The sequence below is a fragment of the Streptomyces sp. NPDC036822 genome (assembly GCF_055609145.1).
Map to the genome: position 1 here is coordinate 288358 of NZ_JBVJPY010000005.1, position 113171 is coordinate 401528.

General features: G+C 72.8%; 102 protein-coding genes and 1 pseudogene (2 of these 103 only partly in view). 56 read left to right on the plus strand and 47 right to left on the minus strand.

All coding sequences use genetic code 11. The annotated features are described in order from the left end of the window. The 6 genes from ACZ68P_RS14520 to ACZ68P_RS14545 form a co-directional block, all read right to left on the minus strand. Nucleotides 1-160, minus strand: the 5' portion of a protein-coding gene (locus ACZ68P_RS14520; RefSeq protein WP_471005927.1) for a hypothetical protein. The gene continues 566 nt to the left of window position 1, outside the view; the window shows 160 of its 726 coding nt (coding positions 1-160); the start codon lies at nt 158-160; its stop codon lies beyond the left edge, outside the window. Nucleotides 161-277: 117 nt separating this feature from the next. Further along, nucleotides 278-640: a DUF952 domain-containing protein gene (locus ACZ68P_RS14525; RefSeq protein ID WP_471005930.1), complete on the minus strand. Its 363-nt coding sequence runs from the start codon at nt 638-640 to the stop codon at nt 278-280. A gap of 109 nt (nt 641-749) precedes the next feature. Next, nucleotides 750-1229 carry a pyridoxamine 5'-phosphate oxidase family protein gene (locus tag ACZ68P_RS14530; RefSeq protein WP_471005931.1) on the minus strand — a complete coding sequence of 160 codons (480 nt, stop codon included), beginning with the start codon at nt 1227-1229 and terminating at the stop codon, nt 750-752. Between the two features lie 96 nt (nt 1230-1325). Continuing rightward, the gene (locus ACZ68P_RS14535; protein ID WP_471005932.1) at nt 1326-1967 is read right to left on the minus strand and encodes a glyoxalase; all 642 of its coding nucleotides are present in this window, start codon (nt 1965-1967) and stop codon (nt 1326-1328) included. A 5-nt stretch (nt 1968-1972) separates the two neighbouring features. After that, entirely contained in the window at nt 1973-2458 is a 486-nt protein-coding gene (locus ACZ68P_RS14540) for a helix-turn-helix transcriptional regulator (RefSeq protein ID WP_471005934.1), read from the minus strand. 107 nt (nt 2459-2565) lie between these two features. Beyond that, nucleotides 2566-2976 carry a VOC family protein gene (locus ACZ68P_RS14545; protein ID WP_471005936.1) on the minus strand — a complete coding sequence of 137 codons (411 nt, stop codon included), beginning with the start codon at nt 2974-2976 and terminating at the stop codon, nt 2566-2568. 300 nt (nt 2977-3276) lie between these two features. Between ACZ68P_RS14545 and ctaD the strand changes: the two genes are divergently transcribed. Together ctaD and ACZ68P_RS14555 are read left to right on the plus strand one after the other, a co-directional pair. Beyond that, nucleotides 3277-5016: an aa3-type cytochrome oxidase subunit I gene (gene ctaD / locus ACZ68P_RS14550; protein ID WP_471005937.1), complete on the plus strand. Its 1740-nt coding sequence runs from the start codon at nt 3277-3279 to the stop codon at nt 5014-5016. Nucleotides 5017-5028: 12 nt separating this feature from the next. After that, entirely contained in the window at nt 5029-5364 is a 336-nt protein-coding gene (locus ACZ68P_RS14555; protein WP_471005940.1) for a hypothetical protein, read from the plus strand. A 295-nt stretch (nt 5365-5659) separates the two neighbouring features. Here the strand turns inward: ACZ68P_RS14555 and ACZ68P_RS14560 are convergent, their stop codons facing one another. The 3 genes from ACZ68P_RS14560 to ACZ68P_RS14570 all read right to left on the minus strand — a co-directional run bounded on the left by ACZ68P_RS14560 (nt 5660) and on the right by ACZ68P_RS14570 (nt 7613). After that, nucleotides 5660-5965 (minus strand): hypothetical protein, encoded by a 306-nt coding sequence (locus ACZ68P_RS14560; protein WP_471005942.1) that lies wholly within the window; start codon nt 5963-5965, stop codon nt 5660-5662. 82 nt (nt 5966-6047) lie between these two features. Beyond that, nucleotides 6048-6536 (minus strand): DUF5709 domain-containing protein, encoded by a 489-nt coding sequence (locus ACZ68P_RS14565; RefSeq protein ID WP_471005943.1) that lies wholly within the window; start codon nt 6534-6536, stop codon nt 6048-6050. Between the two features lie 258 nt (nt 6537-6794). After that, nucleotides 6795-7613, minus strand: coding sequence for an SDR family NAD(P)-dependent oxidoreductase (locus ACZ68P_RS14570; protein WP_471006381.1), 819 nt, complete (start codon nt 7611-7613; stop codon nt 6795-6797). A gap of 104 nt (nt 7614-7717) precedes the next feature. Between ACZ68P_RS14570 and ACZ68P_RS14575 the strand changes: the two genes are divergently transcribed. After that, a complete protein-coding gene (locus ACZ68P_RS14575) occupies nt 7718-8452 on the plus strand; it encodes an SDR family NAD(P)-dependent oxidoreductase (protein ID WP_471005945.1) in 735 nt (244 codons plus the stop codon). Nucleotides 8453-8577: 125 nt separating this feature from the next. Here ACZ68P_RS14575 and ACZ68P_RS14580 read toward each other — a convergent pair whose 3' ends face one another. The 8 genes and pseudogenes from ACZ68P_RS14580 to ACZ68P_RS14615 form a co-directional block, all read right to left on the minus strand. Further along, nucleotides 8578-9798, minus strand: a complete 1221-nt coding sequence (locus ACZ68P_RS14580) for a S8 family peptidase (RefSeq protein WP_471005946.1) — start codon at nt 9796-9798, stop codon at nt 8578-8580. 228 nt (nt 9799-10026) lie between these two features. Continuing rightward, a complete protein-coding gene (locus ACZ68P_RS14585; RefSeq protein WP_471005948.1) occupies nt 10027-13077 on the minus strand; it encodes an NHLP bacteriocin export ABC transporter permease/ATPase subunit in 3051 nt (1016 codons plus the stop codon). A 1-nt stretch (nt 13078) separates the two neighbouring features. Further along, entirely contained in the window at nt 13079-15358 is a 2280-nt protein-coding gene (locus ACZ68P_RS14590) for an NHLP family bacteriocin export ABC transporter peptidase/permease/ATPase subunit (protein ID WP_471005950.1), read from the minus strand. Continuing rightward, the gene (locus tag ACZ68P_RS14595) at nt 15355-16164 is read right to left on the minus strand and encodes a hypothetical protein (protein ID WP_471005952.1); all 810 of its coding nucleotides are present in this window, start codon (nt 16162-16164) and stop codon (nt 15355-15357) included. The genes ACZ68P_RS14590 and ACZ68P_RS14595 overlap by 4 nt, the downstream gene beginning before the upstream one ends. A 184-nt stretch (nt 16165-16348) precedes the next feature. Then, the gene (locus ACZ68P_RS14600; protein WP_471005955.1) at nt 16349-16579 is read right to left on the minus strand and encodes a type A2 lantipeptide; all 231 of its coding nucleotides are present in this window, start codon (nt 16577-16579) and stop codon (nt 16349-16351) included. A 587-nt stretch (nt 16580-17166) separates the two neighbouring features. Beyond that, nucleotides 17167-17689: pseudogene (locus ACZ68P_RS14605) on the minus strand (transposase family protein). Further along, on the minus strand, nt 17667-17999 hold the full coding sequence (locus tag ACZ68P_RS14610) for a hypothetical protein (RefSeq protein WP_471005956.1): 333 nt from the start codon (nt 17997-17999) through the stop codon (nt 17667-17669). Before ACZ68P_RS14610 ends, ACZ68P_RS14605 begins: the two are co-directional and overlap by 23 nt. A gap of 184 nt (nt 18000-18183) precedes the next feature. Then, nucleotides 18184-18843, minus strand: coding sequence for a TetR/AcrR family transcriptional regulator (locus ACZ68P_RS14615; RefSeq protein ID WP_471005959.1), 660 nt, complete (start codon nt 18841-18843; stop codon nt 18184-18186). A gap of 120 nt (nt 18844-18963) precedes the next feature. Between ACZ68P_RS14615 and ACZ68P_RS14620 the strand changes: the two genes are divergently transcribed. Together ACZ68P_RS14620 and ACZ68P_RS14625 are read left to right on the plus strand one after the other, a co-directional pair. Further along, nucleotides 18964-19098 carry a hypothetical protein gene (locus ACZ68P_RS14620; RefSeq protein ID WP_471005961.1) on the plus strand — a complete coding sequence of 45 codons (135 nt, stop codon included), beginning with the start codon at nt 18964-18966 and terminating at the stop codon, nt 19096-19098. Between the two features lie 44 nt (nt 19099-19142). Continuing rightward, the gene (locus tag ACZ68P_RS14625) at nt 19143-19628 is read left to right on the plus strand and encodes a hypothetical protein (RefSeq protein ID WP_471005962.1); all 486 of its coding nucleotides are present in this window, start codon (nt 19143-19145) and stop codon (nt 19626-19628) included. Nucleotides 19629-19887: 259 nt separating this feature from the next. On the opposite strand, the gene ACZ68P_RS14630 is transcribed toward ACZ68P_RS14625, so the two are convergent. Beyond that, entirely contained in the window at nt 19888-20049 is a 162-nt protein-coding gene (locus ACZ68P_RS14630; RefSeq protein ID WP_471005964.1) for a transposase, read from the minus strand. A gap of 108 nt (nt 20050-20157) precedes the next feature. Next, nucleotides 20158-20619: an RrF2 family transcriptional regulator gene (locus ACZ68P_RS14635; RefSeq protein WP_365720385.1), complete on the minus strand. Its 462-nt coding sequence runs from the start codon at nt 20617-20619 to the stop codon at nt 20158-20160. Between the two features lie 285 nt (nt 20620-20904). Here ACZ68P_RS14635 and ACZ68P_RS14640 point away from each other — a divergent pair, with 285 nt between their 5' ends. After that, entirely contained in the window at nt 20905-23601 is a 2697-nt protein-coding gene (locus ACZ68P_RS14640; protein WP_471005967.1) for an FAD/NAD(P)-binding protein, read from the plus strand. Nucleotides 23602-23626: 25 nt separating this feature from the next. Here ACZ68P_RS14640 and ACZ68P_RS14645 read toward each other — a convergent pair whose 3' ends face one another. Continuing rightward, nucleotides 23627-24931 carry a Tm-1-like ATP-binding domain-containing protein gene (locus ACZ68P_RS14645; RefSeq protein ID WP_471005968.1) on the minus strand — a complete coding sequence of 435 codons (1305 nt, stop codon included), beginning with the start codon at nt 24929-24931 and terminating at the stop codon, nt 23627-23629. Nucleotides 24932-25024: 93 nt separating this feature from the next. Beyond that, entirely contained in the window at nt 25025-26587 is a 1563-nt protein-coding gene (locus ACZ68P_RS14650) for a hypothetical protein (RefSeq protein WP_471005971.1), read from the minus strand. Between the two features lie 308 nt (nt 26588-26895). Here ACZ68P_RS14650 and ACZ68P_RS14655 point away from each other — a divergent pair, with 308 nt between their 5' ends. Next, entirely contained in the window at nt 26896-27195 is a 300-nt protein-coding gene (locus ACZ68P_RS14655; protein ID WP_365717710.1) for a DUF1876 domain-containing protein, read from the plus strand. A 407-nt stretch (nt 27196-27602) separates the two neighbouring features. Here ACZ68P_RS14655 and ACZ68P_RS14660 read toward each other — a convergent pair whose 3' ends face one another. The 5 genes from ACZ68P_RS14660 to ACZ68P_RS14680 form a co-directional block, all read right to left on the minus strand. After that, on the minus strand, nt 27603-28229 hold the full coding sequence (locus ACZ68P_RS14660) for a CBS domain-containing protein (RefSeq protein WP_471005973.1): 627 nt from the start codon (nt 28227-28229) through the stop codon (nt 27603-27605). A 238-nt stretch (nt 28230-28467) separates the two neighbouring features. Next, a complete protein-coding gene (locus ACZ68P_RS14665) occupies nt 28468-29676 on the minus strand; it encodes a glycoside hydrolase family 64 protein (protein ID WP_471005975.1) in 1209 nt (402 codons plus the stop codon). 138 nt (nt 29677-29814) lie between these two features. Next, nucleotides 29815-30381, minus strand: coding sequence for a 3'-5' exonuclease (locus ACZ68P_RS14670; protein ID WP_471005978.1), 567 nt, complete (start codon nt 30379-30381; stop codon nt 29815-29817). Nucleotides 30382-30477: 96 nt separating this feature from the next. Then, a complete protein-coding gene (locus ACZ68P_RS14675; RefSeq protein ID WP_471005980.1) occupies nt 30478-31155 on the minus strand; it encodes a GntR family transcriptional regulator in 678 nt (225 codons plus the stop codon). Between the two features lie 62 nt (nt 31156-31217). Next, entirely contained in the window at nt 31218-32345 is a 1128-nt protein-coding gene (locus ACZ68P_RS14680; protein ID WP_471006383.1) for a CaiB/BaiF CoA transferase family protein, read from the minus strand. Nucleotides 32346-32679: 334 nt separating this feature from the next. On the opposite strand from ACZ68P_RS14680, the gene ACZ68P_RS14685 reads away from it, so the two are divergent. Beyond that, nucleotides 32680-33873, plus strand: a complete 1194-nt coding sequence (locus tag ACZ68P_RS14685; RefSeq protein WP_471005982.1) for an acyl-CoA dehydrogenase family protein — start codon at nt 32680-32682, stop codon at nt 33871-33873. A 23-nt stretch (nt 33874-33896) separates the two neighbouring features. Here the strand turns inward: ACZ68P_RS14685 and ACZ68P_RS14690 are convergent, their stop codons facing one another. Then, a complete protein-coding gene (locus ACZ68P_RS14690) occupies nt 33897-34436 on the minus strand; it encodes an FBP domain-containing protein (RefSeq protein ID WP_471005984.1) in 540 nt (179 codons plus the stop codon). Between the two features lie 320 nt (nt 34437-34756). Here ACZ68P_RS14690 and ACZ68P_RS14695 point away from each other — a divergent pair, with 320 nt between their 5' ends. From ACZ68P_RS14695 to ACZ68P_RS14705, 3 genes are all read left to right on the plus strand, one after another. Beyond that, a complete protein-coding gene (locus ACZ68P_RS14695; protein WP_471005986.1) occupies nt 34757-36052 on the plus strand; it encodes a streptophobe family protein in 1296 nt (431 codons plus the stop codon). Nucleotides 36053-36213: 161 nt separating this feature from the next. Then, the gene (locus ACZ68P_RS14700; protein WP_471005987.1) at nt 36214-36786 is read left to right on the plus strand and encodes a dihydrofolate reductase family protein; all 573 of its coding nucleotides are present in this window, start codon (nt 36214-36216) and stop codon (nt 36784-36786) included. Between the two features lie 592 nt (nt 36787-37378). Continuing rightward, entirely contained in the window at nt 37379-38053 is a 675-nt protein-coding gene (locus tag ACZ68P_RS14705) for a TetR/AcrR family transcriptional regulator (RefSeq protein WP_471005990.1), read from the plus strand. Here ACZ68P_RS14705 and ACZ68P_RS14710 read toward each other — a convergent pair whose 3' ends face one another. After that, the gene (locus ACZ68P_RS14710; RefSeq protein WP_471005991.1) at nt 38054-38860 is read right to left on the minus strand and encodes a class II aldolase/adducin family protein; all 807 of its coding nucleotides are present in this window, start codon (nt 38858-38860) and stop codon (nt 38054-38056) included. Nucleotides 38861-39164: 304 nt separating this feature from the next. On the opposite strand from ACZ68P_RS14710, the gene ACZ68P_RS14715 reads away from it, so the two are divergent. Both ACZ68P_RS14715 and ACZ68P_RS14720 read left to right on the plus strand, forming a co-directional pair. Beyond that, nucleotides 39165-39833, plus strand: a complete 669-nt coding sequence (locus ACZ68P_RS14715) for a ThuA domain-containing protein (RefSeq protein ID WP_471005992.1) — start codon at nt 39165-39167, stop codon at nt 39831-39833. Between the two features lie 181 nt (nt 39834-40014). Then, on the plus strand, nt 40015-41406 hold the full coding sequence (locus tag ACZ68P_RS14720; protein ID WP_471005994.1) for an NADP-dependent succinic semialdehyde dehydrogenase: 1392 nt from the start codon (nt 40015-40017) through the stop codon (nt 41404-41406). Nucleotides 41407-41490: 84 nt separating this feature from the next. On the opposite strand, the gene ACZ68P_RS14725 is transcribed toward ACZ68P_RS14720, so the two are convergent. Together ACZ68P_RS14725 and ACZ68P_RS14730 are read right to left on the minus strand one after the other, a co-directional pair. Next, nucleotides 41491-42504 carry a PHP domain-containing protein gene (locus ACZ68P_RS14725; protein ID WP_471005996.1) on the minus strand — a complete coding sequence of 338 codons (1014 nt, stop codon included), beginning with the start codon at nt 42502-42504 and terminating at the stop codon, nt 41491-41493. Between the two features lie 71 nt (nt 42505-42575). After that, nucleotides 42576-44654 (minus strand): SpoIIE family protein phosphatase, encoded by a 2079-nt coding sequence (locus tag ACZ68P_RS14730; protein ID WP_471005998.1) that lies wholly within the window; start codon nt 44652-44654, stop codon nt 42576-42578. A 264-nt stretch (nt 44655-44918) separates the two neighbouring features. On the opposite strand from ACZ68P_RS14730, the gene ACZ68P_RS14735 reads away from it, so the two are divergent. Continuing rightward, nucleotides 44919-45203, plus strand: coding sequence for a hypothetical protein (locus ACZ68P_RS14735; RefSeq protein ID WP_471006000.1), 285 nt, complete (start codon nt 44919-44921; stop codon nt 45201-45203). Nucleotides 45204-45314: 111 nt separating this feature from the next. Further along, nucleotides 45315-45515, plus strand: coding sequence for a hypothetical protein (locus ACZ68P_RS14740; RefSeq protein WP_471006001.1), 201 nt, complete (start codon nt 45315-45317; stop codon nt 45513-45515). 191 nt (nt 45516-45706) lie between these two features. Here ACZ68P_RS14740 and ACZ68P_RS14745 read toward each other — a convergent pair whose 3' ends face one another. After that, nucleotides 45707-46162 (minus strand): Lrp/AsnC family transcriptional regulator, encoded by a 456-nt coding sequence (locus tag ACZ68P_RS14745; RefSeq protein ID WP_365717744.1) that lies wholly within the window; start codon nt 46160-46162, stop codon nt 45707-45709. A gap of 159 nt (nt 46163-46321) precedes the next feature. Here ACZ68P_RS14745 and ACZ68P_RS14750 point away from each other — a divergent pair, with 159 nt between their 5' ends. Further along, nucleotides 46322-47392, plus strand: a complete 1071-nt coding sequence (locus ACZ68P_RS14750) for an asparaginase (protein WP_471006002.1) — start codon at nt 46322-46324, stop codon at nt 47390-47392. Between the two features lie 419 nt (nt 47393-47811). Continuing rightward, nucleotides 47812-49002, plus strand: a complete 1191-nt coding sequence (locus ACZ68P_RS14755; RefSeq protein ID WP_471006003.1) for an acyl-CoA dehydrogenase family protein — start codon at nt 47812-47814, stop codon at nt 49000-49002. 158 nt (nt 49003-49160) lie between these two features. On the opposite strand, the gene ACZ68P_RS14760 is transcribed toward ACZ68P_RS14755, so the two are convergent. The 3 genes from ACZ68P_RS14760 to ACZ68P_RS14770 are packed head-to-tail and all read right to left on the minus strand — an operon-like array spanning nt 49161 to nt 52629. Next, nucleotides 49161-49895 (minus strand): ATP-binding cassette domain-containing protein, encoded by a 735-nt coding sequence (locus ACZ68P_RS14760; protein WP_471006004.1) that lies wholly within the window; start codon nt 49893-49895, stop codon nt 49161-49163. Beyond that, entirely contained in the window at nt 49883-51715 is a 1833-nt protein-coding gene (gene pstC, locus ACZ68P_RS14765; RefSeq protein WP_471006006.1) for a phosphate ABC transporter permease subunit PstC, read from the minus strand. Before pstC ends, ACZ68P_RS14760 begins: the two co-directional genes overlap by 13 nt. A 2-nt stretch (nt 51716-51717) precedes the next feature. Continuing rightward, nucleotides 51718-52629, minus strand: a complete 912-nt coding sequence (locus tag ACZ68P_RS14770) for a phosphate ABC transporter substrate-binding protein (protein ID WP_471006007.1) — start codon at nt 52627-52629, stop codon at nt 51718-51720. An 861-nt stretch (nt 52630-53490) separates the two neighbouring features. Between ACZ68P_RS14770 and arsL the strand changes: the two genes are divergently transcribed. The 5 genes from arsL (at nt 53491) to ACZ68P_RS14795 (ending at nt 58697) form a co-directional block, all read left to right on the plus strand. After that, a complete protein-coding gene (arsL, locus tag ACZ68P_RS14775) occupies nt 53491-54741 on the plus strand; it encodes an arsinothricin biosynthesis radical SAM protein ArsL (RefSeq protein WP_471006010.1) in 1251 nt (416 codons plus the stop codon). 30 nt (nt 54742-54771) lie between these two features. After that, on the plus strand, nt 54772-56031 hold the full coding sequence (locus ACZ68P_RS14780; RefSeq protein WP_471006012.1) for a GNAT family N-acetyltransferase: 1260 nt from the start codon (nt 54772-54774) through the stop codon (nt 56029-56031). 36 nt (nt 56032-56067) lie between these two features. Continuing rightward, nucleotides 56068-57177, plus strand: coding sequence for a GTP-binding protein (locus ACZ68P_RS14785; RefSeq protein WP_471006014.1), 1110 nt, complete (start codon nt 56068-56070; stop codon nt 57175-57177). Between the two features lie 19 nt (nt 57178-57196). Then, nucleotides 57197-57985 (plus strand): methyltransferase domain-containing protein, encoded by a 789-nt coding sequence (locus tag ACZ68P_RS14790; RefSeq protein ID WP_471006016.1) that lies wholly within the window; start codon nt 57197-57199, stop codon nt 57983-57985. Nucleotides 57986-58310: 325 nt separating this feature from the next. After that, on the plus strand, nt 58311-58697 hold the full coding sequence (locus tag ACZ68P_RS14795) for an ArsR/SmtB family transcription factor (protein ID WP_471006018.1): 387 nt from the start codon (nt 58311-58313) through the stop codon (nt 58695-58697). Here ACZ68P_RS14795 and ACZ68P_RS14800 read toward each other — a convergent pair. Continuing rightward, nucleotides 58653-59045, minus strand: a complete 393-nt coding sequence (locus ACZ68P_RS14800; protein WP_471006021.1) for a hypothetical protein — start codon at nt 59043-59045, stop codon at nt 58653-58655. The genes ACZ68P_RS14795 and ACZ68P_RS14800 overlap by 45 nt on opposite strands. Between ACZ68P_RS14800 and ACZ68P_RS14805 the strand changes: the two genes are divergently transcribed. The 7 genes from ACZ68P_RS14805 to ACZ68P_RS14835 all read left to right on the plus strand — a co-directional run bounded on the left by ACZ68P_RS14805 (nt 59023) and on the right by ACZ68P_RS14835 (nt 64989). Beyond that, on the plus strand, nt 59023-59403 hold the full coding sequence (locus ACZ68P_RS14805; RefSeq protein WP_471006023.1) for an ArsR/SmtB family transcription factor: 381 nt from the start codon (nt 59023-59025) through the stop codon (nt 59401-59403). The genes ACZ68P_RS14800 and ACZ68P_RS14805 overlap by 23 nt on opposite strands. 406 nt (nt 59404-59809) lie before the next feature. Then, the gene (locus ACZ68P_RS14810) at nt 59810-61072 is read left to right on the plus strand and encodes an ATP-grasp domain-containing protein (protein WP_471006025.1); all 1263 of its coding nucleotides are present in this window, start codon (nt 59810-59812) and stop codon (nt 61070-61072) included. Nucleotides 61073-61109: 37 nt separating this feature from the next. After that, nucleotides 61110-62135 (plus strand): S-methyl-5-thioribose-1-phosphate isomerase, encoded by a 1026-nt coding sequence (mtnA, locus tag ACZ68P_RS14815; RefSeq protein ID WP_471006026.1) that lies wholly within the window; start codon nt 61110-61112, stop codon nt 62133-62135. Then, nucleotides 62132-62824 carry a methylthioribulose 1-phosphate dehydratase gene (mtnB, locus tag ACZ68P_RS14820; RefSeq protein WP_471006029.1) on the plus strand — a complete coding sequence of 231 codons (693 nt, stop codon included), beginning with the start codon at nt 62132-62134 and terminating at the stop codon, nt 62822-62824. The genes mtnA and mtnB overlap by 4 nt, the downstream gene beginning before the upstream one ends. After that, the gene (locus ACZ68P_RS14825) at nt 62821-63396 is read left to right on the plus strand and encodes a 1,2-dihydroxy-3-keto-5-methylthiopentene dioxygenase (RefSeq protein ID WP_471006031.1); all 576 of its coding nucleotides are present in this window, start codon (nt 62821-62823) and stop codon (nt 63394-63396) included. The genes mtnB and ACZ68P_RS14825 overlap by 4 nt, the downstream gene beginning before the upstream one ends. Then, a complete protein-coding gene (mtnC, locus tag ACZ68P_RS14830; RefSeq protein ID WP_471006033.1) occupies nt 63396-64175 on the plus strand; it encodes an acireductone synthase in 780 nt (259 codons plus the stop codon). Before ACZ68P_RS14825 ends, mtnC begins: the two co-directional genes overlap by 1 nt. Beyond that, a complete protein-coding gene (locus ACZ68P_RS14835) occupies nt 64168-64989 on the plus strand; it encodes an S-methyl-5'-thioadenosine phosphorylase (RefSeq protein ID WP_471006035.1) in 822 nt (273 codons plus the stop codon). Before mtnC ends, ACZ68P_RS14835 begins: the two co-directional genes overlap by 8 nt. A gap of 78 nt (nt 64990-65067) precedes the next feature. Here the strand turns inward: ACZ68P_RS14835 and ACZ68P_RS14840 are convergent, their stop codons facing one another. Both ACZ68P_RS14840 and ACZ68P_RS14845 read right to left on the minus strand, forming a co-directional pair. Continuing rightward, complete coding sequence (locus tag ACZ68P_RS14840; RefSeq protein ID WP_471006037.1) at nt 65068-65580, minus strand: GNAT family N-acetyltransferase; 513 nt, start codon at nt 65578-65580, stop codon at nt 65068-65070. 131 nt (nt 65581-65711) lie between these two features. Further along, nucleotides 65712-66839, minus strand: coding sequence for a permease (locus tag ACZ68P_RS14845; protein ID WP_471006038.1), 1128 nt, complete (start codon nt 66837-66839; stop codon nt 65712-65714). 399 nt (nt 66840-67238) lie between these two features. Here ACZ68P_RS14845 and ACZ68P_RS14850 point away from each other — a divergent pair, with 399 nt between their 5' ends. Then, nucleotides 67239-67568, plus strand: a complete 330-nt coding sequence (locus ACZ68P_RS14850; protein ID WP_471006040.1) for an ArsR/SmtB family transcription factor — start codon at nt 67239-67241, stop codon at nt 67566-67568. An 11-nt stretch (nt 67569-67579) separates the two neighbouring features. Next, complete coding sequence (locus ACZ68P_RS14855) at nt 67580-67975, plus strand: ArsR/SmtB family transcription factor (protein WP_471006042.1); 396 nt, start codon at nt 67580-67582, stop codon at nt 67973-67975. 20 nt (nt 67976-67995) lie between these two features. Here ACZ68P_RS14855 and ACZ68P_RS14860 read toward each other — a convergent pair whose 3' ends face one another. Both ACZ68P_RS14860 and ACZ68P_RS14865 read right to left on the minus strand, forming a co-directional pair. Continuing rightward, the gene (locus ACZ68P_RS14860) at nt 67996-69117 is read right to left on the minus strand and encodes a hypothetical protein (protein ID WP_471006044.1); all 1122 of its coding nucleotides are present in this window, start codon (nt 69115-69117) and stop codon (nt 67996-67998) included. A 132-nt stretch (nt 69118-69249) separates the two neighbouring features. Continuing rightward, the gene (locus tag ACZ68P_RS14865; protein WP_471006046.1) at nt 69250-69612 is read right to left on the minus strand and encodes an ArsR/SmtB family transcription factor; all 363 of its coding nucleotides are present in this window, start codon (nt 69610-69612) and stop codon (nt 69250-69252) included. A 187-nt stretch (nt 69613-69799) separates the two neighbouring features. On the opposite strand from ACZ68P_RS14865, the gene ACZ68P_RS14870 reads away from it, so the two are divergent. The 8 genes from ACZ68P_RS14870 to ACZ68P_RS14905 all read left to right on the plus strand — a co-directional run bounded on the left by ACZ68P_RS14870 (nt 69800) and on the right by ACZ68P_RS14905 (nt 80518). After that, a complete protein-coding gene (locus tag ACZ68P_RS14870; protein ID WP_471006048.1) occupies nt 69800-71164 on the plus strand; it encodes an NAD(P)-binding domain-containing protein in 1365 nt (454 codons plus the stop codon). 32 nt (nt 71165-71196) lie between these two features. After that, the gene (locus ACZ68P_RS14875; RefSeq protein ID WP_471006050.1) at nt 71197-71664 is read left to right on the plus strand and encodes an ArsI/CadI family heavy metal resistance metalloenzyme; all 468 of its coding nucleotides are present in this window, start codon (nt 71197-71199) and stop codon (nt 71662-71664) included. Nucleotides 71665-71881: 217 nt separating this feature from the next. Next, nucleotides 71882-74185, plus strand: coding sequence for a serine/threonine-protein kinase (locus ACZ68P_RS14880; RefSeq protein WP_471006051.1), 2304 nt, complete (start codon nt 71882-71884; stop codon nt 74183-74185). 96 nt (nt 74186-74281) lie between these two features. Beyond that, the gene (locus ACZ68P_RS14885; RefSeq protein WP_471006053.1) at nt 74282-75820 is read left to right on the plus strand and encodes a phytoene desaturase family protein; all 1539 of its coding nucleotides are present in this window, start codon (nt 74282-74284) and stop codon (nt 75818-75820) included. Between the two features lie 204 nt (nt 75821-76024). Further along, nucleotides 76025-77059 (plus strand): L-threonine 3-dehydrogenase, encoded by a 1035-nt coding sequence (gene tdh / locus ACZ68P_RS14890; protein ID WP_471006385.1) that lies wholly within the window; start codon nt 76025-76027, stop codon nt 77057-77059. A gap of 113 nt (nt 77060-77172) precedes the next feature. Further along, on the plus strand, nt 77173-78372 hold the full coding sequence (locus tag ACZ68P_RS14895; protein WP_471006054.1) for a glycine C-acetyltransferase: 1200 nt from the start codon (nt 77173-77175) through the stop codon (nt 78370-78372). Nucleotides 78373-78424: 52 nt separating this feature from the next. Next, nucleotides 78425-79333, plus strand: coding sequence for a LysR family transcriptional regulator (locus ACZ68P_RS14900; protein ID WP_471006056.1), 909 nt, complete (start codon nt 78425-78427; stop codon nt 79331-79333). Nucleotides 79334-79606: 273 nt separating this feature from the next. After that, nucleotides 79607-80518: a proline iminopeptidase-family hydrolase gene (locus ACZ68P_RS14905; RefSeq protein ID WP_471006057.1), complete on the plus strand. Its 912-nt coding sequence runs from the start codon at nt 79607-79609 to the stop codon at nt 80516-80518. 98 nt (nt 80519-80616) lie between these two features. Here ACZ68P_RS14905 and ACZ68P_RS14910 read toward each other — a convergent pair whose 3' ends face one another. Next, complete coding sequence (locus ACZ68P_RS14910) at nt 80617-82437, minus strand: serine hydrolase domain-containing protein (protein WP_471006058.1); 1821 nt, start codon at nt 82435-82437, stop codon at nt 80617-80619. A 171-nt stretch (nt 82438-82608) separates the two neighbouring features. Between ACZ68P_RS14910 and ACZ68P_RS14915 the strand changes: the two genes are divergently transcribed. The 4 genes from ACZ68P_RS14915 to ACZ68P_RS14930 all read left to right on the plus strand — a co-directional run bounded on the left by ACZ68P_RS14915 (nt 82609) and on the right by ACZ68P_RS14930 (nt 88041). Beyond that, nucleotides 82609-83718, plus strand: coding sequence for an NAD(P)H-dependent flavin oxidoreductase (locus ACZ68P_RS14915; RefSeq protein ID WP_471006061.1), 1110 nt, complete (start codon nt 82609-82611; stop codon nt 83716-83718). After that, nucleotides 83715-85268 (plus strand): acyl-CoA synthetase, encoded by a 1554-nt coding sequence (locus tag ACZ68P_RS14920; protein WP_471006062.1) that lies wholly within the window; start codon nt 83715-83717, stop codon nt 85266-85268. Before ACZ68P_RS14915 ends, ACZ68P_RS14920 begins: the two co-directional genes overlap by 4 nt. Before the next feature lie 94 nt (nt 85269-85362). Beyond that, a complete protein-coding gene (locus ACZ68P_RS14925) occupies nt 85363-86469 on the plus strand; it encodes a calcium:cation antiporter (RefSeq protein WP_471006064.1) in 1107 nt (368 codons plus the stop codon). A 60-nt stretch (nt 86470-86529) separates the two neighbouring features. Beyond that, nucleotides 86530-88041 carry a fatty acyl-CoA synthetase gene (locus tag ACZ68P_RS14930; RefSeq protein WP_471006067.1) on the plus strand — a complete coding sequence of 504 codons (1512 nt, stop codon included), beginning with the start codon at nt 86530-86532 and terminating at the stop codon, nt 88039-88041. Between the two features lie 86 nt (nt 88042-88127). On the opposite strand, the gene paaK is transcribed toward ACZ68P_RS14930, so the two are convergent. Further along, entirely contained in the window at nt 88128-89444 is a 1317-nt protein-coding gene (paaK, locus tag ACZ68P_RS14935) for a phenylacetate--CoA ligase PaaK (protein ID WP_471006069.1), read from the minus strand. A gap of 371 nt (nt 89445-89815) precedes the next feature. On the opposite strand from paaK, the gene ACZ68P_RS14940 reads away from it, so the two are divergent. From ACZ68P_RS14940 to ACZ68P_RS14950, 3 genes are all read left to right on the plus strand, one after another. Beyond that, nucleotides 89816-91039 carry a cytochrome P450 gene (locus ACZ68P_RS14940; protein ID WP_471006070.1) on the plus strand — a complete coding sequence of 408 codons (1224 nt, stop codon included), beginning with the start codon at nt 89816-89818 and terminating at the stop codon, nt 91037-91039. A gap of 55 nt (nt 91040-91094) precedes the next feature. Then, nucleotides 91095-91631, plus strand: a complete 537-nt coding sequence (locus ACZ68P_RS14945; RefSeq protein ID WP_471006071.1) for a cupin domain-containing protein — start codon at nt 91095-91097, stop codon at nt 91629-91631. 177 nt (nt 91632-91808) lie between these two features. Beyond that, nucleotides 91809-92597, plus strand: coding sequence for a GNAT family N-acetyltransferase (locus ACZ68P_RS14950; RefSeq protein ID WP_471006072.1), 789 nt, complete (start codon nt 91809-91811; stop codon nt 92595-92597). A gap of 64 nt (nt 92598-92661) precedes the next feature. Here ACZ68P_RS14950 and ACZ68P_RS14955 read toward each other — a convergent pair whose 3' ends face one another. Continuing rightward, complete coding sequence (locus tag ACZ68P_RS14955) at nt 92662-93471, minus strand: pentapeptide repeat-containing protein (protein WP_471006074.1); 810 nt, start codon at nt 93469-93471, stop codon at nt 92662-92664. A gap of 252 nt (nt 93472-93723) precedes the next feature. Between ACZ68P_RS14955 and ACZ68P_RS14960 the strand changes: the two genes are divergently transcribed. Further along, entirely contained in the window at nt 93724-93903 is a 180-nt protein-coding gene (locus ACZ68P_RS14960; RefSeq protein ID WP_471006076.1) for a zinc-binding dehydrogenase, read from the plus strand. A gap of 68 nt (nt 93904-93971) precedes the next feature. Here ACZ68P_RS14960 and ACZ68P_RS14965 read toward each other — a convergent pair whose 3' ends face one another. After that, a complete protein-coding gene (locus ACZ68P_RS14965) occupies nt 93972-95606 on the minus strand; it encodes an acyl-CoA synthetase (RefSeq protein WP_471006077.1) in 1635 nt (544 codons plus the stop codon). A gap of 187 nt (nt 95607-95793) precedes the next feature. Here ACZ68P_RS14965 and ACZ68P_RS14970 point away from each other — a divergent pair, with 187 nt between their 5' ends. The 7 genes from ACZ68P_RS14970 to ACZ68P_RS15000 all read left to right on the plus strand — a co-directional run bounded on the left by ACZ68P_RS14970 (nt 95794) and on the right by ACZ68P_RS15000 (nt 102183). Then, the gene (locus ACZ68P_RS14970; protein WP_471006078.1) at nt 95794-96594 is read left to right on the plus strand and encodes a crotonase/enoyl-CoA hydratase family protein; all 801 of its coding nucleotides are present in this window, start codon (nt 95794-95796) and stop codon (nt 96592-96594) included. Nucleotides 96595-96844: 250 nt separating this feature from the next. Further along, nucleotides 96845-97804 (plus strand): Zn-ribbon domain-containing OB-fold protein, encoded by a 960-nt coding sequence (locus ACZ68P_RS14975; protein WP_471006080.1) that lies wholly within the window; start codon nt 96845-96847, stop codon nt 97802-97804. Then, entirely contained in the window at nt 97801-98874 is a 1074-nt protein-coding gene (locus ACZ68P_RS14980) for a thiolase domain-containing protein (RefSeq protein ID WP_471006082.1), read from the plus strand. Before ACZ68P_RS14975 ends, ACZ68P_RS14980 begins: the two co-directional genes overlap by 4 nt. Beyond that, the gene (locus ACZ68P_RS14985; protein ID WP_471006083.1) at nt 98867-100033 is read left to right on the plus strand and encodes a thiolase domain-containing protein; all 1167 of its coding nucleotides are present in this window, start codon (nt 98867-98869) and stop codon (nt 100031-100033) included. Before ACZ68P_RS14980 ends, ACZ68P_RS14985 begins: the two co-directional genes overlap by 8 nt. 150 nt (nt 100034-100183) lie before the next feature. Continuing rightward, nucleotides 100184-100594, plus strand: a complete 411-nt coding sequence (locus tag ACZ68P_RS14990; protein WP_471006085.1) for an ACT domain-containing protein — start codon at nt 100184-100186, stop codon at nt 100592-100594. 704 nt (nt 100595-101298) lie between these two features. Continuing rightward, nucleotides 101299-101799 (plus strand): hypothetical protein, encoded by a 501-nt coding sequence (locus tag ACZ68P_RS14995; RefSeq protein ID WP_365717848.1) that lies wholly within the window; start codon nt 101299-101301, stop codon nt 101797-101799. Nucleotides 101800-101814: 15 nt separating this feature from the next. Then, nucleotides 101815-102183, plus strand: a complete 369-nt coding sequence (locus tag ACZ68P_RS15000) for an RNA-binding S4 domain-containing protein (protein ID WP_471006087.1) — start codon at nt 101815-101817, stop codon at nt 102181-102183. A 72-nt stretch (nt 102184-102255) separates the two neighbouring features. Here ACZ68P_RS15000 and ACZ68P_RS15005 read toward each other — a convergent pair whose 3' ends face one another. From ACZ68P_RS15005 to ACZ68P_RS15015, 3 genes are all read right to left on the minus strand, one after another. Continuing rightward, the gene (locus ACZ68P_RS15005; protein ID WP_471006090.1) at nt 102256-104445 is read right to left on the minus strand and encodes a terpene synthase family protein; all 2190 of its coding nucleotides are present in this window, start codon (nt 104443-104445) and stop codon (nt 102256-102258) included. 158 nt (nt 104446-104603) lie between these two features. Then, a complete protein-coding gene (locus ACZ68P_RS15010; RefSeq protein WP_471006093.1) occupies nt 104604-106526 on the minus strand; it encodes an N-acetylmuramoyl-L-alanine amidase in 1923 nt (640 codons plus the stop codon). A gap of 373 nt (nt 106527-106899) precedes the next feature. Next, nucleotides 106900-108024 carry an aminoglycoside phosphotransferase family protein gene (locus tag ACZ68P_RS15015; RefSeq protein ID WP_471006095.1) on the minus strand — a complete coding sequence of 375 codons (1125 nt, stop codon included), beginning with the start codon at nt 108022-108024 and terminating at the stop codon, nt 106900-106902. Nucleotides 108025-108258: 234 nt separating this feature from the next. Here ACZ68P_RS15015 and ACZ68P_RS15020 point away from each other — a divergent pair, with 234 nt between their 5' ends. Next, entirely contained in the window at nt 108259-109752 is a 1494-nt protein-coding gene (locus ACZ68P_RS15020; RefSeq protein ID WP_471006097.1) for a DNA-binding protein NsdB, read from the plus strand. 190 nt (nt 109753-109942) lie between these two features. On the opposite strand, the gene ACZ68P_RS15025 is transcribed toward ACZ68P_RS15020, so the two are convergent. Continuing rightward, on the minus strand, nt 109943-111424 hold the full coding sequence (locus ACZ68P_RS15025) for a PP2C family protein-serine/threonine phosphatase (protein WP_471006099.1): 1482 nt from the start codon (nt 111422-111424) through the stop codon (nt 109943-109945). A 178-nt stretch (nt 111425-111602) separates the two neighbouring features. Between ACZ68P_RS15025 and ACZ68P_RS15030 the strand changes: the two genes are divergently transcribed. After that, a protein-coding gene (locus ACZ68P_RS15030) for a hypothetical protein (protein WP_471006101.1) crosses the window boundary here: on the plus strand, nt 111603-113171 show its 5' portion. Its footprint extends 228 nt past the window's final position; only the first 1569 of its 1797 coding nucleotides appear in the window; the start codon lies at nt 111603-111605; the stop codon falls past the right edge of the window.

A 113171-nucleotide genomic window follows, 5' to 3' on the forward strand; every position in this document is an offset into this window, starting at 1 on the left:
GCATCTCCCGTACCTCCTGCGCCGGGACGCCGGAGGCGTAGGAGAGTCCGCCCTCGCCCTCCACCCGCAGCACGTCCTCGCGGTTCAATCCCATGCGGTCGAGCAGCGAGTCGATACGACGCACCGTACCCACCAGGTCCCGAGCAGGCCCATCACTCACGCGAACTCCAACGGTTGTCGTACGAGGCGGTCCCAGGCTAGCAATCGCCGCTGATCCGCGATCAACGCTCGGCCCGCTTTTCGGAGGTACGCGGGAGGACCGGACGTACGCGAAGGGTCAGCCGGCCTGCTCCGTGCCGGTGGCCCGGCCGTCCTCGTCCCACGTGACGTGCAGGATCCCGGCGACGGCCCGGCGGTCGACGGGCCCGAACACGTGGGGGAACCGCGTGCCTTCGGCGACGCCCGGCGGCGGGGCCGGAACCGCTTCCTCCCACTCCGTCCTGGCGGTCAGGCGGCTCTCGTCGAGGACGAGCACGAGGAGGGGGCGCGGGGCGGACCGGTAGAAGGCGTTGACGACGGCGAGGGTGGTCGCCTCGTCGGGCGAACAGTGGACGAAGCCCTCCTCGGCGAGGGAGGCGGGGGAGTAGGGCTCGTCCGGGGACGCCGTCCAGTCGCTGTGGGAGACCACGTGGTAGATCATGGTCCGGTTATATCGCAGGGGTGTCGCGGGCGGTGAGGGCTTCCGATCCGGCCGTTCCGGCCGGCGGCCCCGGCGCGCCCGCCTCCGCCGGGTCGAGGAGGAAGGGGCCTCAGCCGAGCCAGCGGCCGTCGCGCATGAGGTGGCGCCCCCGCAGCTCGTTAGCCTCGCGCCAGGCCTGGATCCGGCGCGGCCGGATCAGGAAGTACTGGTAGGGCTCGTCCAGTTCGCGCGGGTCGAAGCCGGTCTTGGCCTCGAAGGCGTCCCCCGTCCCCGGGGCGAGGTCGGCGAGGTCCACCGGTTCGGCCGTGCCGTCCACGACGACGACATCGCGCGTCGGACCGAGGGCGAGCCGCACCCGGCCGTCCGCCAGGAGGTTGCGGCCGGTGACGGAGGCGCGGGGTGTCGAGACGAGGAACGAGGTCCCCTCCCAGAGGAAGGAGAGCGGGACGAGATGGGCCCCCGTCGAACCGGCCGGGTCGGCAGGGTCGGCCGGGCCCGCGGTCGCGACCCAGACGTCGATGTCGTTCTCCAGCCGCGCACGGGTGTCCCGCAGCCGCTCCTCCATCCCTCGTGGTGGCGCGCTTGCCATCGTCTTCCTCCGGTCACGTCGTTCTTCGGGCGGCTTCGTCGTTCGATGCGGTCGGGTCCCCGCGCCCCCGCGGTGCGGTGGCGCCGCGGGACGGGATCAGGGGGCGGGGGTCAGCGAGGCGGCCTCCCAGGCGAACCCGTCGGGGTCGCCGGAGGGCCCGGAGACGTCCCCGCCGGCGCCGAGCACGAGCCGGTGCGAGCCGGTGCCGTCGGCGGGGACGCCGACGTCCTTGGCCAGGGCGCGGCGGCCGTACAGCGCGAGCTTCACGGGACCGGGACCGGGCCCGGCCTCGAACTCGACGTACTTGCGGCCGAAGCTCCTGGCGACGCCGAGGCCGTGCTCGACGTAGAACTGCTTGGTGGCGATCACGTCCGTGGCTCCCAGCAGGAGCACGATGTCGTCGATCTGCCGCGTGGCCGGACCGGTGTCCTTCCTCGCCGACGTGGCGATCTTCCAGATGGTCCCGTCGGGGGCCTGTACGACACCGCCGAAGCCCCAGAACGACTTCGCGGCGGGCTTCAGCGACGTGGCCCCGGCGTCGAGGGCGGCGTCGACCAGGTTCCTGACGGTGCCCGGCTGGGAGACCGTGAGCGCGAGGGCGAAGCCGCGGAAGCCGGTCGTCGGTGCTTCGGAGGCGCGCAGTCGCAGCCAGGTGTCCAGGCCGAAGGCGGCGGTGTAGAAGCGGTCGGCGGCCGTGGGGTCGGCCACCTCGAGGGTGACGGATGCGAGGGAGTTCATGTCCGTCACGCTAGTCTCGGCGCGGTCGCCGGGGCTTCTCGATTCCTGACCGGTCTCGGGGCCGGGGGCGGCACCCTGCCCGGCACGGCGCTGGCGGACGCGCCCGACGCATCGGACGCGCGCGTCGCGGAGCCCGGGTAGGCGCTCGGCGGCACGCCGACCAGCTCGGTGAAGCGGGTGCGGAAGATGCCCGGCGACGGGCAGCCGACGGCGGAGCGGACCTCGGGGACGCTGAGGCCGCCACCCCGCAGCAGCGCGGCCGCGCGCTCGATGCGACGCTTCGTCAGATAGCCGTAGGGGGAGTCGCCGTAGGCCACTCGGAACTGCCGGCCGAGCTGTCCGGCCGGCATGCCTATGTCGCGGCCGAGTGCCTCGACGTCCAGCGGCCGCGCGTACTCCCGGTCGATCCGGTCGCGTACGCGGCGCAGTCGCGCGAGGCCGCTCAGATGGTGCGCGGCGGTGAGCGCGCGCGCCCAAGCGGGATGACACATGAGAGTGATCTCCTTTCGTCCGTGCTCGGGGTCCTGTCACGCCGGGCGCCTCACGCGTGGGTCGGCCCACTCGGCGGCCGGCGTGCCGGTCGGCCGGGCCCGACGGCTCAGCGCAGCTCCTGGATGCGGATCAGATTGCCCGCCGGGTCGCGGAAGGCGCAGTCACGGATGCCGTACGGCTGCTCGGTCGGCTCCTGGACGACCTCGGCGTCACGGGCCTGCACCTTCTCGAAGGTGCCGTCGAGGTCGGGGGTGGCCAGCAGGATCCAGCCGTAGGTCCCCTTCGCCATCATCTCGACGATCGTGCGGCGCTCGGCCTCGGTGATCCCGGGGTCGGCGGCCGGGGGCGCCAGGAGGATGGACGTCTCGGGCCGGCCGGCGGGGCCGACCGTGATCCAGCGCATCTTGCCCTGGCCGACGTCGCTGCGGACTTCGAAGCCGAGGGCGTCGCGGTAGAAGGCCAGGGAGGCGTCCGGGTCGTCGTGCGGAAGGGCGGTCGTGTGAATGGTGATGTCCATGGCTGTCACGTTAGTTGCGGCTCGGTGACCGGCGCTTCTCGATTCCTGACCGGCACGCCGTGTCGCGTGCCGGCCCCCCGTACCGCCCCTGCCCCCGCCCCGTCCGGACCAGCCCCGCCGCGCGGTCCGGGGCGTCCTCGTCCGGCCGAGTGGGGGACCGCAACCGTGACGAAACGTCACCCCATATGCGGATTCACCCGTACGCGCATGTGCCGCGCGCGGGCGCGGCAGGGGCATTTGTCGTAGAAGTGGTGAGTCACCCCCGCGCGCATCCGGTGCCCGTTTCTGCGAGAGGTCTCCATGGCGACGTCGACCGAGCCGGTAACCCCCCTGCCCGTGCGTCGTCGAAGCCGCGGTGCGGCCGTCATCTCGTGGGTGACCACGACCGATCACAAGATGATCGGACACCTCTACCTGATCACGTCGTTCGTGTTCTTCCTGGCCGGCGGAGTGATGGCGTTGCTCATCCGGGCCGAGCTGGCGCGGCCCGGCATCCAGATCATGTCCCCGGAGCAGTACAACCAGGCGTTCACGATGCACGGCACGGTGATGCTGCTGCTGTTCGCGACACCGACCTTCGCGGGATTCGCCAACGCGATCATGCCGCTCCAGATCGGCTCCCCCGACGTCGCGTTCCCCCGCCTGAACATGTTCTCCTACTGGCTCTTCCTCTTCGGCGGCCTCATCGCGTTCGGCGCCATCCTCACGCCGCAGGGGATGGCCGACTTCGGCTGGACCGCCTACGCACCCCTCAACAACGCCGAACACACGCCCTACGTGGGCGGCGACCTGTGGATCATGGGGCTGGCGTTCGCCGGGTTCGGGACGATCCTGGGTGCCGTCAACTTCATCACGACGATCATCTGCATGCGCGCCCCGGGCATGACGATGTTCCGGATGCCGATCTTCACGTGGAACATCCTGCTGACGTCCGTCCTGGTGCTGCTGGCCTTCCCGGTCCTGGCCGCGGCGCTGCTGGTGCTGGAGGCGGACCGGCGGTTCGGTTCGCAGGTCTTCGAGGCGGCCAACGGCGGCGCGCTGCTGTGGCAGCACCTCTTCTGGTTCTTCGGGCATCCCGAGGTCTACATCATCGCCCTGCCGTTCTTCGGGATCGTCACCGAGATCTTCCCGGTGTTCTCGCGCAAGCCGATCTTCGGCTACATCGGCCTGGTCGCCGCGACGATCGCCATCGCGGGTCTGTCGGCGACGGTGTGGGCCCACCACATGTTCGCGACCGGCGCGGTGCTGCTGCCGTTCTTCTCGTTCATGACGTTCCTGATCGCCGTCCCCACGGGCGTGAAGTTCTTCAACTGGATCGGCACCATGTGGAAGGGATCGCTGTCCTTCGAGACACCGATGCTGTGGTCGATCGGGTTCCTGGTGACGTTCCTGTTCGGCGGTCTGACCGGCATCATCCTGGCCTCGCCCCCCATGGACTTCCACGTCACCGACTCCTACTTCGTCGTGGCGCACTTCCACTACGTCGTCTTCGGCACCGTCGTCTTCGCCACGTTCGCCGGCTTCTACTTCTGGTGGCCGAAGATGACCGGGAAGATGCTCGACGAACGCCTCGGGAAGGTCCACTTCTGGACCCTGTTCATCGGCTTCCACACCACGTTCCTCGTCCAGCACTGGCTGGGAGCCGAGGGAATGCCCCGGCGCTACGCCGACTATCTGGACGCCGACGGCTTCACCGCCCTCAACACGGTGTCCAGCATCGGGGCCTTCCTGCTCGGGCTGTCCAGTCTGCCCTTCTTCTACAACGTCTGGCGGACCGCCAGATACGCGCCGCCGGTCACGGTCGACGACCCGTGGGGGTTCGGCCGCTCCCTGGAATGGGCGACCTCCTGCCCGCCGCCGCGGCACAACTTCGTCACCCTGCCGAAGATCCGCTCCGAGTCCCCGGCGTTCGACCTCTCGTTCCCCGAGGTGGCCGCGCTGGACCAGGGCAAGAGCGACAAGCGCGACGTCTTCGACGACTCCTCCTCCGCGACCCACCAGGGGCCCGACGCCGGCCGTGACGGCCAGGCGCCGCACTGAGGCGAGCGCGTGATGGACCGCGACGACACAGCCGCGGGCATGGCCCGCCTCGAGGGCTATCTCATGAGCCAGGCCGCCCGTCAGGAGGCGAGGCGGGCGGGCGAGGACTTCGCCCGGGGCCTGTCCTGGCTCGGCCCCCTCGAACGCGACGAGATCGCCCGCCGCTTCGCCGACGAGCACCTCGCGCTGCGCAGGGAGATGCTCGGGGCCGTCGCCGTACGCATCGCCGAACTCCGCACCGAGTACGGCGACCGATACGCGTACCTCCGTCGCCGCACCCTCGCCCTCGCGCTGGCCGCCGTGGCCTTCGCCGGCGCCGCGGCGGGATGGATCGCGACGCTCGGGTGAGACCCGACGGCCATACGGGCCACGAGGAGGCGGTCGGAACGGAAGGCGGGACGACCGAGCGGCCGTCTCTCGCGGGAGCCCGGTGCCGGAGGGACGGGGAAGTCCGGGCGCGGTCAGGGGACGGCCGCCGGGACGGAGAGGTCCGGGCGCGGTTCCGGGACGGCCGCCGGGACGGAGAGGTCCGGGCGCGGTTCCGGGACGGCCGCCGCCGGGACCGGGAAGCACGGGCCTGCCTTCGGGCGCCCGCGCCGGATCCGGGTGCCACGGGCCGCTTGCCCGCCAGGCAGGCGGCGGCTCAGGGCCTGGGGTCGATGCGCTCCCACTGGGGGTGCCCGCCGCGTGCTCGGCCGCCCACCGCCGCGCTGCAGCGCGGGCACACCCGCCGCACACGGTCCGCCGCACCTCCCGATTCGGGAAACGTCTCCGGCCACGCCACGTGGGGGAACCGCCCGAGCTGCGAGCGGCTGAGGGACAGACCGCAGACGGTCGCGTTCCTGCCCTGTTCCCAGGCGTGAACCTCCCCGGCCGGCTGCCGCTGGTTGGCGTCCTCGTCCCACCACTGCCCGGAAGCGGCCACGGCGTAGCGCTGCGTCACGCCCATCGGGGCCTCCCCGCCACTGCGGTGGCACCTGCCGCCCCGGGCGCCGTCCGTGGCACCCGGGAAGCGGCCCGTGGCACCCGGGTCATGCGCCCGGTCCCTCCGGGTCGTCCAGCTCCTCCTCGGGTACGACGTGCATGGCCGCCTCCTCGGAGCCGGCCGCACCCGCGTCGATGCCCACGTCGGAGGCGAAGAGCTCCTTGTCGGTGTCCTCGTGCGCGCCCTCGTCCGGAGCCACGAGCCGTCCCGCCCGCTCGCCGCCGGCCTCCGGGTCGAGCGGTTCGCCCTCGCCGTCGGGCAGGTCCCCGATGCCGTCCGTGTCGTCCTCGCCCGCCTCCGGCACCTCCTGCGCCAGGCGCTGGTCGAGCGTCTCGCCGTCCCGCTGCTCCGCCGCGGTGGTGCCCACCTTGGTCACTCCGAGCGGCTTCTCCGGCGGCGAGTACCCCTCGTCCAGGACGTCGTCGTAGTCGCGCTCGTCCACCGCGTCCTGGAGGTCGAGCGGCGCGGCGTCCTCCTGCTCCTCGTTGCCGCCCGTGGGCTGGTAGACGTCGTCCGCCATGCTCTCGTCCGTCATGAGTCACCCTCTCCTCGGTGCCGCTCCGCCCCGTTCCCGGCGGGGCGCGTCCCTTCCGGCCTGGGCGTCTACCCGGTCCCTCCGGGTCGAAAAGCGCTGTCACCCGCCCGGCCGCCACCGTCGGGCGGGTGACGCACGGCGTGCGGGTGCCCGCGCCGGGCGGGCGCAATCCTCCGTGCGACGGAGGCACTCCTCCCCGCGACAGAGGGACGGACGGCCGGACGGACCGACCGGCCGAACGACGGACGCGGGGCGGGGTCAGGCGCGGGGTGCCCGGGGCTCGATGCGGTAGTCGAAGGCGAGCGTGCCCGGGTCGAGCGCGGTCACGCCGCCGTCGACGGTCAGCACGGCACCGTTGACGAAGGAGGAGGCGGGCGACAGCAGCCACGCGACGGCCTCGGCCACCTCGCGCGGCTCCCCGGGGCGCCCGGCGGGCAGGACCCGCGTGACCTCCTCGTACGCCGCGTCGACGCCGCCCGCCCCCAGCCCCGCCTCGTCGGCGAACCTGCTCATCCGGCGGTCCGCCATGTCGGTGCGCACCCAGCTCGGGCACACCGTGTTGGCACGCAGGCCCGCGGCCCCGTAGTCGACCGAGAGGGAACGGCAGAGCTGGAGCAGCGCCGCCTTGGAGGTGGCGTAGGCGGCGTTGCCCACGCCGTTGCGCAGGGCGGAGACGGAGGCGACCGCCACGACCGCCCCGCGGGCGTCGAGCAGGTGCGGGAGGGCGGCGCGCAGGAGGTGGAACGGTCCGGTGAGGTTCGTGCGCATCACGGCCTCCCAGTCCTCCGGGGTCACCTCGCCGACGCCGCCGCCGCGGCCGATGCCGGCGTTGAGGACGAGCCCGTCGAGACGGCCGTAGGCGGCGACGGCCGCTTCGACGAGCGCGCGTACGGCGTCGGGGTCGCCGATGTCGGAGGGGACGGCCAGCGCCCCGGTCTCCTCGGCGACCAGCCGCAAGGGCTCCGGCCGACGCCCCGAGACCACCACATTGTGACCCGCCTCGCGCAGCAGCCGGGCGGTCGCGGCGCCGATGCCCGTCCCGCCGCCGGTCACGAGGTACACGCGCTGGTCCGCCATGGTCATCGAGCCTCCGTCGTCGCTGCCGTACGTCTCCGCGATCATAAAGAGCGCGACGGCGGCCCGCTCCGACGGACGGGCCCACGCGACGGAGAAGGGGTGGCATGTCGACGCAGCAGAGGCTCACGGTGGTGACGGGCGGAAGCCGGGGGATCGGGGCGGCCGTCTGCCGGCGGCTGGCCGAGGAGGGCCACGACATCGTGATCGGCTACCGCTCGGACGAGGCGGCGGCGCGAGAGGTGGCGGACGCCGTCGAAGCCGCCGGCCGACGGTGTCTGACCGTACGGGTGGACACGGCGGCCGAGGCCGATGTCGACGGCCTGTTCGACGCGGCGGCCGGCCTCGGCCCGGTGACCGGACTCGTGAACAACGCCGGTGTGAGCGGGCCCAACGGCCGCCTCGCCGACGCCGACCCGGAGGGGATGCGGCGCGCCCTGGAGGTCAACGTCCTGGGCTACCTGCTGTGCGCCCGGCGCGCGGTGCGGGACATGGCCGCACACGGCGGAGGGGCGATCGTCAACGTCTCCTCCGCGGCGGCGACGCTCGGCAGCCCCGGGCAGTACGTGCACTACGCCGCCGCCAAGGCCGCCGTCGACGCGATGACGGTGGGCCTCGCCAAGGAGGTGGCGGGGGAGGGGATCCGCGTGAACTGCGTGGCCCCGGGCACGGTGTGGACCGACTTCCACGAGGATCCGCAGCGTCCGGCGCGCGTGGCGCCGGTGATCCCGATGGGCCGCGCGGGCCACCCGGACGAGATCTCCGGCGCCGTCGCCTGGCTCCTCTCGGACGACGCCTCCTACGCGACCGGCGCGGTCCTGCGCGTGGCGGGCGGGATGTAGCGGACGGGCGCACCGCCGGCCCCGGGCGCCGCCGGCCGGCGCCGCGAGGTCTCCTCGACCGCGGTCACCCGGCGCCCACCCTGTGCGCGCCCCCGGCGGTGGCCCGAGGGCGGTCCCACGGAGGGTCAGGAGCCGCCGGTGAAGAGGAGCTTGTTGGGGCTGGACTCGCTGACGTTCTTCAGGACGTCCTTGGTGGACTGCTTCTCGAGCCAGACGGCGACCTCCTCGGCGCTCGCCTCCGGGTGCGCCTGCTTGTAGAGGGCGGCCACTCCCGCCACGTGTGGGGAGGCCATCGACGTACCGTCCTCGGCGACGCTGCCGCCGCCGAGCTTCGCCGAGACGACCGCCTCGCCGGGAGCGTAGAGCCCCAGGCACTCGCCCCAGTTGGAGAAGCTCGTCTCCTCGTCCCGCCGGTTGGTCGCGCCGACCGTCACCACGCCGTCCGCCCCGGCGGGGGAGATGTCGCAGGCGTCGACGGCGGAGTTGCCCGCTGCCACCACCGGGAGGACGCCGGCCGCGGCCATCGAGGCGGCGGCGTGGTCCACGGCGTCGGACTCCGGGCCTCCGAACGACGCGTTCACCACGGCCGGCTGCTTGGCGTTCTTCGCGACCCAGTCCATGCCCGCGAGGATGCCCGACCACCGGCCCGTGCCGTCGCAGCCGAGGACCCGGACGCTGAACAGGTGGGCGTTGCGGGCCACGCCGAACGTCTTGCCGGCGATCGTCCCGGCGACATGGGTGCCGTGCCCCTGACAGTCCGCGCCGGCGCGCCCGTCGCCGATGGCGTCGAAGCCCAGGGCGGCACGCCCGCCGAACTCCGCGTGCGTGTAGTCGATGCCGGTGTCGATGACGTACGCGTTGACCCCCGTGCCGTCCGCCGTGGCGGTGAAGCTGTCGTCCAGGGGGAGCGCCTTCTGGTCGATCCGGTCCAGGCCCCAGGAGGCGGCCGGCGCGCGGCGGGCACCCAGCGCCCCCGCGGGTGCGGCCACCGACACCTCGGCGTCCTCCTCCACCGCCGACACCCCGAGGGCGTTGCGGACGGACTTGAGCTGGGACAGGGTCAGCGGCACCGCGAACCCGTTCAGCGCCTTGGTGTAGAGGAACGTCGGCTTCAGCTTCAGCTGCTCCGCGAACGTCCCCGCGTCGAGCCGCTTGTCGAGCGTCACGATGTACCGGCCCGGAACGGCGCGGGGCGAGGTGTGGAGCGGGGCGGGGGCCGAGGCCGTGGCCAAGCCGGGGGCGGATCGGTCGGCGGGCGTGGTCGTGGACGGGGTGGCGGCGGCCGGCGCGAGCGCGGCGGCGACGGCGGTGGCCGCGACGGCGGTGGCCGCCGCGGCGAACCTCATGCGAATGATCATGCGACGCAGGCCATCACGCGGAAACGATCACCGTCCAGGAACCCCGTCCGGTGGTTCACACCCCGGTGGACGTACTGCCGCCTGCGCTCCTCCGAAGGGCGGAACCGTTCCCCCTCCGATGGGCGGAACCGCTCCTCCTCCGAAGGGCCCAAGCCACTCCTCCCGCGAAGGGGGGAACCCGCTCCTCCCACGGGAGCGGCACCCCGGCCGCCCCCGTCAGGCCATCTGCCGCCGTACGAGGTCGTGCAGGAACCCGCCCGGAGTGGCCAGCAGTGCGGCCGGCGGGCCCTGTTCGACGATGCGGCCCTCCGACATGACGATCACCCGGTCGGCGTCCATGACCGTGGACAGCCGGTGGGCGATCACGAGACGGCTGGACTCCAGGCTGCGCGTGCTCTCGATCACGGTGCGCTGGGTCTCGTTGTCGAGCGCGCTGGTGGCCTCGTCGAAGAAGAGCACGCGGGGCCGCCGGACGAGCGCCTGAGCGATCATCAGGCGCTGGCGCTGACCGCCCGAGATGGCTCCGCCCCCCGCGATCAGGGTGTGCAGACCCATCGGCATCCGCTGGATGTCCTCGGCGAGCCCCGCCATCGCGGCCGCCTCCCACACCTCCTCCTGCGTGAACGACTCGGCCCCGCAGATGCAGTCCAGGATCGAACCCGTCAGCGGCTGCGCGTTCTGCAGGACCACCCCGCACTGCCGGCGCACGGCCGCCTGGTCCAGGGCCGCCAGGTCCTGGCCGTCGTAGAGGACACTGCCGGAGGTCGGCCGGTCGAAGCCGATGAGCAGGCGCAGGAGCGTCGACTTGCCGCAGCCGCTCGGCCCGACGACCGCCACGAACTCACCCGGGCGCACCTCCAGGGACACGTCGTCGAGCACCAGCGGGCCGTCGTCCGTGTAGCGGAAGGAGAGGCGGCGCGCCTCGATCGCACCGGTCAGCGTGCCGGGCTGCGCGCCGGCGCCGCGTACCTCCGGCTCCGCGTCCAGCAGGGGTTTCACCTGCTCGAAGAGGGGTGTCACGGCGGCGGCCGAGACCATCGCCCCGGTGATCTGCGTGACCGAGGTCAGGAGCATGGTCAGGGCGGTGCTGAAGGTCAGGAAGGCACCCGCCGACATGGTGCCGCGGGCCGGACCGGCGAGCAGCATGAACATGATGAGCGAGCAGAGCGGCAGACAGACCGCGTCCAGGACGGTGGTCAGGTTCCGGACGCGGCCCGCCCGCTGCTGGAGTTCCCTGGAGCGGGCGAACTCGCGGGCCCAGGCCGCGTACGCGAAGCTCTCCGCCGCCGCGACCCGCAGCTTGGGCAGGCCGCGCAGGGTCTGGTACGCCTGGTTGTTCAGCTTGTTGCCCAGCTCGACGAGACGGCGCTGCCATCGCAGCTGCCACAGACCCATCCCGAGGAACACCGCCCCTACGACGACGAGCATCGCCAGCGCGACCAGCGCGAGCGGCACGCTGTAGCAGAACAGCAGGACGACGTTCATCGCGCCGACCGTGCCGGCCTGGACGACCACCGGACCGACGCCCGTCAGTACCCGGCGGATGGCGCTGATGCCCATCGCCGCGCTCGCCAGCTCCCCGGTGGACCGCTCGGCGAAGAACGACGTCGGCAGCCGCAGAAGCCGGTCCCACACGGCGGGTTGCAGGATGCTCTCGACCCGCCCCTCCAGACGCAGCAGGGTCAGGTTCTGCACCAATGTGAACGCCGCGGTGACCACGCTGGTGATCATGACGGCGACCGAGACCTGGATGATGAGACCGCTCTCGGCCTTCGGTACGTGGACGCCGAGCACCCGGCCGGTGGCGATCGGCACGAGGGCGCCCAGGCCCACCGTGACCAGACCGGCCAGCAGCAGGTTCCGCACGTCCTTCCGGGTGCCGCGCGCGCTGAAGAGGAGCAGCCGCCAGGGGGTCATCGGCCGGTCCGGCAGGGGACGGTAGAACATCACCGCCCGCGGCTCGAACTCCTCGGCGCTGTCCCGGCCGACGCGCTGCCGCCGCCCGGTGACCGCGTTGACCGCCTCGTACCGTCCTCGCCGCCACACCAGCGCGACCGGCGCGCCCGACGCGGCGCGATGCCCCACCAGGGGGCCGCTGTCCGTGCGCCACCACTCGCCGTCGAGCCGGACGGCGCGCGTACGGATCCGGGCGGCCGACGCGATCCGCTCGACCGGGGTGACCCGCTCACTCGCCCCGTCGCCCCTCGGCGGCTCCTCGGCGAGCGTGATCCCGACCTCGGCGGCGACGAGCCGGCAGACCGCGTACACCGCGTCGTCCGCCGCGCCGGAGCCGCCGGCGGCGGCTGTACCGGTGCCGTCCGCCCTGGCGCCGCGGCGGCCCCGGTCCGGTCGGCCGATCGAGGCCAGCAACGCCTGGTCCGCACGGGCCCGAACGGCGGCGCCCGCCCTGATGCCCTCGGCCGTCCTGTCCTCGTGGGCGCGCTCCAGACCGTCGATCCAGCGGTCCACGGCGGACAGCAGGCGGTGCTGCCGGCTCAGCATGCCCTGCCACATCGCGCCGTCGATCAGCAGGTCGCCCGCCGTCTCCGCGCCGAGCGAAGCCCCGTACCGGACGCTGCCCGGCTCGACCGACATCCACAGGACGTCGTCGTCGGCCAGGGACTCGTCGGCGCCCGGACGTCCGTCCGACGGCGCCTCGAAGAGCACGGCCAGGCCGCGGCCGATCCCGAGGGCGAAGGCGTGCTCCAGCGGCGTGGGCGGGACGGGCTGCCCATCTTGCTGGTACTGCCCGTACTGCCCGTACTGCCCGTACTGCTCGTACCGGTCGTCGTACCCCTGGAGCCCGCCGGTCCCGTACCCGCCGCCGTGTTCGGCGTACGTCCCCTGACCGCCGTACCCGCCGTACCCGCCGTACCCGCCGTACGTCCCGTCCGTCTCCGGCCGGTACAGCTCCCGCAGCCCGATCCGCCGCATCAGGCAGCCCTGGGACGGCCGGCCGAGCAGGGTGTGCTGCGGGCCCTCGACCGGCCCGAGGAGCAGGCTTCCCGCCTCCAGGCGGCCCAGGAAGTGCCACTGGCCCTGCTGGACGGGGTCGTACGCGAAGAGGTCCAGGGCCCCGGCCGCGACCAGCCACAACACCTGAGGCCCCTCGAGCGGAAGAGTGCGCAGGCCCGCGCAGTCGACGGGCGCGCCGAGACCGCCCAGGGCGTGGAGGACCAGGTCCGTCCCGCCGGGTCCACCGGACGCCGGCGTACTCCCCGGCGGGTGTCCGGACGCGTCGGCGGGCTGCTGGTACAGCGATGCCACGTCAGTGCTCCCTGACCAGCTCGGCGTACGGCCCCCCGGCCGCGACCAGCTCCTCGTGCCGGCCCCGCTCGACGACCGCGCCGTGGTCGAGCACCAGGATCTCGTCGCTGTCGCGGACCGTGCTCAGCCGGTGCGCGATCACCACGCACGCGCAGCCGCGCCGCCGCAGGTTGTCGATGATGACGCGCTCCGTCTCCGCGTCCAGAGCGCTCGTGACCTCGTCGAGGACGAGGATGCTCGGCCGGCGCACCAGCGCCCTGGCGATCTCCAGACGCTGCCGCTGCCCGCCGGAGAAGTTGCGGCCGTCCTGCTCGACCCGGCTGTGGATCCCCTGGGGGCGCCGCGCGATCACCTCGTACAGCGCCGCGTCCCTGAGGGCGGTCACCACCGCCTCGTCCGGTATCGACGGGTCCCACAGCGCCACGTTGTCCCGGACCGTCCCCTCGAAGAGGAAGACGTCCTGGTCGACGAAGGAGACGGAGGCGGCCAGCGCGCCGCGGGGGATGTCCTCCAGCGGCCGGTCGTCGATCCGGATGGTGCCCTCCCAAGGGGGGTAGAGGCCGGAGATGAGCCGCGAGACGGTGGACTTGCCGCTGCCGGAGCCGCCGACGAGCGCGATCTGCTGCCCGGGGCCCACGGTGAGCGAGAAGCCGGTGAGCAGCGGCTTGTCTAGCGGGCTGTACCCGAACGTGACGTTCTCCAGCGCCACATGGCCACGGAGCCTGCGGGTGCTCGTGCCGGTCTCCCGGCCCCAGTAGACCGCGTCGACGGGGAAGTTCTCGACGTCCTTCAGCCGGGCCACGTCCGCGGCGAAGTCCTGGATCCTGCCCGCCACCCCGTTCAGCCGGGTGATCGGCGCCGTGAAGCGGGTGACGAGCGCCTGGAAGGCGACGAGCAGGCCGATCGAGATGTGGCCCTCCACCGCGCGCAGCCCGCCGATCCAGAGGATCAGGGCGCTGTTCAGCGTGGCGAGGGCGGGCGCGACGACGGCGAGGACCGCGCTCGGCACGCCGAGGCGCTGCTGCACCTCCAGGGTGGTGGCGTGCTGCCCCGCCCAGCGGCGGAAGAAGCCGTTCTCCCCGCCGGTGGCCTTCATTGTCTCGATGAGCTGCAGGCCGGTGTACGACGTTGTCGTCAGCCGGGCGTTGTCCGCGCGCAGCTTCTGGGTGTCGTTGGCGCGCAGACGGATCACGATCCGCATCGCCACCACGTTGAGGAGCGCGATCAGCACCCCGACGAGGGTCAGCTGAGGGTCGTACGTCCACAGCAGGACGGCGTAGAGGATCACCACCACCCCGTCCACGCCCGCGGCGGCGAGATCCCTGGCGAGGGTCTCGGCGACGGCGTCGTTGGACTGGAGGCGCTGGACGAGATCGGCGGGGCTGCGCTGGGCGAAGAACGTGACGGGCAGTCGCATCAGGTGCCGCAGGAACCGGGCGCTGCCGAGCGTGGAGGAGATGATGCGGCCGCGCAGCAGGTTCGCCTGCTGAAGCCCCGTCAGGACGGCGGTGAGCGCCACCAGCGCCGCCATCGACGCGAAGAGCGGTCCGAGCAGGGACGTCCGCCCGCCGATCAGGAAGAGGTCGATGTACGTGCGGCTCAGCGCGGGCAGCGCGGCACCGACGGCGACCAGCAGCAGACTGGCGAGCAGGGTGGCCAGGAGCGTGCCGGTGGTGCCGCGCAGCCGGGCGGGCAGGGCACGCAGGATGCCCGGCTTGCGGCCGCCGGGACGGAAGGCGGCGGTCGGTTCGAAGAGCAGGGCGACGCCGGTGAAACTGGTGTCGAAGTCCTCCATCGGCACGAAGCGGCGGCCCTTGCCGGGGTCGTTGACGTGCACGCCGCGCCGCCGCAGCCCCCGCCCCATGCCGTCGTACACGACGTAGTGGTTGAACTCCCAGAAGAGGATGGCGGGCGGCCGCACCCCGGCCAGTGCGGCCGGTTCCATCTGCATGCCCTTGGCCTGGAGGCCGTAGCCGCGTGCCGCCTTCAGGACGTTGCTGGCCCGCGAACCGTCACGGGACACCCCGCAGGCGATCCGCAGCTCCTCCAGCGGCACGTGCCGGCCGTAGTGGGCGAGCACCATGGCCAGGGCCGCCGCGCCGCACTCGACTGCCTCCATCTGGAGGACGGTGGGCGTGCGTACGGCCTTCTGCCTCTTCGCCCCGGCCTTCGCCGGGCCCTTCCGCCCGGCCTTGCCGCGCTGGGCTCGCCGGCCGGCGGGAGCCCCTTCCGGGCGGTTCCGGCGGTGGCCCGCGGAGGGAAGCCGCTGCTCGGTGCTCATGGAAGCAGCCAATCGATCGGGTGCTGTTCGGCCAGGTGTACGGCGCCGTCGGCCGGCGTCATGGAGGAGAGCCGGAACGGCGGGCCTTCGGCGGACGACCAGGCGTGGCCGGAGGCGGTGCCCGGTGCGTCGAGGAGGCGGACACGGACCGGTACGGCCCGGCCCTGCCCCGCGAGGTGTTCGCCCAGCTGGGCGCTGCCCAGGAAGGCCGCGATCTGCTGAGCCGACTGCGCGGTGCGGCCGACGGACTCCACGCGGCCGCGCAGCACTCCGTACTGCCCGGGGGCCACCGACTGGACGGTCAGGTCCACCGCCGCTCCGACGGGGACGGCCGATCCGCTGTCGGCCGGTACGTACACCACGGCCATCAGGGGGTCGTCCGGGCGGGCGACGCGCTCGACCGCCGCCACGTCGGCTCCGACGGTGACCACGGAGCCGATGCCGGTGGCCAGGGCCGTCAGCCGGCCGGCGGCGAGGCTGCGGACGGCGACGCTCGTGCCCTGCGGGGTGCGGACCCGGAGCAGGGGGGCGTCGGCGGGGACGCGGGCCCCTTCCTCGGCGAGTACGTCGGTGACCTGTCCGGCGACGGGGCTCTGCAGGACGTAGCTGCCCTGCGCGTGGGTCAGGATGCCGGGGGCGTCGAGGGTCGTCGCGACGGTGCCGGTCACCGCCCAGAGGCTCGCGGCGATCATGACGGCGACGGTGACGCAGAGAACGAGCCAACCCTGCGGACGGGCGAAGCGGACCGGCAGGTCGATCTCGTCGGCCGACTGCAGCTTGGAAAGGGCTTGTTGGCGGAACTGCACGGCACTCTTCCCTCGAGTGCGGTGTGGCTGCTCGGTATCGCGCGGGGCTGCGTATCGCCGGCGGTGCTGGTGGTGGCGGTGGGGCGCTGGGTGGGTGGAGGCGGTCGCTCGCGCGGGGGTCACGCGGCGTGTGCCCCGGATCCTGAGCGGATCCGGGGCACACGACGATGCGGACGTCCTGGGATCAGACGCCGGCGATCGTCGAGGTGGCGATGCCCGTGATCGGCGCGGTGTTCAGGCCGGTCGCACCCTCGACGGTGCCGATGACCGAGCCGGCGAGGGGGGCGATGGCCGGGGCGATGCCGTCGAGGGCGATGGTGGAGTTGGCGACGACGCCACCGAGCAGACCGCCGGACACGTTGTCCAGGTCGGCGTCGGAGATTTCCTGGGTCTCGACCTGGGGGACGAAGTTCATGAGGTGAGTTTCCCTTCACATGGGGACGTATCGAAACAACCGTGGAGGTCATTGCCGGACCGGTGGCGCCGATCCGGAGGGGAAACTTCCGCGGTGTGCTGGATCAAAGCACGTCAGCCTGACGGCCAGCCAATCGAACAACGCCTTCAACCTGCATGAATGGAGCCGGAATTGCGGTGCCGTGGATATTCGTCCATCAGTCGGTGGCACCTTCTTCACGAGATCACCGACTGCCGCGCGGGGTGACGACCGCCCCGACAGGCCGGAATGCGACATTCCGGATCAGCCGGGCCGGTGGCGGGGGCGCGTCGGCCCACGCCCCGAGAGGGACTTCGGCAGAAGGTGTGTCCCCTGCGCATTCGGTGTGCAGATTGAGCGACCGTCGCGGGACGTCGCTTTTCTCCCGGGAGTTCCCCGGACCTACCGGAGTTCCGGCGGTTGCCGGAATGTGCCTTGTCGTGGGAAAAGGCTGAAGGCCGCACAACGTCGTCGTGCGGCCTTCGGTCCCGCTTCGGGTGCTGGTCCCCCTCAGGCTGTCCCGCAAGTGATCTCAGAAGTGGTCCTCATCGACCGTCGGCACAGATCCTCTACCCGGTCAAGGCGAGGTGGTGGAGGCGAGCGATGCCGAGCACGGCGTGGCGGACTCCATCGCCCTCCAGACGGCAGTCACGGAGGATCTTCCAGGTCTTCATGCGAGCGAAGGTGTGCTCGACGCGGGTGCGGAGCTTGCGGTGGGAGGCGTTATGTTCCTCCTTTCAGGCTGTGAGTTCAGCCTGGCCGGGTTCGCGGCGGTGCGGGATGAGCAGGCCGGTGCCGCGGTAGCCGGCGTCCGCGATCACAGTGGTCTTTCCGGCGGCGGCCTTCGCCCCGGACAGCTCCCACGCCTTGCAGTCGTTGCGGTTGGGTGGGCACCAGCGTGCCGACCCGGTCCTCCAGCAGGAGGCCCCACGGCCGACCCGTGTGAACCGGGGTGGCGCTCTCGCGTTGTAACGCGGAGATCAGCTTCCCGAACTGCCGTGGGCTCAGTCCGCTGAACGGGGCTGTCCCAGAGGGCTCTGACGCCGTGATCACACCAGCCGCTGCGTGATCATTCCACTGCTTCCGGTTCACCCTGCTCGAACGCGATGCGACAGCGTTCAACCTGGTCGGCCACCTGTTCCATAAACCAGCGCATGATCTCGTAGGGCACCACGCGTTCGTCCGGACTGTAGACACGAACGGTCGGTTCCGGACTCGGGTCCTCGTCTGGAACAAGGGCTACCAGGCAAGCAGAACCCGGAAAGCGGGTCACCGTGGCGTCGGAGTTGGCCGGCGCAGGCCGAGCCTCGCTCGGTTCCACGGCCCAGGCATCGTCGGGCAAGGCGTGGTGGAACAGGACGGCGTAGTGACGGCCTGCGTGTTCTCGCAGCTCCCATGGCATGCCGGCAGGCTGCCACAGCCGCCGCGTCGGAGTATCGCGGGTATCCCGCTCTCACCTCAGCGCAGCCCCGCCAGCGTTTGCGGGACAGCCCTTGGACGGGGCGCCGCCGGGACTCCGTCGTACCCTCGCCGTCTGACACCTGTGCCCCGCGAGGAAGGCAGTGGCGCTGCCGCTCACGGCGGACTCACCGAGAGCCGTGTCGAGGATGTTGCCGATCCTCGATCTGGTGCCCGCTCAAGATCGCCGGTTCACCGGCATCGACGGGACGGTCCGCGGGCCGCAAGCCGGCGAGCGTCACCTCCACGAGCCGCCGGACCGCCGCCTTCGACGGCAGCCCCGCCGCCGCGCCGAGGGCGTGGAGGCAGTACGCGGCGAGCTCATCGGCGGCGACGTCGGCACGCAGCGCACCGCTCGCGGCGCCCTCGGCGACGAGGTCTCGGACGAGCTCCAGGAGTCGCTGGTGAGCCTGGGTGATGGCCTGGCCCTGGTGGAGCAGGGCGGCCATGTCGGTGTCGTGGTGACCATGGCGCTCGTATGAGATGAGCGCGTACATCTCCAGGACGGCGTGGAGCTGCCGGCCGGGATCCGCAGTGCGGTCCCGTACGGCTTGCAGCTGTTCGAGGTGGTGGGCGACCCGACGCTCATGCCAGGCGACAAGGATCGACTCGACGTCCGGGAAGTACTTGTAGAGCGTCGCCCGCCCGATGCCGGTCTCCTGCGCGATCCGCGACATCGTCACGGACATCAGGCCGTGCTCGGCCACGAGCGTGGCGGTGGCGTCGAGCGTCGCGTCCCGCACAGCGTTGCGGTGTTCTTCGATCGTCTCGTTCCACAGCTTCGGCATCCCCACAATGTACGGGACGACGCAAGCGTGACACTATGACTTGACAGAGACAACCTGTATCGAAAAAGTGGGCTGCCCGACCTCCCGCCGTTCCGCTTTCGTACGCATCGGAGTTTTCTCATGTCCGAGCAGTCCCCTCCCCCGCACGCCCCCCGGCCCCGCTGGGTGACCGCGCTCCTGATCGGTGCCGCGATCCTCGTGGTGGCCTTCATCGCTCTCCATCTGGCCGGCGGCGGCATGCGGGGCCACGGCTGATGGCGATGTCGCCGCGCAAGCGCAAGCTCGCCCTCACTTCTCACGTGACCGTTTCGGTCGGGTGGTTCGGCGCGGTCGCGGTCTTCCTCGCTCTCGCCGTGACGGGACTGACCGCGCAGGACGCGCTGACGGTGCGGTCGGTGTACGTCACGATGGGGGTGACCGGCTGGTACGTGATCCTGCCGCTCTGTTTCGCGAGCCTGGTGACTGGCGTCGTGTCCTCACTCGGAACGACGTGGGGCCTCCTGCGCTACTACTGGGTGACGGTGAAGCTCGCGATCACCGTTCTCGCGACCGGCGCGCTCCTCCTCCACATGCCGCCCATCAGCCACATCGCGCGCGCGGCGGCGGCACCGGACTGGTCCGTCGACACCCTCACCGGCCTGCGGACCCAGCTCGTCATCCAGTCCGCCGCGGCCCTGGTCGTGCTTCTGCTGGCGATCGCCCTGTCGACCTACAAGCCGCAGGGCAGGACCCGCTACGGGCAACGCGAGCAGCAGCGTTCGGGACCGGTCAGAGGCGCAAGGTGAGCATCGGACTCCGCACCCGAGAAACACACGGATAGGGCAGCGGTGTCCACTGCCACCTGCCGGCAACACGCTGTTCCCGTGATCCCGCACCCAACGGACGGGTCCCGGCCGCGTGCTGGTGGGGGCGGACGATCGTGGAGTCGATTGCGGCGACCCAGTCCAGATCGCCCTCGGTGTCGGCCTGGCCCAGGAGAGCGGTAAACCCCTTCTCCCAGGTCCCGTGGACGGCCCACTTCCGCAGCCGGTGATGGATGCCCTTCTACGACCCGAAGCGTCCAGGCAAGTCCCTCCACGGCGTCCCTGTGCGGTACTTGAACGCGATTGCGTCGATCGCCAAGCGGTGATCCCGCCATCGCCCACCCCGCCGAGGCGTCCGATCCGGCAACAACGGTTCGCCCCGCGCCCACTGAGCATCAGTCATCGTCACCCCGAGACCAACGATCAGATGATCCGAAACACGCCCTAGACGGGGCCCGCGAGCTCCTCCGCCACCGCCCACCACAGCCGATGATCATTTGCGGGACGACCCTTAGGGATACGTGCGTACGTCGTCGTTGTATTCGCGGGCCCGCTCCCGCACCAGCTCGGGCAGCGTCCCCGACGCGAGGTCCGCGAGCGTCGTCCCCTCGAGGACATGGCGCAGGCTTGCGCGCACGGCTCGCCACACGTCCGGCATCGGCGCCGCGGCGCCCTGGTACTCCAGGCCCGTCAGCTTCAGGTCACGCACGCTGACAAGCGGACCGTCCATCGCCCGGATCACGTCGGCGAGCGTGATCTCCGCGGGCGGCCTGGCGAGCACGTAGCCCCCCTCGGGCCCGCGCACGCTCCGCACCAGCCGCGCCTGGCGCAGCTCGCTGAGGACGACGAAGAGGAAGCGGACGGGAATGTCCTGACGGCCCGCGATGTCCTCCGCCTTCAGCGGCCGGTCCGTCGAGCAGGCCAGCTCCGCCATGGCCCGGACCGCGTAGTCCGTTCTCGCTGAGATCCTCACCGACTCAATGTCTCATGCCTGGCGCGAAATCGATCCGGCACGGTCGCCCGCGCACGGCGGCCTTGTCACTTCACATTGTTCATCGACATAGTGAACTTCACGCGGGCCGCGAGCGGCGCACACCGACGGTCACACCCGCGTCGCACGCCCCGCACGACGCGACCCGCCCGACCGAGCCACACCCAGCCCCACCAAGCCAGACCAGCCCGAGCCAAGCCTGACCAACGTCTGATCAATCGCCTGGAGCCGGAGGTATCCGTGGTGTCCGCTGTACCGCGATCAACCGTGGCAGTCGTCGGAGCAGGTGCGGCCGGGGCGCTCGTCGCCGTCCAGCTGTGCGAGACGGCGGCGCGACGCCGCATTCCGCTCGACCTGGTCCTGATCGATCCGGCGGCGGAGGCGGGCCGCGGCACCGCCTACGCCACCGAGGTGCCGGAGCACCGGCTCAACGTGCCGGTCGGCGGGATGAGCTGTTATCCGGACGACCCCGGCCACTTCCAGCGCTGGCTCTGCCGCCACGGCGAACCGACCGTCGAACACGGCGACTTCGCCTCCCGCCACCGCTTCGGCTCCTACCTCGCCGACACCCTCGGCCGCGCGATCATCACCGCGCACGGCACGGTCGCCGTACGCCGCCTGCGTACACGGGCGACGAGTTGCGCCGACACGGCCGACGGGCGCCTCGCGCTCCGGCTCGCCGACGGAGCGACGGTCACCGCCGACAGCGTGGTCCTGGCCACCGGACCCGCGTCCGGCGGGTCGGCCTGGGCGCCGGCGGAGCTGCGCGCCTCCGAACGGTTCCTCGCGGACCCCTGGGCGCCGGGCGCGCTCGACGCCGTGGGGGAGGAGCACGACGTCCTGCTGGTCGGCACGGGACTGACCGCCATCGACCTCGCACTCGTGCTCGACCGCCCCGGTCGCACCGTCCACGCCCTGTCCCGCACCGGCCTGCTGCCCCAGCCGCACGCCGTCTCCCCGCTGCCGCCCGTCCCCCCGCCTCCGGCCCTGGCCGGCCTGCCCCTCCGCCTGCTCCGCACGGCCGTACGGCGTCATCTGGCCGCGGCGTTCCGCGACCACGGCGACTGGCGGCCCGCCCTCGACGGGCTGCGCCCCCGCGTCGCCGAACTCTGGCAGGGCCTCACCGCCGACGAGAAGGCCGAGTTCCTCGGCCGCGACGCCACCCGGTGGAACGTCCACCGGCACCGGATGGCGCCGGTCACCGCCGAGGCGGTCGCCCGTGCCCGGGCCGCTCGCCGACTGCGCGTGCACGCCGGCCGGATCGTCTCCGCCGCGCCGTGCGAGGACGGCCGCCTCACCGTGGCGCTGGCCGACGGCCGGCGGCTCACCGTCGGATGGGTCGTGGACTGCACCGGGCCCGGGCTCCGGCTCGACGCGGCCGCCGACCCCCTGTGGGGCGGCCTGCTCGCCGGGGGACTCGCGGTGCCGGGACCCCTGGGCATCGGGGTCGCCACCGACGAGGGCCGTCTCCTCGACGCCGGAGGGGAGGCGCGGCGCGCCCTGTTCACGCTCGGAGCGTCCCGCCGCGGTGAGCTGTGGGAGACCACCGCGATCCCGGAGATCCGCTCCCAGGCGCGGGACGTCGCCGAGGCCCTCCTCGCCCCGCTCACCCGCACCCCACGGGCCAACCGGCGCCGCCCGACCGACCAGTTCGGGCTCCCGCTCACCACCCACGCGGCGGCCGCCGCTTCCTTCCGTACCGGACTCGCCCGGGTGATCACCGTGCGGGCCAAGGCCGCCGAGGCGTTCACCCGCGCCACCGAACTGGACCCGGGCTTCGCCCTCGGCCATGCCGCGCTCGCCCTGCTCGGGCACGAGTGCGGCGCTGAGGTCGACGTGGCCCGGAGGCTCGCCGACGCCCAGCGCGGTGTACGGGAACGGGGCGACGAGCGGGAACGCTCCTTCGTCGACGTCGTCACCCGCCGCATCGAGACGGGGCCCGGCCCTCGGTCGACCGCCCCGGGCCGGGACCGGCGGGCTTCGGACGGCGACACGGCGTTGATCGACCATCTCGACCGCTTCCCCGGGGACGCCCTCGCGCTCAGCGTCGCGGTCCCCACGATCGCCTTCTCCGGCGTCGGCGACCTCGACGGCACCTTGGCGCGACGGCTGGTGGACCGCACCGCGCCCGTCTACGACGGTCACTGGTTCCACACCTCGCTCGTCGCCTTCCTGCGCCAGGAGGAGGGGTACGTCGACGAGGCGGGCGCCCTCGCCCGCGTGGCGCTGGCCGCGGAGCCCGCGTCCGGCCACGCGGTGCACGCCCTCGCCCACGTCCACTACGAGTCCGGTGATCACCGCACGGGCCGTGACTGGCTCGACGACTGGATCGGCGGACAGGGCCGGGGCGCGGTCCACCGGGCGCACTTCTCCTGGCACGTGGCCCTGCACGAACTCGCCCTGGACGACGCCGCCGCGGTGCGCCGCCGCTGGTTCGCCCAGCTCGCCCCGTGCCGGGTGAACGGCGTCCGCGCCCTCGTCGACTCCGGGTCGCTCCTGTGGCGGGCCCGGATGTCACGGAACTGGACGGGCCGCATGCCCGCCGACGGCGTGCTCGACGCGGTCGCCGTCGAACTCGTCGAGCGCCCGGCGACGGCGTTCACGGCCCTGCACAGCGCCGTGGCGCTCACCGCGGCCGGAGACCTTCCCGCGCTCCGGCGCCTGCGCGGGCACGCGGCCCAGGCGGACGCCGTACAGCGGGAGGTCGTGGAGCCGCTGTGCCGGGCGCTGGAGGCCGTCCTGGAGGAGCGGTGGACGACCGCCGTGCGGGTGCTGCGGGAGCTGCTGCCGTCGCTGCGCAGGGTGGGCGGCAGTGCCGCGCAGCGCGAGGTCGTCGAGGAGACGCTGCTGTACGCCCTCATGGAGGCGGGCCACAGCGACGCCGCACGCCACCTCCTCCAGGAGCGTCTCGACCGCCGCGCCTCTCCACTGGACCGCCGCCGCCTCGCGGACCTGCCGGGGTGACGGCTCGGGGGGCCTCCTCCAGGGGTCAGGCGGATCGTCCGCTACGGGTGACCATCCCGTGCAGGAGGTCCGCCGCCGCGTGGCCGAAGGCCGGTTCGTTGATGTGGGCGTCGATCTCGACCACGGCGACGGCGCTGCCCCGCAGCCCGTCCTTCAGCGCGGCGAAGAGCGCCCCGTCGGCGACCGGATCGTGGTACGGCTCGCCCGGTGCGCCCAGCGTGGACAGCCCGCGCAGGGGAAGGCACACCGTGGTCGGTCCCGTCGCGTCGCGCAGCTTCGCGGCGACACGCCTGCCCAGCTCGGCGCACTCCCGCGTGGTCGTGCGGACGACGGTGATCGAGGGGTTGTGCACCCGTACGTCGCGGTCCCGCACGCGCGCGGGGACGGTGTCCGGTGGGCCGAACTTCACCATGTCGAGAGCGCCGGGGCTCACCACCTGCGGAAGACCACGACGGCCGGCGGCGAGCAGCCGGTCCGGTCCCGCGGTCAGGATGCCCCCGCAGAGATCGTCGGCCAGTTCACAGAGGGTCAGGTCCAGGACGCCGGTGAACAGCCGCTGGTCGGCGAGCGATTCGAGGGTGCGCCCGCCCGTCCCGCTGGCGTGGAACACCAGCACTTCGTAACCGCGGTCCGTCAGCCGTCCGCGGGCGGCGTCGACACCGGGCGTCGTCACCCCCGCCATGCTCGCCGCGATCAGCGGCCTGTCCCCGCCGGCCCCCTCGCCCTCAGGCCCGTTCCCGCCGGCGGTGCCGCCCGACGCGCCCAGCTCGGCCGGGCGAAGCGCCCGGGCACCGTCGGCGGCGAAGCCGCGCGCCATCGCGGCGACCGCGTCGACGGCGTTCGCCAGGATCGGGGCGGACACGCGGTTCACCCCGGCGATGTCCACGACGCTGTACATCAGGCTGATGTCCGCGGAACCGACGTACGGCGAGACGTCGCCCGAGGCCATCGAGGAGACCATCACCTTCGGCACCCCGAGCGGCAGCTCCCGCATCGCCCGCGTCGCGAGGGACGTACCGCCACTGCCGCCGAGGGCCAGCACTCCGTGCAGCCGGCCCTCGCCGTACAACCGCAGCACGACCTCGGTGGCGCCCCGGGCCATCGCGGTCACGGCCGCGCCCCGGTCGCCCTCCGTCCGTAATCGCTCCAGATCCACCCCCGCCGCCCGGGCCACCTCGGCGCGCGTGATGTCGGCATGGCTCCGCGGCGCGCCGATGACCCCGGCGTCGACCACCAGGACGTCGACGCCCCGCCCCAGCAGCCGCTCCCGCAGCCAGCCGTACTCCAGCCCTTTGGTGTCCAGGGTCCCCACCAGCACAACGACCGCCATGCCCGTACTGTCCGGCGCCATCCGCCCCGAGACAAGAGCGTGGCGTCTCATCGCCAGGATCCGACGGACCGAGGTCAAGGACGGTCCCGACCCTCACCGGCCGCCGAAGGCACGGGTGACGGCGCTCATGTCGTAGCCGTACATCTCGCGCTCGCAGACCGCGCACACGCTCGGCGCGTGCTCGCTCAGGGACCACAGCCGCGCGGGAAGACCGTCGCCCCGCCCGTGCGCCAGGTACAGGTCCTCGGGCCCGATCGCGGACCGCAGCGCCTTCGGGTTGCCGACGAGCCGCCTCGCCCCGCCGACGGTCGCCGTGGTGGCCTGGAGCAGCCGGCCGTGGTCGGTGCCGTTGCCGCGGTGGAAGTACCACGTCCCCTCGTACCGCGTGACGCCCTGGATCTTCTGCCACAGTGCCTCGCCGTCGAGCGTCGGCCCCGTCGGCAGTCCGTACGCGGAGTCGGCGTCCGCGACCGTACCGGCCGCGCCCTCCACCGCGGCGGTGACCGCCGCCATGGGATACGTGCCGACGCGGCCGGGGCTGTCGCCCCCGTCGGTGCTGCAGTACTCGCCGAGCAGCAGATGGTCCGTGCCCGTGCGGTCGAGGGAGATGTACGACGCCTTCGGCCGGGCGGTGGCGTAGCACTGGTACGCGTCGGTCTCGCCTGGCGCCCGCGGCGCGGTGAAGTTCAACGTCGCCACCTGGGGCATCACGTACCGGTGGCCGAAGCCGTACCAGACGGCGCCCTGGCGTCCGACGCGCCTCGGGTCGCGGACGTTGCTGACCAGTCCGTCCGGCGTCGGGTCGTCGACGGCGGCGTCGCCGTCCGGGTCGAGGTCCAGGATCGTGCGGAGGTCGAAGACCCGCAGGCCGTTCTCGGTGTCGGCGACGTACAGATGGTTGCCGTACCAGACCATGCCCCCGGCGTGGGTGCCGTTCTGCGCCTTGCAGCTCTCCGTCACGGTGCCGGTGCACATGCCCTCGCGCGCGTGGAGGGCGTCGAAGGAGACGCGGCCGCGGGAGTCCGCGTACGGCCACACCAGGAGGACGTGCCGGTACTTCCCGGTGGCCCGGTGGAAGAGGCTGACCCGGACGCCCTTCTCCTCGCAGGCGGTGGAGGCGGTGGCGCGCAGGCAGTCGGCGCGGCCCCAGACGTAGTCGCTGCGGCCCGGATTCTCCGCGTCGTACGAGCCCACGGCGAGGGGGTCGGCGTCGGAGGAGCCCCAGTCCTCGTCCTCCTGCGCGTCGGAGACGCCGGTGATGGACTGCGGGATCCACTCGGAGGAGGTGGCGTCGGTGTCGTCCCAGCAGACGCGGTGGTGCGGTGTGAGGTCGGGGCCGTAGATGCCGGTGGTGCCGCAGGCGTCGTCCCGGCCGGCCTCCCGGTCGGCCTGCGCCATCAGCGCGCTCAGCCCCTGCTTCGGGAGCGCGGCCTCCAGCCGGTCCACGAGCACGGTGAGGGAGGGCCCCGCCACCAGCCGGAAGTCACCCGGGCGACCGGGCAGGGGGGCCGCGAGCGCGCGGGCCCGGGCCTGGCTTCCGGAGAGGGGCGGAGCCGCCGCCGCGGTCGTGCCGGTGGCCGGGGTGGTCCCGGCGAGCAGCGTTCCTGCCAGCAGGGCTCCGACGGCCAGGCGGGTGAGGCGCGGCCGTAGCGTCATGGAGAGGCCTTTCGTGAGGAGACGTGCGGGATCACGCCGTCGGCGCGGAAGCTGACGTGCCATCAGTCGTGGAGGCTCCACACGGTAACAAGGTGACGGCGGGTCACCCGGGAACCCGTCGGCGACGTCGCGTGGGGCGCGGGGACGGCCGGGCGGGAGCGCCGGGCGTGGCGCGCGCCCGGGCGCGGCGCCGTGGGCGATCGCCGGGCGGCCGTCGCCGCGCGCCCGCGCGCGCGGCGGTGGATCCTGGGAGGAGGAAGGGGCGTGCGGGCCGTCCCGCGCTGCCCTGCATCGCGAGGAGGCAGACCATGACACGGCACCTCGAGTGGAAGGTCGGCCTGGAACTGGTCGAGGAGGCCGGCAGGACGAAGGCCGAGGCACACCTGGACACGGGCACGTCGCACCTCACGGGCCGGGGCAGCGCGCGGTGCAACCCGGCCGACGTGGACGTACCGGCGATCGGGGACGAGCTGGCCGCGAGCCGGGCGATGAAGGACCTGGCGGGTCAGCTGATGCGGGAGGCCAACCGCGACATGGAGGCGGCGGGCGCGGGCACGGTCCCCCAGCACACGGGCCCCGGCTACGGCTGGCCTGAAGCGGTCTCCTGAAAGGCACCCTGCCGCCCGGTCGACGGGCAGTGGGCAGGGGTGCCGGCGGCGGGTGCGGGCGCGGTCCCCCAGCGCACCGGCGTCGAATACGGCTGCCCGAAGCGGTGTCCGGAAAGGCGTCTTGTCGCCCGGTCGGGCCGGTGCGCCGCTCCGACGGCCCCGACGGGGCGGGGGGCGCGGTCGCTCTGCGGCGTCGGCCGGGGCGTCTGCCTGCCAGCGTCCCACCGCGTCGACGCGCTTGTGGGGGGTACGCCCGTCTCGCGGAGGGGCATCTGGACGGGATCGGCTCGTCCAGCCGCGTTCAACGCCCGTGGGAGTCGTTCGCGTCGCCAGGGCGGGTCGCCCCCCTGGCCGCGGGCGCCCGACTCGGGGCGGGACCCGCCCCGCCCACGCCCCGCACCTCGCGGCTACGCCTCGGCCGCCGCCCCCTCCGTCCGGTCCTCGTCCTCGTCCTCGTACGAGAGGTGGTCGACCACCTCCACGACTCCGTCCACGTCCTCGCAGAGCCGTACGAACGCCGGGGCGATGCTCTTGCTCGGCAAGGTGCCGGTGAGGGTCACCCGGCCCTCCGCGACGTCGATGTGGAGGGCGGCAGGCGAGAGGCGGAGGATGCGGGTGACCACGTCCTCGAGGATCTCCTCCTGGATCGCGCGGTCGCGCCGGAGGAAGAGTTGCAGCAGGTCGCTGCGGCTGAGCACGCCGATGAGCTGCCCGCCCGAGTCCACCACCGGCAGCCGCTTGACCCGGTGCCGTTCCATCACCCGGGCCGCCTCGACCGCCGTCCACGAGGGCCGTGCCACGACGACCGGGCTGGTCATCATGGCCTCGGCGGTGCTGGGACCGTCCTTCGTGGTGTGGCGGCGCAGCAGATCCGCCTCCGACACGACACCGATCGGCCGGTTCGCCTCGTCGACCACGGGCACCGCCGTGATGCCGTACTCGTCGAGGAGCCGCGCGATCTCCTTGAACGGCGTCCCGGGCTGCACCGCCACCGCGGTCGGCGTCATCAGATCGGCGACACTGCGGTGCCTCATGGTCGGTCCCGTCCCTTCTCCGCTTCTTCAGCCATGATCCCTCACGCGGGCCCGGGATCGCGGACGCCCGGGGCCCGCTTGAGCGGGCGCGCCCTGAGGGCCGGTGAGGGAGGGAGTACGCGCCGGACGGGGAGCGCGGCAGGGGGGGACGGGGCGGAGGCGGTGACGGGCCCGGGGGTCCGGCGGTGGGTCGACCACCGCCGGACCCCCGGCCCCGGACCTGCCCGACAGAGACCCTCTAGTTGAACGGGTCGAGAGTCACGTACGCCTGCTGCGGGTCGCCGTCGTGCACCAGGGACTCGTGCGCGCCGACATCGTCGAAGGCGAAACCGTAGGCCTTGCCGTCCGCCATCTGGGCGTGGATCTTGCGAGAGTAGTGGTTGGTCACCGTGTCCTTGTAGAAGTCGGCCGACGAGGCGTCCGGCTGGTTGGGGTTGGTGAGGAGGGTGGAGCGGTTGTAACCGGCGCAGAGCGTACGGGAGATGGGGCCGCGGACCATGTCGTTGGGGGCGTCGAGCAGCTTGTAGCAGCCGAAGACGCTGTCGGAGTCCGGCTTCTGGAAGGACGTGACGAGCGCGCCGGACCCGTTGGTGAAGTTCATGACGTTGCCGGAGACCCGGCCGTAGTACTTGACCGAGGGCTGGTTCGTGAAGGGCGTCACCGTCAGCGTGGAGGTGGCGTACTTGGTCCAGACGCGGTTGATGTAGTCGTTCATGACGCCGGCCGGCAGCGCCCCCGCTTCGATGCCGTGGCCGGGGGCGAGCGCGCGCAGGAGGGTGCCGTCGGCGCGCGTGTGGATGAGGTTCGCCCAGCCCCCGGGCTGGCCGCGGAGCGAGTCGAAGAAGCCGCGGTAGCCGCCCGGCTTGAGCCGGCCGGTGGTCGCGACGGCCCCGCTGGGGCGCTTGACGCCCACGGCGTACGGCGCGGAGACCATGTCGACCTGCGTGCTGTTGAGCCACAGACCGGAGTCGTTGAGCGTGTACTCGGACCAGTTGAACAGGATGTTCCGGTTCGGGTCGCTCGGATTCTGGACGGCGGGCTGCACCAGGCCGCCCGTCGCGACCTTGAAGACGAGCTTCTGTCCGTAACTGAAGTAGATCCGGCCCGAGAACTTCGGCAGACGGATCGTCATGGACCCGCCGTTCGCCGGTCCGGCGATGGCCGCGTCCGGCGCGGGCACGGGGACGGAGCCCCCGGCCGGCCAGGGGTGGAAGGTGCCGTTCGCGTCGGCCCAGCCCTGGCGTCCGGTGGAGAGCTCCGTACCGAGGTTGTAGACGTAGACCGGCTCGGTTCGGCCGGAGTTGTTGGTGAACGTGAGCGGGATCGTGGCCGGGACGGCTGCCTGGACGGTGGGGGAAGGACCGGCCACGGTGACGGCGGTGCCGATCAGCGCGGCGACGGCGAGGGGGGCGAGCAGGGTGAGCCTGCGGCGATGGCGGGAGGGCACGTGGGGCTCCTCGGAGGTGGGGGGAAGGGTGGGGACAGGCGTGTTCGAGCGGACGAACGCGCCTTGAGAGCGCTCTCAGAATGGTGAGAGTGAGGTGAGCCTGTCAATGGTTGTGACGGGCCGGCGGAGGTCCGGCGGTCAGGACGCGCGTGCGGGCCAGGCGCCTCGTCCGTGCAACCGGAGGACGAGCGCGGCGATGTTCCAGGCGTCGTCCTCGCCGCTGTGGTGCCGTCCCTCCAGGGGGAGCCCGGCGATCTCCAGCGCCTGGGCCATGCCCGGGCGCCGGGGCAGCGCGTTCGCCTCGGTGAACACGGCCTTGGCGTTGATGTGCCGATGCCCGAAGGGGTACTCCGTGCCGGTCACCCGGCACTGGTGCGCGAACTGCTTGCGGTCGTAGTCGCCCCAACTCGCCCACGGTCGCGACCCGGCCGCGTGCTCGGCGGCCAGCAGCCGGCAAGCGGCGGCGAAGTCCAGGCCCGTGTCCACCTCCGCCTGGGTGAGTCCGGTCAGCTCGGTGCAGAACGGGCTCACCGTCGACCGGGCGGGCCTGACAAGGATCCGGTGCCGGCCGATCCGCTCGCCCGCCTCCAGGTCGACGACGGTGAGACCGATCTCGATGATCTCGCTCACCGCCCCGGGCGGCCGCTTGCCCTCCCAGCAGGTCGCCTCGACGTCGACGACGTTCACCAGCTCTCTGCGATCCATGGCGTCGAGGGTAGGGAGCCGGGGTCGTGCGCCGCACGCGGATTATCGTCCACGGCGCGGACACCGCGGGTCGGTCCAGGTCGAGTGCCCCGCGGGTCAGTCCAGGTCCCCGTCCAGGTCGAGGACCTCGCGAAGCGCGGCCACCGCGTGGGCCCGGTGGTCGTGCAGCCAGCGCAGGGCGGCGTCGGTGTCGCCGTGGCGCACCGCCGAGATGACCGCCCTGTGCTCCCGCACGGCGCGCTCCCGGTTGGCGACCTCGGTGTAGTAGAGCGAGCGGTACGCGTCCGTGGAGTCCCACAGGGTGGCGATCAGCCGGACCAGCCGAGGCATTCCGGATGCCTCGACGAGCGTGAAGTGGAACCGGCGGTTCGCGGCGGCCATCGCCGTCACGTCGCCGGCGTCGGCGGCCCGCTCCACCTCCCGCTGGATCTGCTCCAGCGTGGCGGTCAGACCGTCTTGGCCCCGGGACACCGCGAGACGGACGGCCTCCGTCTCCAGGAGCTCACGGATGCGGTAGATCTCCTCCAGGTCGTCCAGCGAGAGTTCGGCGACGAAGTAGCCCCGGTGGACGTGGTGCACCACGAGGCCCTCGGCCTCCAGGGTCTTCAGGGCCTCGCGCAGCGGCACCCGGCTGACGTCCAGCCGCGCCGCGAGCGCGTCCTGGCGGATCTGGCCGCCCGGCTTCAGTTCGCCGCTGGTGATGGCGCGCCGCAGTTCCTCCAGGACGAACTGCTGGGCGGTCGGCGGCCGCCGCTTCTGTACCGCGCTGCTCATCGCCTGTGACCTTCCTTCGCTCGCTTACCGGCGGATCCGCGCTGCCGGTGCCGTACATCTTCCTATGAAGTGCGAGGGGGCAGCCCCAGCTCCGTTAGGACGGCCGCGGTGTGCTCGCCCAGGTGCGGGGGAGCGCCGCGGTAGACCGGCGGGGTGGCGTCGAGCGCGATCGGGTGGGCCACCTGGCCGGGTCCGGCGAGGGCGGCGGGGGCGCGTGCGGCCAGGCCGAGGCGGTCGGCGAGCGCGAAGGCGTCCGCCAGATCGTTGATCGGACCGCACGGCACCCCGGCGGCCGTCAGCTCCTCGAACCAGTCGCCTGCCGTCCGCCGGACGAGCGGACCCGCAAGCGCCGCGACCAGTTCCTCGCGGTGGGCGACCCTGGCGGTGTTGTCGGCGAACCGGGGATCGTCGGCGAGCCCGGGGGCGCCGAGCCGCTCGCAGAGCGACCGGAACTGACGGTCGTTGCCCACGGCGAGCACCAGCGGCCGGTCGCTCGCCTCGAAGACCTCGTACGGGGCGATGCTCGGGTGACGGTTGCCCATGGCCCGGGGCACGACGCCCGCGCCGAGATAGGCCGCCGACTGGTTGGTCAGGGCGGAGAGCAGCGAGCCGAGCAGCGAGACCTCCACCCGCTGGCCCTCGCCCGTGCGCTCCCGGTGCCGCAGCGCCGCGAGAATGCCCAGGCCCGCGTGCAGGCCGGTGACGACGTCGACGAGCGCGACGCCCGCCTTGGTGCCCGGACCGCCGGGCTCGCCCGTGACGCTCATCAGCCCGCCCATGGCCTGCACGAGCAGGTCGTAGCCGGGCAGATGGGCGCCCTCGGCGGAGCCGAAGCCCGTCACCGAGCAGTAGACCAGGCCGGGGTTGGAGGCCCGTACCTCCTCGTGGCCGAGGCCCAGCTTCTCCATCGTGCCGGGCCGGAAGTTCTCGACCAGGACGTCGGCGCGGTCGACGATCGCCCGGGCCGTCTCCAGATCCGTCGGGTCCGTCAGATCGAGGGCGACGGAGCGCTTGTTCCGGTTCACGCCGAGGAAGTACGTGGCCTCTCCGTCGGCGAAGGGCGGCCCCCACGCGCGGGTGTCGTCACCCGAGCCGGGCCGCTCGATCTTGATGACGTCGGCGCCGAGGTCGGCGAGAAGCATCGTCATGTACGGTCCGGCGAGCACCCGGCCGAAGTCGGCCACCACGATGCCGCCGAGGGCGGACGCTCCGGCGGGTACCCCTGTGTCGTGTCCGGAAGGCCTCGCGGGTGCCCCTGCGCCATGTCCGGAAAGCCCCGCGCGGGCCTCACGCGCGGTCTCACCGTTCTCACCGGCCCCAGGGTGCGGCTGCCCGTGCTCCTGAGGGTTCCCCGGCGTTGCCGGTCGATCAGCGCGCATCCCGCTCTCCTCCGCCGGCGATCGGATCCACCGCGAACGTACGCATCGGACAAGGGATATTCAATACTGGATCCAAAATCCGATCTCCGGCTAGGCTTCGCCCCGCCGTGTTGCCACCGCCGCCAGAGCAGCCAGGAGGCCGTCCGTGAAGTCGCCCGCCGCGTCGAAGTCGTCACCCGTCCACCCCTTCGATCTCCTCGCCATCGACGGTCTGCTGACCGACGAGGAGCGCGAGATCCGCGCGACCGTCCGGGCCATGGCCGACCGCGAGCTGCGCCCGCACGTCGCCGGCTGGTTCGAGCAGGGGGCGATCCCGGCGCGGGAACTGGCCCGCGAGCTCGGCGGCGTCGGGGTGCTCGGCATGCATCTGGAGGGGTACGGCTGCGCGGGCACCAGCGCCGTCGCGTACGGCCTGGCGTGCCTGGAGCTGGAGGCCGTCGACTCGGGACTGCGCAGCCTGGTCTCGGTCCAGGGCTCCCTGGCGATGTACGCCATCTGGAAGTACGGCTCCGAGGAGCAGAAGCAGCGGTGGCTGCCCGGCATGGCGGCGGGGGAGTACATCGGCTGTTTCGGGCTCACCGAGCCGGACGCCGGTTCGGACCCCGGGGCCATGCGCACCCACGCCAAGCGGGACGGCGGTGACTGGGTCCTCAACGGCACCAAGATGTGGATCACCAACGGATCGGTCGCCGACGTCGCCGTCGTCTGGGCCCGGACCGACGACGGCGTCCGCGGCTTTCTGGTCCCCTCCGGGACACCCGGCTTCAGCGCCCCGGAGATCAAGCAGAAGCTGTCCCTGCGGGCGAGCGTCACCAGCGAGCTGGTCCTCCAGGACGTGCGGCTGCCGGCGGACGCGATGCTCCCCGACGCCCGGGGCCTCTCCGGGCCGCTCGGCTGCCTGAACGAGGCCCGCTTCGGCATCGTCTTCGGCGCCCTCGGCGCGGCCCGCGACTGCCTGGAGACGGCGATCTCCTACGCGGGCGACCGCGTCGTCTTCGAGCGGTCCCTCGCGTCCTACCAGCTCACCCAGCAGAAGCTCGCCGACATGGCCCTCGAGCTCGGCAAGGGCATGCTGCTCGCGCTGCACCTCGGCCGGCTCAAGGACGCGGGGCGGCTCAGCCCCGAGCAGGTGAGCGTCGGCAAGCTGAACAACGTGCGGGAGGCCATCGCGATCGCCCGCGAGTGCCGCACGATCCTGGGCGCCAACGGCATCACCCTGGAGTACCCGGTGATGCGCCACGCGAACAACCTGGAGTCGGTGCTCACGTACGAGGGCACCAGCGAGGTGCACGCGCTGGTCATCGGCAAGGCGCTCACGGGCGAAGCGGCCTTCCGCTAGGGGTGGAGGCCGCGGGGCGGCGCTCAGCCCGCCGTCACCTTGGCGAGGAACGCGTTCAGATTGGTCATCATCCGGTCGATCCGCTCCTCCGCCATCAGCGACTCCTCCTGACGGCCCCCTCGCAGCTTGGGCTGCCGCTTCCCGCGGACGTACAGGGAACAGGCCAGGTCGGCACAGACGTAGGTGCCGACCGTGTTCCCCTCGCGCCCGCGGCTGCCCGCCAGGGGTGCGGCGAGCAGGGTGACCCCCGACGAGGCGTGACCCGTCAGGCAGATCTGGCACAGGCTGGACTTGACCGCGCTGGTGCGGTTCGTCGCCGGCACTCTCAGGGAGATGCCGAGCGGGCCGTCCTCGCGGGGCACGACCAGATGGGCGCGCAACGGCGCGCCCGGGTCGACCCACCCGAGGAAGTCGAGGTCGTCCCAGGGGAGTTCGGTGAAGTCGAGGGGCAGCCGGAGGCGGCTCGCCTCACCCTTCGTGCAGTTCACGAAGGACGAACGGATCTGTCGGTCGGTAAGAGGTTCCACTCGTTGGACGGTACACAGACCTCCTGACCCCGGCATCCGAATTTCGACGCCCCCGCCCCGCCGGCCGACGCCCTGGCCCGGACGCGGCGGCTCCCCGACCCGCACGCCGCGCCGGGCGCCGCGCCATCGATCGCCCGCACGGCCGCCTGCCCTCCCGGCCGGCAGGCGCCCGCCCTCCGCCCGCCTGCCCTCCGCCCGGTCGTCCGCCCCCGTGGTCGTCCGCCCTCCGCCCGGTCGTCCGCCCCCGGCGGTCGTCCGCCCTCGGCCCGGTCGTCCGCCCTCCGCGCCGAGCCCGCCGTGTGCCGAACGCGCGCGCCCCCAAGCGGACCGCCCCCGCCGGTACTAGCGTGTGCCGGGTGAGCAGTCACCTCGCTCGGTCCTGGGCGGAGGCCCTGGCCGCGGTCCTGGCCGGGTTCCTCGCGATGGCCGTCATGGCCGCACTCGGCCTGTGGGCCGCCGGAGCCGCCGACCTTCCCGGAGGCTTCGTCCCCCTCGTCGCCGCCGTGGTCGTCATGGCCGCCGGAGGCCGGATCGACGTCTCCGGCGACGCCGGCGCTCTCGCCGGCACCGACGCCGACCTGAGCGCCATGCCGCTCACCGTCACCCTGGTGGGCGCGCTCGTCACCGGAGCCTGCTTCCTGCGCCCCCTGCGCCGCCACGCCACGACCGGCACCGGCGACCTCCTCACCCGGGCCGGAGGGATCGTCCTCCTCTGGCTCGCCGCGCTCGCGGCGCTCTGCGCGGTCGCGCGGCACGACTTCCACATCAGCCTCGGAGGCCAGGAGCAGGAGGACCCGCTGGCCGAACTCTTCGGCGACCTCCTCGACGTGGTCGATCCCACCGTCGGCTTCCGTGCCGTTCTCGGTCCCACCCTCCTCTTCGGGCTGCTGTGGATCCTCGGCGTCCTCCTCGTCGCCCTGCTGGTCTCGCGGCGCACCCCTCTTCCGCCCCGGCTGCTGCGCCATCAGGAGACCGTGCGCCCCGCCGCCTCCGCGATGCTCCTGCTGGTCCTCGCGTACGTCGTGATCGGTCTGGGCGTCGGGCTTGTCGTGGCCGGTATCAAGGGCCATCCGGCCGACACCTTCGCCGTCCTCCTGCTCGGCCTCCCCAACGTCGCCTGGCTCGGGCTCGGCGTCGGCATCGGAGGCTCCTGGGAGGGCAGGGTCGAGGGACCCTTCGGCCTGCCCATGCCCCGGATCCTCGACGCGGTGCTGCGAACGCCGGAGGGCTCCGGACTCTCGACGGTCGACCTGTCCTCGCTGGCCGCCGAGGACTCCCGCGCCTGGTGGCTGCTCCCCGTCGCCGCCGTGCTCGTCCTCGTGGCGGCCTTCGTCGCCGCCGTCCGTTCACCCGCCGGGGTCCGCCCCTGGCAGCACGCCCTGCACCTCGGGATCGCCTTCGCGCTCACCATGCTCGTCATCGCCCCCCTCACGCTCGTCGAGGCGCGGCTCGGCCTCTCCGTCCTCGGTATCGGCGAGCTCGACTCCCTCGGCGGAGAGGTGGTGCTGCGCCCGCACGTCTGGAGGACGGCCGGCCTCGCCTTCCTGTGGGGCCTGGTCGCCGGCTTCGTCGGCGGCCTGCTCGCCTCCCGCGTCAGCCGCACCGGCGACGTCGCCCCTGATCGCCCCGGGCCCGGCGACGCGTCCGCGTGACGTCATCGGGGGTGACGGCGACGGCGCGGGCGACGACCGATGAGTTTCCACGCGCTCCGCAGTCAAAGATCATGGCTGGTGCGCGGCGAGGAATCGTGTGATCCCCTCGCGTACGAGCCGCACTGGCCGAGAACCGGACACGAGACACCGAGGACATCCCGATGCGTACCCTGATCAGCACCGCCTTCATCTCCCTCGACGGCGTCGTGGAGGCCCCGGGCGGCGAGCCCGGATACCGGAACTCCGGATGGACCTTCAAGGACGTCGAGTTCGTCCCGGAGGCGTACGAGATCAAAGGCCGGGAGCAGCAGGAGGCCACCGCCATGCTGCTGGGCCGGACCAGCTACCAGGCGTTCAGCCCGGTGTGGCCGGACATGGCGGACTTCGCCGACTACAAGGTGATGCCGAAGTACGTCGTCTCCACCACCCTCACCGAGGACGACCTGGTGTCGAACTGGGGCGAGACCACGATCCTGCGCTCGCTCGACGAGGTCGCCGCCCTGAAGGAGACCGAGGGCGGTCCGATCATCGTGCACGGCAGCGCCACCCTGAACCAGGCCCTGTCCGACGCGGGCCTGATCGACCGGTACCACCTGCTCGTCTTCCCGCTGCTGCTCGGCGCGGGCAAGCGACTGTTCAGCGCCACGGACAAGGACGCCCAGAAGCTGAAGCTCGTCGAGCACGAGACGTACGCCAACGGTCTGCAGAAGAACGTCTTCGACGTCGTCCGCTGACCGCGGTTTCCCGCTCTCACCGCCGGTGATCCGGGCCCGTCCGGGCCGATGGTCCCAGCCCCCGGAAGACGGGGCCCTGGACGGAAGAGGGCCCCACGGTGGAGGGCCGGGGAGGCGTCCGGGGCGGCGCCGGAGCCGGGGGCTCAGGAGCCGGTACGGGAGGCGGGACGGGCGCCGGGTGCGGCGCGGGGGACGGCGGCACGGGAGGCACGGGCTCGGACGCACGTGGCAGTGGCACGGGATGGGGCACGGGCCGAAAACGTACGGGCTCGGACGCACGCGGAGGCGGTACGGGATGGGGCACGGGCCGGGGACGTACGGGCCCGTCCGCGCCCACGGTCCGGCGGCCGGGGTGGTCGCGCCCGAGGCGGTGGACCCGGCGCGAACGTGCCGGGCGCGCCTCCTCGCCGACCGCGAGGACCGGCTCGGGTGCGGCGGGCGCGACGTGACGCTCTCCCATGCCTGGATTTTACCGTCCGGGGCCGATCCGGGCCCCGGAGAGCGGCCGGTATCGTGGCCGGGTCGACCGTGCCGATCCTGAGACGGTCCTCGGGCGATCCGTGGGTCGGCCGTGAACGAAGGAGGCCCGTCCGTGCCGAAGGGTGTCACCAAGCGCCGGCCGCGCACCCGGGCCGCCCTGCTCGAGGCGGCGCTGGCGGCCTTCGCCGAGAACGGCTTCCACGCCACCTCGATCGAGCAGATCTGCGAGCGCGCCGGCTACACCCGAGGCGCCTACTACTCGAACTTCGCGAGCAAGGAAGAGCTCTTCCTCGCCCTCTTCGACGAACACAGCGACCGGATCGTGCGCCGGCTGGCCGAGGCAATCGACTCGCTCACGGCCGAGGAGTACACCCTGGAGCGGCTGGCCGATCTCGCCTCGCGGGTCGAGCCCGACGAGCGGGACTGGTATCTGGTCACCACGGAGTTCACGCTGCACGCCATCCGCGATCCGCAGGCGGCCTGGGTCCTGGCACGCCACGACGCGCGGCTGCGGGCCGAGATCGCCCGCGGACTGCGGACCGTGCTGCACCGTGCGGGACGGGAACTGACCGTGGACGCCGACCGGTTCGCGCGCCTGCTGATCGCCCTGCGCGAGGGCGGACTCGCGCAGAGCTACGTGGAGCCGGAGGAGCTGCCGCCGGGGAGTCTCGAACGGGAATTCCTGACCCCGCTCCTGGAGGCGTCGACCCGCCCGTCCGGGGACGCGGACCGGCGGGACGGCGGGCCCTCGGCCGGCGACGCGGACCCGCGGAGCCCCGGAGCCTGATCAGTCGAAGAGGTCGGGGTCCGAGGCCGTGATCTGATCCCACAGCGGACGGGCCTGGAACCAGCCGGCCAGATGCGTGCCGACCTGTCCCCGGGTGATCAGCGCCGTCTCGCGGTCGATCAGCCGCGGCGTGCCCGCGGCCATCGCCAGCAGCTGGGCCTGGCAGGAACGCTCCATGGTGACGAACCACCACACGGCCTCGGCGACCGAGTGCCCGACCGTGAGCAGCCCGTGGTTCTTGAGGACCACCGCCTTGTACGAGCCGAGCGCCTTGGCGACCCGCTCGCCCTCCTCGCGTTCGTTGACCACACCGCGGTAGTCGTCGTAGATCCCGTGGTCCTCGAAGAACGCGCAGGCGTCCTGGGTGATCGGGTCGAGCGGGATGCCGAGGCTGGAGAACGCCTTGCCGTGCAGGGAGTGCGCGTGCGCCGCCGCGACCGCGTCCGGACGGGCGGCGTGCACCTGCGAGTGGATGACGAACGCGGCCCGGTTCACCGGCCGGTCGCCGTGGAGCAGGGTCCCCTCGTGGTCGACGAGGATGAGGTCGGACGCCTTGATCTGGGTGAAGCTCATGCCGAAGGGGTTGACCCAGAAGGCGTCCTGGCGTTCCGGATCGCGCACCGTGATGTGCCCCGCGACCCCCTCGGAGAAGCCGAACCGGCCGAAGAGCCGGAACCCGGCGGCGAGTTGTTCCTTGCGGTGACGGCGCTCCTCCTCGACCGTGTCGAAGACGGGCGGCAGGGGCAGGGTGACCCCTTCCGGCACGGGTCCTACGGCGGCTGCCAGGGCGGGCGGCAGAGTGCTCATGGCGACTCCTCCTGAAGGGAGCGGTGTCGTGGCCCGCCAGAAGATACAGAGATGTATCCGATACGACAATGGAGGGCGGGCGTTCGGCAGCGCGGACGTTTCGAGGATGCGAGAGGGCCGACGGCGCGGATGCTCCGACGGTGCGAGAGGGCCGACGGCGCGGATGCTCCGACGGTGCGGGAGAGCCGGCGGCGCAGGCGCTCCGACGGCGCGGCGGTCCGGTTGCGCTTGCGGCGGGGTGAGGTCCCTGGCTACGGTCCTCCGACCACCCTGCGGAAAGCGCTTACCCCCGGGAGCCTGCCTCGTGCCGACGTCGGACGTCCTCATCTACACCCGTACGGCGGGCTACCGCCACGACTCCATCCCGGCCGGTGCGGCCGCCCTCGCCGCACTGGCGGGCGCGGCGGGCTTCGGCGTGGAGATGACGGAGGATCCGGCGGTGTTCCGGCCCGGACGGCTGGCGCGGTGCGCGGCGGTGATCTTCCTGTCGACCACGGGGCCGGTGCTGGACGCCGAGGGCCGCACGGCCTTCGAGGCCTACGTCAGGGGCGGCGGCGGCTTCCTCGCGGTCCACGCGGCGGCCAACGCCGAACCGGACTGGCCCTTCTACGGCGAGCTCCTCGGCACCCGGTTCGCCGGCCACCCGGAGATCCAGCCGGGCGTCGTGTGCGCGCAGACCCACGACCACCCCGCGACCGCCGGACTGCCGAGCCGCTGGGCGTGGACGGACGAGTGGTACGACTTCACGTCGAACCCCCGGGGCGCGGGCGTACGGGTGCTGGCGACGGTGGACGAATCCACCTACGCCGGCGGCACCCTGGGCCCCGACCACCCCCTGGTGTGGTGCCGCGAGGCCGACCGCGGCCGCGTCTTCTTCACGGCCCTGGGCCATGCGGCCGAGGCGTACGAGGACGCCGTCTTCCGCGCCCACCTGGCGGGGGCGCTGGACTGGGTGACCGCGGCAAAGCCCTGACGGGAGCGGGTCGCCCGGTCAGGGAACACCGGTGGCGGGGCCTGGGAAGGCCCGGACGGGCCGGCCCGCCTCCTCCCTCGCGGGCACGGGACCCGTCACCCCCGCGTACCGCCTCCGATTGCGCCGAAGGCCACGGCGCGGCAGGGTTCCGTGGGAGTGGGAGACGGCAGGAGGAGACGACATGGGCATCGCCACCGTGAATCCGGCGACCGGCGAGACGCTGCGTACGTACGACACCCACGGGAGCGAGGAGATCGAGCGGCGCATCGCGGCCGCGCACGACACCTTCCGTCAGTACCGCACCACCTCCTTCGCCGAGCGCGCCCGCCTGATGCGCCACGCCGCGGAACTGCTCGACGAGGACGCGGAGGACGTCGCCCGCACGATGACCACCGAGATGGGCAAGCCGGTCACGGCCGCCCGGGCCGAGGTCGCCAAGTGTGCCAAGGCCATGCGCTGGTACGCCGACCACGCCGAGGAGCTGCTCGCCGACGAGCACCCCGCCGAGGCCGACGTCCGCGACTCCGGGGCCGACTCCGCCCGCGTCCACTACCGGCCTCTCGGCACGGTCCTCGCCGTCATGCCCTGGAACTTCCCGCTCTGGCAGGTCATCCGGTTCGCCGCGCCCGCGCTGATGGCCGGCAACACCGGTCTCCTCAAGCACGCCTCCAACGTCCCCAGGACCGCGCTCTACCTCGGTGACCTCTTCCGCCGCGCCGGATTCCCCGAGGGCTGCTTCCAGACGCTCCTCATCGGGTCCGGCGCCGTCGAGGCCGTGCTGCGCGACCGCCGGATCGCGGCGGCCACCCTGACCGGCAGCGAGCCGGCCGGCCGCTCGGTCGCCGCGATCGCGGGTGACGAGGTCAAGAAGACCGTCCTGGAGCTCGGCGGCAGCGATCCGTACATCGTGATGCCCTCGGCCGACCTTCCCCGGGCGGTCAAGACGGCCGTCACCGCGCGCGTCCAGAACAACGGCCAGTCGTGCATCGCCGCCAAGCGTTTCATCGTCCACCAGGACGTCTACGACGACTTCGCCGAGCGCTTCACCGCCGCCATGAGCGCCCTGACCGTCGGCGACCCCCTCGATGAGTCCACCGACGTGGGCCCCCTCGCCACCGAACAGGGCCGCGTCGACCTGGAGGAGCTGGTCGACGACGCCGTGCGGCAGGGTGCCACGGTCCTGTGCGGCGGAGGGCGGCCCGAGGACCGGCCGCGCGGCTGGTTCTACCGCCCCACCGTGCTCACCGGCATCACCCCGAAGATGCGCATCCACCAGGAGGAGACCTTCGGCCCGGTCGCCACGCTCTATCCGGTGACCGACATCGAGGAGGCTGTCACCGTCGCCAACGATTCGCCTTTCGGCCTCAGTTCGAACGTCTGGACCCGTGACGACGAGGACGTCGCCTTCTTCGTGCGCGACCTCCAGGCCGGCGGCGTCTTCGTCAACGGCATGACGGCGTCCCACCCGGCGCTGCCCTTCGGCGGAGTCAAGCGCTCCGGGTACGGTCGCGAGCTGGCCGGCCACGGCATCCGCGAGTTCTGCAACGCGACGACGATCTGGCAGCGCGCCTGAGTCGCGGGGCCTCTGGAGATCAGGTGCGCCTGGGATCGCGGCGGGCCTGGGATCACGGCGGGCCCGGGATCGCGGTGCGGCCCCTCAGCTCTCGCGCGTCCACGCCAGCAGCTCGTCCGCCGACCAGGTGTTGATCACCCGCTCGACCGGCACCCCGCACTCCTCCGCCCGCGCGCACCCGTAGATCTGCCACTCCAGCTGCCCCGGCGCGTGGGCGTCGGTGTCCACGGCGAAGTACACGCCCGCCTCCACCGCCCGGCGCAGGAGCCGACGGGGCGGATCGAGGCGCTCCGGCCGGCTGTTGATCTCCACCGCGGTCCCCGACTCGGCGCACGCGGCGAACACCCGATCCGCGTCGAACTCCGACTCTGGCCGCGGCCGTCCGCCGCTCACCAGCCGCCCCGTGCAGTGGCCGAGGACGTCCATCAGCGGATTGCGTACGGCCTTCTCCATCCTGCGGGTCATGGCCGGCGCGTCCATGCGCAGCTTGGAGTGCACCGAGCCGACCACCACGTCGAGCCGGTCGAGCAGGTCCGGCTCCTGGTCGAGCGAGCCGTCCTCGAGGATGTCGCACTCGATCCCCGTCAGCAGCCGGAAGGGCGCCCACCGCTCGTTCAGCTCGGCGACCACGTCCAGCTGCTCGCGCAGCCGCTCCGGCGAGAGACCGCGCGCCACCGTCAGCCGGGGCGAGTGGTCGGTCAGTACGGCCCAGTCGTGGCCGATCGACGCCGCCGCGCGCCCCATGTCCTCGATCGTGCTGCCGCCGTCGGACCAGTCGGAGTGCAGATGGCAGTCGCCGCGCAGCGCCGCGCGCAGGCTGTCACCGCCCTCGGCCCGCGGCACGTCGATTTCCTCCTCCAAGCGGGCCAGATAGGCGGGCACCCGGCCCGCCAGGGCCTCTCGGACCACCGCCGCGGTCTTCGGCCCGATGCCCTTCACCGACTCCAGCGTCCCGCCGGCCGTGCGGCTCTCCAGTTCGCCGTCCGCCATCGCCGCGACGGCCGCCGACGCCGTACGGAACGCGCGCACCCGGTAGGTGGGCGCCTGCGAGCGCTCCAGCAGGAAGGCGATCCGGTCCAGCGCCGCCACGGGATCCATCGCGCGACTCCTCCTTCGTCGTGACTCGTTCGTCGGTTCGGTGGCGGCCGTCGGTCCGCGGCGGCCCTCGGTCAGGTCGAGGGCGCACCGGCCGGTGTCGGCACCGGGCCGATCTCGCACCACACCGCCTTGCCCTCGCCCCGCGGCTCGACACCCCACCGCGACGAGAGCGCGTCGAGCAGCAGCAGTCCGCGCCCCGAGGTCGCCGCCTCGCCGGGCGTCCGCCTGCGCGGCCAGGCACTCGAACGGTCCTGGACCGACAGACGCACCCGCCGCACCGGCTCCGGAAGCACCTCGAGCGTGAGCACCGCACCGCCCTCCGTGTGGAGCAGGACGTTCACCAGCAGCTCGCCGGTCAGCAGCTCGGCGTCATCGGCCAGGTCGTCCATGTCCCAGTCCCGCAGCGCCTGCCCGACCGCCGCCCGCGCGTCCGAGAGCCCTTGCGGATCGGCCTGGTGGATGTACTGGTGGATGCGGGGCGCGCGGGGAGTGCCCGGGTCCGGGCTGCGCCGCAGCACGAGCAGCGCCACGTCGTCCTCCGCGCCCCACCGCTCCCACAGCCGTTCGGAGAGGTGGTCGGCGAGGGCCTCCGCCTGCGGCGGGCCGGTCCGCATCGCCTCGGCGAGCGCCGCCAGGCCCGTCTCGATGTCCGCGCCGGGCTGCTCGACCAGACCGTCCGTGTGCAGGACCAGCGTCTCGCCGGGCACCAGGTCGAGCCGGGTCTCGGGGAACTCCTCCTCCCCGAACACGGTCGCCAGGCCCAGCGGCAGACCGCCGCGGAGCTTGGGCCGGCCCACCCGGCCGTCCGTGTGCCGGATCAGCGGGTCCAGATGGCCGGCGCGCACGGCGCGCACGGTGCCGCCGGAGAGGTCCACCTGGGCGTAGGTGCAGGTCGCGAACCGGTTGGTGTCGAGTTCGGCGAGGAAGCGCGAGGCGCGGGCCAGCACGGTCGAGGGGGCGTGGCCCTCACCGGCGTACGCCCGTAGGGCGATCCGCAGCTGGCCCATGATCGCGGCCGCGTGGGTGTCGTGCCCCTGGACGTCCCCCACCACGATCCCCACCCGGCCGCGGGGGAGCGGGATGACGTCGTACCAGTCGCCGCCGACCTGCCGGCCGCTCCAGGCCGCGTGGTAGCGGACGGCGATCTCGCCGCCCGTGATCTCCGGGATGCGGCGGGGCAGCATCGTCTCCTGGAGACCGGTGGCGAGGGCCCGCTCCTCGTCGAAGAGGAGGGCGCGCTGGAGGGACTGGGCGACGATCGCGGCGAGGCCGAGGGCGAGGTTGCGCTCGTCCGCGCTGAAGGCGGTACGGCCCCGGTAGAACAGCGCCATGCCGCCGAGGGAGCGGGCCTGGGCGACGAGCGGCAGATAGCAGGCGGCCCGGAACCGCATCCGGGCCACGTACGGCGCGAGCTCCGGGAAGTCCCGTCCGAGGCCGGGGAAGGCGGGCACGAACCGGGGCCGTCCGCTCAGCACGGCCTCGGCCAGGGGCAGCCCCCGGTCGAGCCGGCGCGAACGGAAGTCCTCGAGGACCTCCAGGGACTCCCCGCTGAGCGCGATGAGGTTGAGCGAGCCGTTCTCCACGAGACCGAGCGCCAGGCCGTCCGCGCCGAGCCGGGCGAGCCCGCCGGGGCCGGTCAGGGCGGCCGTCACGTCGTCGACGGTCACCGCCCGCGACAGGGCGTGCGTGGTCCGCTCGACGATGCTGGTCTGCACCTCGCGGCGCCGCTCGAGCTCGAGGACGAAGTCGGAGTGCGTGACCTCGGCGGTGGTGTCCCGCACGATGCCGACGATCCGGTGCGCCATGCCGTCGGGCTTACGCAGAATCCGCGCCTGCACATGCGTCCACTGGGGTGTTCCGTCCTCCAGGTCGACCCGGAAGTGCGCGGTGTACGAGGTCTGGCCGGTGATGATCGCGTGGCGGATCACCGCGTCGAGGTCGGCCCGATCCTCGGGCGCGAGCGCCTGCACGAGTGTGGCGGGCCGGCCGTCGAAGGCGCCCTGTCCCATCCCGAAGACCAGCAGCCCGGCCTCGTCGACATCGATGGTGCCCGTGTCGAGGTCCCAGTCGAAGCTGCCGGTGCGATTCATGGCGAGCCGCTCGGTCGGCCCGATCTCGCCACGGCGGGTGCGCCGGTCGTCGTCGGTCATCCCCCCCATTGTCGAACCCGGGTCCCCCCGACGCCATGGCGGCGACACGGCGCGCCGCCGAAGTTTTCCGGGTCGGGCGCGCCCGGACGGGTCGATCGCGGCCTTTCGGGCGGGAAGGGGCGCCTCGGTGTGGCCGGTGAGGGGCGCCGGGGCGACCTCCTCACCTGCCCTGCCCTGCCCTGACCTGGCAGGGCCCGGGCCGCCCTGGCACACGCGGGGCGGAGTGGAGCCGGCTCCGGCGCCCTGGCGGCGCTCGCCTACCTCGTGGCGCCGTACCTCGTGGTGAGCCGGCTCGCCACGGCCGCGTGGGCGAGGGCCGGGCTCGGCGTTCCGGACGCCGCGGAGGACGGCGCCCGGCTCCTCGGTGCCTACGACGCACTCAAGGACACGGCCGGGGTGGGCTTCCGGCCGTTCACGGCGCAGACGGAGGCGTCCGTCAGGGAACGGGCCGAGCAGGCCCTGCGCGCGGTGCTGGACCGGCGGACCTTCACCGGGCGCTACGAGGAGGGCGGGCGCCTGCCGCTGAGGGAAGCGGCCGGCCTCGTCTGAGGCGCGGGGGGTCGCCGGTGATCGCCATGACATCCGGCCACGCCGGCGCCCGGATGCGGGACGGGAGGCGGGCCGCGAGAATGGCGAGTGCCGGAAGAACGAGGAGGCGGCATGAACGCTGAGTCCGAGAAGACATCCCGGGGGGAAAGCCCGACGCCCGACAGCCTTCTGCATGCCGGGTCCGAGGGCGAGTTCACGGCGGAGGACCTGGTCCTCGCCTCCGGCCGTGACATGAGTCCGAAGAGCCTGGCCTGGGCGGAACGCCGCATGGCGGAGAAGGGCCGCGCTTCCCTGGACGAGCTTCTTCCCTAGACGCGGTTCCGGCCCCGCCCCGCCGGGAGGAGAGAACTCCGCCATGCGGGGCGGCAGCCGGTTCCCCGGGCTGCCGTACGGAGCGGCGGCCGCTTTCCCGTCCGGCCGCACGGGGCGGAATCCCTCGGATTCCGCCGCTCACGCACGCCCTGATCACCCCGCGCCGGACGGACACCGCGTTCTCGCGGGCCTCACCGGGCGATCGGCAGGCCGTGATCCTCCTTGACCCGCTTCATGATGATCTGGGAGTTCACCTCGGTCACGCCCGCCAGGGACGTCAGCCGCTCGATCCACAGCTGCTCGTACGCGGCCAGGTCGGCCACGGCGATCCGCAGCAGGCATCCGGGGCTGCCGAACAGCCGGTACGCCTCGATGACGTCCGGGATGTCCTGCAACGCCTCCTCGAACGCCTGAACGGTGTCGCGGTCCCGCCGCACCTCGATCGAGACCAGGACCTCGAAGCTCCGCCCCACCGCCTCGGGGGCGATGACCGCGCGGTACCCCTGGATCACCCCGTCCTGTTCCAGCTGGCGTACCCGGCGCATGCAGGCCGAGGCGCTCAGGCCGATCCGCTGGGCGAGCTCCAGATTGGTGAGACGCCCGTCGTCCTGCAGCTCACGCAAGATACTTCGATCGATCCGGTCCATCACGCAATGATGCACGGCGAACGAGCGCGAACGAAGCCGACTTCGCAATCGCGTTGCGCGGCAACTGCCCTATCGTGTCGGCGGCGACGTGCGGACCGCTCGAATGGTCCGTCCGTTCGACCCCCCACGGCATCCCCACCCCCTCCAAGGCAGACACCTATGACGCGCGACGACCGGACACGGCGGATCGTTCTCATCAGCACCGGCGGAACCATCGCCAGCCGCTGGCAAGGGACGGGGTACGCCGCCGACGCGCCGGGCGACGACGTCCTGGCCACCGCCGCGCTGCCCGAGGGGATCGCGGTCGAGGTCGTCGACCTGTTCAACGTCAACAGCTCCCGTATGACCACCCGCCGACAGCTCACCCTGCTGCGTACGGTCCACGAGACGTTGGCCGACCCGGGCGTCGACGGCATCGTCATCACCCACGGCACCGACACCCTGGAGGAGACGGCGTTCCTGCTGGACCTCCACCACGACGACCCGCGCCCGGTCGTCCTGACCGGCGCCCAGCGCCCGCTGGGTACGGCAGACGGGGACGGGCCCGGCAACCTCTGCGACGCCCTCCAGATCGCCGCCAGCGTGCGTGACCTCGGTGTCCTCATCGCCTTCGACGGCCGCGTCCACGCGGCGCGCGGCACGGTGAAGACCCAGACCCTCGGTGTCGACGCCTTCTCGGACCCCTCCGACCAGCCGCTCGGCAAAGTCGGCTTCAGTCAGGTCCACGTCCAGCGCCGGCCCGACCGGTCCGTCCCCCTGCCGCTGCCCCTTGCCGCCTACGCTCCCGACGACGCGCCCGAGGGACTGCCGCGCGTCGACATCGTCACCCACCACTCCGACGGCGACCCGCTGCTCCTGAACGCCGCCGTCGCCGCCGGTGCGCAGGGTGTCGTCCTGGTGGCCACCGGCGCGGGCAACGCCACCCCCGAGATAGCCGCCGCCGTCGCCGACGCGGTCGCCGGGGGAGTCCTGGTCGCCGTGACCACGCGGGTCCCCGCGGGGCCCGTCGCCGAGATCTACACCGGGGGCGGAGCGGTCGACCTGGTCGAAGCCGGCGCCGTCCTCACCGGCACCCTCCGGGCCGGCCAGGCCCGTATCGCCGTGCTCGCAGCGGTCCTCGGCGAAACGGACCCCGCCCGGCGCGCCGAGACGCTCGCCCCCCTGCTGAACGGTCCCGTCCGCTCGGAGCCCGCCCTGGCGGCCGGCGGCTCCCGCTTCTCGGCCGGCTGACCGCACCCCAGGGCCTCGCCCCCGCGGTCTTGCGCCTTGCTGACGCACGCTCTCGCGGCCGACGCGCCTTCCCGGAGCTCGCGCCTTTCTTCCGGCCCGCTCTCGTGGCCGACGCCTTCCCGGGGGTCGTGCCCACTCGGCCCGCCCCGCGGCTGACGTCCTTCCGTCCGGGGACGGCGCCACTCCGGCAGGCGTGCCCCCGGCCCCCGCCGCCCCTGCCGCCCCCGACGTCCGGCCGAACGCCACCTCGAGGCGTCGGAGCGTCCGCCCCGGGGTCTCCGTGATCCCCTGGCCTCCGTAAGCCCCCGCGCCGCGAAGTCTCGTGCGGCCCGGGGCTTCCCCATTTGTGGAACACGTTCTACCGTGTCCGCCGTCGCGCGCACCGCCCCGCACCGAGGACGCTGCCCCGGGAGGCCCCCATGCACCTCGCGTACACGCCCGCCCAGCACCGCCTGCGCGCGGAGCTGCGTGCGTACTTCGCCGAGCTCGTCCCGGACAACGTCTACGCCCGCTACGCCGACCCGGCCGCCCAGAAGCGGTTCTACCGCGAGACCGTGCGCCGGCTCGGCTCGGACGGGTGGCTCGGGGTCGGCTGGCCCGTCGAGTACGGCGGGCGCGGTCTCGGCGCCATGGAACAGTTCATCTTCTTCGACGAGGCGGCCCAGGCCGGGGTGCCGCTGCCGCTCATGGCCCTGAACACCGTCGGGCCGACGATCATGCAGTTCGGGACGGACGAACAGAAGCGCTACTTCCTCCCGCGGATCCTCTCCGGGGAGATCGACTTCGCCATCGGCTACAGCGAGCCCGACGCGGGCACCGACCTCGCCGCCCTGAAGACCCGGGCGGTCAGGGAGGGCGACGACGCCACCGGTCAGTACACGGTCAACGGCCAGAAGATCTGGACGACCAACGGCGACACCGCCGACTGGGTCTGGCTCGCCGTCCGCACCGACCCGGACGCCCCACCGCACAAGGGCATCACCATGCTGCTGGTGCCGACCTCCGATCCGGGCTACTCCTGCACCCTGATCAACACCCTCGCCTCGCACGACACCACGGCGAGCTACTACGACGACGTGCGCGTGCCCGTCTCCCGCCGCGTCGGCGAGGAGAACAAGGGCTGGCGCCTGATCACCAACCAGCTCAACCACGAACGCGTCACCCTCGCGGCCCACGGCACCATGGCGATCCGCGCCCTGCACGACGTCCAGCGCTGGGCCGCCGACACCAAGCTCGCCGACGGCCGCAGGGTGATCGACCTCGGCTGGGTGCGCCGCTGCCTGGCGCGAACGCACACCCGGCTCGACGCGATGAAACTCCTCAACTGGCAGATGGTCCACGCCGTCCAGCACGGCACCCTCACCCCCCAGGACGCCTCCGCCGTCAAGGTCTACGGCTCCGAGGCCCGCCGCGACGCGTACGCCTGGCTCATGGAGGTCCTCGGCTCGGCGGGCCCCCTCAAGGAAGGCTCGGCCGGCGCGGTCCTGCACGGCGAGCTCGAACGCGGCTACCGCTCCGCCGTCATCTTCACCTTCGGCGGCGGCAACAACGAGATCCAGCGCGAGATCATCTCCTGGATCGGCCTGGGCATGCCCCGCGTGCGCCGCTAGGTCGTGTCCGTCACGTCTCGCCTGGGTCGCGCGTCGGCCCCCGGCGCTTCCCGCCGCACGGGCCGGCCGGTGGAGTCGTCGAGATGCCGGTCACGCCGCCGGCCCGCCGTCGCGGGGAGAGCGCGACGGCGGGCACGGGATGCGGAGTGGACGAGCGCTCAGATCGCTGCCTTGGACGGCTCGCAGGTGTTCGGCAGGTCGATGCGGACCGTCCGGTCGCAGAGCCGTTCCACCTGCGCGGGGTCGTGGGAGACGAGCAGGACCGTCCGGTTGCCCCGCAGGGCCGCCACGGACTCCTCGACCGTGTCGCGGCTCCGCTCGTCCAGGGCGCTCGTCGGCTCGTCGAGCAGAAGGGCCGCCGGTTCGAGGGCCAAGGCCCGGGCCAGGCACAGCCGTTGACGCTGGCCGTTGGAGAGCGTCTGGGCCGGCGTGTCCAGCCGGTCGGAGACCTCGCTCCACAGGCCCGCCTCGCGCAGCGCCTGCTCGACGCGGTCGTGCATCTCCGTCCGGGACGCCCGCACCAGGTGACGCAGGCCGAACAGGGCGTTGTCCAGGATGCTGCCGCCGAAGACCACGGGGGTCTGCGGCACCAGGACGACCGTGCTGCGCAGGCCGGCGTCGCCCTTGCCGTAGCGGACGGGACGGCCGAGGACCTCCACCTCGCCCTGACGGCGGAGCCCGTGGGGAAGCAGGTCGACCAAGGCGCGCAGCACGGTGGACTTGCCGGCGCCCGACGGACCGCACAGGCCGGTGGTGGATCCGGGGGCCAGCTCGAACGTCACCGGTCCGACCAGACGCTTCGTACCGTCGAGGATCTGCAGGTCGCGCGCCGCGATGACGGTCCCGTCGACCGTGGGGGCCGCGTTCGTGGCGCCGGTTGTCACGTCGTCCATCGTCGTGCTCCTTCGAAGCGGTTGCGCAGGAAGACCGCCAGGCTGAGCAGGCCCGCGGTGATCAGTACCAGGACGAGGGCGCTGCCCCACGCCTGGGCGATCGCCTCCGGGGCGCCCGAGTCCTGCGACAGGGTGAAGATGTGCGTGGGCAGGGCCTGGACCGGAGCGTCGACGATGCCGGTCGGGAGGGCGGGGGCCCCGAAGAACACGGTGGCGGTGAAGATCAGGGGGGCCGTCTCGCCCGCCGCGCGGGCCAGGCCGAGCAGCAGGCCGGTGAGCGTGGCCGGCCACGTGTACGGGATGACCACGGAGCGGACGTACTGGGAGCTGGTGAGGCCCAGTGCGAGCGCGGCCTCGGTGATCTCCCCCGGCATGCTCCGGATCCGGCCCGCGGTGGTGAGGGCGATCACCGGCACCACCACGGGCACCAGCACCACGGCGCCGGCCAGCCAGGAACGGCCCCATCCCATGGTCGTGCAGAAGAGGACGTACCCCGCGAGGCCGAGCAGGATGGTGGGCGTCCCGCCGACCGCCACGGTCAGCGTCTCCAGGACGCGGGCGGTCTTCGCGGAGGCACGCGTGCCGATCACGATGCCCGCGCCGTAGCCGAGCGGCAGCGCGATCACCGCGGTGGTCGCCAGGAGCAGGAGCGTCCCGAGGATCTGGTCGCGGATGCCGCCACCCGCCGCGCCTTCGGAGGGCGAGAACCAGAAGACCGGGTTCAGTGCCGCGCCGCCGCGGGCCAGCAGGATGCCGAGCATGCCGACGAGCAGGGCCCCCGGCAGCAGCAGGGCCCCGAGCCGGACGACGGTGGTGAGCCGGTCCTTCGGCGCGCGCAGCCACGCGGAGGACCGACGGGCACGCGGAGCGCGGGCGGCCCGTCCCGTGGAGCCGCGGGTGCCCCACACGGTGGCGACGGCGACCAGGGCGAGCAGGATGATGCCGAGACCGCACAGTGCCGCGAAGTACGGTCCGGAGGTGCCCGCGAGCATCGGCTCGGGGCCGGCCAGCTTGGTGGTGAGCGTCTGACCCGGGCGCACGAGGGAGGAGAAGATGTCCCCCCAGGACTCCGGCAGCCGTCCGTCGGCGCGGCCGATGACCATGAAGACCGCGATGGCCTCGCCCAGTGCCCGGGCCAGGCCCAGGAGGACGCCGGCGCGCATGCCCGACCGGGCCAGGGGACGGACGGCGGACCGGACGACCTCACGGCGGGTCAGGCCGAGGGCGTACGCGGCCTCCCGGTACCGGTCGGGTACGGCGGCCAGTGCGTCCACGCTGACGGCCACGATCGTCGGCATGATCATCACGGCGAGGACGATGCCGGCGGCGAGGAGGCTGTCGCCGCCCGGCACGTCACCGAGGTCCGCCACGAACGGCCGGATCACCATGATGCCGATCAGGCCATAGACGATGGACGGGACCGCTGCCAGGAGTTCGATGCTCAGGCGGAGCGGCTTGGCGAGGCGGGGCGGCAGGTACTCGGACAGGGCGACGGCCGCCGCCCAGCCGATCGGCACGGCGAGCACCAGTGCCAGGACGCACACGGCCGCCGAGCCGTAGATCATGGCCAGGCCGCCGAAGGCGAGGTCGCCCGGACTCCAGGTGGAGGAGGTGAACAGGGCCGCCCAGTCGACGGTTCCGCTCGCGATGCCCGTGATCAGGTAGCCGAGCAGGACCGCCAGGGTGACCAGCACGGACAGGATGCCGCTGTACGCCCAGCCCCAGACCCATCTCGCCCGGCTGCCGCGGCCGCTCCCGGAGGAGCGCCGCGGCACGGCGGGTCGGGGCGCCCGGGCGGGGCGCTCCAGAGTGAGACCCATGGTCAGAGGCCCATCTGCTCGCGCGTGAGGTAGCCGTGCTTGGGCAGCAGCTTCTGGCCCTCGGGCGAGAGGATGTGGTCGATGTACTGCTTGACGGTGCCCGTCGGGCGGCCGTCGGTGATCATGTACAGCGGACGGGTCATCGGGTACCTGCCGGATGCCACGTTCGCGAGGGTGGGGGCGACGCCCTCCAGGGGCACGGCGACCAGTTCGGGGTGACCGTCGATGAAGCCGGTCGACAGCGGGGCGACGGAACCGCGGGTGGACTTCAGTTTGTTGCGGGTCTCCAGGTTGCCGCCGACGACGGCGTAGTTCGCCGACTTGGGCGGGGCCGGAGGCGCGTCCTTGCCGTAGATGAACTTGTCGAGCACCTCGCGGGTTCCGCGGCCGGGCTCCTTGTCGTACACGAAGACCTGGAGGTCGGGGCCGCCGACCTCCTTCCAGTTGGTGATCTTCCCCTCGAACAGGCCCGCCACCTGAGCCTTGGACAGACCCTTGACCCCGCCGTCCGCCACTTCCTTGGTGATGATGACGCCGACGGCGTCCGCACCGACCTGCGTGGTGACGAAATCGGTGTCGGGGTACGTCTTGTGGTCCTTGTCGGACAGGGGCTTGGAGCTGAGGGCGATGTCGATCTGGCCGGTGCCGAGCTGGGAGATGCCGCCGGCGGAGCCGCCCTGCGTGGCGACGGTGATGTTCAGGCCCTTGGCCTTCAGCGCCTCGGCGGCGTCGGAGGCGACCGGGGCCACGGTGGTGGAGCCGCTGGCCTGGATGGCGTCCGAGCCGGCCTTCGCGGAGCCGGCGCAGCCGGTCAGGGCGGCGGAGAGGAGGAGCGCGGCGGAGGCGACGGAGGCGCCCTGGCGGACCCGGCGTCCGGTGAGGCGCGGTGCCGAGCTGCGTATGGAGGAGGACATGAAAGACATGGCGGTGCCTTTACGGTGAGGGAAGGGGTGGGAATCAGGAACTGCGGTGGGCGATCGCCCGCCCATGGGCGGGCGGGTCCGGGGCCGGGCGCGGCACCGGTGCGGCCGTGGGCGCCGGTGGCACTCACCGGCCGTGCGGACGAGGCGGGCGGACGCCCAACGAGCCCGCGAGTGTTCCGGGACGGCGAAGCGGTGGACACCGAGGGTGCGGATGATGGCGACGACGGCTTGCAGCCGGATGCCCTCGATCCCTACCGCGTTCCCCGTTGAACTCGCTCAGGACCGTAGGGGGCTGCCGTGGGACGCTCACGCGCCTGAACGACTGGTGCTCGGCCCACTCCCCTTTGAAGGGCCTGAAGCGTGAAGGCATCGGTACCGTGCACCCGCTGACCCCGGGTGCGGACCGCGATGCCGTGGGCGAACGTTACCGCCTCCGGGTCGTCCTGGCGACCTCTTGACTGCTCCGAAATCATCGATGTTTGGCGATTAAATCTGGACCCACAGCCCGGTCCCTCGGGTGTGCTCTCCCGGGCCGGCCACGGAATCCGCACACCATGGGTCACTCTGCGGCGCTGCCGCCCGTAACGGCCTCACGCTGCGTGAACAACCGAAGTTGAACGAGCCGTCACTCTTCGCAACCAGCCACAGACGGGGGCGAATCGGGGCAGGGGCATTCCGCGGCGACGGGGTCGTGGAGGGGCGGTCTTTCAGTCATTCATCGATCTATTGACATACATCGCTCAACGCTGGCAGGGTTCCGGCCGTCGGCCGACAGCGTCGTTACCGACCAGGGCTCTGACCCGGCCCCATCTCGATCCGTTCACGCTCCTTGATCACTCCCTGGGGGGAAGTGTGAGTAGTCCCCGTGTTCTGGTTGCCTCCGCGTTCGAAGCGGAGCTTCAGCCCCTGACATCCGCGTGTGCGGCCGCCGCTCTGCAGCACCACGGTGCCGACGTCGTCGGCTGGGACGCGCACCTGCTTCCCGACGCCATCCCGGAAGGCCCCTTCGACCTCACGCTCGTCTCCGTCCAGCAGTTCGAGGGCCTCGAGCGGGGCATCGCCCTGGCGCGCAGGGTCTCGGAGGCGTACGGCACCACAGTCGTGACCTTCGGCCAGTACGCGCAGATGAACCACCGGGAGTTCCTCGACGTCGCCGACGGCATCATCATGGAGGAGCCCGAGCTCATCAGCGAGGAGCTGGCCCAGCTCGCCGCCGGCACCCTCGCGCTCGACGCGGTGCCCGCCCTGATGACCCGCTCGGGCATGCGGCCCAAGCCCCCGCGTCGGCGCATCTCGGTCACCAAGCCCGCCCGGGACCTGTTCCCCTCCCTCGTGCACTACCCGGCGCACCACTCGCCGTTCGGCCTGATGGGCAACATCGAGGCGTCCCGCGGCTGCCACCACAAGTGCACCTACTGCTCCGTCTACGGCGCGTACGACGGCGGCGTCGCCGCCTACGACGCCGACAGCGTCCTGGCCGACGCGCTGCAGCTCGCGGAGGAGGGCGTCCGGCACTTCTGCTTCATCGACGCCGAGTTCTTCAACTCCCGCACCATCGGCATCGGTGTGGTCGAGCGGCTCGTCGAGGCCATCGGCCCGATCACGTTCGAGTTCACCACCCGCGTCGACCACGTCCTCGACTACACCAAGGAACTGGAGAAGCTCGTCTCGCTCGGGCTGCGCCGCGTCACCTGCGCGCTCGAGTTCCCCTCCAACCGCATCCTGCGCATCTTCGACAAGCACATCGACGTCGACCACATGCGCGAGGCGGTCGACGAGGCCGAGCGGATCGGCTTCGAGCTGTACCCGACGTTCATCCCCTTCACCCCGTGGATCGAGTACGAGGAGCTCCTCGGCTTCGAGGACTGGCTGGTCGAGACGGGCCTCGCCCGCGTCACCGACCCCACCGCCCTGCAGACCCGTCTGCTGCTGTTCAAGGGCTCGCCGCTGCTCTCCTCGCCGTGGATGGAGGACATCGCCACCGTCGACCGTGGCTTCTGGGTGGAGTGGACGCACCCCGACAAGCGCGTCGAGGAGCTCTGGCAGGAGCGCCGTACCGACGCCGAGGACGCGGGCAAGATCCGCTGCTGCGTGAAGTGCTGACCCGCCCGCTCACAAGACAAGGACACTGACATGGGTGGATCACCCCGCGTCGTCATCTCCACCGGCCAGGCCCTCCCGGACATGGACTGGACCGGTGAGCTCGCCGGCCTCACCGACTCGTGGCCGTACCTCGGACCCACCTGGCTGCGCGCCACGGAGAAGGTACTCCCCGACATCCAGCCCTGGCACACCCTCGCCCACCGCGCCCGCGGCGAACTGGCCCTCCTCCCCGGCTACATCCTCACCACCCCGCCGGTCGTCGACCACGAACCGCGCACCTACCTGGGATGGCAGGCGCCCTCCGGGGAAGAGGTGTGCTGCGGCGCCGAGACCGACGCCGCGCGCAGCGCCGAGGTCGACGCCCTGGGAACCGAGCCCTTCTTTCCGACGCTCCTGCTCGGCTCTCCGCTGGGCTACCGCACCGAGGTCGCCTACAACTTCTGGACCCCCACCCTGATGGGGGCCATCGTCGACAAGCTGGTGCCGGCCGCGTTCGAGGCAGGCATCCGCTGCATCGTCGCCCCCTGGATCCCCCGCCGACGCGGCAACGGCGCGCTCGTCGACGCGCTCGACGCCGCCGGCGCGTCCAGCACCTTCTGGGGCTACGAGGACTTCATGAGCCTCGACGCGCCGAACTGGGAAGGACACCTCGCCGCACTGCCGCTGAAGAAGCGTCAGCGCATCAAGGGCGACGTCCGCCGTGCCGAGGCCGCCGGCGTGACGATCGAGCGCGTCGACGGCACCGACATCCGCCCCTTCGTCGCCCGCATCGCCGAACTCACGTGCCTCAACCGCGAGAAGAACGGCGCGGGCGAGGAGCCCGAGCACATCGTCGGGGTCCTCTCCGCCCTCATCGACGAGGGCGCCGACGTCCGCGCCTACCTCGGCTACAAGGACGGCGCGCTGGTCGCCACCTGCGTCACCATCCGCAAGAACCACCGCCTCTTCCCGAAGTGGGCCGGGTTCGACTACGCCGCGATCGGCGAGCGCAGCGGCATCTACTTCGCCCTCGTCCTGGACGCGCCCGTCCGTGACGCCTACGCCGAGGGGCTGCGCACCGTCGAGTTCGGCGCGGGAGCCCACCAGGCGAAGGCCCTGCGCGGCTGCACCCCCCGCGAGGTCACCACCTCGATGCTGCTCTCCGACCCGGCGCTGCGCCCGCAGGCGAACGCCTGGCTCGACGCCTTCGGAAACAGTCGGCGCGTCGCGTTCGGCGCCGCGTCCCCCGCCCCGGCCCAGCCCGCGAGCCTGCCCCTCCTGGGCGGCTCCGGCGACAGCTGCTGCGGCTGACCCGCCCGACTCCACGACAAGGACGAGAAGGACCACATGATCACCTTCATCCCCCTGACCGGATTCCTCGGGGCGGGCAAGACCACGACCATGACCGCCGCCGCGCTCGCGCTCCAGGAGCAGGGCCGCAAGGTCGCCGTCATCACCAACGACCAGGGCGTCGAACTGGTCGACACCAAGCTCGTACGGAGCAAGCTCGACAGCGTCGCCGAGGTCACCGGCGGCTGTTTCTGCTGCAAGTTCGAGGACCTCGTCGAGGCGATCGTCGCGCTGGTCGCCTCCGACAGCGTCGACACCGTGATAGCCGAGGCCGTCGGCAGCTGTACGGACCTCCAGGCCACCGTCGTACGACCGCTGCGCCAGTACTACGGAGACGACATGGTCGTCGCCCCCCTGACCACCGTGGTCGACCCGCTGCGGCACCTCGCCTTCGCCCGCGCCGCCGAGCGGGGCGAGCCGGAGTCGGACCTGTCGTACCTCTTCCGCCAGCAGGTCACCGAGGCCGACGTCATCGCCGTGAACAAGCTGGACACCATCACGGCGGACCGCGCCGAGCAGCTCCTCGCCTCACTCCGTACGAGCAACCCGAAGGCGACCGTCGTCGGCTACTCCGCCACCACGGGCGCCCACCTGGAGACGCTCCTCGACGCATGGCAGGCGCCGGCGACGAACGAGGACGTCGTGCTCGACATCGACTACGACCGCTACGCGGCCGCCGAGGCCCAGCTCGCCTGGATGAACCAGGAGCTCGACCTCACCGCCGCGGGGAACGGGTTCGACGCGACCGCCTGGGCCCGCACGGTCCTCCAGGAGCTGTCCGCCTGGGCCGCGGAGCAGGACGCCGTGATCGGCCACGCCAAGATCACCGTGGAGACGGCCGACGGCGACTTCGCCAAGCTCAGCCTCACCGAGTCCGGTGCGCAGCCCACCCTCGACCGCGCCGCCGCCGCCGCGACCGCGCCCGCCGGCCGGGCCGTCGTCAACGCCCGGGTCGCCTGCGAGCCCGACGCCCTCGACGCGGCCGTGACCGAGGCCGTCAAGGCCGCCGACCTGGCCGCCGCCGTCACCTCCTCGGCGACCACCCCGGTGTCGTTCAAGCCCTCCTACCCGCGCCCCGTGCACCGCCTCGCCCCCGCCGGCGCCTGACCGAGAAGGACCACCCGTCATGAGCGACACCACCACCGCCGGCAGCCTGCAGGAAGAGGTCCGGGAGTACTACCGGGCCAAGGCCGCCGAAGCCGAGACGAGCGGCGCCTGCTGCTCACCCGACCCGCAGACCTTCGGCCCCGCCGCGTACGACGAGATCGGGCCCGGCACCGCGCCCGACACGGCCCTCCTCGCCAGCCTCGGCTGCGGCAACCCGAGCGCCGTCGCCGAACTGCGCGAGGGCGAGACGGTCCTGGACCTCGGCTCCGGCGGCGGCCTTGACGTCATCCTGAGCGCCCGGCGCGTCGGTCCCGACGGCCGCGTCTTCGGCCTGGACTTCCTGGAGGAGATGCTCGCCCTCGCCGCCCGCAACGTCGCCGACGCCGAGGTCGACAACGTCGTCCTCCTCAAGGGAACGATCGAGTCCATCCCGCTGCCCGCCGACACCGTCGACGTGATCATCTCCAACTGCGTGATCAACCTGTCGCTGAACAAGCCCGCCGTCTTCGCCGAGATGGCCCGCGTCCTGACCCCCGGCGGCCGCCTCGGCATCAGCGACGTCGTCGCCGAGGACCGGCTCAGCCCCGAGGAGCGGGCCGAACGCGGCGGACACAGCCAGTGCATCGCCGGCGCTCTCTCGGTCGCCGAGTACAAGGAACTGCTCGACGCGGTCGGCCTGAAGGACGCGGAGGTCGTCTTCACCCAGGAGGCGGCCGACGGCCTCCACGCCGCGATCATCCGCGCCCGCAAGCCCGTCGACGGTGACGCCGCAGCGCCCGCGTGCGCACCGGACGGCGCCTGCTGCTGACCACGTCGTCACACCCGGGCCGTGGCCGGAGCGGGAGCTCCGGCCACGGAGACCGGGCCGCGTCGTGTCTGCCGCCGGGTTCGCCCTCGTGACGATCCAGGCGCCCGCGACGGCCGACCGAGCGACGACACCCCCACGGGCCCGTGTCCCGTTGGGGGGACGCGGCAGCGCACCGCCACCGTCCACGAGACCGTCGGCACACCCGTCGGCCGCCCCCTTCGCTCCCCATCGCGGCCGGACGAGCAGGCTCCTGATCGCCCGGCCGGTCCGCCGCTCGCCGGGCCGGTGCGGCGGCGGTGAACCTCATGGTCCGCTAAGGATTCCCATGTCCGAAACGTCACTCGACCGGGAGACCGTCGAGGAGTACGCCCGCTGGTTCCGGGCCTTGGCCGACCCCACGCGCATCCGCATCATGCGGTTCCTGAGCGGTCGGCCGGGGCCCGTGCCGGTGGGTGAGATCGTCGCCCACCTTCGACTCAACCAGTCGACCGTCTCGCACCACCTGAAGATCCTCCACACCGTCCGCTTCCTGACCCGGCGCCGTGCCGGTGCCAGCATCCGGTACGCCATCAACCCCCGCTGCATCACCGAGTTCCCCAGCGCCGCCGACATCCTCATCGGTGCCCCGGTCCACTCCTGCCAGGAGCAGAGGGCCGGCTCCCGCCCGTCAGGTCCGACAACGGGACGGGCGGAAGCCGGTGTTCATGGGTGACGCCGCCGACGGCCGGGCGCGCACCGCGTCGAGCGGCGGTGGACGACGGTGGTCACGCCCCCGCTTCGCGTCGGTCTCGGCGACGAGGCCCTCGATCAGGCCCTTGATCCCGTCGCGGATCGGACGCACGGCCTCGACGAAGGCGGCACCGACGGCGGGGGAGTCGCCTCGCTCGGCGACATCGTCGCCGTATTGCCTGTATGCGAAGCTCCCCGAGCCATCGCGGCCCTTCTGCGACGAGCCCGTGGGTGAACGATTGGTGAACGCCTGACGGATATCGACCTCGGATTCGCCGTGCGATCTTGTCGGCTCGTATGGTGTCCGGATGGCGATTCCGTTGGCGGGCATACCGGTCGAGGACCTGAGCGCGGAGCGATGTGTTCCGTGCTCCCCGGGGCTGCTGATCGACCGCGACGAAGTCGAGCTGCTGACTGCCCGGTTGAAGGCGATGGCCGACCAGACCCGCCTCCAGATCGTCCACCTCATCGACCAGTCGCCGGCCGGGGAACTCTGCGTCTGCGACCTGACCGAGTCGCTCGACCTGGCCCAGCCCACGGTGAGCCGCCACCTGAAGATCCTCACCACGGCCGGGCTGCTGCGCCGCGAACAGCGGGGAACCTGGGCCTGGTTCTCCATTCGCTGGGACACCCTGGGTGAGCTCAGGCAGCGGGCCTTCCCGCGCGGTGCCGACGGCTCACCGTTCTGACGGTTCCCGCGTCCAGCCGTCTCCGGCTCTACGGAATGCGGGGCGCCGGAGAATCGATGATCGCCGATCGACTGCTCCGCGTGCTTGACCCACCCGGCAGCATCACGTGACGTGGCGACACGACCCGCGGGTGAGGGTGCCCGTGCGCGTGAACACCCCGGCAGCATGGCCCTACCGATCGTGAACGGGAACTCCCAGAGGTGGGCGCATCGGAGTGGCGGTGCGGGGGCAGATGACGGCCCCACAAGGGCAGCTCCCCGGCCTTTCATCGATCTATTGACATACATCGCTCAATGCTGGCAGGGTTCCGGCCGTTGGGCGACAGCGTCGTTGCCGACCCGGGCTCCGCCCCCCTCCGTCGGCCGGCCTCTGCCCCGACCACACGTCGACACGAAGGTTTCCCACCATGGCCGCCACGCCCCACCCGCACTCGTCCACCACCGAGGCACCGGTCCTGCTTCTCATGGGCAGCGGTGACCGCCGCTACCGGGAGTACATCGTGGCGGCCGTCTCCCGCCACTTCCGCCTGTGGCTCCTCGACGCCCACGAGCCGAGCTGGCAACTGCCGTACGTGGAGGGGACCTCACTCCTCGACACCAAGAACGTCGACGAACTCCTCGCCGAGGCGAAGACGGTCATGCGGCGGCTGCCCGTCGCAGGCGTCTTCACCTACGACGAGTCCCTCGTGCACGCCGCCGCGAGGCTCGCCGAAACCCTCGGCCTGCCCGGAAGCGCGCCCGACGCGGTACTCGCCTGCCGCGACAAGGCGACCACCCGGATGCGGCTGACGGCCGCCGGCGTGCCGCAGCCGGCCTGCGTCCCGGTCGCCACGGCGGCCGAGGCGCGCCGTGCCGCCGACGCGACCGGCTATCCCGTGGTGGTCAAGGCCCGTGGACTCGCCGGCAGCCTCGGTGTCGTCCGCGCCGACCACGGCGACGCCGTCGAAGCGGCCTTCACCGCCGCCAGCGGCGCCAGTTGGCCGGGAGTACCCCGCTACGAGGCCGACGTCCTGGTCGAGGAGTACCTCACCGGTCCCGAGATCAGCATCGACGCGGTCGTCGTCGACGGCGTGTGCACCCCGACGATCGTGGCGCGCAAGCAGGTCGGCATGGAACCGTACTTCGAAGAGACCGGCCACACCGTCGACGCCGCCGACCCGCTCCTCCAGGACTCCGAACTCCTGGACCAGCTGCACCGCATCCACAAGGCGCTCGGCTTCGATCACGGCGCCACGCACACCGAGTTCAAGCTCACCCCCCGGGGCCCCCGCCTCGTCGAGATCAACGCGCGCCTCGGGGGCGACTTCATCCCCCTCATCGGGATGCTCGCCACCGGCACCGACCCGGCGGTCGCGGCCGCCCACGTGGCGGCCGGGCTCACGCCCGACACCGCGCCGAAGGCACGGAGGACCGCAGCCATCAGGTTCCTCTACCCGGAGGCCGACTGCGAGGCGGTAGAAGTGACCGTCCGTACCGACCTCTTCGGGCCCACCGTGCACAGTGCGGTCGCGACGGCCGGACCCGGCACCCGGCTGGCCCTCCCGCCCCGGGCGTACATGAACCGGTACGGCTACGTCATAGCCGTCGGCGAGGACCACGAGCAGGTGACCGCCGACGCGGAGGCCGCGCCCACCCTGGTCGAACTGCGGTCGCGTCCCCTGACCGACTGACCGCCGCCGCCCCTCAGGCCCCAAGGAGCCGCCGCCCGTGAGCAAGCCCTCCGACCAGCCGTCACTGCGCTGGGACGGCGACGCGATCGTCACCCTCGACCAGCGCGCGCTGCCCCACGAGCGGCGCCTCCTGCGCCTGGCCACCGTGGACGACGTCATCACCGCCATCACGACCCTCGCGGTCCGCGGCGCCCCCTCCATCGGTCTCGCGGGCGCCCTGGGCGTCGCGCTCTCCGCGTACACCCACTGCCCGCCCCGGACCGACGGCCCGGGACGCGAGGCCGTACGCGCCGACGCCCGGCGCATCGTCGCCGCCCGTCCCACGGCCGTCAACCTCGCCTGGGCCGTCGACAGGGTGCTCGGGCGGCTCTCCGACGGCCCCGACGCCGTCCTGGCCGAGGCCACGGCGATGATCGACGAGGACAGCGCCGTCAACCGGCGGATGGTCGAACACGCGGCACGGGTCGTGCGGGAGCGATGCCCCCAGCGCTCCCTGCGGCTCCTGACCCACTGCAACACCGGCCGCCTCGCGACCACCGCCGTGGGCACCGCGCTGGGCACCATCCTCGCCCTCGCGGAGGCCGGAAGGGTCACCGAGGTCCTCGTCGACGAGACCCGGCCACTGATGCAGGGCGCCCGCCTGACCGCCTGGGAACTGGCCGAGGCCGGCGTACCGCACCGGGTGTGCGTCGACAGCGCCGCCGCCGCGGCCATGAGCCGAGGGCTCGTCGACTGCGTACTGGTCGGAGCCGACCGCATCACCTCACGCGGGGACGTGGCCAACAAGATCGGGACCTACGGGCTGGCGATCGCCGCCGCCCACCACGGCATCCCGTTCATCGTCGTCGCCCCCGAGTCGTCCTGGGACAGGTCCCTCGCCGACGGCCGGGACATCGTCATCGAAGAGCGCGACGCCGACGAGGTGACCACCTACGGCGGAATCCGCACCGCACCGCCCCACACCCGGGCCTACAACCCGGCGTTCGACGTCACCCCCGCCTCCCTGATCACGGCCATCGTCTCCGAGCACGGTGTCCACCACACCTCCGAGGTGACCGCATGAGCTACGCGCCGTCCACCGTCGCGGGCAAGCGGACCGCCGGGCAACTGGCCGACCTCTCCCGCACCCTCTACGAACGCGGGTGGATGCCGGGGACGTCCGGCAACGTGTCCATGCGACTGACCGACGATCCCGACCGGGCACTGATCACGGCGAGCGGCCGGGACAAGGGCGCGCTGACCGTCCGGGACGTGGTGGAGGTCGACGCCCGTACCGGCGAGGCATCCCGACCGGGCCAGGCCCGCCCCTCGGCGGAGACCTCCATCCACGCGGCGGTCTACCGCACCACCGGAGCCCGCGCCGTCATCCACGTCCACTCCCCGTACGCCACCGTCGTCGCCCACCGCGCCGCCGCCCTGGACGCCGTCTCCTCGGTACGCGTGGAGCGCTTCGAGCTGCTCAAGGGCCTGGGGCTGAAGGACCCGACCTCCACGGACCTGCCGGTGTTCCCCAACTGGCCCCGGGTCGACCGGATCGCCGACGACGTCGCCGCCCACCTCGCGGCCGACCGGGCAGGCCCGCCCGGGCTGCTCCTGGCCGATCACGGCATCACCGCCTGGGGCGACTCACTCGGCCAGGCCAGGAACCGGCTCGAATGCCTCGAGTCGCTCTGCCACCTGCTCGTGCTCTCCCACGCCGAACTGCATGTCACCCGTGCCGCGCAGGCACCCGACCCCAGGACCGCGCCATGACACTGCTGCAGATCATGCCGGACGACGCACCGGACACCGTCCTGCTCCGCACCCGCGACGAGGGGACCATCGCGCAGGCCCTGCGCGAACGGTCGGTCTCCTTCACCCGCTGGCCCCTGCGCACCCGGGTCACCCCGCAGGTGACGTCCGACGACCTGCTCGACGCCTACCGCCACGAGGTCGACGAGCTCTGCGCCCGCCAGGGACTGGGCCTCGTCGACGTCGCCCGCCTCCACCCCGAGGAGGGCGCGGAATGGCAGGAGCGGGCGGCGAAGGCCCGGTCGACGTTCCTCGACGAGCACCGGCACGCCGAGGACGAGGTCAGGTTCTTCGCCCAGGGCACCGGCTGCTTCTACCTCCACCTGGAGGACCGCGTCTACGCCGTGGTGTGCGAGGCGGGCGACCTGCTGTCCGTGCCCGCCGGCACCCGCCACTGGTTCGACATGGGACCCGTGCCGGACTTCTGCGCCATCCGGTTCTTCGAGAAGGAGGACGGCTGGGTGGGGGACTTCACGCAGGAGCCCATCGCCGGCGGGTTTCCCCGTCTCGACGCCCTGCTGAGGGACAGCTGATGACCGGGAGCGGACAGGACCGGGCGCCCCGGCCGGGGATCCGTGCCGTCGTCCTCGACATCGAGGGAACGACCGGCTCCCTCAGCCACGTGCGGGACGTCCTGTTCCCCTACGCGCGGGCGCGCCTGGCCTCATGGGTCACCGCCCACCGCGGCACCGCCGCGTGGCAGCGCATCCTCGACGCGGTCACCGCCCACACCGGGACGGCCGTCGACGCGGCGGACGCCCTCGCGCTCCTGGAGCGGTGGGCCGACGCCGATGTGAAGGCGGCACCGCTGAAGACGCTGCAGGGGCTGATCTGGGCCCGGGGGTACGAGACGGGCGAGCTGCACGGACACGTGTACCCGGACGTACCACCGGCGCTCAAGCGCTGGAAGGCGTGGGGTGTGGGCCGGTTCGTCTACTCGTCGGGCTCCGTCGCCGCCCAGCGGGACTGGTTCGGCCACACCGCGCTCGGTGACCTCCGGCCCCTGCTCGACGGCTACTTCGACCTGACGACGGCCGGCCCCAAGGCTTCCGCCGAGTCCTACGACGCGATCGCGAAAGAGCTGGGGCACGCACCGTACGACCTGCTGTTCGTCAGCGACGTCGGTGCCGAGCTGGAGGCCGCCGCCGAGTCCGGCTGGCGGACCGTGGCAGTCCGGCGCCCCGGTGACGAGCGTCCGGCCGTCCCCGGGCACGAGACCGTCACCTCCCTCGCCCCCCTCGTCTCCGGCCCGGGCCCGAGCGGTCCACGGCCGTCCCGTACGCACACCCAGGAGGACCGGAACGATGAGTGATCCATCCGAGGAGTCGCCGACGGCCGACATCGCCGTGATCGGCGGCAGCGGCTTCTACGAACTCCTCGAGTCGGTACGGCGCGTGGAGGTCACCACCCCGTACGGACCGCCGTCCGACGCGGTGTCCGTGGGAACCGTCGGCGACCGCGGCGTGGCCTTCCTGCCCCGGCACGGCAGTCGCCACGAGCTTCCCCCGCACCGCATCAACTACCGCGCCAACATGTGGGCGCTGCGCTCACTGGGGGTACGACAGGTCCTCGCACCCTGTGCCGTCGGCTCGCTGCGCCGCTCCCTCGGCCCCGGCAGCGTCGTCCTCCCCGACCAGCTCGTCGACCGCACCATGGGCCGGGTGCAGACGTATCACGACCGCGGCGCGGCCCACGTCTCCTTCGCCGACCCGTACTGCGCCGCCGGACGGGCGGCCGTGCTCAAGGCCGCGGGTGAGGCCGGGGCCGACGTCCACGACGGAGGTGTCATGGTGGTCGTCGAGGGGCCCCGGTTCTCCACCCGGGCGGAGTCCCAGTGGTACGCGTCGGCCGGCTGGTCGCTGATCAACATGACCGGACATCCGGAAGCGGTCCTCGCGCGCGAACTCGCGCTCTGCTACACCTCCGTCGCGCTCGTCACCGACTACGACGCCGGCGTGGAACGCGGGGAAGGCGTCTCGCAGGACGAGGTCTTCCGGGTCTTCGGCGCCAACGTGGAGCGCCTGAAGGACCTGGTCCTGCAGACGGTCTCCCTCCTGGACCACGAGAGGCGATGCGCCTGCGCGGCGGCGCTCGACGGCATGGACCTGCCCTTCGAGCTCCCCTGACCCGGCGGCCGGCGCGGGCCCGATCCGCGCCGGCCCGAACCCGCGCCCCGATGCCGGTCACCGAGGTGACCGGCATCGTCATTCCACGACCGGGCTGCGCCGCTCCACCAGCAGGACGTCGCGCCAGACGCCGTGATGGCGAGCCACGCGTTCCCGACGCCCGAGGACGCGGAACCCCAGGGACGCGTGCAGGGCGAGGCTCGCGGTGTTCTCGGGAAAGATGCCCGCCTGGATCGTCCAGATCCCCGCCTTCTCCGTGGAGACGATCAACGCCTCCAGGAGTGTGCGCCCCACGCCGGTTCCGCGCGCCGTGGGACTGACGTACACGGAGTGCTCGACGACCCCCGCGTACGCGGGCCGGGCCGAGACGCGCGACACCGCCGTCCAGCCGACCACCCGCCCCCGCCGCCCCAGCGCCACGAACCGGTGTGCCGCGAGCTTGGCGGTGTCGAACGCGCTCCACGGCGGCGCGGTGGTCTCGAAGGTGGCGTCGCCCTCGTCGATGCCCTGCTGGTAGATCGCCATGACGGCCGGCGCGTGGTCGTCGGTCATCGGGGTCAGGGTGACGTCCGGTCGCGGGGGTGTGGTCATGCGGGCTCCTTGCCTCGGTGCGTTCCCGGAACGGGGGGCACGCACGGTGTTCGTCGGCGGATACGGCGACGCTCCTGCGGCGTCAGGGGTCGCCGCAGGAGCGTGGGTGGGGGGTGAGGAGGAGTGCCGGGTCAGAGCAGGGGCAGCGCGACGAGGCCGATGCCCATGCTCCCGAGGAGGCCCACGCCGAGGTAGAAGGCGAAGACCTTCGTCTTGACGACGCTCTTGACGGCCACCATGGCGGGGATCGTCGTGATGGCGCCGCCGAGGAGGAAGGTGACGCCCGCCGCCGCGACCATGCCCTGGTCCAGGAGGCCTTCGACGACGGGGATGGCGCCGACGCCGTTGAGGTAGAGCGGCACGCTGATGAGGCCGGCGACCAGCACGGAGACGACGCCGTCCGTGCCGAGGATGCCCGAGACGACGTCGGTGGGGACGTAGCGGACGATCAGGGCCTCGAGGACGATGGCCAGGAGCAGCCACTTGCCCAGGATCAGCGAGTCGCTGACGATCTCCTTCAGGATCTCGCCGGCACGGAGGTTCTTGATGTCGCGCCGCACGAGCACGCGCCACGGGGTGCCGTCGTCGTCCGCGTCGTTCCGCGCGGCGGTGGAGCAGCCACCGGCCGCGGGCACGGTCTCGGCCTCCTGGGTGGAGCCACCGCAACCGCCCGCAGAGCTGCCGCCGCCGCTGCCGCCGCCTCCGACGGTCACGGGCTGGGGCACGGTCGCCTTCGCGGCCGAGCAGGCCGTCTCGGGCACGGCCACGGTCTCCTGCGAGCAGCTCTTCGCAGGCGCCTTCTCCTCCGTGGAGTCGAGGAGCGGATCGGCGAACCGGCCACGCCGTTCCAGTGCCAGCACGATGAGACCGGCGCCGAAGCTCAGTGCCAGGGCACCGATCAGGCGGGCGGTGGCGATGGGCAGCCCGAGCTGGGCCGCGGAGAGCGCGTAGATCTCCGGGTCCATGGACGGGGAGGCGATCCAGAACGACATCACCGCCGAGAGCGGAACGCCGGCTATCAGGAAGCGGCGGATCAGCGGGATCACGGTGAAGGAGCAGAAGGGGCTGAACGCTCCGATGGCGGTGACGATGGCGATGCCGAGAATGCCCCTGCGCCCGTGGGCGAAGCTGCGGCGCGCGACCACGTCGATCGACAGACGCTGTACGGCGATCCCCAGGACGATGGCGACCAGGAACCACGGGAGATAGTGCAGCACCTCGAGCAGGATGAACAGGCTAAGGGCCCGCAATTCGTCCACAGGTGAACCTCTCTGAGACGGTGACACATGAGGGGAGCGGCGCCGTGAAGCGACCTACAAGAGACGTGGCGATCCGCGCGGGGAGGCTCGTGCGGCATCCCCTTCTATCGAATATCGATGATAGACGATTAAAGAGAACGGAGGCAATGGAGATCCGGGGTCCCTCGCCGCGCGGCAGGGATGCGTCCCGCGCTTCCGGGCGCGGCTGCCGGAACGGCGGGCTTGTTCGCAGGTCGTGCCGGTGGGGATGCCCCCTGTGTGGCGCATACGCGGTCACTCGTGCCGGCCGTTTCGGACGTCCATGAGGCGCCGACGGGCCTCGGTGGGCCCTCCGTGAGCCTCCTCTGCGCGGCACGAACCTTGCCGTCGCGGGTGGTCATCGAATAACATCGATGGATCATGAGCGGTACGATGAATGCCCAGCTGATCGACCGAAGCACGGCCGAGTCCTACGCCACCTGGTTCAAGGCCCTCTCCGATCCCACCCGCGTGCAGATCCTCAATCTGCTCGCGCTCGCCCCCGGGCCGATGAACGTCGGAGAGATCGTGGACCGTATGGGCGTCGGACAGTCGACGGTCTCCCACCACCTGAAGCTGCTCGCGGACGTGCGGTTCGTCCTGCGCGAGCGCCAGGGAACGTCGATGCTCTACTCCATCAACGTCGCCTGCGTGGCCTGCTTCCCCAGCGCCGCGGACGCCGTCATGGGTCGTCCCGCGGCCACCGCGTGAGGTCCGGACCCTTGGCCGAGCCGACCCCTCACATATCCGGTACGCCGGCCGGAGCCTGCTGCCCGCCCCTCGTGACCGCCGCGCTGTCCGAAGGGGACGCCGAGGTCATGGCGGCCATGTTCAAGGCGCTGGCCGACCCCGTCCGCCTCCGGCTCCTGTCCCGGGTGGCCTCGCACCCCAGCGGTGAGGCATGCGTCTGCGACATCGCCGACGTGGGGGTTTCCCAGCCCACGGTCAGCCACCATCTGAAGAAGCTCCGGGAGGCGGGCCTGCTCACCTCCGAGCGGCGCGGCACCTGGGTGTACTACCGGCCGGCGCCCGGGACCCTGGCCTCGCTGGGCGCCTTTCTCGCCGACGCCGAGAAGACCGGCGTGGAGGAAGCGCCGCTGACGGCTCGGGTCTCCTGACGTCCCGTGCCGCCCCGCCCTCAGTCCTCCCGGGTGTCCCGTTCCCAGATGTGGAGGGCGTCGTGGGCCTGGGACAACGTCGACCACGCGCCCCTTCCCAGCGCGGACGGCGGGGAGAGGACCGGCGAGGGATAGCCGACCGGCACGGGTTCGCGGTCGTCCGTGGTGTCGATCAGCCAGTGCCGCACCGGCCCCCACTCCTCGTCGCTCTCGGTGGTCGACACGACGAGGGAGGTCTCGTCGACGAAGCCGCCCGCCCAGTCCCAGTAAGCGGGCAGGTCGCCGTCACCGTCCAAGGGCGCGTCGGGGTGCCCCGGGATCGTCGCCTCGGCGTCCCATTCCCACGCCTCCAGCACGGCGCCCCGGGAGTCGCGTAGGGCGAGTGAGTCCTGGTCGTGGGAGACGGTCATGAGCCGCTCGCCCGAGGGGCTGACGTCCAGCAGGCAGAGGTCGCCCTCCAGGTGGTTCACGTGCAGTTCCTGCCCGTCCCACGTGCCCCAGCGCAGGGGTGCGCCGTCCTGCCCTTCGCCGATGCTCAGCCCCATCTGACGCGGGTCGGTCGGGTGGGGAAGGTGGCAGCTCCCGGCCGCCGCGGCCTCCGCGTCGGCCCGCGCGAGCACGCGACCGGTCGCCGCGTCGAGCACGAGCCATTCGTCGACCGTGTCCGGGCTCGGTTCGCTGTCGAGCAGTGGCCCGCGTACGTGGGCCCAGACGAGTGCGCCGTCCGCGGAGAAGCCGACGGAGCCGCCGTCGGGGTGGCGATGGTCCTGACGGTCCGCGTACTCGCCGTACGACTCGTGCGTCTCCCGGCATGCGCCGTACCAGCATCCATGGCGGACCTCCCAGCGCGTCGCACCCGACGGCTCCACCGCGCGCACGGCGTGCACCCCGGCGAAGACGGCCAGGCCGGCGTCCGGCGCCACCTCCCACGTCCCGCGGTCTCGGGGCCAGGGTGCAGGGAAGCGCACGCTCGCGTCGGGGCGGGCGACGAAGGCGTCGTCCAGGGGCTGGGCCACGATCTCGTCGTCGCTCCGCTGGACGAGCATCCTGCCTCCGGGCAGGCCGACGATCTCCGGCGGTCCGGCCTCCGCCGGGGGCATGAGGGCGGGGACGGTGGCACGGAGCCGGGCACGAGCGGACACGCGAATCTCCCAGGTAGGCGAACGCGGGGAACGCTACGGCACCCCTCGGACAACGAGCCGTGCGCCCGGTGGCGGCCTGTCGGCGCGCTCGGCCGTGGCTCCTGTCCACCGGTCCGTCCTCGGACCGCGGTTTCAGGCGGAGGCGGCCTTGGTGAGAAGCGCTCCCATGGCCGCGAGGACGGTGGGCTCGACGCGGTAGTAGACCCAGGTGCCGCGCCGCTCGGAGGTGAGCAGTCCGGCTTCCTTCAGCTTCTTGAGGTGGTGGGAGACCGTGGGCTGGGAGACGCCGACGTCGGAGATGTCGCAGACGCATGCCTCGCCGCCCTCGTGCGAGGCGACGGCGGAGAAGAGCCGCAGCCGGACCGGATCGCCCAGCGCCTTGAACATGACGGCGGTCCGTGCGGCCTCCTCGGCGGTGAGCGGCCGCTCGTTCAGCGGCGGGCAGCAGGGCGCTATCTCGGGCTCCAGCAGCGGAAGCACCTTCACGTTCGACATGTATCTATGTTGACACACGTCGAACCAGCGGCCCCCGTCATTCCCCTCCCGAGGCTTACCTCGCTGCCCGGAGAATCCGAAGGCCGCGCCCAGAATTCGATGCATGTCTATGTTGACGCTTGTCGAATCAGGTGGCATGCTGACGACCAAGAGATCGACGAACGTCGAATCAGCAAGGGGAAGAGCCGTGAACAGCACCGCCACCGACCAGCTGCCCGTCGTGGTCATCGGGGCCGGGCCCGCCGGTCTGGCCACCGCCGCGCACCTCGTCGACCGGGGCCTGGAGCCCTTGGTCCTGGAGGCCGGCGCCCGGGCGGGCGCGGCCGTGCGGGAGTGGTCCCACGTGCGGCTCTTCTCCGCCTGGGCCGAGATCGTCGACCCGGTCGCCGAGAAGCTGCTCGCACCCACCGGCTGGGTGAAGCCCGACTCGGACACGTACCCGACCGGCGGGGACTGGGCGGACGGCTACCTCCAGCCGCTCGCGGACGTCCTCGGCGACAGGATCAGGCTCGGCGCCCGCGTCACCGGCGTCTCCCGCACCGGGCGCGACCGCGTCGTCGATGCCGACCGCGGGCAGCAGCCCTTCACCGTGCACGTCCGGTACGGCGACGGACGCGAGGCGCGGTTCCTCGCCCGGGCCGTGATCGACGCCTCCGGTACGTGGTCCACCCCGAGCCCGGCCGGTGGCGACGGCCTCCCGGCCCTCGGTGAGCGCGCGGCGGCCGACCGGGTCTCCTACCGCGTCCCCGACATCGAGGACCCCGCCGTGCGGGCCCGATACGCCGGCAGGCGCACCGCCGTCATCGGCTCCGGGGCCTCCGCCTTCACCACGCTCGCCTCGCTCGCCGCCCTCGCCGGCTCCGCGGACGGAAGCGGTACACGTGCCGCCTGGATCCTGCGCCGGGCCCTCTCGGGTGCCACCTTCGGCGGGGGAAGCGCCGACCAGCTGCCGGCTCGCGGCGCCCTCGGCCTCGCCGCCAAGGCAGCGGTCGACGAGGGGTACGCGGAGGCCGTCACCGGCTTCCGTACCGATGCGATCGAGCGCGAGGGCGAGCGGCTGGTCCTGGTCGCCGAGGACGGCCGCCGCATCGGCCCGGTCGACGAGGTCATCGTCCTGACCGGCTTCCGCCCCGACCTGACCTTCCTCGACGAGCTGCGCCTCGGCCTCGACGAGCGCCTCCAGGCCCCCGTCGAGCTCGCGCCGCTCATCGACCCGAACCAGCACTCCTGCGGCACCGTCTACCCGCACGGAGTGAAGGAGCTCTCGCACCCGGAGGAGGGCGTGTACCTGGTCGGCATGAAGTCCTACGGCCGGGCTCCGTCCTTCCTCGCGCTCACCGGCTACGAACAGGTCCGCTCGGTCGTCGCCGCGATCGCCGGGGACCACGCGTCCGCCGAGCGCGTCGAGCTCGTCCTTCCCGAGACCGGGGTCTGTGGCGGCGCCGGCCTCTTCGACCAGCCCGCCGACACGACGACCGACGGCGGCTGCTGCGCGACCCCGACGGAGCTCCTGACCGGCGTCGGAGCCCCGGCCGCCTCCGGCGGCTGCTGACCCATCCATCCACCCGCACATCGGAGGACACCATGTCCCGCGTCCAACTCGCTCTGCGCGTTCCCGACCTGGCGGCATCCGTCGCCTTCTACACGAAGCTCTTCGGCACCGGGCCCGCCAAGCTGCGCGACGGCTACGCCAACTTCGCCATCGCGGAACCGCCGCTCAAGCTCGTCCTCATCGAAGGCGCCGAGAACGAGGACACCCGCATGGACCACCTCGGCGTGGAGGTCGACACCACCGAAGCGGTCCACGCCGCCACCACCCGCCTGGGTGAGGAAGGGCTGGCGACGACGGAGGAGAACGACACCACCTGTTGCTACGCCGTCCAGGACAAGGTGTGGGTCCACGGCCCCGGCCGCGAACCGTGGGAGGTGTACGTGGTCAAGGCGGACGCCGGTACGCTCACCAGGCAACAGGGCAGCACCTGCTGCGCCGGCACGGCCGCCACCGCCGGCGACGACGCGCGTGAACCGGTCGCCGCGGGCGGATGCTGCTGATCTCCCGATGGCCGACCCCCACACCCGCGGAGCCGCGACCGGAGCAGGGGACCGGTCGCGGCCCGGCGCCGTCCTGCCTCTCGTCGCCAGGGCGACCTCACCCCCCCGGCTCCTTCCGAGTGCCGCGCGCCCCCGCCCCGTACAAACTCCGCAGACCGGCCGCCATACTGGACGGGCCGGGGAGGGCGCGACGAATCAACGGGGGCGACAGCACGAGATGGCGGAAACCAGGCTGATCCAGGGCCGCTACCGGCTGCACGACGTGATCGGGCGCGGCGGCATGGGCGAGGTGTGGCGTGCGACCGACGAGTCGCTCGGACGCCGCGTCGCGGTCAAGTGCCTCAAGCCGCTGGGGCCTCAGCGGGATCCCGACTTCACGCGGGTGCTCCGCGAGCGGTTCCGGCGCGAGGCGCGGGTCGCCGCTTCCCTCCAGCACCGCGGGGTCACCGTCGTCCACGACTTCGGCGAGTCGGAGGGCGTGCTCTTCCTGGTCATGGAGCTCCTGGAGGGCCACAACCTCAGCCAGCTCCTGGACGAGAACCAGCAGCACCCGCTCCCGGTCCACGACGTCGTCGACATCGCCGAACAGGTCGCCGACGCCCTGGCCTACACCCACCGCCAGGGCATTGTGCACCGGGACCTCAAGCCGGCCAACATCATGCGGCTCGGCGACGGGGCCGTGAAGATCTGCGACTTCGGGATAGCGCGCCTCGGCGCCGACATCGGCTTCACCTCGCGCCTCACCGGCACGGGCATCGCCATGGGGACGCCGCACTACATGTCACCGGAGCAGATCAGCGGCGGCGAGGTCGACCACCGCAGCGATCTCTACTCGCTGGGCTGCGTGCTGTACGAGATCGCCACGGGCGCCCCGCCGTTCGACCTCGACGACGCCTGGGCCGTGCTCGTCGGTCACCGTGACACCCCGCCGCGCCCGCTGCGCACCCACCGCGCCGAACTGCCCGACTATCTGGACCGGATCGTCCTCGACCTGCTCGCGAAGACGCCGGACGGGCGCCCCACCGACGCCGGCGATCTGCGCCGCCGGATCGTCACGGCACGGACGGGACCCGCCCCGGCCGCCGTCCACGTCTCCGCCGCGACCACGACCACCCACGCGAGCACCGCCACGACGGCGAGCGCTCACCCCGGTCCGGCCCGGACCGGCGGCGCTACGGCGACGGCGACGCCGTGGCCCGCGTCCCCGTCCTCCCGACTGCCCTCCTGGACCCGGGGCATGACCGTCGGTCACCAGGCGACCGCCGGCTCCGCCGCGCTGCGCAGGCCGGCCTACGACCCGTCCGTCGGGCTCACCGGGGAGTGGACCACGGCGCTGCCCGCCGTGCCGCCGGCAAAGCCCCCCGCGCCCGCCCGTCCCGCAGCCACCCCCGAGCTGCTCGCCGTGCTGGCCGGCCGGCACCGGGCCGGCCTCGGCCTCGGCCGGCTCGGGCGCTGGGACGAGGCCCGGGACGTCCACCGTTCCGTGGCGGAGGACCGCGAGCGGGTCCTCGGCCCCGACCACACCGACACCCTCGCCAGCCGGTACGAGTTCGCCTTCACGCTCGGCAGGCTCTCCCGTCCGGCCGACGCCCTGCGCGAGTTCGGCCGGGTCGCCGAGGGCCGCGCGCGCACACTCGGCGCCGACCATCCCGACACGCTGGCCGCGCGCCAGGAGACGGCGTACGTCCTGGGCCGGCTCGGGCGCCACTTCGAGGCCCACGAGGTCTACGCCGCCGTGCTCGCCTCCCGCGAACGCACCATGGGCCCGGACCATCCCGACACCCTGCGCTGCCGTCACAACCTCGCCTTCAACCTGGGCCGCCTCGGCCGCACGGAGGAGTCGTACCGGCTGGCGCGGGAGGTGGCCGAGGCGCGGACCCGGCTCCTCGGCGCCGACCACCCCGACACCCTGGTGACCCGCTACGAGGTCGCCTCCACCCTGGGCCGGCTGGGCCGTTGGTCCGAGGCCCTGTCCACCTACCGCGACGTCGAGGCGGCCCGCGGTTCCGTCCTCGGCCCCGACCACCCGGCCACGCTCGCCGCCCGTTACGAGGTGGGCATCTGTCTGGGCCGGCTCGGCCGCGGTGCCGAGGCCCTGGAGCTCTACCGCGACCTGGTGGCGGACCGCACCCGCGTCCACGGCCCGGAGGATCCCGAGACACTGCGCGCCCGGCACGGCCTCGGCGTCAACCTCGGGCGCCTCGCCCGCTGGGAGGAGGCCCTCGCCGAGGCCAGGGACGTCTGCGCCGTCCGCGAGCGGGTCCTCGGTGCCGAGCATCCCGATTCCCTCCTCAGCCGCCGCGAGGTCGCCGTCTGCCTCGGCTGGCTGGACCGCTGGGAGGAGGCCCTGACCGCCTACCGCCAGGTCGCCGAGGTCCGCGAGCGGGTCCTCGGCGCCGAGCACCCCGACACCCTCACCGGTCGCCACGACGAGGCACACTGCCTGGAGCGGCTCGGCCGCCACGCGGAGGCCGTCGACCTCTACCGCCGCGTCGCCGCCCTGCGCCCCCCGCCCCCCTGACCCGGCTGTCCGCGCCCGCTCTCGTACGCCTCCCGCTCCCGCGCCAGGGCGGAGGGCGGGGTTCCGCACCGGGATCTCCGCGTGCTAGCAAGAGACATGACCGCACAGCGCTCGTACGACGCCGTCATCGTCGGCGGTGGCCACAACGGACTGGTCGCCGCCGCCTACCTGGCCCGCGCCGGACGCACCGTCCTCGTCCTGGAACGCCTCGGCTCCACCGGCGGGGCCGCCGTCTCCACCCGGCCCTTCGCGGGCGTCGACGCCCGTCTCTCCCGGTACTCCTACCTCGTCTCGCTCCTGCCGCAGAAGATCGTGCGCGAGCTGGGCCTCCGGTTCGCCGTGCGGAAACGGTCCGTCTCCTCGTACACCCCCCGGGGTGACGGCGGGCTCCTCGTCGGCGGCGGCCCCGACCGTACCCGCGCCTCCTTCGCCCGGCTCACCGGCTCCGACCGCGAGTGGGAAGCCTGGCAGGCGTTCTACGGCCGCACCGCCCAGGTCGCCGAGCGCGTCTTCCCCACCCTCACCGAACCGCTGCCCAGCCGCGGCGAACTGCGCGCCCGCGTCGACGACGAGACCGCCTGGCGCATGCTGTTCGAGCGGCCCATCGGCGCCGCCGTCGAGGAGACCTTCCACGACGACCTCGTGCGGGGCGTCGTCCTCACCGACGCCCTCATCGGAACCTTCGCCGACGCCCACGACCCCTCCCTGGTGCAGAACCGCTGCTTCCTCTACCACGTGATCGGCGGCGGCACCGGCGACTGGGACGTGCCGGTCGGCGGCATGGGCGCGCTCACCGACGCCCTCGCGGACGCCGCGCGCACGGCGGGCGCGGAGATCCGCACCGGCCACGAGGTGACCCGTATCGAGACCGACGGCCGCCGCGCCGGCATCACCTACCGCACCGCCGACGGCGAGGGGACCGTCGAGGCGGAGCACGCACTCGTGAACGCCTCCCCGCAGGCACTCGCCGACCTCCTGGTCGAGACGCCCCCGCCGGCCGCCGAGGGAGCCCAGCTCAAGGTCAACATGCTGCTCACCCGGCTGCCCAGGCTGCGGGACCGCTCCGTCGACCCCCGCGAGGCGTTCGCCGGAACCTTCCACATCGCCGAGGGGTACGAGCAGTTGGCGACCGCCTACGCCGAGGCCGCCGCCGGCCGGCTGCCGAGCGTCCCGCCCTCCGAGATCTACTGCCACTCCCTGACCGACCCGACCATCCTCGGCCGCGACCTCGCCGCGCGCGGCTACCAGACCCTCACCCTCTTCGGACTGCACACCCCCGCCCGCCTCTTCGCCGCCGACAACGACACCACCCGCGCCGAACTGCTCAAGGCGACCCTCGCGGAGCTCGACGCCGTCCTCGACGAGCCGATCACCGACTGCCTGGCCCTGGACGCGGAAGGCCGGCCCTGCGTCGAGGCGAGGACACCGCTCGACCTGGAACGCGATCTGCGCCTTCCCGGCGGCCACATCTTCCACCGCGACCTCTCCTTCCCCTACGGGGACGACGGCGCCGGCCGGTGGGGCGTCGAGACCGCCCACGCCAACGTGCTGCTGTGCGGCGCCGGCGCCGTGCGGGGCGGCGGAGTCAGCGGTGTCCCCGGACACAACGCGGCGATGGCGGCCCTCGGACGGTGACCCGAACGACGCCCGCCGGCCGTCCCCGGCGGGTGCCCGTCGGCGCGTCCGCACCGGGGACGTGAAGCTGATCTGCGACCGTGCTTAAGAAAACCTCGATGGACCAGGGGCCCGGCGTACGGAAGATTCTCCTTCGGGGATCTTGGCGCGAAACCGTGCCCGGACCCCCTCACTCACAGGACTCGTACGTCGGGAGCCATGGCATTGAAGGCACTGGTCAAGCAGAAGGCGGAGCCGGGACTCTGGCTCACGGACGTGCCGGAGCCGGAGATCGGCGCCGGGGACGTACTGATCAAGGTCAGGCGGACCGGCATCTGCGGCACGGACCTGCACATCCGCGCCTGGGACGGCTGGGCGCAGAAGACCATCGCCACGCCCCTCACCCTCGGGCACGAGTTCGTCGGCGAGGTCGTCGAGACGGGCCGTGACGTCGCGGACATCGCCGTCGGCGACCTGGTCAGCGGCGAGGGCCACCTCGTCTGCGGCAAGTGCCGCAACTGTCTGGCCGGCCGCCGCCACCTCTGCCGCGCCACCGTCGGCCTCGGCGTCGGCCGCGACGGCGCGTTCGCCGAGTACGTCGCCCTGCCCGCGTCCAACGTCTGGGTGCACCGGGTCCCCGTCGACCTCGACATCGCCGCGATCTTCGACCCCTTCGGCAACGCCGTGCACACCGCGCTCTCCTTCCCCCTCGTCGGCGAGGACGTGCTGGTCACCGGCGCCGGCCCGATCGGCATCATGGCCGCGGCCGTCGCCAAGCACGCCGGCGCCCGCAACGTCGTCATCACCGACGTGAGCGAGGAGCGCCTCGACCTCGCCCGCAAGGCCGGCGTCTCGCTGGCCCTGAACGTCGCCGAGGGGACGATCGCCGACGGGCAGCGCACGCTCGGCCTCAAGGAGGGCTTCGACGTCGGCCTGGAGATGTCCGGCAACCCGCGCGCGATGCGCGACATGGTCGCCAACATGACCAACGGCGGCAGGATCGCGATGCTGGGTCTGCCCGCCGAGGACTTCTCCGTCGACTGGGCGAAGATCGTCACCTCCATGATCACCATCAAGGGCATCTACGGCCGCGAGATGTACGAGACCTGGTACGCGATGTCCGTCCTCCTGGAAGGCGGGCTCGACCTCTCCCCGGTGATCACCGGCCGGTACGACTACCGCGACTTCGAGGCCGCCTTCGACGACGCCGCGTCCGGCAAGGGCGGCAAGATCATCCTCGACTGGGACAGCAGGCTCTAGGGAGGGTCCGGAAAGTACTCGGCGTCCGCCCCCGGCCCAGCCCGACCCCACGGCCACGACCCAGGCCGTCGCCCCCGCACCGTCCCGCCTCTTCACCTCCTCAGGAGCCCTCGATGTTCTCCTCCGTACGCGACGACGTCCGCACCACCCTCGACGAGATCCGCGCCGCCGGCCTGCACAAGCCCGAGCGCGTCATCGGCACCCCCCAGTCCGCCACCGTCGCCGTCACCGCCGGCGGGCGGCCCGGCGAGGTGCTCAACTTCTGCGCCAACAACTACCTCGGCCTCGCCGACCACCCCGAGGTCATCGCCGCCGCCCACGAGGCGCTCGACCGCTGGGGCTACGGCATGGCGTCCGTGCGCTTCATCTGCGGTACGCAGGAGGTGCACAAGGAGCTGGAGGCCCGGCTGTCGTCGTTCCTCGGCCAGGAGGACACGATCCTCTACTCCTCCTGCTTCGACGCCAACGGCGGCGTCTTCGAGACCATCCTCGGCCCGGAGGACGCCGTCATCTCCGACGCCCTCAACCACGCCAGCATCATCGACGGCATCCGGCTCTCCAAGGCCCGCCGCTTCCGCTACGCCAACCGCGACATGGCCGACCTGGAGCGTCAGCTCAAGGAGGCCACCGAGGGCGGTGCCCGGCGCAAGCTGATCGTCACCGACGGCGTGTTCTCCATGGACGGCTACGTCGCGCCGCTCGACGAGATCTGCGACCTGGCCGAGCGCCACGACGCCATGGTGATGGTCGACGACTCGCACGCCGTCGGCTTCGTCGGCCCCGGCGGGCGCGGTACCCCCGAGCTGCACGGGGTCATGGACCGCGTCGACATCATCACCGGCACGCTCGGCAAGGCCCTCGGCGGCGCGTCCGGCGGCTACGTCGCCGCCCGTGCCGAGATCGTCGCCCTGCTGCGCCAGCGCTCCCGCCCGTACCTCTTCTCCAACACCCTCGCCCCGGTCATCGCCGCGGGCTCCCTCAAGGTCCTCGACCTGCTGGAGTCGGCCGGCGACCTGCGCGAGCGCCTGCGCGCCAACACGGCGCTCTTCCGCTCGCGGATGACCGAGGAGGGCTTCGACGTCCTCCCCGGCGACCACGCCATCGCCCCCGTCATGATCGGCGACGCGGCGGAGGCCGGACGGATGGCGGAGCTGCTCCTGGAGCGCGGCGTGTACGTGATCGGCTTCTCGTACCCCGTCGTCCCGCAGGGCCAGGCGCGCATCCGCGTCCAGCTCTCGGCGGCGCACTCCACCGAGGACGTGAACCGCGCGGTCGACGCGTTCGTCGACGCCCGCGCGGCCCTGCGAGACTAGGTCCTGCCCGGTCGACGATCCGGGCAGGACCGACCGGACGGGACCCAGCGGAATGATCGAAGCGCGGCGGCTGCACATCCTCCGGGCGGTGGCCGACCACCGCACGGTCACGGCGGCTGCCGCCGCGCTCTATCTGACGCCTTCCGCGGTCTCCCAGCAGCTCGCGGCCCTGGAGCAGGAGACCGGCCACCGGCTGGTGGAGCGCAACGCCCGCGGCGCGCGCCTGACCCCCGCCGGCGAGATCCTCCTCGACCACGCCAACGCCGTCCTCGCCCAGCTGGAGCGGGCCGAGTCCGAGCTCGCCGCGTACGGCTCCGGCGAGGCCGGTACGGTCACGGTGGCCGCGTTCGCCACCGGCATCGGCCTGGTCGTCGCCCCGGCGATCACCGGCCTCGCCTGCACGTCGCCCGGCATCCGGGTCCGGGTGAGGGACGCGGAGGGCGACGAGAGCCTGATGATGGTCCTGGACCGGCAGGTGGACGTGGCCGTCGCCGTCGAGTACCGGGGCGCACCCGGAGAGGACGACGCCCGGCTCACCCGCGTCCCGCTGTACGCGGAGCCCTTCGACGCCGTACTGCCCCTCGGCCACCCGCTGGCCGGCGGTGAGCGGGTCGCGCTGGCCGATCTCGCCAAGGACGCCTGGATCGGCCAGTCGGCGGGCAATCCCTGCCATGACGTGACGGTCCTCGCCTGCGAGTACGCGGGCTTCGCCCCGCGTCTGGAGCACTCCTCCGACGACTTCCGCGCCGTCGTCGCGCTCGCCTCGGCCGGGGCCGGCGTGGCCCTCGTGCCGCGTTCGGCGCTCCGGGGCATGGAGCTCGCCGACGTCGTCATCCGGCCGGTGGACGGCGTCGCCCCGACCCGCCGGGTCTTCGCCGCCGTACGGCGCGGGGCGGAGGACCATCCGCTGATCAGCCCCGTCCTGTCGGCCCTGCGCACGGCCGCGGAGTCCGGCGGCTGACCCACGGTGTGGGGCTCCTGCGCACGGCGGCCGGTCCACGGTGTGCGGCCCCTGCGCACGGCCGAGGAGTCCGGCGGCCGGTCCACGGCGTGGCCCCTGCGCACGGCCCACGGTGTGCGGCTCCTGCGTACGGCGGCCGGCCCACGGTGTGGGGCTCCTGCGCACGGCGGCCGGCCCCCGGCATGCGGCCCCCGCCTCGGCCCGCCCATCATGGAAGGGCTGCCGGATCTTCCGCCGCCGGTTCGTCTGCCGCCGGACTTCTCAGGAGGCGCCATGGCCGTCACCGAGGGCACCGTGCCGTTTCGGGGCTTCCACACCTGGTACCGGGTGGTCGGTGCCCTGCCGGCGCCGGGAGGCAAGCCGCCGCTCCTCGTGGTGCACGGCGGGCCCGGACTGCCCCACGACTACCTGGAGGACCTCGCCGCCCTGGCCGAGGAGAACGGGGCGGGGCGGACCGGGGAAGCCGCGCGGACCGTCGTCTTCTACGACCAGCTCGGCTGCGGCAGGTCCGACCAGCCCGACGATCCGGCCCTGTGGGCGATGGACACCTTCGTCGCCGAGGTCGACGCCGTCCGGCGCGCGCTCGGACTGGACCGCGTCCACCTCCTCGGCCACTCCTGGGGCACCCAGGTGCTCCTGGAGTACATGCTCCGAAAGCCGTCCGGCGTGGCCTCCCTCGTGCTGGCGAGCCCCATCGCGAACGCCCCCGCCTACGCGGCCGAGGCCCGGCGGCTGAAGGACTCCCTTCCCCCCGGGGTGCGGGACATCATCGACCGGTGCGAGGCGGCGGGCACGACCGACGACGACGCCTACCTCGGCGCCGCCATGGAGTTCTACCAGCGGTGGCTCTGCCGCCTGGACCCCTGGCCCGAGCACGTCGTGCGTTCCGTCCTCACCCTGAGGGAGGAGGTCGACACCGCGCTGTGGGGACCGGAGTGGAACGTCACCGGAAGCCTGAGGGAGTGGGACGTCAGCGAGCGCCTGGGCGAGCTCGCCCTGCCCGTGCTGCTGACCTCCGGTCGCCACGACGTGGTCGTGCCCGATCTGGTCCGGCCCCTGGCGGAAGCCATCCCGGGCGTCGCATGGGTCCTCTTCGAGGACAGCGCCCATCTGGCCACCGCCGAGGAGCCGGAGCGCTACCGACAGGTGCTGGCGCGGTTCCTCTCCGAGGCCGAGAAGGGGTGAGCGGCCGGCTCCGGTGAGGGCCGGCCCCCGCCCGGCTCGCGGGGCCCCATCCACTCGCTCGGGCCTCGGCCCCGGCCCCGGCCTCCGGCCCGTACCGCTCAGTCCGTCGACCTCGTCCAGCCCACCGCCTCGATCCCCGACGCATCCGAGGCCCTGGCCTCGTCGAACAGGACCCGGCCGGCCCCGTCGACGACCCGCAGCCCGTCGACGTACACCCCGCGCCCGACGTAACGCTGGTCCGTCGTGTACCGCCAGCGAAGGCGCACGGAGGCCGATCCCCAGGCCGTGAGGTCGGCGGTCGCCTCGTGCCAGACCCGCCCGGACCAGCCGCTCACCGCACCCGCGGGCCGGGGCAGCGGCTCCTGTCCCTCGCGTCCGGTGAGGAACGGCACCGGCTCCCAGGTCGCGCCGTCGTCCCGCGAAGCCTCCAGGAACGCGGCGTCCGTCCCCGGCTCGGTGTCCCACCACAGGGCGCACCGCAGACGCGCGACGCCCGGCGGCAGCGCGGGAAGGGCGAGCGTGGCGGTCGCGGCGCTCGCCATGCCCGAGAACCAGGCGGTCCGGCCACGCGCCGGGCGGACGGGCACGGCGCGGGCCAGGCCGTTCGCGGCGGCGACCCGGGGCGCGGAGCCGGAGCGCCAGGTGCGCACGGGGTGCACGGAGTTGCCCAGGACGACGAGGAACGCGTCGGTGGTGGGGTCGAGGACCAGGCTGGTGCCGGTGAACCCGGTGTGGCCGGCCGTGCGCGGGGTGGCCAGGGCGCCCATGTACCAGTGCTGGTTCAGTTCGAATCCGAGCCCGTGCTCGTCGCCGGGGAACGCGGTGTTGAAGTCGGTGAACATCAGCTCCACGGACTCCGGGGCGAGGATCCGGGCGGGCCCGTAGGCCCCGCCGTTGAGCAGGGTGCGGGCGAGGACGGCGAGGTCCCACGCGCAGGAGAAGACACCGGCGTGCCCGGCGACGCCGCCCAGGCCGTACGCGTTCTCGTCGTGCACCTCGCCCCACACCATGCCCCGGTCGAGTCCGGACCAGGGCAGCCGGGCGTCCTCCGTCGCGGCGATCTTCGGCCGCCAGGAGGGGGGCGGGTTGAAGCGTGTGCGGTGCATCCCGAGCGGCGCCGTGATCTCGTCCCGGAGCAGGACGTCCAGGGGGCGACCGGTGATCTCCTCCAGGATCAGCTGGAGCGAGATCAGGTTCAGGTCCGAGTAGAGGTACGCCGTGCCGGGGGCGGCGGCGAGGACCTCGTTCCACAGCAGGCGCAGCTTCCCTTCCCGGGTCGGCTCCTTGTAGAGCGGGATCCAGGCACGGAACCCCGACGTGTGGGTGAGCAGCTGACGGACCGTGACGTCCTGCTTGCCGCCGCCGCCGAACTCCGGGAGGTACGCCGTGACCCTCGCCTCCAGCTCCAGCGCCCCGCGCTCGATCTGCTGGACCGCGAGGATGGAGGTGAACAGCTTGGAGACGGACGCGAGGTCGAAGACCGTGTCCTCGGCCATCGCGATCCGCTGCTCCGCCGGAAGTTCGACGCCGGTGTCCGTCTTCTCGTCGTAGCGCGCGTAGCGTACGGCCGAGCCGATCGCCCGGTGCAGCGCGACCGTTCCGCCCCGCCCGGCGAGCAGCACGGCCCCCGCGTACCAGGGATGGGCGGGGGAGGGTCCGAGGAAGGCCTCGGCGTCGGTGACGAGCCGGTCGAGATGCCCGGGCAGGAGTCCGGCCCGCTCGGCGGACCCGTGCCGCAGGGTGGGCCGTCCGCCTCGGGCGGCCCCGGATGCCGCGCTTTCCCGCCCGGGGCCGGAGGCCGCGGCGGCCCCCGGAATCGAGCCGACCATCACCGCACCTCCCAGAGCCAGCAGCCCGCCGCCGAACGCGCGGCGACCGACTCCCCGGCCCACCGACCCCTCTGCCGTTTCCTCCGTCATCCCCTACCCTCTCCCACGCCGCTGAAAGAATCCTTCGGGAACACCCGTCACATCTGAAACTTTCTTACCGGGGTGAGGGTGCGTCAAGGAAGCGGGCGGGCACCCAAAGAATCTGACACTGCATCAGAAAAGCTCTTCCCTCGGCTGTTCCGCTGCGGCATCCTGCCGCCCATGAAGACGGAGCTGAGCCAAGAGCTGGGGATCGAGCACGCCATCTTCGGCTTCACGCCCTTTCCAACGGTGGCCGCCGCCATCACCAGAGCCGGAGGGTTCGGCGTCCTCGGCGCGGTCCGCTACACCGCCCCCGGCGACCTCGCCCGCGACCTGGACTGGATGCAGGACCACACCGAGGGTCTGCCGTACGGCCTCGACGTCGTCATGCCGGCCAAGAAGGTGGAGGGGGTGAGCGAGGCGGAGGTGGAGGCGATGATCCCCGAGGGGCATCGGGAGTTCGTCCGCACCACCCTCGCCAAGCACGGCGTCCCCGCCCTCGCCGAGGGCGAGGCCTCGGGATGGCGCATCACCGGCTGGATGGAGCAGGTCGCCCGCAACCAGCTCGACGTCGCCTTCGACTACCCCATCAAGCTGCTGGCCAACGCCCTCGGCTCCCCGCCCGCCGACGTCGTCGCCCGCGCCCACGACCGGGACGTCCTGGTCGCCGCGCTCGCCGGAACCGCGCGGCACGCCCGCCACCACGCCGACGCCGGCATCGACATCGTCGTCGCCCAGGGGTACGAAGCGGGCGGACACACCGGCGAGATCGCCTCCATGGTCCTGACCCCCGAGGTCGTCGACGCCGTCTCCCCGCTGCCCGTCCTCGCCGCCGGCGGCATCGGCAGCGGCGAACAGATCGCCGCCGGGCTCGCGCTCGGCGCCCAGGGCGTCTGGCTCGGCTCCCTCTGGCTCACCACCACCGAGGCCGAACTCCACTCCCGGGCCCTCACCGCCAAACTCCTCGCCGCGGGATCCGGCGACACCGTCCGCTCCCGGGCGCTCACCGGCAAGCCCGCACGCCAGCTGCGCACCGAGTGGACCGACGCCTGGGACGACCCCGACGGGCCCGGCACCCTCCCCATGCCCCTCCAGGGCCTGCTGGTCGCCGAGGCCGTCTCCCGTATCCAGAAGTACGAGGTCGAGCCGCTGCTCGGCACGCCCGTCGGGCAGATCGTCGGCCGGATGAACTCCGAGCGCGGCGTCCAGCAGGTCTTCGACGACCTCACCCGCGGTTTCGAGCGCGCCATGGACCGCCTGAACCGCGTCGCCGGAAGGAGCCAGGGGTGAACGAGCAGCAGACGAACGGTTTCTGGTCCCAGGCCGCCGCCGACCCCACCCGTACGGTCCTCATCGCGCCAGACGGCACGGAGTGGACCGCCGGACGCCTCCACGCCGACGCCAACCGCCTGGTCCACGGACTGCGCGCGGCCGGCCTTGAACGCGGCGACGCCTTCGCCGTGGTCCTCCCCAACGGTGTCGAGTTCCTCACCGCGCATCTCGCCGCCACCCAGGCCGGCTTCTACCTCGTGCCCGTCAACCACCACCTCGTGGGACCCGAGATCGCCTGGATCGTCGCGGACTCCGGCGCCAAGGTGCTCATCGCCCACGAACGCTTCGCGGCCGCCGCGACCGCCGCCGCCGACGAGGCGGGGCTGCCCGCGAGCCACCGGCACGCGGTCGGCGAGATCCCGGGGTTCCGCCCGTACGCCGGACTCCTCGCGGACTTCCCCGAGTCGGCGCCCGAGGACCGCACCCTCGGCTGGGTCATGAACTACACCTCCGGCACCACCGGCCGCCCGCGCGGCATCCGCCGACCACTGCCCGGCAAGCTTCCCGAGGAGACCCACCTCGGCGGCTTCCTCGGCATCTTCGGGATCCGGCCCTTCGACGGCAACACCCATCTCGTCTGCTCGCCGCTCTACCACACGGCCGTCCTCCAGTTCGCCGCGGCCGCCCTCCACATCGGGCACCCCCTGGTTTTTATGGACAAGTGGGCGCCCGAGGAGATGCTGCGCCTGATCGAGGCGTACCGCTGCACCCACACCCACATGGTCCCGACCCAGTTCCACCGGCTCCTCGCCCTGCCCGGGGAGACGCGCGACCGCTACGACGTCTCGTCGATGCGCCACGCCATCCACGGCGCCGCACCCTGCCCCGAGCACGTGAAACGGGCCATGATCGACTGGTGGGGCGGATGCGTCGAGGAGTACTACGCCGCGAGCGAGGGAGGCGGCGCCTTCGCCACCGCCGAGGACTGGCTCAAGAAGCCGGGCACGGTCGGCAAGGCCTGGCCCATCAGCGAGCTGGCCGTCTTCGACGACGACGGCAACCGGCTCCCGGCCGGCGAACTCGGCACCGTCTACATGAAGATGAGCACCGGTGGCTTCGCCTACCACAAGGACGCGTCGAAGACCGCGAAGAGCCGCATCGGCGACTTCTTCACAGTGGGCGACCTCGGCGTCCTGGACGAGGACGGCTACCTCTTCCTCCGCGACCGCAAGATCGACATGATCATCTCCGGCGGGGTCAACATCTACCCCGCCGAGATCGAGGCGGCCCTCCTCGCCCACCCGGCGGTCGCCGACGCCGCGGCCTTCGGCATCCCGCACGCCGACTGGGGCGAGCAGGTCAAGGCCGTGGTCGAACCGGCCGAAGGCCACGAGCCGGACGAGGCCCTCGCCGCCGGCATCCTCGACCACTGCGCCCGGCGTCTGGCCGGCTACAAGTGCCCCAAATCCGTGGACTTCGTCACGTCGATGCCCCGGGACCCCAACGGCAAGCTCTACAAGCGGCGGCTCCGCGAGCCGTACTGGGAGGGCCACGACCGGGCGATGTAGACGACCCGGCCGGGTGAACCGCGCGGCGGCGTCCGCCCGGGCCCCCATGGACCTTATGGCCGGTGTACACACCCTTTGTGGCAGTATGCTGATCATGAGTTCGAGCGCGGCGGGTCTTGCACGGCAGTGGACCACCTGGGGACCGGTCGTGGCGGCCGTCGCCCTCGGCGTCGCGTGGGGACGCGACCTGCCCGGCTTCGCCGTGGCGCTCATCGCCGTCTGTCTGATCGCCGCCGTGCTGGCGGCCGTCCACCACGCCGAGGTCGTCGCCCACCGCGTCGGTGAACCCTTCGGCTCGCTCGTCCTGGCCGTCGCCGTCACGGTCATCGAGGTCGGACTCATCGTCAGCCTCATGGCGGGTGGCGGCGAGAAGACCTCCACCTACGCGCGCGACACCGTCTTCGCGGCGGTGATGATCACATGCAACGGCATCGTCGGTCTCTCCGTCCTGGTCGGCGCCCTGCGCAACCGCGTCGCCGTCTTCAACGCCGAGGGCTCCGGCGGAGCCCTCGCCACCGTCTGCACCCTCGCGACGATGACGCTGGTCCTCCCCTCCTTCACCACGAGCCACCCCGGGCCCGAGTTCTCCAGCGCCCAGCTCGCCTTCGCCGCCGTCGCCTCCCTGTGCCTGTACGGCGTGTTCGTCACCGTCCAGACCTTCCGGCACCGCGACTACTTCCTGCCCGTCACGCCCGACGGCCAGGAGGCGCCGCTGTCGGAGGACGAACACGCCGCGCCGCCGACGCTGCGCCAGACCTGGGCCAGCCTCGGCCTGCTGGTCCTCGCTCTCGTCGCCGTCGTCGGCAACGCCAAGCTCGTCTCGCCGACCATCGAGGACGGCGTCCAGTCCGCCGGCCTGCCCAAGGCGGTCGTCGGCGTCGTCATCGCCCTGATGGTGCTGCTCCCCGAGACCCTCGCGGCCGTGCGCGCGGCCCGCCGCGACCGCATGCAGACCAGCCTCAACCTCGCCTACGGCTCCGCGATCGCCAGCATCGGTCTGACGATCCCGGCGATCGCGCTCGCGTCGATCTGGCTGTCCGGGCCCCTGGTGCTGGGTCTGGGGCCCCTCCACATGGTGCTGCTGGTGCTCACCGCCGTGGTGAGCGCCCTGACCGTGGTGCCCGGACGGGCCACGCTCCTCCAGGGCGGAGTCCACCTCTCGATCTTCGCCGCGTTCGTCTTCCTCTCGTTCAGCCCCTGACCCGCGCCATCCGGTTCCGGGTACTTGACCCGCCCCTCGGTGCCCACCGAGGATCCGGGCATGGAACGACTCCTGAGCCGTACCGTCGACGGTGTCCTGCGGATGAGCGCGCAGCGTGTCCCCGACCGGATCGCCGTGCGGTACGCGGACCGCTCCTGGACCTACGCGGAGCTGGACGCGGCGGTGTCGACGGGCGCCGCCGTCCTGCGTGAGCGGTACGGACTGGCGGAGTCCGCCCGCGTCGCGACGTACGGTCACAACTCCGACGCCTATCTCATCGCCTTCCTGGCCTGCTCGCGCGCGGGCCTGATCCACGTCCCCGTCAACCACCACCTGACCGGTGACGACCTGTCGTACATCCTGGGACAGTCCGGGAGTTCACTGGTCCTGGCCGACCCGGCCCTCGCCGGCCGTGTCCCCGACGGCTTCGCCGTGACGGCGCTGAGGGACGCGGACGACTCGTTTCTGGCGGCCCTCGCCGAACCGGGCACGTACGACGCCGACCGCGACGCACGCGCGCACGTGCAGCTGCTCTACACCTCGGGAACCACGGCCCTGCCGAAGGGCGCGGTCATGACCCACCGCGCGCTGGTCCACGAGTACGCCAGTGCCATCGAGGCCCTGGACCTCCACGAGGACGACAAGCCGGTCCACTCGCTGCCGCTCTACCACTCCGCGCAGACGCACGTGTTCCTGCTGCCCTACCTGGCGGTCGGCGCCGAGAACACCATCGTCGACGCCCCCGACCCCGCCGTCCTCTTCGGTCTGATCGAGGCGGGACGCGCCGACAGCCTCTTCGCCCCGCCGACCGTCTGGATCGGCCTGTCGAACCATCCGGACTTCGGCGCCCGCGATCTGTCGGCCCTCCGCAAGGCGTACTACGGCGCCTCGATCATGCCCGTGCCCGTCCTGGAGCGGCTGCGGGCCCGCCTGCCGGGGCTGCGCTTCTACAACTGCTTCGGGCAGAGCGAGATCGGACCGCTCGCCACCGTGCTCGGTCCCGACGAGCACGAGGGCCGCATGGAGTCCTGCGGGCGGCCCGTCCGTTTCGTCGAGGCGAAGGTCGTCGACGAGGACGGCGGAGAAGTCCCGCACGGCACACCCGGCGAGATCGTCTACCGCTCCCCCCAGCTGTGCGACGGGTACTGGGACCGGCCGGAGGAGACGGAGGAGGCGTTCCGGCAGGGCTGGTTCCGCTCCGGCGACCTCGCCGTCCGTGACGCCGAGGGCTACTTCACGATCGTGGACCGGGTGAAGGACGCCATCAACTCCGGGGGAGTGCTGGTCGCCTCCCGCCAGGTCGAGGACGCCCTCTACACCCACCCGGGCGTCGCCGAGGTCGCCGTCGTGGGACTCCCCGACGAGCGCTGGATCGAGGCGGTCACGGCCGTCGTCGTCCCGAAGGCCGCTGTCACCGAGGACGAACTCCTCGCCCACGCGCGGGAGAAGCTCGCCCACTTCAAGGCCCCGAAGAAGGTCCTCTTCGTGGACGCGCTGCCGCGCAACGCCAGCGGGAAGATCCTCAAGCGCGAGCTCCGGGACCGCTTCGCCACCCGGGCGGACACGACCTGAGTCCCGCCTGTGCGGCGACGCCCTCCGCACGGACGCCGCTGTGCGGCGACGCCCTCCGCACGGACGCCGCACCTTCCGGACACTCCCTACGGGCCTGCCGTCCGGGCCGTGCCGCCCTCGTCCTGCCGGAGGTCCACGATCCGCCTGATCTTGCCCACCGACCGCTCCAGCGTCTCGGGGTCGACCACCTCGACCCCGACCGAGACCCCGATCCCGTCCTTGACGGACCGCGCGATCGCCCGGGCCGCTTCCGCGCGCTGCTCGGGCGTCGCCTCCGGGCGGGCCTCGGCCCGTACCGTCAGCGCGTCGAGGCGCCCCTCGCGGGTCAGCCGCAGCTGGAAGTGCGGCGCGACCCCCGGCGTACGCAGCACGATCTCCTCGATCTGGGTCGGGAAGAGGTTCACCCCGCGCAGGATCACCATGTCGTCGCTGCGGCCGGTCACCTTCTCCATCCGCCGGAAGACCCGCGCCGTGCCCGGCAGCAGACGGGTCAGGTCCCGGGTGCGGTAGCGGACGACGGGCATGGCCTCCTTGGTGAGCGAGGTGAACACCAGCTCGCCCTCCTCGCCGTCCGGCAGCACCTCTCCCGTGAGCGGGTCCACGATCTCGGGGTAGAAGTGGTCCTCCCAGACGTGCAGTCCGTCCTTGGTCTCGACGCACTCCTGCGCCACCCCGGGGCCCATGACCTCCGAGAGGCCGTAGATGTCCACCGCGTCGATCGCGAACCGTTCCTCGATCTCCCGCCGCATCGCCTCGGTCCACGGCTCCGCGCCGAATATCCCGACCTGAAGCGAGGTGGTGCGGGGATCGACGCCCTGACGCTCGAACTCGTCGAGCAGCGTCAGCATGTACGAGGGCGTCACCATGATGATCTCGGGCTCGAAGTCCTGGATCAGCTGGACCTGGCGCGCCGTCATGCCCCCCGAGGCCGGGATGACCGTGCAGCCGAGACGCTCGGCGCCGTAGTGCGCGCCGAGCCCGCCCGTGAAGAGTCCGTAGCCGTAGGCGACGTGCACCCGGTGCCCGGAGCGCCCGCCGGCCGCGCGTATCGACCGGGCGACCACGTCCGCCCAGACGTCCAGGTCGCGATCGGTGTACCCGACGACGGTCGGCCGCCCGGTGGTCCCGCTGGAGGCGTGGACGCGCCTGACGCGCGAACGGTCCACGGCGAACATGCCGAAGGGGTAGTGGTCCCGCAGGTCGGTCTTGGCCGTGAACGGGAAACGGGCGAGGTCCGCGAGCGAACGGCAGTCCTCGGGACGCACTCCCGCGCCGTCGAAGGACCGCCGGTAGAAGTCCACGTTCTCGTAGGCGTGGCGCAGCGTGGAGCGCAGGCGCTCCAGCTGGAGGGCCTCCAGCTCCGCGCGTCCCAGCCGCTCGCCGCTGTCCCACAGGTCCGTCATGCGCCGTACTCCCGTCCCGGTGCCCGCCCCGGCGGCGGCCGCCCGTCCGCAGCGGGCGACCGATCGTTCGGTTGATCCGTCCGGATCAGTAAATCCGGCCGGACCCCGTCCTTGGCAAGGGGGTGGGACGAGATTTCCGCGCCCGTCTCCGTGTGTGTCCGTATGCGTGGGGCCCCGGCCGGTGGCCGCGTGGTGCGCGGCGCGGGTGCCGCACGCGCCCGGGTGTGCGGGCGGCAGACCGTGCTCCGGGCCGCCGCAAGATCACGCAATGGAGTGCGTTTGACCTCCTCCGTGCGCATGCGTGCGAAAAGCGGGGGATGGGTCAGGGGAGTACCGGACCCGCACGCACCCGCACCCGCGAAGGCCGCCCCATGACCACGACCGTCACTTCCGAGTCCGCCGACGTCCCCCAGGTCCATTTCTGGGCCGTGCCCGACCTCACCGGCCTCGACTTCGATCCCCTGCTCGCCCGGCTGCTGCACGAGGACCCGGTCACCCGCGTACGGCTCCCCAACGGCGAGGGTCACGCCTGGCTCGTCACGCGCTACGAGGACGTCAAGTTCGTCTCCGTCGACCCCCGCTTCAGCCGGCAGGCCGTCTGGGGGCGCCAGGTCACCCGGCTCGCCCCGCACTTCATCCCCATGGACGGAGCCGTCGGCTTCGCCGACCCGCCCGACCACACCCGGATGCGCCGGGTCGTCGCCCGCGCCTTCAGCGCCCGCGCGCTGCGGTCCCTGCGTGACCATGCGCAGGCCACCATGGACCGCCTCCTCGACGCGGTGGAGGTACACGGCGCCCCCGCCGACCTCATGGCGATGGTCAACCGCCCCTTCCCGCTCGCCATGGTCAGCGAGCTGATGGGCGTGCCGGAGGGCGACCAGCCGCTGATGGCCCAGTGGTCCGACACGATCATCTCCGCCGGGGCCGGCCGCGAGGCCAGCGAGAAGGCCAAGGCCGAGATGGGGCAGTACTTCACCGATCTCATCGGCCGCAGCCACGGAACGGGCAAGGAGACGCTCGTCGCCGTCCTCGCGGACGCCGTCGGCGACACCACCCTCGAGGAGCACGAGGCCGTCGGCCTCGCCGTCCTCATCCAGATCGGCGGAGCGCACGCGGTGCGCAACAACAGCGCCAACATGGTGTACGCCCTCCTCACCCACCCCGAGCACCTCGCCCGGCTGCGCGCCGACCCCGGCCTGCTGCCCCAGGCCGTCGACGAGCTGCTGCGGTACATCCCGCACCGCAACGCCGTCGGCCTGTCCCGGATCGCCATGGAGGACGTGGAGGTCGGCGGCGTGCTGATCCCCCGGGGCGAGCCCGTCTACGTCTCCTACCTGACCGCCAACCGCGACCCGGAGGTCTTCCCCGACCCCGAGCGGCTGGACTTCGACCGCGACTACAACCCGCACGTCGCCTTCGGCCACGGGCCCCACTACTGCCCGGGCTCCGCACTGGCGCGCATCGAGTCGGAGATCCTCCTCGACACCCTCTGGAAACGCTTCCCCGACCTGCGCCTCGCCGTACCCGAGGATCAGATCCAGTGGCAGCGCGGCGCCCTGATCCGGGGCCCCGAGACCCTTCCGGTCACCTGGTGACCGGGCCGGCGCGGTCGCGCGGCGAAGGCACGGCGACGAGAGGACGGAGGACCGCATGACAGCCATTCAGGCGCGCGGGGGGCTCGTCGTGCCGCCCGGCCACGGTAAGACCCTCACCACCGCCGCTCAGCGGGTCACCTTCAAGGTCACCGGCGAGCACACCAGGACCGCCTCCACGTTCGAGGTCGAGGTCCCGCCCGGGTTCGACGTCGGCGCCCACACCCACGGCCACAGCGAGGAGCTGTTCTACATCCTCGAAGGCGAACTGGACGTGCTCGCCTTCGAGCCGCTGGTGCGCACCCCCGACCGCTGGCGGGACTGGGAGTCGGCCGCCGGCGAGAGGGTCGTACGCGCCACTCCCGGCACGCTGATCCTCGTGCCGCCGGGCTGCCCGCACGCCTTCGCCAACCCGACGGGCGAGCCCGCGCGGATGCTGTTCCAGGCGTCCCCGCCCCCGGACCACGAGCGGTACTTCGAGGAGCTGCTCGAGATCCTCGGCTCCGGCGGAGAGGTCGACCACGCGGCCGTGGAGGAACTGCGCCGCCGCTACGACATCGAGCAGCTCACCCCTTTGCACCACTCCACGGCCTGAGGCCGGGAGGCGGCGCGACGCGGCGGAGCGCCTGGCCGGGCGCCCGGGCGGAGGTCCGCGCGACGCCCTGGACGCGCGACCCGCCGCCAGGGCGTCGGCCAGGCCGTGGCCGGCGGATGACGGCGAAGTCCGGAAACCCGTTTGCCCGCCTCCGGGGGCCGGTGCTGGAGTGACCGCATGGACTCCTCGGACCACCCGGCGATACTGCGCCGGTACGACCGGCAGCTGCGGCTCGGCGCCCGCCCCGACGGCCCCGGCAGCCGGGTCGAACGGGACGGCCCGGTCGTCCGGCAGACCGGGCCCGAGCACGCCTGGAACGGCGTCCTCTGGTCCGGACTCGACGAGACGGACGCCGACGTCGTCATCGCCCGGCAGATCCGCCACTACACCCGGCACGGCCGACGCGCGTTCGAGTGGAAGCTGTACGGCCACGACGGCCCGGCCGACCTCGCCGTTCGCCTGCGCGCGGCCGGATTCACCGCCGAGGACCAGGAGACCCTGATGGTCGCCGAGGCGGCGGCGCTGCCGACCGCCGTGGAGCTGCCCGACGGCGTCGAGCTGCGCCCGGTGACCGACGCGGCCGGGGTGCGCCTCGTGACCGAGGTCCACGACCGGGCCTTCGGCGGGGACAGCTCCCACATCGGCCGGCAGCTCATGGACCGGCTCGCCGCCGACCCGGGGACCGTCACCGCCGTCCTGGCCATGGCGGGCGACGAACCCGTCAGCGCCGCTCGCCTGGAGCTGTATCGCGGCACCGACTTCGCCGGGCTCTGGGGCGGCGGCACGGTCCCGCCGTGGCGCGGCAGGGGCCTCTACCGCGCGCTCGTCGCCCATCGCACGCGCGTTGCCGCCGCACACGGCCACGCCTACGTCCAGGTCGACGCGGCGGACACCAGCCGCCCGATCCTCCAGCGCCTCGGATTCGTCCCGCTGACGACGACGACCCCGTACGTCTACGTTCCCTGAGGGCCGGGAGCGGCTCGGCGGCCGCCCGACGGAAGGGGGCCCCGCCGGGGCTCCCCGGCGGCTTTCAGCAGCGCCCGGCCCAGTGGGAGGGGCGCTCGAAGCCCTCGGGGAGCAGGGTGGCGGCGTCGCCGCGGGCCGCGTTGAGCTGGGGCTGGGTGAGGAAGAGCGCGCCGGTCAGGTCGGCGCCCGACAGATCGGCGTCGCGGAGGTCGGCGCCGATCAGGTCGGCGAGGGACAGGTCGGCGCCGCTCAGGTCCGCCGCGATCAGCAGCGCCCCGCGCAGGTCCGCGCCGCGCAGTTTCGCCCCGCGCAGCCGGGCCCCGATCAGGTCGGCGCCCCGCCGGTTCTTGGCCTTGCCCCCGGCCGCCGCCCGCACGAGCGCGCTCGCCTTCAGCAGCAGCGGGTTCACCTCGGCCCGCACCGCGGCCACGTCCAGTTTTTCCAGCTCGTACGCCGTCCCCCGCGTGAGCTCCTCGACCCGGGCCAGGGTTCCGCCCGCTTCGGTGTGCAGCGGGCGGGCGGCGGGCAGCGCGAGGACCTCGGTGAGATAGCGCAGCAGCTCGTGGAGCTGCCGCATCACGGGGAAGACCTCGTACATCAGGTGCGCCGTCTCCGGGGCCTCCCGCCAGGAGACCCCGCCGAACGTGATCTGCGAGACCTTCTGGCCGGCGCCGAAGCAGTCGTACACCGTGCAGCCCGAGAAGCCGCTCGGCCGCAGCCGGGTGTGGATGCCGCAGCGGAAGTCGTCCCGCAGGTTCCGGCAGGGCTCGCCGGAGGACTTGTCCACCGCGAAGTCCGCCGACCGGGCGAAGGGAAGCGCCACGCAGCACAGCCCGAAGCAGTTCGCGCAGTCACCGCGCAGGGTCTCGGACATGGTGGTGCGGTTCCTTCATGCTCGGGGGGAGGCGGCCGTCTTCCGGGGACGGACGTACCACGGTATCGCGTCGCGCCCGCGGCGAACCCGCTGGCCCACGGGAGTTCGCGGCCCGGTGCGGCGTGCTTCCGACGACGTCCCCCAGGGATCGTCCCCGATGTCCCGGGCGCGCCCCGCGCCTACGGTGGTCGAGGGAGCCCGGGGGCGGTCGGGAGCCTTTCCGCACCGTCGACGCGCGTTACGGAGGCCCCGGTGAAGGCGATCCTCCAGGACGGAAACGGCTCGCCCGACGTCGTGGCGCTCGGCGAGCTGGTCGAGACGGGTCGGCTCATCCCGGTCATCGACCGGACCTACCCCCTCGGCGAGGCGGCGGAGGCCATCCGCTACGTCGAGGTGGAACACGCACGCGTCAAGGTCGTCCTGACCGCCTGACCGCCTGACCGCCTGACCGCCTGGCCCGTGGGCCTCTGGCGGCCGGGCGCCGACGCCCGCTTCCCAGCTCAGCTGCCGCCGTCTCCGGCCGACGCGACGGACCTCGCCCAGCGGTAGTCCGCCTTGCCGCTCGGTGAGCGCTGGATGCTGTCGGTGAGCACGAGCCGGCGCGGGATCTTGTAGCCGGCCAGCCGGGAGCGGCAGTGGGACTGGACGGCCGACAGGTCGAGCGCCTCAGCCCCGGCGCGCAGTTGCACCACCGCGGCCACGTGGTGGCCCCACTTCGCGTCCGGCACTCCCGCGACGAGGGCGTCGTAGACGTCCGGGTGGGACTTCAGCGCCTGCTCGACCTCCTCCGGATAGACCTTCTCGCCGCCGGTGTTGATGCACTGCGAGCCCCGCCCGAGGACGGTCACGATGCCGTCCTCGTCGACGGTCGCCATGTCGCCGAGGAGGACCCAGCGCTCGTCGCCCCGGCGGAAGAAGGTCTCGGCCGTCTTCACCGGGTCGTTGTAGTAGCCGAGCGGCACGTGCCCGCGCTGCGCGAGGCGCCCCGGCACGCCCACGGGCACCGGTTCGTACGTCACTGGATCCACCACCCGGGTGCGTTCGTTGACCTCCAGTCGGAAGCCCCTCTCCGGGCCCGAGTCGTCCGTCGCCCTGCCGTTCGAACCGGACTCGGAGGAACCGAAGTTGTTCAGGAGCAGCACGTCGGGGACGAGTGCCTGGAACTGCGCCCGTACCGTGTCCGACATGATCGCTCCGGACGAGGAGACGCTGAAGAGCGACGACAGGTCCGTGCCCTGGAGAGTGCCGTGCAGGGCGTCGACGAGGGGCCTGAGCATCGCGTCGCCGACCAGCGACACGCTGGAGACCTTCTCCTTGGCGATGGTGCGGAGCACCTCCTCCGGGACGTACTTCCGGTGGAGGACGAGCCGCTGCCCGTAGTTGAAGGCGACGAACGAGGTCAGCGTCGACGTGCCGTGCATCAGCGGGGGAGTGGGGAAGAAGGTGATCCCCGCTCCGCGCGCCGCCACCCGCTCCGCCAGCTCCTCCGGGCGTTTCACGGGCTCGCCCGCCGGTTCTCCGCCGAAGAGCCCGGCGAAGAACAGGTCCTCCTGGCGCCACATGACGCCCTTGGGCATCCCGGTCGTCCCACCGGTGTAGATGATGAAGAGGTCGTCGCCCGACCGCGCCGGGAAGCCCCGCTCCGGCGAGCCGGACGCCTCGGCGTCGGTGAAGTCCGTCCAGGCGTGGCCCGGTGCCGCCGTCCCGCCCTCGGTCCGGGTCCCCACCCGGACGAGGTGCCGCAGCTTCTCCGTCCGCGGCAGGGCGGCGGCGACCCGGTCGGTGAACTCCGCGTCGAAGACGAGCGCGGCCAGGTCGGCGTCCCGGTAGAGGTAGACCAGCTCCTCCTCGACGTAGCGGTAGTTGACGTTGACTGGGACGATCCGCGCCTTGAGGCAGGCCAGCACGGTCTGCAGGTACTCGACGCCGTTGTAGAGGTGCAGTCCCAGGTGCTCGCCAGGACGGATGCCCGAGTCGATCAGATGGTGGGCGAGGCGGTTGGCGGCGGCGTCGAGCTGCGCGTAGGTGAGCCGGCGCTCGGAGCCGGTGCCCGGGTGGTCGACGTACACGAGCGCCTCGCGGTCGGGGACCACGTCGACGACCGATTCGAACAGGTCGGCAAGGTTGTACTCCACCGTTCCTCCTGACCCCGCTGGTCGTCACGGCCGGAACTGACCCGGCGGTCATTAGAGCGCCGACCGGCGGAAGGGGGAAGGGGGCCCGCGGAGAAAACTGACTGAGTGTCAGAAAACTATTGAACTGGACCGTCGCCTACTGCAACCTGTTCTAGGCCGGCCCTGGGTCTGGAGACGGGAGACGACGATGAGTGGGACCGAACACCTCGGCGTGCGGCGCGAAGGCGCCACACTCGTGCTCACGCTCGACCGGCCGGAGGCCAAGAACGCGCTCTCACTGCCCATGCTCGTCGGGCTGTACGACGGCTGGCTGGAGGCGGACGCCGACGACACCGTCCGCTCCGTCGTCCTGACCGGTGCCGGCGGGGCGTTCTGTGCCGGGATGGACCTCAAGGCGCTGGCGGGCAAGGGGATGGAGGGGGAGGGGTACCGGGAGCGGATGAACGCCGACCCCGACCTGCACTGGAAGGCGATGCTGCGCCACCACCGCCCCCGCAAACCGGTGATCGCCGCCGTCGAGGGCCACTGCGTCGCGGGCGGCACCGAGATCCTGCAGGGCACCGACATCCGGGTCGCAGGCGCCTCGGCCACCTTCGGCCTCTTCGAGGTACGGCGCGGGCTCTTCCCGATCGGAGGATCCACCGTCCGGCTGCCCCGCCAGATCGCCCGCACCCACGCCCTGGAGATGCTGCTCACCGGCCGCCCGTACAGCGCGGAGGAAGCCGCCCGGATCGGACTCGTCGGCCAGGTCGTCCCCGACGGCACGGCTCTGGACAAGGCCCTGGAGATCGCCGAGCGGATCAACGCCTGCGGACCGCTCGCCGTCGAGGCGGTCAAGGCGTCGGTCTACGAGACGGCCGACATGACCGAGAGCGAAGGGCTGGCGGCCGAACTCAAGCGGGGGTGGCCGGTCTTCGAGACGGCGGACGCGAAGGAGGGCGCCCGCGCCTTCGCCGAGAAGCGCGAGCCGGTGTACCGCCGGCGGTGACACGGGAGCCGAGAGGCGGCGGCCCGCTCGCGGGCGCGCCGCCGCTGAACCGGCGGCGCACGGCGTGATCCGACGACCCGCCGCCACCCCGCCGACTGCCGACTGCCGACTGCCGACAGCCGGCGGAGCGAACCGTGCGGCCGCCGAGGGATCAAGCCGTTCGGGCCGCCGCCTCGGGTCGCCCGCATGGAGCAAGCCGTGCGGCCGCCCGCCCCGCGCCGCCCGCCCACCCACGGAAGGAGCCCCATCCATGACCGCCGCCCCCGCGCCGGACACACTCCGCGCACCCCTCGTCGTGGAGTTCCCCTTCACCCGCTCGCTCGGGCCCGTCCAGTCGGCCTTCCTGACCGGGCTGCGCGAGCGGACCGTCCTCGGGGTGCGGACCGGTGACGGACGTGTCCTCGTCCCGCCCGTCGAGTACGACCCGAAGACCGCCGCCGAACTCCGCGAACTGGTCGAGATCGGCGCCACCGGGACCGTCACCACCTGGGCCTGGAACCACGCGCCCCGCCCCGGGCAGCCGCTGGCGACCCCCTTCGCCTGGGTCCTCGTCCGCCTCGACGGCGCCGACACCGCCCTGCTGCACGCCCTCGACGCCCCCGGGCCCGAGGCCGTCCGCACCGGGATGCGCGTACGGATCCGCTGGGCCGACGACCGGCACGGCGCGATCACGGACATCGCCTGCTTCGAGCCGTACGCGAGCGACCCCGCCACCGAAACGCGGGACCACGACGGGAGGTTCGACGACCCCGTCACCGGGATCGTCGCACCGGCCCGCCTGGACTACACGTACAGCACCGGACGCGCCCAGACCGGCTACCTCCGCGCCCTCGCCGAACGCCGGACCGTCGGCGAACGCTGCCCGTCCTGCGCCAAGGTCTATATCCCGCCCCGCGGCGCCTGCCCCACCTGCGGCGTCGCCACCACCGACCGGGTCGAGGTCGGTCCGCGAGGCACCGTCACCACCTTCTGCATCGTCAACATCAAGGCGAAGAACCTCGACATCGAGGTCCCGTACGTCTACGCCCACATCGCCCTGGACGGCGCGGGCCTCGCCCTGCACGGCCGGATCGGCGGCATCCCCTACGACCAGGTCCGCATGGGCCTGCGCGTCGAGCCCGTCTGGAGCGAGGACGGCCGCTTCCCCGACCACTACCGCCCGTGCGGCGAGCCCGACGCCGACTACGACACGTACAAGGAGCTGCTGTGAGCGCCGAGCGAGCGACGCCCGACCGGCAGGTGGCCATCGTCGCCTTCGCCCAGACCGACCACGCGCGGCACACGGACGACGTCTCCGAGGTCGAGATGCTCATGCCCGTCCTCCACGACGTCCTGCGGCAGACCGGCCTGAGGACCGCCGACATCGGGTTCACCTGTTCCGGCTCCTCCGACTACCTCGCCGGACGCGCCTTCTCCTTCACCATGGCCCTCGACGGCGTCGGCGCCTGGCCGCCGATCTCCGAGTCCCACGTCGAGACGGACGGCGCCTGGGCCCTCTACGAAGCGTGGGTGAAGCTCCTGACCGGCGAGGCCGACACCGCGCTCGTCTACGCCTACGGGAAGTCCTCGGCCGGCTCGGTCCGCGACGTCCTGACCCGGCAGCTCGACCCCTACTACCTCGCCCCCCTCTGGCCCGACTCGGTCGCCCTCGCCGCCCTCCAGGCCCAGGCACTGATCGACGCCGGCGACACCGACGAGCCCGCCCTCGCGGGCATCGCCGCCCGCAACCGCCGGGACGCCACCGCCAACCCCCACGCGCAACTGCCCGGCGCCCGCCCCCAGGGCGACTACCTCGTCCGGCCGCTGCGCACCGGCGACTGCCCGCCCGTCGGGGACGGCGCCGCCGCCGTGATCCTGGCGGCCGGGGAAAGGGCGCGCGACCTGTGCGCCCGCCCCGCCTGGATCCGTGGCATGGACCACCGGATCGAGGCCCACGCCCTGGGCGTACGCGACCTGACCGACTCGCCCTCCACCCGGCTGGCCGCCGAACGCGCCGGAGCCTTCGAACGGCCCGTCGACGCGGCGGAACTGCACGCCCCCTTCAGTGCGCAGGAGGTCGTCCTGCGCAAGGCCCTCGACCTCGACGACAGCGTGAGGGTCAACCCCTCCGGCGGAGCGCTGGCCGCCAACCCCGTCATGGCCGCCGGGCTCATCCGCCTGGGCGAGGCCGCCGCCCGCATCCACCGGGGGGACTCCGACCGCGCCCTCGCCCATGCCACCTCCGGCCCCTGCCTGCAGCAGAACCTCGTCGCCGTCCTGGAAGGGGAAGCACGTGCCTAAGGAGCCCGTGGCCGTCGTCGGGATCGGCCAGACCAAGCACGTCGCCGCCCGCCGGGACGTCTCCATCGCCGGACTGGTCCGCGAGGCGGCCCTGCGGGCCCTGGAGGACGCCGAGCTGACGCGGGCGGACGTCGACGCCGTCGTCATCGGCAAGGCCCCCGACTTCTTCGAGGGCGTGATGATGCCGGAGCTGTACCTCGCCGACGCCCTCGGCGCGGTCGGCAAACCCATGCTCCGCGTCCACACGGCCGGATCGGTCGGCGGGTCGACCGCCCTGGTCGCCGCGAACCTCGTGGCCGCCCGCGTCCACCGCACGGTCCTCACCCTCGCCTTCGAGAAACAGTCCGAGTCCAACGCCATGTGGGGGCTGTCCCTGCCCGTCCCCTTCCAGCAGCCGCTGCTCGCCGGCGCCGGCGGGTTCTTCGCCCCGCACGTCCGCGCCTACATGCGCCGCACCGGCGCGCCCGGCACCGTCGGCTCCCTCGTCGCGTACAAGGACCGGCGCAACGCGCTGAAGAACCCCTACGCGCACCTCCACGAGCACGACATCACCCTGGAGAAGGTGCAGGCGTCGCCGATGCTCTGGGACCCGATCCGCTACTCCGAGACCTGCCCGTCCTCCGACGGGGCCTGCGCGATGATCCTCACCGACCGGTCCGGCGCGGAGCGCGCGCCCCGCCCGCCGGCGTGGGTGCACGGCGGCGCGATGCGCAGCGAGCCCACCCTCTTCGCCGGCAAGGACTTCGTCTCACCGCGGGCGGGCCGGGACTGTGCCGCCGACGTCTACCGGCAGGCGGGCGTCACCGACCCGCGCCGGGAGATCGACGCGGTGGAGATGTACGTCCCGTTCTCCTGGTACGAGCCGATGTGGCTGGAGAACCTGGGCTTCGCCGAGGAGGGCGAGGGCTGGAAGCTCACCGAGGCGGGGGTGACCGAACTCGACGGGGACCTGCCCGTCAACCCCTCCGGCGGGGTGCTCTCCACCAACCCCATCGGCGCCTCGGGCATGATCCGCTTCGCCGAGGCCGCGCTGCAGGTACGGGGTCAGGCGGGAGCGCACCAGGTGGAGGGGGCGCGCAGGGCGCTCGGACACGCGTACGGAGGGGGCGCGCAGTTCTTCTCCATGTGGCTCGTGGGGGACCGGCCGCCGGCCGGCTGAGATCCGCCCGGGGAGTGGCCGAGGCTCCGTCGCCGGGTCTCGGCCCGCCCGGAGCGGCGGCCGTTCGTGTCGACCCGGTGACGCCGATCCGACCTGATGTGACACGCCGTCACGTCTGACGCCGGTCCCGCCCGCCCTAGGGTGGTGATCATGAGTGCAGAGCGTGATCTGACCCGGCTCGTCGCCGGGATGCGGCCGGAGCTGAACGCCGGCCGCTATGTCTTCGTCACCGTGGCCGGCCCCGTCCCGGCAGGCGTCGCCCCGGTCGCCACCGTCGCAGAGAGCGAGGGGCTCACCCTGGTCGTACGCCAGGAGGAGGCCGACGCGGCCGCACTGGAGTACGACTACGTGGCGGGCTGGATCACCCTGCGGGTCCACTCCGCGCTGGACGCCGTCGGCCTGACGGCGGCGGTCGCCCGCGAACTCGCCGACGCGGGCCTGAGCTGCAACGTGCTGGCCGGCTTCCACCACGATCACCTCTTCGTCGAACACGCCCGCGCACGGGAGGCTTTGGCGGTTCTGCGGACCCTGTCCGAGCGCGCGTCCCACTCCGCCGTCTGAGGTCCGAGCGGGCGTGCGCCGGGCGTCGGGCCCCCGGGCACCGAGGCGCCCTCGGACGAGGGGCGGCGCTCGCCACCGGGCGCGGGAGCCCCGGACGACAGGCCCGCCCACCCATAAGGTGCCCACGGCCCCTGCCCACGATCCCGGCCCGTGGCCCGGCTCATGCCGCCGTCGGCCTCGCCCGCCCCGCCCTCGACGCGTTCGTCGGTCCATGTCGCCGAGCCTCCCGCCGACGGGTGGCGGTCAGGACGCCCTTCAGCTCGGTGCCCCGGTTGCCGCGCTCGGCCTGGAGCCTGCCGCCGCGACGGCGTGGCCGCGGCCTCGGTCCCCCGGTGCCCCGGCGCCCCCTGGCGTCCCCGCACCCCGGTCGCGGCCCGGCCGCGCGCCCAGGCCGGCCCATGCCGCCGTCCGCCTCCCCGGCACGAGGGCCTCGGCCCCGTCCCGGCCTGGTCACCCCGCCCGAGCCGGCCCCATCCCCTCGGGCGGGCGGACGGACCGTCGTCGCCCGGATCCGGACGGTGTGCGCCGGGGTGCCGGGGCACCGGGCGACCGAGGTCGCGGAGCGGCCCGGCGGCCGGGTGGCCGGCCGGGCGGCGACCCGCCGGGAAGCCCTTGCGGGGCGGGCCCGGGACGGCTTCGGCGGGTTCCCCATGGACCCCGCCCCGGCGCTCCGTGTCGCGCGCCCGGGCACGTACCATGGCCGTATGTCCTTCCTCCGCCGCCGCAGCGCCGCCACTCCCGCGGGCCCGGACTTCGACGTCCTGGCCATGGACCCGGGCGACTGGCCCGGCAACCTCGGCGCCGGTCTGCTCCCCGCCCCCGACGGCACCTGCCAGGGCGTCTTCCTGCGCTACGACCTCTTCGGCGGCCGCGGCCCCGCGATGATCATCGGTAACCTCCCCGAGGGGTCCCCGGCGCGCGAGCTGGCCGACGGGCAGATCCCCTTCGAGGTGGCGCAGCTCCTCGCGGCCCTGGAGAACGACGAGCCGGTCGAGGTCCTGGAGACCGAGGACATGCCCGTCATGCAGGGCGACAACCTGCTGATCGTCCGCCGGGTCAAGCTCTCCGAGAGCCGCATCTCGTGCGTGCAGTTCGACCGCAGCGACAACGTCCTGGTCACGATCGCCAGTTGGGACCGGCCGATCACGGACGACCTGTACGCGCTCCTCAAGCCGCTGCCGGCCGAGCTGTTCCAGCAGGGCTGACGGAGGCGGGGGCCGATGAGCGCACGTGTCGACAGCTGGATCTGGGCGGTCCGCCTCACCAAGACCCGCTCGCAGGCCGCCGCGGCCTGCCGGGCCGGACACGTCAAGGTGAACGGCGAGCGGGCTAAGCCCGCCCAGCCCGTGAAGCCGGGCGACGAGGTCCGCCTCTTCCACGGCGGCCGGGAGCGGATCGTCGAGGTGAAGGAGCTGCTCACCAAGCGCGTCGGCCCGCCCGTCGCCGCCGAGGCCTACGTCGACAACAGCCCGCCGCCGCCCCCGCGTGAGCACGTCGCCCTCGCGGCGGTGCGTGACCGGGGCGCCGGACGCCCGACCAAGCGTGAGCGCCGCGAGCTCGACCAGCTGCGCGGGCACCGCCCCGCCTGACGCCGGCCCCGCCCCGGCGGCGCCGCCCCCGTGGTGGAGGGCGCCGGAGCGATCCCGGCGCCCCCGCGCTCGCTACGCCGTGAACAGCGACGCAAGCCGTGCTGCCGAGGTCCCGATTCCCGTCGGGCCCGGGCGCAGCAGCGCCGTACCGCTCCCCGCGTGCACGTCCCCGGCCGCGTAACGGCGGATCTCGCGGTGCCAGTGGAGGATGCCGGCCATCCAGTCCTCCAACTCCCGCACGTACGCCTCCATCGCCGCGCGCCCCTGGCTGCCCAGGCCGAAGTCCGCGTAGAGAACGGGGAGTTCATGCTCCTTGGCGTGCAGGAACTCGCTCAGCCGCCCCCGCATCAGGTCGTCGATCATCCCCACGGCGGTCGGATAGTCGATGTCGAAGAACTTCTGCACCACGAGGACGCCGTTGTGCACCTCCCCCTCGACCTCGATCTCCTTCTGGTAGGAGAACAGGTCGTTGGCGAGAGAGGCGTACGTCGACGCCGACTTCTCCAGACGGGTGACCGTCCCGGAGCGGAAGATCCCCCGGGGGAGGTCGTGCGCGTGCCGCAGCCGGCAGAGCGACATCGTCAGCTCCGAGCCGAACGTCCTGTGGCGCATCTCGAGGTAGTCCACCGGGTCGGGGACCCGGTGCTGCGCCTGGTTGTGCAACTCCCACATCCAGCTGTCGAGCATCAGGTCCAGCGCCTCGCGCAGCTGCGCCCGGGCGCCCGGACCCATCGGCGCCGTCGTACGGGTCCACAGATCGGCCAGGGATCGCTCCATCGGCGTGACGGCACGTGCCGCCCCCGCCGCCGGATCGTCCACGGGCATGCACCCCTTGAGCCGTTCGGTGCACTCCTTCGCGCCGGCCAGGTCGCGCGGGCGGCCGAAGACCAGGGGGTAGTAGTCGTCCCCGTACGTCCCCCAGGTCAGCCACTCCGCGCTGAGTTCCAGTTCCTCCGGCGTGGCGTCGGGATCGATCCCGGCCGAGCAGAGCGCGAAGTCGAATCCCTCCAGCATCGGGCGGTCCCAGATGTCGTCCAGGAGGCCCATCCGCCCGGCCCACTCCACGGACAGCCGCTTCGCCTCCTGGTGGTGCGGGCTCAGCGTCAGCGGGAAGGGCAGGTCGAACGCGGGCAGGATCGAGGCCCCGACCGTCTCGTGCGGGACATGGGTGAGGCTCCGCAGCCGTGCCGCCGCGGGCCGGCCGAACACGTTCCTGATGTCCAGCGCCGAGGTGCCCAGGACGCCGGAGAGCCGCGACGGACCGTGGTCCGCACCCTCGTTCATGTACCGGCTGGACCGCATGTGCCACTCGTGGCCGCCCGACTGCCAGTCCTGGAGGCCCTTCGTGTAGGCCGCCACGGCAGCGCACTCCGCCGGTGTCAGCCCCTTCTCCAGGCAGAGACCGGGGACCTCCGTGAGCGCGGTGTTCTCGAACTGCTGGAGCCGCGAGGTCAGCAGGTCGTTGACGGCCTCCGCGGCCTCCTGGGTCGTGCATCCCAGGAACTTCTCCAGGACGAGGACGCCGTTGCTGTTCTCCCCCTCGTCCTCGACCTCCCGCTGGTAGGAGAACAGGTCGTTGCGCAGGTGCACCGCGTCCGAGAAGGCGTCCCGCAGCACGCACAGCGGCCGGGAGTGTGCCACCTGCTCGGGTACCTCGGCGTCGGCGGCGTACTCGACGAGTCCGGCCGACCACGGCGCACCGCCCACCTTGCGGCGCATCTCGATGTACTCGAGGGGGTTGGCGATCCGCCCCTCGTTGATGTTGTCGAGCTCCCACAGCGACTCGTACAGCAGGTGCTCGGTGGACTCGGCGAACCGTTCCCTCCACGCCGTCGACATGGACGGGACCGTGCGCGTCCACAGGTCCGCGAGCCCCGCCTCGACGGGGTTGGTCGGCTCCGGCATGACCGCCGCCGCGTCCATCGGCATGAACAGCGGCAGCCGGTCGAGGTACGCCTTGCCGCCGGGCCGGTCCTGGGGGCGCTTGAACACCTCGAGGAAGTGGTCGTCGAAGAAGAACACCCAGGTGTACCAGTCGGTGACCAGGGACAGCGCCTCGGCGTCGCAGTCCGGATGCGTGTAGGAGCACAGCAGCGCGTAGTCGTGGGACTCGAGGTCGTGTTCCTCCCAGACGCCGGAGCCCTCCAGCATCCCCATCGCCCGCGCCCACTCGCGAGTGTGCGAACGGGCCTCCTCCACATGGGGGTTGAGCCGCGCCGGATACGGGACGTAGAAATCCGGCAGAACGAAGGGCTGAGCCATGCGTGCGGGGCCTTTCGGTGAAGCGGTCGATATCCGGCCCAGCCTTACCCCTCACCCGTACGACCCACGCCGCACCCGAGATAGTCATACGAACACCGAGGGGCGTCGCGCGGCCCTCCGCCCGGCCGCACTCCCCGGCCTCCCGTCCGGGGCGCGGGTCAGGCGCGGTGAACCCGCACGTCAGCGGCCTTCACGAAGGCGATCCGGTGACCGAACTGGATCTCGTAGTACTCCTCCTGCCCCCGCACGACCCGGTGTCCCGTCGGATCGAACACCGGCGCGAAGTAGTACTCGCCCGGGGTACGGCCCCCCACCACGTACTCCTGCCCTGCAAGGAGCTTGTACGGCAGCGGGGACACCGACTGGACCGGCACACCGGCCGGATACGCCGACGCCTCCGGATAGGCGCGTCCGTACACCGGGACCTCCGCGACGCCGTCCTTCGGGGTCAGCACCCACCCCCGCGCGCCCACCGCCGTCGGCCGCGCCTTCGGATCGTGGAACCACGCCTTCTGCCCCAGGTACCAGATCGCCGTCCAGTCGCCCCGGCGCTCCGCCACCGCGTACTGCTGGCCCGTCGAGGCCCGCGCACCGGTGTCGTTCACGCCGGTGGTGGAGGACCGGCCGTCCGGCCGCAGGCCGATGTCCTTCACCAGGGGGGCGTCCGCATTCGGCTCGGAGTGCAGCCGCACCGCGCCGCTGCCGTGCGGGGCACACGCCTGACCGGCCGTCACACAGTCCGTGTAGAGCGGCTGGTGCGCGGCGTAGTCCGGCCGGATCGTCACCACACCCGCGTCCGGGCCCGCGGTCGGCGTGAACGGGCGGCCGAGCAGCCGGAAGTAGTGCGCCCAGTCCCAGTACGGGCCGGGGTCCGTGTGCATCCCCCGGATGGTCGAGGCGACCGTACCCGGCACGTTGTCGTGCCCGAGGACGTGCTGACGGTCCAACGGGATGTCGTACCGCTGGGCGATATGGCGCACCAGGCGCGCCGAGGCCCGGTACATCGCCTCGGTGTACCAGGCGTCCGGGGAGGTCAGGAACCCCTCGTGCTCCAGACCCACCGACTTGGCGTTCACGAACCAGTTGCCCGCGTGCCAGCCGACGTCCTTGAGCGGCAGATGCTGCGCCACGTGTCCGTCCGAGGAGCGCAGGGAGTACTGCCAGGACACGTAAGTGGGGTCCTGCACGAGCTTCAGCGTGACGTCCCAGGTGGCCTCGGTGTCGTGGACGACGATGTAGTCGATCGACTGGGAGGCGGGCCGCTCGGCCTTGTCGTGGTTGCCGTAGTCGCCGTCCCCGAATTCCTCGTACGGCGCCGGGACCCACTCGCAGGCCACGGTGGGCGGGCACTCCGTCCGGGCGGTGTCCGCCACCCGCAGACCCAGCGACTCCACCTGCCCCGTCGCGGGAGCGACGTCCGCGTCGGCCGGCAGCCTGACCACCTGCCCGCTGTCCGTCGTACGGGTCGCACCGGCCCGGATGACGGCGTACACCTCGTTCGCGTACGCCCGTGCCGTCGCGACGTCGTCCGCGCCGGAGTAGCGCGCCACCGCCCCGAACCAGTCGGCCGGATCGGCGCTCGCCGGCCGGCCGGACGCCCGCTGGGCGGCGGCGAGGAGCGCCGCACCGCCCTCGATGTTCGCCGCGGTGCTCGTCCGCAGCTCCTCGGCCGGCAGCCCGGACAACGCGGCCGCCCGGTCGAGGGTCCGCAGGCGCGCCGGCAGGTCGGCGGCCGTCGGCGGCGCGACCGGGGTGTCCGCCGCGGACCGGTGGGACCGCGATGCGTCGCCGCGCGCGTCCTCCTCGCCGTGCGAGTGGTGCGGGGCCGCGGCGAGCGCGGTCACCGCGTCCGTCAGGTGCAGCGGGCCGTAGCCCCCGGTCACACTCGGCGCCCCGCCGTGGGTGTCCCACCGCGACTGGAGGTACGCCACCGCGAGCAGCACGCTCTCGGGGACACCCTGGCGAGCGGCCGCGGCCGCGAACTGGCGCTGGAGCGAGCCCGGCTCCGGAGCATCGGCGGTCGCCGGCGGTACGGCGCCGAGGAGCGGGAACAGCAGAGCGGCGGACGCTGCGACGCCCACCGCCCGGGAAACCCGTCTGTGCGGTGCGGAACGGTGCAAGGCAGCCTCCGGGTACGGGGTGACGAGAGGGCGCGCGAGGCCGAGCCCGTACAGGGGTACCGGCTCCCGGACGTTCCGTCAATCACCCGCTCCGCGCGGGATTTCCCACGTCAGCGGTGATGGCACCGGGTTTCGGGACGCGAGGCCATGGGCCTGCGGCGCGTCAGTGGAGTGGACCAATGCCCTCCCGGCGCGCCGTGTGGCGCGGTGGCTGTCGCGCCCGGTCGGTCCGTGCTCCCGAGTGCCGCGCCGATGCGGCGATGCCCCGCCCGTCCGGTGTGCGGCACCGGACGCGCGGAGCGTTCCCCGTGTCGGCGGTCGGCTCGCCCCCGGCTCAGCGCGTGCCGACCGCGGCGCGCACGGCCCGCCGCGCCATGGCGCAGTCGTCGTGCAGCCGCCGCAGCAGCAGCCGCTGCTCCTCGCCCGGCGAGACCGCGCCGGAGGGAACGGGAACCGAACCGGCGGGCGGCGCCTCCTTGATGGTGCGCTGCACCGCCGTCTCGTACGTACGGATCTCCCGCGTGAGCACGATCATCAGGTTCACCAGGAAGGCGTCCCTGGACGCCGGCCCGGCCTGCTGCGCGAGCTGACTGATCTGGCGTCGGGCCATCGGCGCGTCGCCGAGCACCGCCCACAGCGTCGCCAGGTCGTACCCGGGCAGGTACCAGCCCGCGTGCTCCCAGTCGACCAGGACCGGGCCCGTGGGGGAGAGGAGGATGTTCGAGAGCAGGGCGTCGCCATGGCAGAACTGCCCCATGCCCTGACGGCCGCCCGCCTGCGCGAGGCCGTGCAACAGCTTCTGGAGGTCGTCCCGGTCACGGTCGGTGAACAGACCCAGCTCGTGATAGCGGGCGATCCGTGACGCGTAGTCGAGCGGGGCGTCGAAGGTCCCGGCCGGCGGACGCCAGGCGTTCAGCCGGGCGATCGCACCGAGAGCCGCGCGCACGTCCGCCCGGGGCGGAGCCTCCAGGGGGTGCCGCGTTAGCGCCGCCGCCCGTCCGGGAGTCCGCTCGATCACCAGCGTGCAGTTCTCCGGATCCGCGGCGATGAGCCGGGGGGCGCGCACCGGTGGCCGGTGCCGGACGAAGGCGCGATAGGAAGCTATTTCGTGCTGGAACCGCTCGACCCAGGCCGGGGAGTGGTCCAGTAAACACTTCGCGACCGCCGTCGTCCGCCCCGTGGTTCCGACGATGAGGACCGACCGGCCGCTGCGGCGCAGCACCTGCACGGGATTGAACTCCGGGCAGATCCGGTGGACGGAGGCGATGGCCATCCGCACCTGGGCCCCCTGCGGGCCGGACAGATCGATTCTTCCGCTGGGCGCGGGGGTCACACCACCGGCCCAGCGTCGCGCCCGGACCGTCGGGGCCGCGGGGGCCAGGTACGGTCCGGCGCCGGTCGGCATGGAGCGGTGCTGCGGCCGGGGCGGGGCGGACACGGAGGACGATGCTGTGTACATGGAGGTGACAGATCCCTTCGTGCGCCGACGAGTTGCGTGCGTCGCCCCGCCCGGCCTCCGGGCCGCACCCTGGGGAATGAGGGCCGGCTGCCGGGGCGGGGTGGCGCGTTCCTACCTGACACCCCGGCGCGGGTGGCGGAACATCGGGCGCACCCTGGCGAACCCTGGCGAATAGTCGCCAGCCCTATGACACGGGGTTAGTGTCAACTCAGCCGAGAACCTGGGGGCTTTGACGTGACCGGACAGACCAACACCCGCCTGGCAGACCTCTTCGGCCTGACCGGCTGGTCCAAGGGCGAACTCGCGAGACTCGTGAACCGGCAGGCGGCGGCCATGGGCCACCCCCAGCTGGCGACCGACACCTCGCGGGTGCGGCGCTGGATCGACACGGGGGAGACCCCGCGCGATCCCGTACCCCGGGTGCTGGCAGCGCTGTTCACCGAGCGACTCGGCCGTGTCGTGACCATCGAGGACCTCGGGTTCGTACGACGCGGGCGTGCAGGCAAACGGCAGAACGTCAGGAACACCGACAACCCTGACGCGCTGCCCTGGGCGCCCGAGCGTACGGCGGCGGTCCTCACCGAATTCACGGGAATGGACCTCATGCTCAACCGACGCGGCCTGGTGGGCGCGGGTGCCGCGCTCGCGGCAGGCTCCGCACTCAGCAACGCCATGTACGACTGGCTGCACACCGACCCCTCACGCAAGCCCGGCGCTGCCCGGGCCACCGATCCCCTGCACGCCGATCCCGCCGGGTTCGACCGCTACGAGGCCGCCCCCATCGGGTCGGAGGAGATCGACGCGCTGGAACGCTCGGTGGAGGTGTTCCGCGCCTGGGACGCCTCCCGGGGCGGCGGCCTCCAGCGCAAGGCGGTCGTGGGCCAGCTCAACGAGGTGGGCGGCATGCTCGCCTACCACCACCCCGACCACCTCCAGCGGCGCCTGTGGGGCGTCGCCGCCAACCTGGCGGTCCTCGCCGGCTGGATGTCCCACGACGTGGGCCTGGAACCCACCGCACAGAAGTACTTCGTCATCGCCGCCCACGCGGCGCGCGAGGGCGGCGACCGGCCCCGGGCCGGCGAGGCACTGTCCCGGGCCGCCCGGCAGATGGTCCACCTGGGCCGGCCGGACGACGCCCTCGACCTGATGAAGCTCGCCAAGTCCGGCTCGGGTGAGGAGGTCCTGCCCCGCACCCAGGCGATGCTGCACACCATCGAGGCATGGGCGCAGGCGTCGATGGGCAAGGGCCAGGCCATGCGGCGCACCCTCGGGGAGGCGGAGGAACTCTTCGTCTCCGACCGGGCGGACGTCGAGCCGCCCAGCTGGATGCAGAACTTCGACGAGGCCGACATGCACGGCATGCAGGCCCTCGCCTACCGCACCCTCGCCGAGCACGACCCCGCCGCCGCGGTCCCGGCACAGCGCCACGCCAAACTGGCCCTGGAGCTCCGCCGCAGCGGCCACAACCGCTCGAAGCTCTTCGACTACATCTCGCTCGCCTCGGCCTGCTTCATCGCCGACGACCCGGAACAGGCGGACCGGTACGCCCGGTTGGCGCTGGTGTCGATGGGCGACACGTCCTCGCACCGCACCTGGGACCGGCTGCGCGAGATGTACCGGCTGACCGGGCAGTACGCGGGCTACGCCAGGATCGAGGACCTCCGCGAGGAGATCGCCCTCGCCCTGCCCAAGCCCGCGGCGAAGCGCCCGAGGATCGGCGGGATCTGAGCCGGGCGGTCCGCCGCCGACGACGACCCACGGCACCCGCAGGCTCACGTACGTACGAGAAAGGGCACACCGGCCCGGCCGGTATGCCCTCCATGGCGCCGGCGCGTGCCGCCCGACCGAAGCCCGGCCGCAGCCCTGCCGCCGCCCTGCCGAATCCGCGTTCCGCGATCCGGAACCCCTTCGCCCAGGGCTAGCCCACCCTGACCACCATCACACAGGCGTCGTCCTCGCGCGGGGCCTGGCCGAACTCCTCGACCACCGACCGTACGCAGTCCTGCGCGTCCCGGGCCCCGGCAAGCCGTGGCGCGAGGGAAAGGAGACGCCGCGTACCCGAATCGTCGTGGGCACCGCCCGTCCCGCGGGTCAGCCCGTCCGTGTGCAGAATCAGCAAGTCGCCCGGAAGAAGCCGGACTTCGGCCTCTTCGTACGCGGCCCCGGTCGTCGCTCCCAGGAGTACGCCGTCGGGCCTGGCCAGGACCCGCCCCGCCCCGTCACGGAAGAGCAGCGGGGCGGGGTGGCCCGCCTGCGCCCAGGAGAGCGTCTGGCTCGCGGGGTCGTAGCGGCAGCACATCGCGCTGCCCAGCGCCGGCTGCGCGGCGGTCTCCAGGAGACGGTTGAGATGGCCCATCAGGGCGCCCGGCCGGATCCCGGCCACGGCCATGCCGCGCAGCGCGCCGAGAAGCATGGCCATCGAGGAGGTGGCGGAGACGCCGTGTCCGGTCAGGTCGCCGACCGTCAGCAGGGCGTCGCCGTCGGGAAGCGCCAGCGCGTCGTACCAGTCGCCGCCGATCAGACCGGTCGAGGCGGCGGGGAGGTAGTGACCGGCCACGTCGAGCGGCGCGCCGGGGCCGCCGTGGGCGAAGCTGAGTGAACCGCGCCACGGTGGCAGCACCGCCTCCTGCAGCTCCACGGCGACGCGGTGCTCGGTGCGCTCGATGTGCCGGCGGTGCTGGAGGGAGTCGCGTGACTCGCGAACCGCGCGCTCGCTGCGGCGCAGCTCGCTGACGTCCCGTAAGACGGCCCACATGGACGCCGTGCACCCGTCGGCGTCGAGGACCGGCTCGCCCGTCATGTGCAGCGTACGGACCCGGCCGTCACTGCGGACGATCCGGAACTCGCCGTCGATCGGCTTCCCATCGATCAGGCAGTCCGTCACCATCGCCTGCAGGAGCGGCTGGTCCTCGGCGAACACCATCGACGGCAGTTCGTCGAGGGACATCGGTCCGCTTTCCGGAGCGCGGCCGAAGATCTGGAACAGCTCATCGGACCAGCTGACCTCGTCGGTCAGCAGGTTCCACTCGGCGCTGCCCACCCGGCTCAGCAGGGAGCCGGTGCGCGCCGGGACGGGGCCGCCGTACGCCGCGCCGGGCTCGGAGGCGAGCTCGGGGCCCGCTTCGCTCTCCGGAACCTCAGGGGCGGGCGGGGCGGCCGACTCCCCGGGCATGCCCACCTTGAGCTGACTCAAGTGCGCCCCGAGGTCGTCGAGTTGGTGCACGGCGAGGTCGCACAGGGCGCGCTGCCAGCGGTTCTGGGGGTCGTCCTCGTCCATGACCGCGTCCCGGCGCACGGCGTCCACGTCTCCGCGCAGACGACGTGTCTGCGAGATCAACGCGTCCACCATGCCGGGCTCCGGCGGCTGGGCGGGACGGTCCGCGAACAGATGGGACGGCATGTCGTACTCCGATACAGGCGCGGCGCGGCCAGGTGTGGAAAACAAGGCCCGGTTACGACTGTTGCACAGGCCGACACACGTCGTAAGGGATTTGGCAACACTCGATCCGGTGGTGCTTCTGACATATGCCAACGGCCCGCCGATTATCGGCCACCCGTGCTCGGGTTACGGTGCTGCTGTGGTGAGCGACGAGGTGGACACGGTGGGGACGGCGGTGCTGCTGGCGGCCGCGCCGGCGGGACGGGGCCGGGCGATGGACGCGGCGTCCGTGCTCCCGGCGCTGGCGGCGGTACCGCCTAGCGTGCTGACCGGCACGCCCTCGGCGACGGTGGTCGAACTGGCCGACCCGCTCGACCCGCAGACCGTCCTGACCCGGTTGCGGGCGGCGGCCGCGACCCGGGGGCCGCTGGCGGTCTACCTCGCGGGCCAGCTCCACCTGGACCGCCGCCAGCACCTGCCGCACCTGGCGCTCGCCCGCACCACGTCGACCACCCTGCGCTACACCGGGCTGCCCTGGCACTGGCTGGCGGGCGAACTCGCGGTGCGTGGACCGGGAACGACGACGGTGGTGGCCGACCTGGTCGCGGAGCCGGAACTCTGGCAGCGCCTGACCGCCGCGCCCGGCCTCCTCTCCCTGGGGCCCGGCCCGCTCCTGTACGGCCGTGTCGGCCGGGCGCCCCGCCGCGGCGAGCCGGTGACCCCGGACTACCTCCGTACGTTCGCCACGATCTGGCGCTCGGGCGCCCGCCCCTCTCTCGCCGACCTCCACCAGCAGGCGGCCGCCTCCGTGGCCGACGGTGGCGAGGCGCTGCTGCTGACCCCGGCCTCGCCAGTCGGGGGCCCGGGGTCAGCCCCTGTGGGTTTCGCACCACCGGCCTCGGGCAGCACCCCGCCCCCGGCCCCCGGATGGTCCACCGGCGCGCAGCGCGTTCCCGCGAGCCGGACGGTTCGCCTCACCACGGCGCGTACGAAGGGAACGACCTGGCCCGTCAAGGGGCCGGCCGAGGGCGTGACGCCGACGGGAGCACCGACACCGGCGGTGACGGCCGAATCGGCGGCGGCGCGGGCGATGGGCGCACCGGCGGCGGTGTCGGCCCCGCTTCCGCCGCTCGCGACGGCGGAGCCTGCCGCCGCCCTGCCGTCCGAGCCGTCGGCGGCGGTGGCGGGGCGCGTCGGAGCGGTTCCGCCCGTCGGCGGGACGGCGGACGAAGCACGTCATGCCCTCGCCGACGCGTTTCCGGCCGGCCCTCCTGACGTGGGGGTCCATCCGGCCGACCGTGCCACCGCACCCCCGGAGGCCGCGAGGGGCGGCGCGGATTCATCCGGTGCGCACGCGGACGCCGCTGCTGCGGACGTGCCCCCTCCCGGGCCCCTCCGGCACGAGCCCGGCCCTGAGCGGGGCGGCGAGGTCATGGCCTCTGGGCGGAGCGCGTCCGGGCCCGCTCCCGCACCGGCCCCGGCTTTCGGTCCCTCGCGGGCCCCGGCCCACGCGCCGGTTCCCGCTGCCGCCCCGGCCCAGGCGCCGGCACCCGCGCCCGCCGCGCCGGTCCAGGCCCCGGCCGCGCCGGCCCATGACCCGCACCGTGAGATCCTCGCCGCCGCCCAGGCGGGGCGGCACGGGGAGGCCATCGCGGTCGCGGCGGCCTGGGAGCGGGAGGCGTTGCGACGACACGGGGCACGCTCGCAGGAGGCCGTGCACTGGATGGAGGTCCGGGCCGATCTCGCGCGTCTCGCCGGGGACCCCGCC

Coding starts and splice junctions, on each gene's coding strand:
- ACZ68P_RS14745 (WP_365717744.1), bottom strand. CDS start 46,162: ATGGACCGGATCGATCGAAGTATCTTGCGTGAGCTGCAGGACGACGGG.
- ACZ68P_RS14580 (WP_471005946.1), bottom strand. CDS start 9,798: ATGAGGTTCGCCGCGGCGGCCACCGCCGTCGCGGCCACCGCCGTCGCC.
- ACZ68P_RS14570 (WP_471006381.1), bottom strand. CDS start 7,613: ATGGCGGACCAGCGCGTGTACCTCGTGACCGGCGGCGGGACGGGCATC.
- ACZ68P_RS14875 (WP_471006050.1), top strand. CDS start 71,197: ATGTCCCGCGTCCAACTCGCTCTGCGCGTTCCCGACCTGGCGGCATCC.
- ACZ68P_RS14535 (WP_471005932.1), bottom strand. CDS start 1,967: ATGAACTCCCTCGCATCCGTCACCCTCGAGGTGGCCGACCCCACGGCC.
- ACZ68P_RS14900 (WP_471006056.1), top strand. CDS start 78,425: ATGATCGAAGCGCGGCGGCTGCACATCCTCCGGGCGGTGGCCGACCAC.
- ACZ68P_RS14925 (WP_471006064.1), top strand. CDS start 85,363: ATGAGTTCGAGCGCGGCGGGTCTTGCACGGCAGTGGACCACCTGGGGA.
- ACZ68P_RS14995 (WP_365717848.1), top strand. CDS start 101,299: ATGTCCTTCCTCCGCCGCCGCAGCGCCGCCACTCCCGCGGGCCCGGAC.
- ACZ68P_RS14950 (WP_471006072.1), top strand. CDS start 91,809: ATGGACTCCTCGGACCACCCGGCGATACTGCGCCGGTACGACCGGCAG.
- ACZ68P_RS15005 (WP_471006090.1), bottom strand. CDS start 104,445: ATGGCTCAGCCCTTCGTTCTGCCGGATTTCTACGTCCCGTATCCGGCG.
- ACZ68P_RS14825 (WP_471006031.1), top strand. CDS start 62,821: ATGACACTGCTGCAGATCATGCCGGACGACGCACCGGACACCGTCCTG.
- ACZ68P_RS14530 (WP_471005931.1), bottom strand. CDS start 1,229: ATGGCAAGCGCGCCACCACGAGGGATGGAGGAGCGGCTGCGGGACACC.
- ACZ68P_RS15025 (WP_471006099.1), bottom strand. CDS start 111,424: ATGCCGTCCCATCTGTTCGCGGACCGTCCCGCCCAGCCGCCGGAGCCC.
- ACZ68P_RS14770 (WP_471006007.1), bottom strand. CDS start 52,629: ATGTCCTCCTCCATACGCAGCTCGGCACCGCGCCTCACCGGACGCCGG.
- ACZ68P_RS15015 (WP_471006095.1), bottom strand. CDS start 108,024: ATGTACACAGCATCGTCCTCCGTGTCCGCCCCGCCCCGGCCGCAGCAC.
- ACZ68P_RS14565 (WP_471005943.1), bottom strand. CDS start 6,536: ATGACGGACGAGAGCATGGCGGACGACGTCTACCAGCCCACGGGCGGC.
- ACZ68P_RS14865 (WP_471006046.1), bottom strand. CDS start 69,612: ATGTCGAACGTGAAGGTGCTTCCGCTGCTGGAGCCCGAGATAGCGCCC.
- ACZ68P_RS14805 (WP_471006023.1), top strand. CDS start 59,023: ATGGCGATTCCGTTGGCGGGCATACCGGTCGAGGACCTGAGCGCGGAG.
- ACZ68P_RS14610 (WP_471005956.1), bottom strand. CDS start 17,999: ATGCCATGGGAGCTGCGAGAACACGCAGGCCGTCACTACGCCGTCCTG.
- ACZ68P_RS14755 (WP_471006003.1), top strand. CDS start 47,812: ATGCACCTCGCGTACACGCCCGCCCAGCACCGCCTGCGCGCGGAGCTG.
- ACZ68P_RS14740 (WP_471006001.1), top strand. CDS start 45,315: ATGAACGCTGAGTCCGAGAAGACATCCCGGGGGGAAAGCCCGACGCCC.
- pstC (WP_471006006.1), bottom strand. CDS start 51,715: ATGGGTCTCACTCTGGAGCGCCCCGCCCGGGCGCCCCGACCCGCCGTG.
- mtnC (WP_471006033.1), top strand. CDS start 63,396: ATGACCGGGAGCGGACAGGACCGGGCGCCCCGGCCGGGGATCCGTGCC.
- ACZ68P_RS15000 (WP_471006087.1), top strand. CDS start 101,815: ATGAGCGCACGTGTCGACAGCTGGATCTGGGCGGTCCGCCTCACCAAG.
- ACZ68P_RS14760 (WP_471006004.1), bottom strand. CDS start 49,895: ATGGACGACGTGACAACCGGCGCCACGAACGCGGCCCCCACGGTCGAC.
- ACZ68P_RS14955 (WP_471006074.1), bottom strand. CDS start 93,471: ATGTCCGAGACCCTGCGCGGTGACTGCGCGAACTGCTTCGGGCTGTGC.
- ACZ68P_RS14525 (WP_471005930.1), bottom strand. CDS start 640: ATGATCTACCACGTGGTCTCCCACAGCGACTGGACGGCGTCCCCGGAC.
- ACZ68P_RS14750 (WP_471006002.1), top strand. CDS start 46,322: ATGACGCGCGACGACCGGACACGGCGGATCGTTCTCATCAGCACCGGC.
- ACZ68P_RS14540 (WP_471005934.1), bottom strand. CDS start 2,458: ATGTGTCATCCCGCTTGGGCGCGCGCGCTCACCGCCGCGCACCATCTG.
- ACZ68P_RS14930 (WP_471006067.1), top strand. CDS start 86,530: ATGGAACGACTCCTGAGCCGTACCGTCGACGGTGTCCTGCGGATGAGC.
- ACZ68P_RS14675 (WP_471005980.1), bottom strand. CDS start 31,155: ATGAGCAGCGCGGTACAGAAGCGGCGGCCGCCGACCGCCCAGCAGTTC.
- ACZ68P_RS14650 (WP_471005971.1), bottom strand. CDS start 26,587: ATGACGCTACGGCCGCGCCTCACCCGCCTGGCCGTCGGAGCCCTGCTG.
- ACZ68P_RS14910 (WP_471006058.1), bottom strand. CDS start 82,437: ATGACGGAGGAAACGGCAGAGGGGTCGGTGGGCCGGGGAGTCGGTCGC.
- ACZ68P_RS14945 (WP_471006071.1), top strand. CDS start 91,095: ATGACAGCCATTCAGGCGCGCGGGGGGCTCGTCGTGCCGCCCGGCCAC.
- ctaD (WP_471005937.1), top strand. CDS start 3,277: ATGGCGACGTCGACCGAGCCGGTAACCCCCCTGCCCGTGCGTCGTCGA.
- ACZ68P_RS14780 (WP_471006012.1), top strand. CDS start 54,772: ATGGGTGGATCACCCCGCGTCGTCATCTCCACCGGCCAGGCCCTCCCG.
- ACZ68P_RS14905 (WP_471006057.1), top strand. CDS start 79,607: ATGGCCGTCACCGAGGGCACCGTGCCGTTTCGGGGCTTCCACACCTGG.
- ACZ68P_RS14800 (WP_471006021.1), bottom strand. CDS start 59,045: ATGCCCGCCAACGGAATCGCCATCCGGACACCATACGAGCCGACAAGA.
- ACZ68P_RS14835 (WP_471006035.1), top strand. CDS start 64,168: ATGAGTGATCCATCCGAGGAGTCGCCGACGGCCGACATCGCCGTGATC.
- ACZ68P_RS14660 (WP_471005973.1), bottom strand. CDS start 28,229: ATGAGGCACCGCAGTGTCGCCGATCTGATGACGCCGACCGCGGTGGCG.
- ACZ68P_RS14975 (WP_471006080.1), top strand. CDS start 96,845: ATGACCGCCGCCCCCGCGCCGGACACACTCCGCGCACCCCTCGTCGTG.
- paaK (WP_471006069.1), bottom strand. CDS start 89,444: ATGACGGACCTGTGGGACAGCGGCGAGCGGCTGGGACGCGCGGAGCTG.
- ACZ68P_RS14720 (WP_471005994.1), top strand. CDS start 40,015: ATGGGCATCGCCACCGTGAATCCGGCGACCGGCGAGACGCTGCGTACG.
- ACZ68P_RS14690 (WP_471005984.1), bottom strand. CDS start 34,436: ATGCCGGGGTCAGGAGGTCTGTGTACCGTCCAACGAGTGGAACCTCTT.
- ACZ68P_RS14940 (WP_471006070.1), top strand. CDS start 89,816: ATGACCACGACCGTCACTTCCGAGTCCGCCGACGTCCCCCAGGTCCAT.
- ACZ68P_RS14810 (WP_471006025.1), top strand. CDS start 59,810: ATGGCCGCCACGCCCCACCCGCACTCGTCCACCACCGAGGCACCGGTC.
- ACZ68P_RS14850 (WP_471006040.1), top strand. CDS start 67,239: ATGAGCGGTACGATGAATGCCCAGCTGATCGACCGAAGCACGGCCGAG.
- ACZ68P_RS14895 (WP_471006054.1), top strand. CDS start 77,173: ATGTTCTCCTCCGTACGCGACGACGTCCGCACCACCCTCGACGAGATC.
- ACZ68P_RS14840 (WP_471006037.1), bottom strand. CDS start 65,580: ATGACCACACCCCCGCGACCGGACGTCACCCTGACCCCGATGACCGAC.
- ACZ68P_RS14620 (WP_471005961.1), top strand. CDS start 18,964: ATGTCCGAGCAGTCCCCTCCCCCGCACGCCCCCCGGCCCCGCTGGGTG.
- ACZ68P_RS14725 (WP_471005996.1), bottom strand. CDS start 42,504: ATGGATCCCGTGGCGGCGCTGGACCGGATCGCCTTCCTGCTGGAGCGC.
- ACZ68P_RS14885 (WP_471006053.1), top strand. CDS start 74,282: ATGACCGCACAGCGCTCGTACGACGCCGTCATCGTCGGCGGTGGCCAC.
- ACZ68P_RS14970 (WP_471006078.1), top strand. CDS start 95,794: ATGAGTGGGACCGAACACCTCGGCGTGCGGCGCGAAGGCGCCACACTC.
- ACZ68P_RS14790 (WP_471006016.1), top strand. CDS start 57,197: ATGAGCGACACCACCACCGCCGGCAGCCTGCAGGAAGAGGTCCGGGAG.
- ACZ68P_RS14555 (WP_471005940.1), top strand. CDS start 5,029: ATGGACCGCGACGACACAGCCGCGGGCATGGCCCGCCTCGAGGGCTAT.
- ACZ68P_RS14655 (WP_365717710.1), top strand. CDS start 26,896: ATGACACGGCACCTCGAGTGGAAGGTCGGCCTGGAACTGGTCGAGGAG.
- ACZ68P_RS14880 (WP_471006051.1), top strand. CDS start 71,882: ATGGCGGAAACCAGGCTGATCCAGGGCCGCTACCGGCTGCACGACGTG.
- ACZ68P_RS14710 (WP_471005991.1), bottom strand. CDS start 38,860: ATGAGCACTCTGCCGCCCGCCCTGGCAGCCGCCGTAGGACCCGTGCCG.
- mtnB (WP_471006029.1), top strand. CDS start 62,132: ATGAGCTACGCGCCGTCCACCGTCGCGGGCAAGCGGACCGCCGGGCAA.
- ACZ68P_RS14630 (WP_471005964.1), bottom strand. CDS start 20,049: ATGACTGATGCTCAGTGGGCGCGGGGCGAACCGTTGTTGCCGGATCGG.
- ACZ68P_RS14730 (WP_471005998.1), bottom strand. CDS start 44,654: ATGACCGACGACGACCGGCGCACCCGCCGTGGCGAGATCGGGCCGACC.
- ACZ68P_RS14990 (WP_471006085.1), top strand. CDS start 100,184: ATGAGTGCAGAGCGTGATCTGACCCGGCTCGTCGCCGGGATGCGGCCG.
- ACZ68P_RS14560 (WP_471005942.1), bottom strand. CDS start 5,965: ATGGGCGTGACGCAGCGCTACGCCGTGGCCGCTTCCGGGCAGTGGTGG.
- ACZ68P_RS14615 (WP_471005959.1), bottom strand. CDS start 18,843: ATGCCGAAGCTGTGGAACGAGACGATCGAAGAACACCGCAACGCTGTG.
- ACZ68P_RS14645 (WP_471005968.1), bottom strand. CDS start 24,931: ATGGCGGTCGTTGTGCTGGTGGGGACCCTGGACACCAAAGGGCTGGAG.
- ACZ68P_RS14795 (WP_471006018.1), top strand. CDS start 58,311: ATGTCCGAAACGTCACTCGACCGGGAGACCGTCGAGGAGTACGCCCGC.
- ACZ68P_RS14590 (WP_471005950.1), bottom strand. CDS start 15,358: ATGAGCACCGAGCAGCGGCTTCCCTCCGCGGGCCACCGCCGGAACCGC.
- ACZ68P_RS14785 (WP_471006014.1), top strand. CDS start 56,068: ATGATCACCTTCATCCCCCTGACCGGATTCCTCGGGGCGGGCAAGACC.
- ACZ68P_RS14545 (WP_471005936.1), bottom strand. CDS start 2,976: ATGGACATCACCATTCACACGACCGCCCTTCCGCACGACGACCCGGAC.
- ACZ68P_RS14670 (WP_471005978.1), bottom strand. CDS start 30,381: ATGGATCGCAGAGAGCTGGTGAACGTCGTCGACGTCGAGGCGACCTGC.
- ACZ68P_RS14575 (WP_471005945.1), top strand. CDS start 7,718: ATGTCGACGCAGCAGAGGCTCACGGTGGTGACGGGCGGAAGCCGGGGG.
- ACZ68P_RS14700 (WP_471005987.1), top strand. CDS start 36,214: ATGCGTACCCTGATCAGCACCGCCTTCATCTCCCTCGACGGCGTCGTG.
- ACZ68P_RS14600 (WP_471005955.1), bottom strand. CDS start 16,579: ATGAACTTCGTCCCCCAGGTCGAGACCCAGGAAATCTCCGACGCCGAC.
- ACZ68P_RS14915 (WP_471006061.1), top strand. CDS start 82,609: ATGAAGACGGAGCTGAGCCAAGAGCTGGGGATCGAGCACGCCATCTTC.